A 111,798-nucleotide genomic window follows, 5' to 3' on the forward strand; every position below is an offset into this window, starting at 1 on the left:
GGAAGACCAGATAGAACCAGGCGCCCCGGATCGGGCCGCGGCCGAAATGGCCCATATCGGCATAAAGCGCCTCGGCCCCGGTGACGGCGAGGCAGACCGAGCCGAGCACGGCGAGCGAGACGCCGGCATGATCATAGAAGAAGCGCAGGCCGTAATAGGGGTTGATCGAGGCGAAAACGCTGAGATCGTCGGCGATATGGTAGATTCCAAGCCCCGCCAGCGTCAGGAACCAGACCAGCATCACCGGGCCGAAGAAGGACGCCATCTTATGCGTGCCGCCGCTCTGCACCATGAACAGCCCGACCATGATGACCGAGGCGATCGTCAGGACGTAATCGTTCAGGGCCGGCGTCACCAGCTTGATGCCCTCGATGGCCGAGAGCACCGAGATCGCGGGCGTGATGACCGTGTCGCCATAGAACAGCCCTGCGCCGATCATGCCGAGAAACAGCACGCCACGGCCGCGCACGCGTCCAAAACCGCGCTGGGCCAGCGCCACCAGCGTCAGGATGCCGCCCTCTCCGTTATTGTCGGCGCGCATCAGCAGCACGACATATTTCAGGGAGACGACGATCAGCAGCGACCAGAGGATCAGCGAGAGAACGCCGATGACGATATCGCGCGAAACGGCCGCAGCCTCATTTCCGCCGGTTGCGGCGAGGATGGTCTCACGCAGCGCGTAGAGCGGGCTCGTGCCGATATCGCCATAGACGACGCCAAGCGCGCCGAGCGCCAGCGCGGCATAGCCGGTCTTGGCATGACCCTGCTTGCTGGCGGCGCCATGCCCGTCATCGAGGCCGAAACGTGAATCCTCCGGCCGAAGGGTCGAAGGATTCGGTTGGTCATGCCCCATAGGGGATCTCCGCGCGTGCTGCGATGCAGCGAAAGGCCGGGGCCTCTAGCACAATGCGCACGGCGCGCAAAGGAGCGGCCGTGTCTTGGTGGTGCTACTCGGCAGCATCTGCGCGTCCGCCATAACGCCGGGCGACATAATTATCGACCATTGCCTTGAACTCGCCGGCGATGCCGGCGCCGCGCAAGGTCTTGACCTTCTTGCCATCGACGAAGACGGGCGCGGTGGGATCCTCACCGGTTCCGGGCAGGGAAATGCCGATATCGGCATGTTTGGATTCGCCGGGGCCGTTGACGATGCAGCCCATCACCGCGACGTTCAGGCTCTCGACGCCGGGATAACGGGTCTTCCACTCCGGCATGGAGGCGGAAATCCAGTCCTGGATATCGCGCGCCAGCTCCTGGAAGACCGTCGACGTCGTGCGTCCGCAGCCGGGGCAAGCGGCGACCAGCGGTACGAAAGCGCGAAAGCCCATGGTCTGCAGCAGCTCCTGCGCCGCCTTGACCTCGAGCGTACGGTCTCCGCCGGGTTCGGGCGTCAGCGAGAAGCGGATGGTGTCGCCGATACCCTCCTGCAGGAGGATGCCCAGCGCCGCCGAGGAGGCGACGATGCCCTTGGAGCCCATGCCGGCCTCGGTCAGGCCAAGATGGATGGCGTAGTCGGCGCGGCTCGCCAGCATGCGATAGACCGTGATCAGGTCCTGCACGCCCGAGACCTTGGCCGAGAGGATGATGTATTCCTTGCCGAGCCCCATCTCCTCGGCGCGCTGGGCCGAGAGCAGAGCCGATTGCACCATCGCCTCGCGCATGATGGCGCGGGCATCCAGCGGCCGGACGGCGAGCGCGTTCTCGTCCATCAGGGCGGTGAGCAGCTCCTGGTCGAGCGAGCCCCAGTTAGCGCCGATCCGCACGGCCTTGCGATGCTTGATCGCCAGCTCGATGATCTGGCCGAACTGACGGTCCTTCTTGTCCTTGAAGCCGACATTGCCGGGGTTGATGCGATACTTCGCCAGCGCCTCGGCGCAGGCGGGATGATCGGCGAGCAGCTTGTGGCCGATATAATGGAAGTCGCCGACGAGCGGCACATCGACGCCGATCCGGTCAAGCCGTTCCCTGATCTTGGGTACGGCGGCGGCGGCCTCGTCGCGATCGACGGTGATCCGCACCAGCTCCGAGCCCTGCCGCGCCAGCGCGGCGACCTGGGCCACCGTGCCGGCAATGTCGGCGGTGTCGGTATTGGTCATCGACTGGACGACGATGGGCGCGCCGCCGCCGACCACGACATGGCCGACCTTGACGGGAACGGTCAGCTGCCGGGCCAGGGGACCGGAGCGCTCCGCCGTCAGGCAAGAGAAAGCCCGCTCATTCATGGGTCAGCTTTATCATCTGGGTCAGCTTTATCATGAGCGCGCGCCCCGGCAATGCTCGCAACGGCCGACGATCTCGACAACCTGATGGGAAGGGGAGAATTGCCGGATCTGTGCGATCGCCGCCACGGCCTTTTTCATCGCAGGCGAGGAATCCTCGTCGACGCCGCCGCAAGCCTCGCAGATCAGGAAGGCGACCACCTCATCGGCGCCATGGCCGTGCAGGCAGGCGACATAGGCGTTGCGCGAGCTCAGGCGGTGGACGAAACCCTGCTCGACCAGGAAGTCCAGCGCCCGGTAGATCGAGATCGGAGCAAGGCGGCGCCCCCCGGCGGGCGAAATCCGGTCCGCCAGGTCATAGGCGCCCACGGGGCGGTGGTCGGCATGAAGCGCCTCCAACGCCTTGCGGCGGATCGGCGTCATCCGAAGTCCGCGTTCCCGGCAGATGCGCTCGGCGCGTGCGAGGGCCTCCGAAGCATGGCGGCGGTGGTCATGCGCGTGCTGGCAGACCGTCTCGTCATGATCGTCATGCGTGTGGGCGTGTGGCTGCATTTTCGTCATGTTGCGTTGCAAAGACACATCGGGCAACGTGCCGCGTCGGTCGTCATTTCCTGCGGAATTCCTGTTGCGACCCGAACCTAAGCACTTTCTCAGCGATTGTCAGGAGCCTTGACGCTCATGTTCCTCAAAGACCGTGCCGCCGCCATCACCGGATCGACTTCGGGCATTGGCCTAGCCTATGCCCGCGCCCTCGCCAAGGAGGGCGCCCATCTCGTGATCAACGGCATCATGCCGCCAGACGATGCCGAGAAGCTGCGCTCCGGGCTCGAAGCCGAATTCGGCGTCAAGGTGCTGTTCTCCTCGGCCGACATGACCAAGCCTGCCGAGATCGCCGGCTTCATCGCGCAGGCGGAAGCCGCCTTCGGCGCTGTCGATATCCTGATCAACAATGCCGGCATCCAGCATGTCGCGCCGGTCGATGAGTTCCCGATCGAGAAATGGGACCAGATCATCGCGATCAACCTGTCCTCGGCCTTCCACACGACGCGCGCCGCCCTGCCGAAGATGAAGGCGAAGGGCTGGGGCCGTATCATCAACACAGCCTCGGCGCATGCCTTCGTCGCCTCGCCGTTCAAATCGGCCTATGTCGCCGCCAAGCATGGCATTGCCGGCTTCACCAAGACGGTGGCGCTGGAGGTCGCGACCAAGGGCATCACCGTGAACGCGATCGCGCCCGGCTATGTCTGGACGCCGCTGGTCGAGAAGCAGATTCCCGACACGATGAAGGCGCGCAACATGACCAAGGAGCAGGTCATCAACGACGTGCTGCTCGAGGCGCAGCCCACCAAGGAGTTCGTCACCGTCGAGCAGGTCGCGGCGCTCGCGCTCTTCCTGTGCACCGATGCGGCAAAGTCGATCACCGGCGCCACGCTTCCGATGGATGGCGGCTGGACCGCGGCGTGACCGGGCGCCGCAAGAGCACTTCGGGCGCGATCAAGGGGCTCGCCGGTCCCAAGGCGGAAAAGACCGTCTCGATCGCGCTGCAGGGCGGGGGCGCGCATGGCGCCTTCAGCTGGGGGGTGCTCGATGCGATCCTGGAGGACGGCCGGCTCGCGATCGAGGCGATGTCGGGCACCAGCGCGGGCGCCATGAACGCCGTCGTGCTGAGCGAAGGCTGGATCGAGGGCGGGATCGATGGCGCGCGCACCAAGCTCGAAGCCTTTTGGCGCACGATCAGTGTCGACGGTAAATATGGCGGCTCGGAGCGCTCGCTGATCGACACCATGCTGGGGGCCTGGAGCAATGGCCGCCCGCCGGGGCTGCTCTGGTTCGAGATGTTCTCGAAGGTGGCGAGCCCCTATGACGTCAACCCGCTCAACATCAACCCCCTGCGCGCGGTGATCTCGGATCTGATCGATTTCGAGAAGGTGCGGGCCTGTGATCAGGTCAAGCTCTACATCGCCGCCACCAATGTCCGCTCGGGCAAGATCAAGGTGTTCAATGGTCCCGAATTGACGGCCGACCATCTGATGGCGTCGGCCTGCCTGCCGATGCTGTTCCAGGCTGTCGAGATCGCGGGCGAGGCCTATTGGGACGGCGGTTATATGGGCAACCCGGCGCTCTACCCGCTCTATTACGGGGCCGAGTGCGACGACATCATGCTGGTGCAGATCAATCCGCTCCTGCGCAAGGAACTGCCGACCAATGCCCGCGCCATTCAGGACCGTTTGAACGAGATCACCTTCAACGCCTCACTCCTGCGCGAATTGCGCGCAATCGAATTCGTCAACCGCCTCGTCGATGCCGGCAAGCTCAAGACCGACGAGTACAAGCGCGTGCTGATGCATCGCATCGATGGTGGGCCGCCTTTGGCGCTGCTGACCTCGTCGACGCGGATGAATTCGGAATGGGACTTCCTGTTGAAGCTACGCGACATGGGCCGCGCTGCGGCCCGTCGCTGGCTGAAGCGCAACTACCGGGCGATCGGGGAGGTCGGCACGCTCGACCTGAAGGAGGCGATCTCGTAGATATCGCTCGGATATCTCTCAGCCCTCATCCTGAGGAGTGGCCGAAGGCCGCGTCTCGAAGGATGCTCCAGATGGTTCTCGAGCCTCATGGAGCATCCTTCGAGAGGCCGCTTTGCGGCTCCTCAGGATGAGGGCTGAGATGTCCGAGTGCTCCCTGCCATAGCCACCCGAAGACCATCCGAACCGAAAGACCCGCGCCCCATGACCAAGCTGATCGTCACCGCCGGCCCCTTCACCTTCGATGCGAAGCTCGAGCTGGAAGCCGCGCCCAAGACCTGCGCGGCGTTCCTTCGCCAGATGCCGTTCGCGAGCAAGATCGTGCATGTGCGCTGGAGCGGCGAGGGCGTCTGGATGCCGCTCGGCGATCTCGATTTCGGCGTGGGCTACGAGAACCACACGAGCTATCCGGCGCCGGGCCAGATCATCCTCTATCCCGGCGGCATCAGCGAGACCGAGATCCTGCTGGCCTATGGCGGCGTGCATTTTGCCTGCAAGATGGGCCAGCTCGCCGGCAACCATTTCATCACGCTGACCTCGGGCCTGGAGAACCTCTACACGCTCGGCCGCAAGACCTTGTGGGAAGGCGCGCAGGACATCCGCTTCGAGCTGGCCTGAGAGGGCTTTGGCCGGACCCCAGTCACCAATGAGAACGGCGCCGGGGAGTACCCGGCGCCGTTTTTGTGTCAGCTCGATTTTCCGAGGGAGTGGTTTTCAGCTGAAACCGGGTCATCCCGGACAAGCGGCCCTCGGGTCCTGCCTTCGGCAGGCCCAAGGACAGGCTCCGCCGCGCCGATCCGGGATCCATTCCGGAACCTCCATCGGAAGCGCTCCGGAATGGATCCCGGGTCTACGCTTCGCTGCGCCCGGGATGACGGCGCGTTTTCCAGCGCAGGCAGCGTGCTTCACGACAAGCTAGTAACCAGCGCGCGAGCCCTTCAGGCCGCGGGAGCCACGGGTTCGTCGGGCGTTGCCGGCTCGTCGGCGGGGGTTGCAGGCTCGGGCGTCACATCGGGCTTGCGGCAGAGCGCCAGCATGGCGCGCGCGATTTCGGCCTCGCCCATGATGGTCAGCGTGGCGCCGCATTTGGTGAGGTGCTCGACCTCGGCGTCGGAATGCGCGCGGGCGACGATCGGCAGTTCGGGGTTGTCGCGACGGGCCTGCTGGCAGACCTGACCAGCCTCGAAACTTTCCGGGATCGCCACGAAAAGCCGCTTCGCGCGGGCAAGGCCGGCGGCCGCCAGCACCACCGGGTCGGCTGCATTGCCGATCAGCAGTTCGGCGCCGTCGCGCCTGGCTGCCAGGATGGCGTCGGGCTGCTCCTCGATGACCAGCAGCTTCTCGCCCTGCGCGATCAGGCCGGTACCCAGCAAACCGCCGACGCGGCCATAGCCGACGACGATCATATGGTCGGAGAGGGTCGTGGGCACGATGTCGAGCTCGGGGGCGGGTCTGGTCTTGGCCTCGGGTTCCGGCTCGGGCGTGGCGGCGTTCGGCTTGGGCTTGGCCGGGCTGACCTCGCCGGCGAAACGGTCGACGAGGGCAAAGAGCACCGGGTTCAGCAGGATCGAGAGGATCGCGCCGGCCAGGATCAGATCGCGTCCCTGCGGCGGCAGGATCGCCAGCGATACGCCGAGGCCGGCGAGGATGAAGGAGAACTCGCCGATCTGCGCCAGCGAGGCCGAGATCGTCAGGGCGACGGCGTTGGAGCGCCCGAAGGCGCGCACGATCAGCCAGGCGCCGACCGACTTGCCGATCAGGATGATCGCCAGCGTTCCCAGCAAGGGCCCCGGCGCGCGGAACAGGATGCCGGGATCGAACAGCATGCCGACCGAGACGAAGAACAGCACTGCGAAGGCATCGCGCAGCGGCAGCGTCTCCTCGGCGGCGCGCTGGCTGAGGGGCGATTCATTCAGGATCATGCCGGCGAAGAAGGCGCCGAGCGCGAAGGAGACCCCGAACAGGCTGGCGGAGATGTAGGCGACGCCGAGCGCCACCGCCAGCACGGCAAGGCGGAACAGCTCGCGCGAGCCGGTATGGGCGACCCAGTGCAGGATCCACGGGATGACGCGGCGCCCGACGATCAGCATGAAGGCGAGGAAGGCGATGAGCTTGGCGAAGGTGAGGCCCAGCACGCCCCACAGGCCGAGATCGAAGCGGGTCGCCAGCGGGCCTGTGCCCGTGGTCGAGGCCGTTCCGTTCAGCACATCGGCGAGCACGGGGAGCAGCACCAGGGCGAGGACCATGGCGATGTCCTCGACGATCAGCCAGCCGATCGCGATCTTGCCTTTCTCGGTCTGGACGAGCCGGCGTTCCTGCATGGCGCGCAGGAGCACCACGGTGCTCGCCGTCGAAAGCGCGAGGCCGAAGACGGCGCCCGACGCCCAGTTCCAGCCGAGCGACAGCCCGAGTCCGAGGCCGAGCAGCGTCGCGATGCTGATCTGCACGAGGGCGCCGGGCACCGCGATCGCCTTGACCGAGAGCAGATCCTTCAGGGAAAAATGCAGCCCGACGCCGAACATCAGCAGGATGACGCCGATCTCGGCCAGCTCATTGGCGAGGTTCTGGTCGGCGACGAAGCCCGGAGTGAACGGCCCAACCGCAACGCCGGCGACGAGATAGCCGACCAGAGGCGAAATGCGGAGTTTCTGGGCCAATGCCCCGAAGACAAATGCAAGGCCGAGGCCCGCGACGAGAATGGCGATCAGCGGGCCGTGATGCATGAGTCTCCCAGGGCGGTGAGCGTTGTCGGAACGAACAAAAATGATGTTTCCGACAATGGCGTCTCAGCCCGTCGATTTCAATAAAAAGGCAGCACAATCATTGGCATGAAGGTAAAAAAATCCCCGCCCGACCGGCATCGAGCATCGCTTTTCGGCTGTGAGCCGGCTTGCGATCTGGGAAGGGAGTCATCAGGGCAAGTCCGGTGCGGGAGGGACCGGAGGCGGCGTGCACTTAAGCCTTCGGCTTTTCCAGCAGGACCTGGCCCTGCTTCTCGACGCCCAGGCGCAGCTTCTCGGCGAAGACCGCGAGCACCCAGGGCAGCATGACCTCGACGCGCACCAACGCATCCTCGACATCGAGCTTTCCGCGCACGGTGTAGCCCAGCGCGGCGACGCCGAAGCGCAGGCTGTCGCCTTCCCAGCTCTCCTCGACGAGCTGCATCTTCACCATGCCGAGCCTGTCGCGAATGCGGTCGATCCCGCCACGAAGCCGGGCGATCGCGCCTTCACGGCCGAGATCGTGGGAGATGGTTATGCTGACGGGCTTGGCCATGGCGCTTCTAGGACTCCGCTCGGATCGACATCTTATGAATGGCGATGCCGCCAGTCGATTTCCAGAGAGCGGGGGCGCAGTGCCGATATCATGAGGAATGAGTTTTGCCGGCCGGCACGAACCTGGGCCGCGCCGACCCGTTCCGGGCTGCCCCGGAACGCAGCAGTAGGTCTTTGATTTTGCATCGGCTTCTTCCGAAAACCGCGTTCCACTTTTCGGGCCGATGCTCTAGCCGTGTTCGCTCAGCGTGCGCTGGCCGATCTCGGTGACGCGCCAGATCGCGCCGTCGGCTTCGACGAGTCCGCGATCCCTGAGGTTGAGCAGCATCGAGTCGTCGAAGATGAAGTGGCGGGTTTCCTCGTCGATGCTCTCGAGCGCGATCCACTCCGGATCGGACAGGACACAAGGATGCGCGGTCTGGAGGTGCTGAGCGTGCATGAGCGTCTCCTTCTCGGTGCGAGCAAGTTCTCGGTGTAAGCAAGCAGCCTTTCAATTCGCATCCAATCTTGGCCGGCCGATGACAGCGATGGGCGAAGGCAGGGCATTTTCACGATCATTCTGAGTCGCGATATGAGCCGGTTCGCGATCTTTCTCGGCCTCGTCCGGAACTCTGCGCCTGCTCTTTCGTTCTTTGGCCATGACCGAACCTGTAAACGGAGAGCCCGCCATGGCGACGATGAACACCTTTCCCCCTGATGCGCCGAAGGATTGGGACGAGGCCCGCGACGAGGTCGACAGCGCAACGAGCGGTCTGCGCGCCAAGGCGGCCGACATGGCCGGCAGGGCCAGCGAGACGGTCAAGGACGGCTATTCCCGCGCGAAGGATGCGTTGACGGAGACCGACCCGGTCGAGGCGGCCCGCGAGGGCGGCGAGGCTGTGATCCGCGCCGTCGAGCGCCATCCTCTGGCGGCCTTCGGCCTAGGCGCGCTCAGCGTCGGCCTGATCGCCTGGGCGAGCCTGCGCGGCTCGCAGCCAGCCTCGCGTTTCGAGCGCTACCAGCCGGATTACGGTCGCCTGCGCAGCTTGTTCCAGGACTATAGTTCAGACGCGGCGCAGACCGGCGAAAGCGCGCTCAAGAGCGGCGGGAAGCTGCTGCGCGCCTATGGCGACAATGCCGGCGATTATGCCGATCGCGCGCGTGAATATGCCGATTACGGCAGCCGCATGCTGGCCAAGCGCGCCGAGCGCGAGCCGATCGCGGCCCTGCTGGGCATCGGCATCGCAGTCTATTTCATCGGCTCGCTGCTGACCTCGTCGAGCGAACCGGCTCCGGCCCGCAGGCGCACGGCGAAGCGCTAAGAGCGCTCGCAGGCGGGACAGAGACGATAAAGGCCCCGCAGCGCAAGCTGCGGGGCCTTTTCATTCCGAACGGCGGGCCGTCTCAGCGAACGACCCTCCGCGCGTGATCAGTACCAGCCGTAATAGCCGCGGCGGCCGTAATAGCCCCGGCCGTAATACGGTCCCGAAGAAGCCGCGCCGATGATGGCGCCGCCGACGACGCCGGCGGCGACACCAGCCGCAACCGCGTTGCCGGCCTCGTTCGAAGCGCGGCGGTTTTCGGTGTAATTTGCAGAACGGCACTGCTGATAAGCGCGCGTGCCGGGGCGGAAGCCCTGGGACTCACAGGTCACTTCGGCGTCGGCAAGCGACTCCTGCGCGGTCTGGCAACCCGCGAGAACCGCCGCCAAAGCCCCGACAATCAGAATGGTACGCATAGGTTTTCCTTTTTTCAGCCTCCCATCGGCCGCCCGGACTAAAATGCACGCGATGGGGGAGGTCAAGGAAAACAGCGCCTTTTAGGTTAAATCTGCCTGTGGATTTCCGGGAATACTGCGCTAATCGACGCTCTATTGGTCAACCATTCTTGCGGGCGGGCTTCTCGACGACCTTGCCGGAGCGGGACAGCAACGCGATGGCGAGGGCCGGCTTGCCGGATTTCTCCGCGATGATCTGGTCCTGTTCCATGATGGCCTCGCGCGCCGGCTCGTCGCCATCCAGGCCGCCGAGCAGGGAGGTCGGCACGCGCCGGTTCGATGTGCGCGAGCCGTCCTCATAGACGACGTCGAACATCACGAACTCGGCCTCGAGCGGCTTTGATTTCTTGCGGGCCATGATCGCATCCTCTTCGATGTTGGCGAGACCGGCGTCGTGCGGCGGCGTCGCTGGGCCCGGCGCGAAGCTGGAGGCGAGGGCGGGCCCGAATGATGATGCGGGACGCCTAGACCATGGATCGCGGCAGCGCAACGCATCGCCGCGGGGTTTGAGCCTCGATTGCATGCGTTTGCGGTGAGGCCGGGAGGCTGCGCGAGAATTTGAAGACCGTTCGAGACGTCGAGCCCTCATCCTGAGGAGCTGCGAAGCAGCGTCTCGAAGGATGCTCCAGATGGTTCGGGAACCTCCTGAATCATCCTTCGAGACGCCATTCCCAGGGAATGGCTCCTCAGGATGAGGGCTTGGGGAATCTTGAGAGGTCGCCTACGGGTTCGACGCGGGCTTGTATTTGCGGCAAAGCATCCGATCATGGGTGGCGGCCGCCGCCGCATACCCACCGCTTTCAGGACAGGCCCGATGCCGCGATCTCCCCTGCTGCTTTCCATCGCCTTGCTCGGCACTGTCACGCTCGGCGCCTGCGCCTTCCACACCTCGCGGACGAGCATCGTCGTGATCACCGATTCCAAATCCGTGGTGGAACCCTGCACCAAACTGGGGGAGATCAACGGCGATTCGACGATTGGAGCGATCCTGCTGACCGACAAGGCACGCGACACCGCCATCGCGCGGCTGAAGATCAGGGGCGCCGAGCTCGGCGGTACCCATGTCTTCTCGACGGTCGCGGACATCAAGTGGAAGGGGCCCGACACTGCGGGCACCGTCTACAAATGCGGGGCGTGACCGCGGGCCCCGGCTGCCGAGTTCAGAGCTTGGTCAGCCACTCGTGCTCGACGGCGTTGTGGAATTTCCACGTCCGCTTCGGCCCGGCCATGACGTTGAGATAATACAGGTCGTAGCCGTGGCAGGTGGCGCAGGGGTGATAGCCCTTCGGCACCAGCACGACATCGCCGTCCTCGATCGCCATGGCTTCGTCGAGGCTGCGGTCGTCGGTGTAGACGCGCTGGAAGCCGAAACCCTGCGGCGGGTTCAGGCGGTGATAATAGGTCTCCTCGAGATAGGATTCGGCCGGCAGGTCGTCGCGATCATGCTTGTGGGGCGGGTAGCTCGAGGTGTTGCCGGCCGGCGTGATGACCTCGACGACGAGCAGGGAATCGGCCGGTTCGCCTTCAGGCAGGATGTTGGTGACGTAGCGCGTGTTCGTGCCCTTGCCGCGCACCTCCTGGCCGAGATCGTCGGGCGCGATGACCCGGACCGGCAGGCCGCCGCCAAGGCCGGGCGCTGCGCAGATGGCCAGTTCGAGCTCGGTCTCGGCCGTCACCGACCAGTCCGAACCCTGCGGGACATAGACCGACCAGGGCTTGCCCTCGAAGGGCGACATGCGTTCGCCGAGCAGGCCGAGCTCCTGTCCGCCGGCCTGGACCCTGCCCTTGCCGGTGATGAAGACGAGGCAGATCTCACGGTCGCCGGTCTTGGCCGACACGGTCTCGCCGGGCTTCAGGCGGTGGAGGTCGAAGCCGACATAGCCCCAGCCGGCGGTTTCCGGCGTGACATGGGTGACATGGCCGGTACCGGCCTTCGGCTTGATGAGGAGATGGGACATGGCGGGTCTTCCTTTGCGACCGATGACATATTCAGCCCTCATCCTGAGGAGCGGGCTTGCCCGCGTCTCGAAGGATGATCCGGAGCGCGCTGGAGCATCCTTCGAGACGCCGCTTCGCGGCTCCTCAGGATGAGGGCTGAGGAATAGTGGCGTCAGGCCAATCCGGCTTGCGCAATGAAGCGGGTCAGATTGGCGTGGCCGAGCTTTGCGTAAGTGGCGGGCTCGGCTTTCTTGGGGTCCTGCTCGGCCTCGACGACGATCCAGCCGGAATAGCCGTGCAGCTCCTTGAGCACGCGGACATAGTCGATCAGCCCGTCGCCCGGCACGGTGTAGACGCCCGCCAGCACCGAATCGAGGAAGGACCAGTCTTCGGCATTGGAGCGCTGCATCACCTCTTCGCGGATGTCCTTGCAGTGGACATGGCGGATGCGGGATTTGTAATGGCGCGCGATGCGGGCAGGGTCGCCGCCGCCCCAGGTGGCGTGGCCGGTGTCGAGGAGGAGGTGGACGGGGTTCTTCGTCACCGCCATGAACCGGTCGATCTCGGCCTCGGTCTGCACGACCGTGCCCATGTGGTGGTGATAGACCAGCTGCAGGCCGTATTGCGCCTGGATCGCCTCGGCGAAGGCGGTATAGCGCGCGCCGAATTGCTGCCAATCTCCCTTTGCCAGAACCGGGCGGGCCGAGAGCGGCAGCGATCTGTCGGAATGGATCGCGTTCGAGGTTTCGGCGGCGATGAAGACCGTGCAGCCCATCGCCTTCAGCAGCGTCGCATGGGCCGCGGCTGCCTCAAGCTCGGCCTCGACCTCGCGGACGAGCAGTTCGGTAGAATACCAGCCGCCGACCAGCGCGTGGCCGTGCTTTTCAAGGACCGGCCGGAGCGTGGCCGCGTCGCGCGGGAACTTGTTGCCGAGCTCCATGCCGACGAATCCTGCCTGATGCGCTTCGCTCAGGCAGGTTTCGAGCGGGATGTCGCCGCCGATCTCCTGCATGTCGTCATTCGACCAGCCGATGGGGTTCGCGCCGATGCGGATCATGTCACGGTCTTTCGTCTGTGGCGTGGGTATGGAGGCGATGCCGGTTCCGCGTCATTGCGAGCGTAGCGAAGCAATCCAGGGCCGCGCGCGAGCCCTCTGGATTGCTTCGTCGCGGCGCTCCTCGCAATGACGGGGAGGGCGGCCATCGTGAAGCGCGAACCTCGCATGACGGTCAATCGCCGACGCGCTGTTGTTTCAGGCTGGCCTCATAGCTTGCCCGCGCTGCCTTGACCTCTTCACGCTCGCTGATTTCCGGCACCGCGACGTCCCACCAGGTTCCGCCGGCCTGCGTGGAGACCAGCGGGTCGGTGTCGACCACGAGCACGGTGGTGCGCGGGTTGGTCTTCGCCCGGACGAGCGCGGCTTCGAGTTCGGCGATGGAATCGAGCTTTTCGGAGATCGCGCCGAGGCTGGCTGCATGGGCGGCGAAATCAATCTCCGGCAACGTCTCGTGCTGCGAATCCGCCAGCAGGTTGTTGAACCCGGCGCCGCCGGTCGCGAGCTGGAGCCGGTTGATGCAGCCGAAACCGCGATTGTCGAGCAGCACGATCGTCAGCTTCAGGCCGAGCATGACCGATGTCGCGATCTCGGAGTTCAGCATCAGATAGGAGCCGTCGCCGAGCATGACGACCACCTCCTTGTCGGGCCTGGCCATCTTGGCGCCCAGCCCTCCGGCGATCTCGTAGCCCATGCAGGAGAAGCCGTATTCGGCATGGTAGGAGCCCGGCGCTCCGGCCTGCCAAAGCTTGTGCAACTCGCCCGGCAGGCCGCCGGCCGCATGCATCAGGATGATGTCGCTGCCCATGGCCCGCTGCACCGCCCCGATGATCTGGGCGTCGGAGGGGAGGGCGGCGTTGGTCGGCGCGGTGACCTTGGCGGCAGTCGCCTGCCATTCCGCCTTGCCGGCGCGTGCATTGTCGCTCCAGCTCGCGGGCGCCTTGTAGCCGCCGGCAGCGGCGGCGAGCTCGGCGAGGCCTTCGCGGGCATCGGCGACCAGTGGCAAAGCGCGGTGCTTGGCTGAATCGAAGGCCTGCACGTTCAGCCCGATGATCCTCTTGGCGGCATTGCCGAAGAGCGCCCATGAGCCCGTGGTGAAATCCTGCAGCCGCGTGCCGATGGCGACGATCAGGTCGGCCTCTTCAGCGAGCCGGTTGGCTGCCGAGGTGCCCGTGACGCCCACAGCCGCCATGTTGAGCGGGTGAGCGTCGGGCAGCGCAGACTTGCCGCCTTGCGTCTCGCAGACCGGGATGCCGGTCGCCTCGACGAAGCGGGCGAGCTCTTCGCAAGCCTGAGAATAGAGAACGCCACCGCCGGCAATCACCAGCGGCTTCCTGGCGGCCTTCAGCGCTGCCACGGCGGCCGCGAGTTCGCTTCGGTCCGGTCTTGGGCGACGCGGGGTCCAGAGGCGCTCGGCGAAGAAGCTCTCGGGGTAGTCATAGGCTTCCGCCTGGGTGTCCTGGCAGAGCGCCAACGTGACCGGGCCGCATTCGGCGGGGTCGGTGAGGACCTGCATGGCGCGGTTCAGCGCAGGAATGATCTGTTCGGGGCGCGTGATACGGTCGAAATAGCGCGATACCGGCCTGAAACAGTCATTGGCGGAGACGGTGCCATCGCCGAAATCCTCGACCTGCTGGAGCACCGGATCGGGAATGCGGTTGGCGAAGACGTCGCCCGGCAGCAGCAGCAGCGGCAGGCGGTTGACATGGGCGAGCGCGGCCGCCGTCACCATATTGGTCGCGCCGGGGCCGACCGAGCTGGTCACCGCCATGAAGCGGCGGCGCATATGGGCCTTGGCGAAGGCGATGGCGGCATGGGCCATCGCCTGCTCGTTATGGGCGCGGAAGGTCGGCAGCGTCTCACGCTGGCCGTGCAATGCCTCGCCAAGCCCCGCGACATTGCCATGGCCGAAGATCGCCCAGACGCCGCCGAAGATCGGCAGGCGCTGCCCATCGATCTCGGTGAACTGGCGGCTGAGGAAGCGGGTCAGCGCCTGCGCCATCGTCAGGCGAACGGTGCTCGTCATCGGCTTTCCTGTGTCACGCTATGATCAAACGAAAACACCTGGGTCATCCCGGGCGAGTGGAGCGAGACCCGGGATCCATTCCAGAGCCTTTCCGGCAGGAGTTCCGGAATGGATCCCGGCTCTGCGCCGCTTGCGCGGCTTGGCCGGGATGACCCAGGAGATTTTGCACCGAAGAACAGCACTATTTATGCAGCCTTGCGGCTGCGGGCGGCAAGCCAGGCGCCGGTCAGCGTCTCGAATCGCGTGGCCATCTCGCTGACCGCCTCTTCATCCGTGATCCTGCCGGCAAGCCACTCTTCGGCGGCATGCATGAAGATGGTGCGGCCCACCGCGAAGCCCTTGACCAGCGGCGCGGACGCCACGGCCGCGAAGCCGGCCTCCAGTTCCTCGATCGGCGCATCGAGGCCGAGCAGCAGGATGCCCCGGCACCACGGGTCGTTGCGCGCGATCACGGCCTCGATCGCGGCCCAGGCGGCGGGCGAGGCTTGCGGCTCAAGTTTCCACCAGTCGGGCTTGATGCCGAGCGCGTAAAGCTCTTCCAGCGCGCGCGGGATCGTGTCGTCGCCGAGCGGGCCGTTCTTGCCGGCGATGATCTCGACCAGCAATTCGCGGCCAACCTTGCGCGCGGCTTCGAAGAGGCCACGCAGCTTGTCCTGCTGGGCGTGCTTCAGCTCCGGCTCATCGTCGGGATGGTAGAAGCAGAGCGCCTTGATGCAGTGGTCGACCGGCCATTCGGGCAGTTGCGACCCGATATCCTGGCTGGTCTCGAAGCGCAGGGGGCGCGAGCCCGGCAACTCGACCGGACGGCCGAGCCAGGAGAAGGGATGCCGGGCGTATTCGAACATCGCCTCGCGGCCGTGTTTCTCGTCGAGCAGCATGCCATAGCCGGGGCGGCCATCGGCGACGCGGGCCGCCGCCTTCACCGCCAGCACCTTGAAGTCGCGGATGCGGGCCGGATCGGCGCCGGTCTTGGCGGCGAGATCCTCGAGCTGGCTGCGATGGTCGCAGGCGAACGCCATCAGCGAGGGGATGTCGCTGCGGCGGGTCGTCGCCCAATGGATATGGTTGATCGCCTTGTCCTGGCGCAGCGCCCGGAAGCGACTGCCATGCTCCAGGAAATACTGCAGCTCGGTGAAGGTCGGGATCTCCGGCGCGCAGAGCAGGCGCGAGACGGCAAAGGCGCCGCAGGCATTGGCCCAGGTCGCCGCCGTGCCGAGGCTCTCGCCGCCGAGCCAGCCGCGCAGGAAGCCGGACATGAAGGCGTCGCCGGCGCCCAGCACGTTGTAGACCTCGATCGGAAAGCCCTTGCCGACGATGCCGTCCTCCAGATCGTCGGAGATGGCGCCCTCATAGACGATGCAGCCCATCGGGCCGCGCTTCAGCACGATGGTCGCCGTCGAGAGGCTGCGGATCGTCTTCAGCGCCGGCAGGAGTTCGCTTTCGCCGGATGCGATCAGCACCTCTTCCTCGGTGCCGATGATCAGGTCGCAATCGGGCAGCACGGTCTTCATGCGGGCCGAGACGGCGTCCGACGCGATATAGCGGTTGTCACCGGCGGCGTGGCCGGCGAGGCCCCAGAGATTGGGCCGGTAGTCGATGTCGAGCACGACCTTGCCGCCGGCCTGCCGCATCAGCCGCATGGCCTTGCGCTGGGCGGCTTCGGTGTTGGCCTTGGCGAAATGGGTGCCGGTGACGACGACGGCGCGCGCCGAGGCGATGAAGGCGGGGTCGATATCGTCCTCGTCGAGCCCCATATCGGCGCAGTTCTCGCGATAGAACAGCAGCGGGAAGCTCTTGTCGCTCTCGACGGAGAGGATGGCGAGCGCGGTCAGGCGCGCCGGGTCGGTGGCGAGCGCATCGACGCAGACGCCTTCGCGAACCAGCTGCTCGCGGATGAAACGGCCCATCTGCTCGTCGCCGACGCGCGTCAGCAGGGCCGAGCGCAGGCCCAGCCGCGACGTTCCGATGGCGATGTTGGCCGGGCAGCCACCGACCGATTTGGCGAAGCTCCCGATATCTTCGAGCCGCGAGCCGATCTGCTGGCCGTAGAGGTCGACCGAGGCGCGGCCGATCGTGATGACGTCGAGCGCATGCAACGGTGCGCTTCGCGATCCCGTCATGTCGTTCCTCCAGGCTTCCGTGTGATCCGCTGGTTGCCGAACGGCTCCGCGATATCCTTCGATGAAATAATAATTCCATATTTTAGTCAACTTGGAACGCGCGTTCCCGTCCTGGAATGCTAGCGGGGCTTCTGTCCGCTGCGTGCATGGCGGGCGTCGCCGACGCCCACCGTCAGGGCCATTGCCAGCGCCATGGTGGAGGCCAGGGTCCGGAAGCCACCGAAATCCGCTTCCGCCACCTCGAACCAGACCTTTGCGAACTGGACCAGCGGCGAGAAGGCGCTGTCGGTGATGGCCACCACGGGCACGCCCCGCTCGGACAATGCCCGCGCGTCCTCGATCGTGTCGGGCGCATAGGGCGAGAAGCTGATCGTCAACACCACGTCCCTGGGGGTGGCGAAGGATACGATCTCGGGGCTCAGGCCCGCGGCCGATTCGACGAGCTGGTTGCGCACCTTGAGCTTGCCGAGCGCATAGGCGACGTAGCTCGCGACCGGATAGGACCGGCGCCGGGCGAGGATGTAGATCGTCTCGGCTTCCGCCAGCGTCTCGATCGCGCGGTCCAGCGTCGCCTGATCGAGCGTGCGGGCCATCGCATCCAGCGATTTGCTCGATGCGGTCAGGAAGCCTTCGAGAATACGGTGGTTGTCGGCGCCGTTCTGGATCTCGGCCCGCAAGGTGCTGAGGCGCTCCTCATAGCTCGAATTGCGCTCGCGCAGCCGCTCGCGGAAAACGCCCTGCAGGCTGGTGAAACCGTCGAAGCCGAGATGCTGGGAGAAGCGGATCAGCGTCGAGGGCTGCACGCCCGACGACACCGCGATGCTTGCGGCCGTGCCGAAGGCGATCTCGTCTGGATTGTCGAGCGCATAGGCCGCGACCTGGGCGATCCGCTTGGGCAGAGTATCGCGCCTGCTCAGGATGAGCGCTCTCAGCCCGTCGAAATCGCGCGGCAGCTCAACGGAGGGAGCGTCGATCATTCGTGCTTTCTCCACATCTGCGCTGTCGATCGTTGCTTTTTCTGGCAGCGAACCGGAAATGGAGCAAGCATTCCATTTTGGGAATGGGCGGTCGGGGGCGGCGCAGATGGCAGTGGGAAACCTCAGCCCTCATCCTGAGGAGCCGCGTCAGCGGCGTCTCGAAGGGTGATCCAGCGCATTCTGAACCATCCTTCGAGACGCGGGCTAAAGCCCGCTCCTCAGGATGAGGGCTCAGGACGGTCAAGGGCGGTGGTCAGCCCATCGCGCCGACGCTGCAGGTCTGGCCGCCGTCGACGGGCAGGCAGACGCCGGTGATGAATTTGGCCTCGTCGGAGGCGAGGAAGACCGCGGCGTTCGCGATGTCCCAGGCGGTACCCATCTTGCCCATGGGCACCAGAGCGTCGCGGGCCGCGACCATCTCGTCCGCAGACGCGTATTGTCCGGAAATCTGCTTGTAGATCATCGGGGTATCGATCAGGCCCGGCATGATGCAGTTAGCGCGGATGCCCTGCCGCGCATATTGCATGGCGAGCGCGACGGTGGCCTGGTTCACCGCCGCCTTGGTCGCGTAATAGGCGAAATAGGGGTAGCCGACCCAGCGTATCGCGGCGATCGAGGAGATGTTGACGATCGCGCCGCCGCCGCCCTTGAGCATTTCGGGGATCACGGCCTTCGAGCAGCGATAGACCGGGCCGAGATTGAGATCGAGCGCGGCTTGGTACTGTTCTTCGCTGAGCTCGACGGGGCCGCCCATATGGGTGACGCCGACATTGTTGTGGAGGATGTCGATGCGCCCCAGCCGCGCCACCGTTGCAGCGACGCAGGCGTCGATCGAGGGCTGTTTGGTGACGTCGGCCGCGAGCGCAATTGCCGTGCCGCCTTCGCTGGCGATGATCGCGGCGGTCTCGTCGGCGGCAGCCTGGTTCAGGTCGATGCAGGCGACACCCGCGCCCTCGCGGGCATAGGCGACCGCGGCGGCCTTGCCATTGCCCCAGCCGGGGCCGGACGAGCCGGCGCCGAAGACGATCGCGATCTTGCCCGCAAGGCGGCCGGTCATGGTGTGGTCCTCAATCCCTAAGCAAAGAAACACGCCGTCATTCCGGGGCGTCGCGCAGCGACGAGCCCGGAACCCAGAAACGATGCGGCCGGCAATGGCAGGCTGCGGTCTGCCTCATGCCATCGAGCTGAGGTTCTGGGTTCCGGGCTCAGGCCTGCGGCCTGCCCCGGAATGACGGCGCGGTGGTCGCTATCTTCAGCTCAGCGACGTGCCGACGGCCTTCTCAAGGATGCCCCAGGCTTCGTCGCCGTACTTCTTCTTCCATTCGGCGTAGAAGCCGGCCTTCTGCAGCGCCGCGCGGAAGGGGGCAGCCTGCGGCTCGTTGTAGACCATGCCCTTGGAGACGAGGTCGTCCTTCAGGTTGGCGTTGAGCTTGGCGACGTCGGCGCGCTCCAGTTCGGCTGCGGCATTGATGTTCTTGGCGACGATGGCGCGCAGATCCTCGGGCAGGCGCTCCCAGGCGCGCTTATTGCCGAGGAACCAGAAGCCGTCCCACATATGGTTCGTCGCCGAGAGATACTTCTGCACCTCGAACAGCTTGGCGGTCGAGATGATCGCCATCGGGTTTTCCTGGCCGTCGACGATCTTGGTCTGCAGCGCGGTGTAGACCTCGGCGAAGTTGATGCTGGCCGGAGCGGACTGGAAGGCGGTGTACATCGAGGTCCAGAGCGGGCTCACCGGCACGCGGATCTTCATGCCCTTGAGGTCGTCGGGGCTGTTGATCGGACCCTTGGAACTCGTGGTCTGGCGGAAGCCGTTGTCCCAGATCTTGTCCATGACGACGAGGTTGGCCTTGCCGATCTGGCCGCGCACATAGGCGCCGAGCTCGCCATCCATCGCCTTCCAGACCGAATCATAGTTCGGGAAGGCGAAGCCGATGCCGCTCACCGAGGCGTTGGGGACCAGCGTCGAGAGGATCAGCGGCGAGAGCGTGAAGAATTCGACGCCGCCCGAGCGGACCTGGCTCAGCATATCCGTGTCGGAGCCGAGCTGGTTATTGGGGAATACCTGGATGACGACGCGCCCTTTCGTCTCCTGCTTGATCTTCTCCATCGCCTCATTGGCGCGGATGTTCATCGGGTGCGCGATGGGCAGGTTGTTGGCATATTTATAGGTGAATTCGGCGGTCTGCGCCTCCGAGCGGCCGATATGGAACGTGCCGATGGCGGTGGCTGCGGCGGTGCCCTGCAGCAGGGTGCGGCGTGAAATGGTCATTTTGGTTTCTCCCTGGGGTCGTTTGTTTTGATAGCGCTGAGACTGCTTTAGCCGAACGTCATTCCATCAGGCCTCATCCTGAGGAGCCGCGAAGCGGCGTCTCGAAGGATGTTCCAGAGGGTTCCGGAGCCTCCTGAAGCATCCTTCGAGACGCGATCCCTGCGGGCTCGCTCCTCAGGATGAGGGCTGGAGGGGCGACATAGGATATCCGGGGCATCTTCACAGCACCCATGTCGAGAGACCGGGCACGACCGCGATGATGATCAGCCCCGCCAGCAGCGCGACCAGATAGGGCCAGATCGCGCCCATCGCTTCGTCGGGCGAGACGTTGCCGATCTTGCAGGCGATGTAGAAGCCGATGCCGATCGGCGGGGTCATCAGGCCGATATTCATCGCGGTGACCACGACCATCGAATAGTGGACGTCGTTGATGCCGAGGTTCTTGGCAATCGGGAACATCAGCGGCGCCATCAGTACGATGGCGGGCAGGCCTTCGAGCACGCACCCCAGGATCATGAAGACGATGATGGTCACCGCCATGAAGGTGAGCCAGCCACCGGGCAGGCCGACCATGAAATTGGCGAGATCGCGGGCAAAGCCGGTCTGCGTCAGCGCCCAGGCCATGGCGAGCGCCGTGCCGAGGATCATCAGGATGGCGCCGGACAAAGCCGCCGTCTCGACCAGCATGGCGCAGAATTTCTTCCAGCCGATGCCGCCATAGAGCACGATGCCGACGATGATGGCGTAGAGCACCGCGATCGTGGACACTTCGGTCGCGGTGGCGATGCCGCCGCCCACCGCGCTGCGGATGATGAAGGGCAGCACCAGCGCGGGGCCGGCGACCAGGGCGGTCTTCCAGATGACCGAGGCGGAGGCGCGGCGCACGCCCTTGAGGTCTTCGCCCCGGGCCTTCCAGCGCGCCAGCACGGCCAGCGCCAGCAACAGGACCATCGCGATGGCGAAGCCGGCGTTGAACAGGCCGGCGATCGAGACGCCCGCGACCGAGCCGAGCACGATCAGCACGATCGAGGGTGGCACCGTGTCTGCCATCGCCGCGCCGGTCGAGAGCAGGGCGATTAGCTCCTTGGGCTGGTAGCCGCGCCGCTTCATTTCCGGAAAGAGGGCCGGCGCCACCGTCGCCATGTCCGAGACCTTCGAGCCGGAAATGCCGGAGACCAGGAAGAGTGAGCCGAGCAGCACATAGGACATGCCGGCGCGGACATGGCCGAGCATCGAGGCGAGGAAGTCGACGATCGCCTTGCCCATGCCGGTGGCATCGAGCACGCAGCCGAGCAGCACGAAGATCGGCACCGAGAGCAGGATGATGCTCGACATGCCCTCGTCCATGCGCCCGATCATGACGACGACCGGAACGCTGGTGGAGAAGGCAAGGAAGCAGAGCGTGCCCATGCCGAAGCAGAAGGCGATGGGAACGCCGGCCATCAGGCACAGCGCGACGACGCCGAGCAGGAAGATCAGGATATTGGCGTAGCCGAGGCCTTTCAGCGTCGGCATCAGCAGCCAGAAGCTGCCCGCTATCGCCGCGATAATGGCGGCGGCGAGCAGCAGGTCCGACAGGCGCGAGCTCTTGATGGCATGGCGCATCGCCAGCAGGAACATCGCGACGATGCCGAAGCCCAGCGCCGAGACACGCCAGCTGTTGGGAATATTGAGCGCAGCCGAGGTGACGAAGCTCTCCTCGATCGCATAGTCGATCGCCGGATAGATCATCGCCAGCAGGAAGGCGGCGACGACGAGCAGCGCAAAGGTCTGGACGAACTGGCTCAGGCGCTCTGGCATCATGCCGACGAAGATGCTGAGCCGGAGATGTTCGTTGCGGTCGATCGCGATGGCCGAGCCGAGCATGGCGAGCCAGAGGAAGGAGATCGAGGCGACCTCGTCGATCCAGACGACCGGCAGCGAGAAGACATAGCGCGAGGTCACGCCCAGCAGCAGCGTGCAGATGATCAGCGCGACCAGCGCGCCCGCGACGATCTCGACCGGACGCATGATCGGCGAGCCCGGTCGGACGCCCTCATTGTCGAGCAGGGTTTCGGGCAGGGCGATCCTGTCGGCGACATCGACCATGGCGCGCGCCTAGATCCGGTTCGCCATGCGCGCGGCGGCCGCGTTCGCGGCAGCTTCATTCGCGGTGATTGGCGCAATCTTGTCTGCACCCGCATTACGGGTTGCCGGCAACGACATGGTCTCGATCCTCCCATTCGCGCCGATCTTATGCTTGTTGATCAGCTTTCGGCGCGGTCCACACTGTGAATGACATCACCTTGGGACAGGCGGCAGATTACACGAGGCAAACCGCATTGCAATCCGCAATGGGGGCAATTAGGCTTCGCTTATAAGAAAAGGGTCCACATCATGGACCTGTAAGAGGAATCCAGGGTGGAGCAGCTCACAGGAGAGCGCGCCGATCTGTCGGGGTCGCAGAGCGTCGATCGCGCCTTGCGGCTGCTGGCGCTGATCGGGCGCGAGCCGGCCAGCGGCCTGCCGCTCAGCGAGGTCGTGGTCGAGAGCGGGCTGAACAAGCCCACCGCTCGCCGGCTGCTGCTGGCGCTGATGCGGGCCGGGCTGGTCGAGCAGGAGCCGCAATCGCGGCATTACTGCCTGGGCGAGGAGGCTTTCGTGCTGGGCGTGCTCGCGGCGCGGCGGCATGGCTTGCTCGAACTCGCCATGGAAAGCCTGCGGCGCCTGTCCGAGATCACCATGGATACGAGTTTCCTGACGATCCGCCGCGAGACCTATGCGGTCTGCCTGCATCGCGAGGAGGGCACCTATCCGGTGCGCACCCATGCGCTGCAGATCGGCGATCAGCATCCGCTGGGTGTCGGCGCGGGCTCGCTGGCGCTGCTGGCTGCGTTGGCCGACGATGATGTGGACCGCATCCTGGCGGCCAACGAGCCGGCGCTGCTGGCGCATTATCCCGGCTTCGCGCCCGATCAGCTCAAGGCCGATATCGCGCTGACCCGCGAGCAGGGCTTCTCGCTCAATCCCGGCCGGCTGGTCGCGAGTTCGTGGGGCATCGGCGCCGTCTTCCGTTATCCCGATGGCCGCGTCGCCGGCGCCTTCAGCCTGGCGGCGATCGACAGCCGCATGCTCCCGGCGCGGCAGAGCGAGCTTGCCGGATACCTCGCGAAGGAGGTGGCGCGGATGGAGCGCCTGCTCGCGCAGATGTTCGTTTCCAAGCGCGGGGCAGACGAGGGCGCCAAGCTGCCTGTCCGCAAGCCGTCTGTCCGTAAGCCGCCTGCCCGCGCGAATGCCGAAACCAGGAGTCCCTGACATGACCGCATCCTCTTTTGCCGCGCCGCTGGGCGGTGTCGTGCCGATGACGCGACGGGTGATGAACCTCGCCCATATCGTCACGCAGAATGCGCGGCGCTTCGGCGAGCGTCCGGGCTTCATCTGGGGCGAGCGGAGTTGGAGCTGGGCGGAGATCGACGCGCAGGTCTCGGCGCTGGCGGCGGGCCTGAGCGCGCGCGGCATCGGCAAGGGCGACCGCGTGCTCGTCCATTCCAAGAACTGCGACACGATGTTCGTCTCGATGTTCGCGACGTTCAGGCTGGGCGCGGTCTGGGTGCCGACGAATTTCCGGCTGCTGCCCGATGAGGTCGCCTATCTCTCGACCTCCTCGGGGGCGAAGGCCTTCCTGTGCCATGGCGATTTTCCTGAGCATGCGGCGGCCGTAGCGGCCGCACAGCCTGCGCCGGAGTTCACCTGGCGCATCGGCGAGGGGGCTTTCGGCGAGGCCGAGGCCGGCGAGGTCATCGCCCGCCATGAAGGGGTTGGGGTCGCCAATGTGGCGGTCGAGCGCGACGACCCCTGCTGGTTCTTCTTCACCTCGGGTACGACCGGGCGTTCCAAGGCCGCCGTGCTGACCCATGGCCAGATGGGTTTCGTGGTGACGAACCATCTCTGCGATCTCGTGCCGGGCACGACGGAGGCCGACGCCTCGCTGGTCGTGGCGCCGCTCTCGCATGGCGCGGGCGTACACCAGCTGATGATCTCGGCGCGCGGCGCGCCCTCCATCCTGCTCTCGACCGAGCGCTTCGACATCGACGAGGCCTATCGCCTGATCGCGCGCCATCGCGTTACCAACATCTTCACGGTGCCGACGATCCTGAAGATGCTGGTCGAGCACCCCGCCGCCGACGCCCATGATCATTCGAGCCTGCGCTACATCATCTATGCGGGCGCGCCGATGTATCGCGAGGACCAGAAGGCGGCTCTGGCCAAGCTCGGCAAGGTCATCGTGCAGTATTTCGGGCTGGGCGAGGTCACCGGCAACATCACCGTGCTGCCGCCGCGCCTGCATGTCGCCGAGGATGGCCCCGAGGCGCGTGTCGGCAGTTGCGGCTATGAGCGCACCGGCATGGAGGTGCAGATCCAGGACGATGAGGGCAGGCAGGTCGCGGCGGGCACGCAGGGCGAAATCTGCGTGATCGGCCCGGCGGTGTTCGCGGGTTATTACGACAATCCCGAGGCCAATGCGAAATCGTTCCGGGACGGCTGGTTCCGCACTGGCGATCTCGGCCATATGGACGAGCAGGGCTTCGTCTACATCACCGGCCGGGCCTCGGACATGTACATTTCTGGCGGCTCCAACATCTATCCGCGCGAGATCGAGGAGAAGATCCTGACCCATCCGGCGATCGCCGAGGTTGCGGTGCTCGGCCTGCCCGATCCGGTCTGGGGCGAGATCGGCGTCGCGGTCTGCGTTCCCCGCGCCGGCAAGAGCGCGACGGAAGCCGAGGTCGCGGAGTTCCTGTCGGCCAAGATCGCACGCTACAAGATGCCCAAGCGCTTCTTCTTCTGGGAGGCATTGCCGAAATCCGGTTACGGCAAGGTGCCCAAGCGGCTCGTCCGCGACGAGCTCGAGACGCGCGGCGAGCTCGAATGGCTGCGGGGGAAGACCTCGTGAGACTCGGTCCGCATCTCCCGGCAGCCCTCGTCCTGAGGAGCGCCGAAGGCGCGTCTCGAAGGATGCTTCAGGAGACTCCGGAACCATCTGGAGCATCCTTCGAGACGGCCCTGCGGGCCTCATCAGGATGAGGGCTGATATGACGGAACAGGTTTTGAGATCCATCGAACAGCCCGGCACCGGCACGGCGGAGCGCGTGCAATGGGCCGAGAGCCACGGGCTTCGCTTCGAGATGCAATTGCAGCCGGGCTTGACCCTGCTGGAGGCCGTTCGTCGCAGTTTTGCCGCTGCCGGCTTCACCAGCGGTGTCGCAAGGGTCGATGGCGTTGCGCTGTCGCCCTTCGCTTATGTGATGCCGGCGCTGTCCAGGACGCCCGAACATGCCGCTTTCTACAGCGAGACCTTCCGGCCATCTGGCGTCGCGCGCGTCGAGGCGGGCACGCTGACCTTCGGCCTGCGCGACGACGCGCCCTTCTTCCATTGTCACGCGCTCTGGATCGAGGCCGATGGCAAGCGCAGCGGCGGCCATATCCTGCCCGACGAGACGGTCCTGGCTGAGGCGATCACGCTGCCGGCGGTGGGGCTCGACGGCGCGGCTTTCGTGGCGGAGCCTGATGGCGAGACCAATTTCAAGCTGTTCGGCCCGGTCGTGGCGCCGCTGCTGGGCGCGACGCGTGAGGGGCGTTTCTTTGGCCTGCGGGTGAAGCCCAATATCGATCTTGCGGGCGCGCTGGAACAGTTCTGCGCCGAGCGCGGGATCAGGCGCGCGACGATCCATGGCGGCGTCGGCTCGACCATCGGGGCGCGGTTTACGGATGGCCGTACAGTGGAGAATTTTGCCACGGAGGTCGCGATCACCTCCGGGCTCGTCGTCGATGTCGGTCAGGGGCCGGTCGCCGAGATCGACGTCGCGCTGGTCGATTATACCGGGGCGACAGCCAGCGGCCGGCTCAAGCGCGGCGACAATCCAGTGCTGATGACTTTTGAGCTGGTGCTCGAGGTGGGGTGAGGGCTGGACCAAGGGCGCGCCGTCATCCCGGACGCAGCGCAGCGGAGATCCGGGATCCATCGTAGAGCTAAATCCGTCGAAAAATTAAGGCCTCCGATGGATCCCGGATCGGCGCGGCTTCGCCGCTTGTCCGGGATGACGGCGCGGGTGTCGCGGGCGTGTCGTGATCAGGAGCCGGCCGCCGCTCGCTTCCGCTCGATCTCCAGGTCCCGCAAATCCTTGCGCCTGATCTTGCCGGTCGCGGTCATGGGCAGTTGCGTGACGAACTCGATCTCGCGGGGATATTGATAGGCGGCGAGGCGCTCCCGGACGAAAGCCTGGATTTCGGCGGCGAGCGCGTCGCTCGGTACGATGCCCGGCTTGGGCAGCACGAAGGCCTTGACCACTTCGGTGCGAATGGGATCGGGGCTGCCGACGACCGCGACCATCAACACGGCCGGGTGGCGGATCAGGCAATCCTCGATATCGCCGGGCCCGATGCGGTAGGAGCCGGAGGAGATGATATCGTCGTCGCGGCCCTGGAACCAGAAATAGCCCTCCTCGTCGCGCGCGCCGGTATCGCCAGTGACGAGCCAGTCGCCGATGAATTTGGCTGCCGTCGCCTCGGGCTGGCGCCAGTATTCCAGCATCATCACCGGATCGGGCCTGTTGACCGCGATCAGGCCGTGCTCGCCCGCCGGCAATTCCTTGCCTTCGGCCGAGATCACCGCGACGCGGTGGCCGGGCACGGCGCGGCCCATCGAGCCCGGCCTGACCGGAAACAGGCTGGCGCAGTTCGAGACCAGCAGGTTCGCCTCGGTCTGGCCGTAGAACTCGTTGACCGGGAAGCCGAAGGTCTCGGTGCTCCAGTCCAGCATGTCGGCGCCCAGCGTCTCGCCGCCGGTGCCGATAGAGCGCATCGCCATGCCGAAGCGGCGGGGATCGCGGACCTGCCGCATCAGCTTCAGCGCGGTCGGCGGCAGGAAGGCGTTGCGGACCTTGCGGCGCGCCATCAGCGCGAGCGCGGCTTCGGGGTCGAACTTGCGGGCGCGCGAGGCGAGCACCGGCACGCCGCAATAGAGGCTCGGCAGCAGCGCATCGAGCAGGCCGCCGATCCAGGCCCAGTCGGCCGGTGTCCAGAACAGGTCGCCGGCTTGCGGGAAGAACTCCTGCGGCATCTGCACGCCCGGCAGATGCCCGAGCAGGACGCGGTGCGCATGCAGCGCGCCCTTGGGCTTACCCGTCGTGCCGGAGGTGTAGATGATCAGGGCCGGGTCGTCGGCGCGGGTTTCGGCTGCGGTGAAGCGGTCGGAGGCCTTCGCCATCTCGCCTGCGAAATCGAGATGGCCGGCACCGCCCACGACGATGATCGTCTTGAGCTCGGGCAATGCATCGCGGATCGCCTCGACCTTGCCGATATTCTCGACGTCGGTGACGAGGACGCTTGCGCCGCTATGACCGAGCCGATGTTCCAGCGCCTCGGGACCGAACTGGATGAAGAGCGGCAGCGCGATGGCACCCAGCTTGTAAGTGCCGAGATGGGTGATCGCGGTCTGCGGCGATTGCGGCAGGAGGATGCCAACACGCTCGCCGCGCCCGATGCCGTGATGGGCAAGCAGGTTGGCGAAGCGATTCGAGGCGCGGGCCAGATCGTCGAAGGAGAGCGTCGCGACCTGTCCGTCATTCTCCTCGAAGATCAGGGCAGGGCGCCCGCTGCCGTCGGCATGGCGGTCCGAGCAGGCGGTGCCGATGTTGAAGCGCTCCGGAATGCGCCAGGCGAAGCGGCGCAGCGTCTCGTCGTAAGTCTCGCCGCGCTCTAACATGGGCCCGCTCCGGTGGTTCTCATGCGTTCCCGCCGATCCTGCCCAGCCCGCGAGCAGGCTGACAAGCCCGCGGGCGAGCGCTTACGATCTGCGCAAATGCGCGAGAGGCTGCCGGAGGCAATCCATGACGAAACCGATCTGGGTGGAGGCTGCGATCAACGGCCCCTGGGGCCATGAGCGCCAGCCGGGCATTCCGATCAGCATTCCCGACATCGTCGCCGATGGAATCGCCGCGGTGGAGGCCGGCGCGGCGATCGTCCACCTTCATGTCTATGACGTCGAGACCGGCCGCCAGCGCGACGACTGGGAGCTTTATGCGCAGGCGATCGAGGGTATCCGGGCCAAGGTCGACGCCATCGTCTATCCGACGATTCCCATCCTGGGCTCTGCTTACGCCGGCGACATGATCGGATCGGGCCGATACACCCATCTGGAGGAGCTGGCGAAGCGCGGGCTGGTCGAATGGGGCGTGCTCGACCCCGGTTCCTGCAACTGGACGACCTTCGCCGGCATTCCCGATGGCGAGCCCGGCTTCATCTACCAGAACCCCGGCGAGCATATCCGCGAGGGCATGGCGGTGGCGCAGCGCCATAAGGTGCATCCGAGCTATGCGATCTACGAGCCGGGTTTTACGCGCCTGGGTGCAGCGCTGGCGAAGGCCTATCCCGGCATGCCCTGCCCGATTTACCGGCTGATGTTCTCCGATGCCTTCGCCTGGGGTTTTCCGCCGAGGGAATACGCGCTCGACGCGCATCTTTCGCTGCTTGCCGAGGATGCGCCGGACGCTCCCGTGATGATCGCGGGGCTCGGTGTCGATCTCTCCGGGCTCATTGGTCCTGCGGTGGCGCGCGGCGTCCATGTCCGCGCCGGGCTGGAGGACGCCCCGTTCGGTTGCGGCAAGACGAACGCGGCGCTGGTGGCGGAAACGGTTGGGCATATCGAGGCGGCCGGCAGCCGGGCTGCGAGCGTCGCGGAGGTGAGGGCGGATCTGGCTAATCGCTAACGCTCCGGGGCGCATCGGCGATTGACCGCTGACGCTACGGAAAAATACGGTGGCGGAATCATCAACAAGGCCTGTCGCCTGCCTCCGGAAACCCGCCTTGTCACTTCCAGCTCTCAACGCACTCAACTTCTTCATGGCCGATGTGCGGGACGGGCTCGGCCCTTTCCTCGGGGTCTATCTCCAGCAGAAGGGCTGGGGGCCGCAGGATATCGGGCTGGTGATGACGGTGGGCGGCCTTGCGGGCATGGCGGCGACGACCCCGCTTGGCGCTTTCGTCGATTCGACGCGCGCCAAGCGCGCCGTCATGGTCGTGGCCTCGCTGGCGATCATCGTCGCCTCGCTGACGATGCTCTATGTGCCTTCGCTGACCGTCACAATCACCGCCCAGATCGTCCAGGGCATTGCCGGCGCCATCATCGCGCCGGCGATCGCGGCGATCACGCTGGGGCTGGTGAAGCAGGCGGGGTTTGCCAGGCAGCTCGGTTTCAACGAGGCCTTCAACCATGGCGGCACCATGTTCGCCGCACTGGCCGGCGGCGGGCTTGGTTATATCTTCGGACTCCAGGCGGTCTTCTGGTTCATGGCGGCGATGGGCGCCTTCGCCATCGTCTCGACGCTTGCCATCCCGGCGGCGGCCATCGATCACGATGCCGCCCGGGGAGGCGGTGAAAACGCGGACGGCACAGTGCCCGACCGGAGCTGGCGCGCGCTCCTGACCTCGGTGCCGCTGATCATCCTCGCGACGGTTCTGCTGCTGTTCCATCTGGGCAATGGGGCGATGCTGCCGCTGCTCGGCCAGGCGATGGTGGCGCGTGGCGACGGCGACCCGAGTTCGGCGACCGCGCTGACCGTGGTCGTGGCGCAGCTGACGATGATCCCCATGGCCTTTCTCGCCTCGCGGCTGGCGCAGACGAAGGGCTATTGGCTTGTCTTCGTGCTTGCGCTCGTGGCGCTGCCTTTGCGTGGGCTGATTGCTGCGTCCGTGACGGGGTTCTGGGTGCTGGTTCCCGTTCAGATGCTGGACGGTGTGGGCGCCGGTCTTCTCGGTGTCGCGGTGCCCGGGCTCGTGGCCCATATCCTGCGCGGCACGGGCCGGTTCAATGTCGGGCTCGGCGCGGTGATGACCATGCAGGGGATCGGCGCCTCGCTCAGCCCCACTTTGGGTGGCTGGGTCGCCCAATCCTTTGGATATGGCGCGTCGTTCCTGGCGTTGGGCGCCGTGGCCGTGCTGGCGCTGCTGCTGTGGCTCCTCGCAACCGTCCTGTTCGACGGAGGCTGGGCGAAAGAGGCAGTCGGGACGCTGGAGCCTGCATGACTGGCGCGGCGCAAGGCCGCAAGCGTCACGCCGCAGTTGGTTGCATGTCGCTTCGACACTACATCAGGAGCCCCGCCGCTTCTCCGATGGAATGCCATGTCCGAGCACGATAGCGAAGCCAACCGATTTTCTGCCCGCGCCGCGCGCTATGCGCGCGTCGGGGCCAATGTCGGCGGGGTCGCGGCGCGGATCGCTGGTGCCCGCCTGTTCGGCATGGAGGGGCGTGACGCCTCCAATGCCGAGGCGTTGGCGAGGGCGTTGGGGGGCCTGAAAGGTCCGATCATGAAGGTGGCGCAGCTCGTCGCCACCATTCCCGACGTGGTGCCGCCGGAATACGCCGCCGAACTGCAGAAGCTGCAATCGCAGGCGCCGCCGATGGGGGCTGCCTTCGTCAAGCGGCGGATGATGGCCGAGCTTGGTGCGCAATGGCGTGATCGCTTCGGCGAATTCGATCTCAAGCCGGCAGCCGCAGCATCGCTGGGGCAGGTGCATCGCGCGACGACGCTGGAGGGCGTCGCGCTCGCCTGCAAGCTGCAATATCCGGACATGGAATCGGCGGTTGAGGCCGACATCTCGCAGCTGGAAATCCTGTTCTCGCTGCACCGGCGCATGAACCCGGTGATCGACACGAGCGAGATCGCCAAGGAGATCGGCGCGCGGGTGCGCGAGGAGCTCGATTACCTGCGCGAGGCCAGGCATGTCGCGCTCTATCAGGAGATTCTGGCGGATACGCCGGAGGTCCGCGTGCCACGGCTGGAAGCCTCGCTGTCGACGAAGCGCCTACTCTCGATGCACTGGCTCGAGGGCGATGCCATCCTGAACCACAAGCAGGACGGGCAGGTCGCACGTGACGGCATCTCGACGGCGATGTTCAAGGCGTGGTGGCGGCCCTTCAGCCATCACGGCGTGATCCATGGCGACCCGCATCTGGGCAATTACACCGTCTTTTCGGAAGCTGGCGAACCCCAGGGCATCAACCTGCTCGACTATGGCTGCATCCGCATCTTTCCGCCCTCATTCGTCGGCGGCGTGGTCGATCTCTATCGCGGGCTGCTGGAGGGCGACGATGCGCGCGTGATCCATGCCTATGAGACCTGGGGCTTCAAGGGGCTGACCAAGGAGCTCGTCGACACCCTCAACATCTGGGCGCGCTTCATCTACGGGCCGCTGCTCGAAGATCGCGTCAGGCGCATCGCCGAGGGCGTGAGCCCCGCCGAATACGGCCGCAAGCAGGCGTTCCAGGTGCATCAGGCGCTGAAGCGGCGCGGGCCGGTGACGGTGCCCAGAGAATTCGTCTTCATGGACCGGGCGGCGATCGGGCTCGGCGGCGTCTTCCTGCATCTCGACGCCGAGCTGAATTTCCATCGCCTGTTCGAGGCGGAGATCGACGGGTTTTCGGTGGAGCGGATCGCGCGACAGCAGGCCGACGCGCTGGCCCGGGCCGGATTGCAGGCGACCGGTTGAGCGGACGGGCGTACGCCGATGCGCGACCATATGTCAGGGGTGTCGGCCTGACGCAGGCCCTGCTTTTCAGAACCGCAGAATCTGCGAGCCCGGTGACGTTGCCAGACCCTTCATGGTTGCGCTACAGGGCAGGAGGATTTCTTTAGCCTCGGGACCCATTTCATGGCCGACCACGGACACCACGCCGCCGACATTCCCCAGATGGATTATGCGGAGCATGAGCGTACCTATCATGGCTTCGTCCATTTCGCTGAAGTTGGCACCGTCGCCTGCCTCGCCATCGTGGCGGCGCTCGCGGTCGGCGGCACCAAGCATGCATGGGGCACGGCGCTGATCGGCACGCTCCTGACGCTGGTCGGCTCGGGCGTCGGAATCGCCTCGAAGTCGATCGGCTGGCGCGCGCCGGCAATTCCCTTCGTCCTGATGATGATCGCGCTGGTCCTGCTCTAAGACCCCAGCCCCCGAAACGCCGGAAAGGCCTGTTCCCGCCATGCGCATTGCTGTCCCAGCCGAAACGCAAGGGGCGGAAACCCGCGTCGCCGCGACGCCGGAAACCGTCCGCAAGTTCATTGGCCTCGGGGCCGAGGTCGCCGTCGAGAAGGGGGCCGGACTGGCCGCCGGCATCAATGACGCCGACTATGTGGCGGCGGGCGCAACGGTCACCAAAACGGCCAAGGAGGCGCTGAAGGGCGCCGCCATCGTCCTCAAGGTGCGTCGCCCGGCCGAATCCGAGATCGCGGGCCTGCCGGCCGGCGCCCTCGTCATCGGCATCATGGACCCCTATGGCAACGAGGCGGCCCTCGAGGCCCTGTCCAAGGCCAATGTCGCGGCCTTTGCGATGGAGTTCATGCCGCGCATCACCCGCGCGCAGGTGATGGACGTTTTGTCCTCGCAGGCCAATCTCGCCGGCTATCGGGCCGTGGTCGATGGCGCGGCCGAATATGGCCGGGCGCTGCCGATGATGATGACGGCGGCCGGCACCGTGCCCGCCGCGCGCATCTTCATCATGGGCGTCGGCGTCGCCGGCCTGCAGGCGATCGCCACAGCGCGCCGGATGGGCGCGATCGTGACCGCGACCGACGTGCGCCCCGCCACCAAGGAACAGGTCGAATCGCTTGGCGCGAAATTCCTTGCCGTCGAGGATGACGAGTTCAAGCAGGCCCAGACGGCCGGTGGCTACGCCAAGGAAATGTCGAAAGAGTATCAGGCCAAGCAGGCCGAGCTCACGGCGAGCCATATCGCCAAGCAGGACATCGTCATCACCACCGCGCTGATCCCGGGCCGGCCCGCGCCGAAGCTGATCTCGGCCGCGATGGTCGAGAGCATGAAGCCGGGTTCCGTCATCGTCGATCTCGCGGTCGAGCGCGGCGGCAATTGCGAACTGGCCAAGCCTGGCGAAGTGGCGGTGACGCCCAACGGCGTCAAGATCGTCGGCCATCTCAACGTGCCCGGCCGCCTGGCAGCCACATCGTCGGCGCTCTACGCCAAGAACCTCTTCGCCTTCGTCGAGACGCTGATCGACAAGACCTCGAAGTCGCTCGCGGTGAACTGGGACGACGAGCTGGTGAAGGCGACCGCCCTGACCAGGGACGGCGCCGTGATCCATCCGAATTTTGCGGCCAAGCCGGTTGTGGCGCCTGCGCCTGTTGCCGAGGGGAGCGTCCAAAATGGCTAATCCGACACCCGAACAGGCGCTCGAACAGGCCCGGTCGGCCGCCGTGCTGGCAAAGCAGGCCGCCGAACTCGCCGAGAAATATGCCGAGCAGGCCGCCGCCGCAGCCGGCGCCGCGACCGGCGTCGACCCGACGGTGTTCCGCCTCGCCATCTTCGTGCTGGCCGTCTTCGTCGGCTATTATGTCGTCTGGTCGGTGACGCCGGCGCTGCACACGCCGCTGATGTCGGTCACCAACGCGATTTCCTCGGTCATCGTCGTCGGCGCCCTGCTGGCGGTCGGCGTCCAGGCCGCGCCGGCGCTGGGCGACGGTCCGATCTGGGCCAAGGTCTTCGGCTTCATCGCGCTGGTCCTCGCCTCGGTCAACATCTTCGGCGGCTTCCTCGTCACCGAGCGCATGCTGTCCATGTACAAGAAGAAGGGCTGAGCGCCGATGGCTGCGAACCTGTCTGCCCTTCTCTACGTCGTCTCCGGCGTCCTGTTCATCATGGCCCTGCGGGGCCTGTCGCACCCGACGACCTCCCGCCAGGGCAATTTCTACGGCATGGTCGGCATGGGCATCGCCATTGCCACGACCGTGGTCTTCTTCCCGCCCGCGGGCTTCTCCGGCTGGCTGCTGGTCATCCTGGGCATCGCGATCGGCGGCGGCATCGGCGCCTTCATGGCCAAGCGCGTGCAGATGACGCAGATGCCGCAGCTGGTGGCGTTCTTCCACTCGCTCGTCGGCCTTGCGGCGGTGCTGGTGGCGGCGGCTGCGCTTTATGCTCCCGAGGCCTTCGGCATCGGCCATGGCGGTCAGATCCATGGCGGCAGCCTGTTCGAGATGGGGCTCGGCGTCGCCATCGGCGCGATCACCTTCACCGGCTCGATCATCGCCTTCCTGAAGCTCGACGGGCGCATGAGCGGCAAGCCGATCATGCTGCCGCAGCGCCATGGCATCAATATCGGGCTGGGCGTCGCGCTGATCGTGCTGCTGCTGCTCTTCATCAAGACCGAGAGCCATGTCGTCTTCTGGCTGATCGTGCTGGTCTCGTTCGCGCTCGGCGTGCTGCTGATCATCCCGATCGGCGGCGCCGACATGCCCGTCGTCGTCTCGATGCTGAACTCCTATTCGGGTTGGGCCGCGGCCGGCATCGGCTTCACGCTCGGCAACATGGCGCTGATCATCACTGGCGCGCTGGTCGGCTCGTCCGGCGCGATCCTGTCCTACATCATGTGCAAGGCGATGAACCGGAGCTTCATCTCCGTCATCCTCGGCGGTTTCGGCGGCGACGACGCGGCTTCCGGCGCTGCCGGTGCGGTCGAGGCGCGGCCGGTCAAGCAGGGCTCGGCCGACGACGCCGCCTACATCATGAAGAACGCGGCCAAGGTCATCATCGTGCCCGGCTACGGCATGGCGGTGGCGCAGGCACAGCACACGCTGCGCGAGATGGCCGACCTGCTCAAGAAGGAAGGCGTCGAGGTCAAATACGCCATCCATCCGGTGGCGGGCCGCATGCCCGGCCATATGAACGTGCTGCTGGCGGAAGCCAACGTGCCCTATGACGAGGTCTTCGAGCTCGAGGACATCAACTCGGAATTCGGCCAGGCGGATGTGGCCTTCGTCATCGGCGCCAATGACGTGACCAACCCCGCCGCCAAGACCGACAAGGCCTCGCCGATCTACGGCATGCCGATCCTGGACGTCGAGAAAGCCAAGACCGTGCTGTTCATCAAGCGCGGCATGGCGGCCGGCTATGCCGGCGTCGAGAACGAGCTGTTCTTCCGGCCGAACACGATGATGCTGTTCGGCGACGCCAAGAAGGTCACCGACGATATCGTCAAGGCGATGGCGCACTGACGCAGCCGCGCCGTCATCACAACGCTGCAAAGGGCCGGCTTCATGCCGGCCCTTTTCGTATGGGGTTCGTTTTCTTATGGGGTGCCTGCCGTGACTGTCTCCCTTCGCCCGATGCAGGCCGCCGACAGGCAAGCCGTGCTCGGGCTGTTGCTCGAACTGACCTCGCATGAGGGCTCGCTGAGCCCACAGCGGACGACAGGCCCGGCAGCAGCTGCCGATTGCCTTGCCGATGATACGGAGAAGGCGGCCGAGCATGGCGGCGCGCAGATCGTCGTGCAGCAGGGCGATGACGTCGTCGGTTATCTGGCGCTGCGGCTGGGGCGTACCGGCCCCTTCGTGCACGAGCCCCTGCGCGACCATGTCTATATCGAGAACATCGTTGTTGCGGCCGCCTGCCGTGGAACCGGGATCGGACAGATCCTGCTTGGAGAAGCCGAGCGCTTTGCCCGGGCGGCGGGGTGCAAGGTGCTGCATCTCAGCGTGCTCAAGGACAATGAGCTTGCCCTGAATGCCTATCACCGGGCGGGATTCGAGACTTTCGCGGTCGAGATGGCGAAGGTGCTCGAATAGAGCGTCGCGACAGCGCCATGGTGGCGGGCGAGGATCGCCGGCATGAAATGGTTTGGCCGCCTCCTGCTTCTCGTCAGCGCGTTTTATCTCGCGGTGCTCGCCGTTCTCTTCGTCAAGCAGCGCGACCTGATGTATCCGCGCAATCCGGCGCGGGCAGACATTGCCTCCGCGAACCTGCCGGCGGCCGAGGAAGTTGCTCTCAGAACGGCTGATGGCGAGCGGCTCGTCGCTTGGGTGATCCCGCCGCGCACGGGCAAGCCGGTGCTGCTGTTCTTCCATGGCAATGCCGGAAATTTTGGCCGCGCGATCCGTCAAGCGCGCTTCCGGGCGTTGACCGAGGATGGCACGGGCCTCTTCGCCGTGAATTATCGCGGCTATGGCGGCTCGACGGGCAGCCCCACCGAGGAAGGGCTGCATCTCGACGCGCGGGCGGCCTATGGGGCGGCGGTGGAGCGTTTCGGGGCAGGGCGGCTGGTCGGCTATGGCGAGTCGCTGGGCAGCGGCGTGGCGCTCAAGCTGGCGGCGGAAGCGCCGCTTTCAGCCGTCATCCTGGAGGCGCCCTATCTCTCGACGGCGGCCGTGGCGCAGGGCATCTACCCTTATGTGCCGGTCAGCCTGGTGATGCTCGACCAGTTCCGCTCGGATGCCGTGATCGGGCAGGTGCGCGCGCCGCTGCTGGTCCTGCATGGCGAGCGCGACGGCGTCATCCCCTTCGTCCAGGGGCAGGCGCTCTATGCGCTTGCGAACGAGCCCAAGCGCTTCGTGCGATTCCCGGAGGGGCACCATGAGGACCTGCCCGCCCATGGCTCCGTACCGCAGATCAGGCGCTTCCTTGCCGATGTCTCGGCGGGCACGATCAAGGGCGCGGAAAGCCTGTCGGCGGAATAGGCGGCTCGGTCATCGCCCGCCAATTGAGCCCTCATCCTGAGGAGCCGCGAAGCGGCGTCTCGAAGGATGGTCCAGTTGGTGCCGGAGCCCGCTGAACCATCCTTCGAGACGCCATTCCCTAGGGAATGGCTCCTCAGGATGAGGGCTTCAGGAAGATTCAAACGGTCTCCAGGCGCGCAGCCTGCTCAGCTCCTGAACAGCCCGCCGCCGCCGCCGAGACGGGACTGGCCGGCGCGGGCGATCGCGTTGTTGCCGTCGAGGCTGAGCGCGCGCTGGTAGCTCTCGGCCGCTTCCGATTTCTTGCCGAGCTTTTCATAAGCGAAGCCGCGACCGGCCCAGGCGTCGGCATTGCGGTTGTCGACATTGAGCGAGGCGGTGAAGTCCTCGAGCGCGGCGTCGTACTTTCCGAGCGCATTCAGGCTCTGGCCGCGCGCGGTGTAGGGCGGCGCGTTGTAGGGATTGCGGTCGATCACCGAATCGAAATCCGTGACGGCGTGCTGGTGCTGGCCTTCCTTCTGGTAGACCAGCCCGCGGGCGTGGAAAGCCTCGGCCGATTCCGGGTTAAGGCGAATCGCGGTGTTGAGATCGGCCAGGGCCTGCTGGCTGTTATTCTGGGCGCGCAGCAAGTTGGCGCGCGCGACATAGGCCGGCGCATAATTGGGGCTGGCCGTCGTGGCGCGGTTGAAATCGGCGAGGGCTGCGTCGTTGCGGCCGCTCTGGCGCAAGGCAAGGCCGCGATTGGTATAGGCCGAGGCCAGGTTGGGGTCGATCTGGACGGCCTTGGTGAAGTCGGCGATCGCGTCGGAGAACCGCCCGATGCGGGCATAGGCCGCGCCGCGCGTATTGTAGGCGCCGGGGTCGTTGGGGTTGCGGTTGATGACCTCGCTGAGCGACCCGATATTGACGCTGGCATTGGCCTCCGAGTTCGTGTCGATCTCCGCCACGGCCGGTTGCGAGCTCAGGTTTGATACGGTGTCGCAGCCCGCGAGCGCGATGGCCATGCCTGCTACAGCCAGCCAGCTTTTGCCTCGGATCATGCTCTGCCTCATCGGTTTTCGGTTCCGTGCTTCATCGACCGCGCCGGCCATCAAGGCCGCTGCGGCGTATCTGCGCTCCCCAACCGACAGCGCCCCTCGCGAGAGAGAACGCCTGCATCCTGCAAAGACTTGGTTAACGGCGCCAAAAAAGCAACAGCGCCCGGAGAGGGCTCCAGGCGCTGTCAGGTGTCGGTCTTGCGCCAGGCGGCCCGAGGGCTCGCTGCCTGCGCTTGAATCAGGGACGCTTCGGCTTGACCGGCGCGGGCAGGAGGCCTTCGCGCTGGAGCTTCTTGCGGGCGAGCTTGCGGGCGCGGCGAACAGCCTCGGCCTTCTCACGCGCCTTCTTCTCGGAGGGCTTCTCGTAATGGCCGCGGAGCTTCATCTCGCGGAAAACACCCTCGCGCTGCAGCTTCTTCTTGAGAGCGCGGAGAGCCTGATCGACGTTATTGTCGCGAACGAGAACCTGCACGTGATTGTCCGTCTTTAGCGGGTTGGTCTAAATTGTTCGGGTCAGCGACACTGTGATGCAGATCGCCTGAAGGATCGTGCGGATATCAGAATTCGATCTGGCTGTCCACGCTGCACAAGCTCAAAAACGCCGGAAAAACCGGGTTTTTGAGGAGGCGTTGTTCGGACCGCTCAATTCTTCTCCGGCACGACCCGCGTGACATGACCCATCTTGCGGCCGGCGCGGACGTCGCGTTTGCCGTAGAGATGCAGATGGGCGCCGGGTTCGGCCAATAGCTGGCGCCAGCGCAGCGCGGCGTCGCCGATCAGGTTTTCCATCTCGACCCGGCCGCGACGCGCGGCCGAACCCAGCGGAAACCCGCAGACGGCGCGGACATGCTGGTGGAACTGCGAGGTTTCCGCGCCCTCGCTCGTCCAATGCCCGGAATTATGGACGCGCGGCGCGATCTCGTTGACGATGACGCTCTCACCGTCGCCGATGACGAACATCTCGACGGCGAAGACGCCGATATAGCCGAGCGCATCGCCGATCCGGTGGGCGGCCTCGATGGCGGTGCGCGTCGCGCCTGGCGTCAGCCGCGCCGGCACGCGCGTGAAGGCGAGGATATGGTCGCGATGCTCGTTTTCGCAGACGTCGAAGGCGGCATAGGCGCCATCGGCGCCGCGTGCCGCCACCACCGAGACCTCGCGCGAAAACGGCACGAAACCTTCGAGAATGGCGGGGAAGTGGCCGATCGCCTCATAGGCCTCGGCGAGATCGCTGCCGGGCGCGATCTTGACCTGGCCCTTGCCGTCATAGCCGAAGCGGCGGGTCTTCAGGATGCTGGGGCGGCCGAGCGCGGCGACCGCCGTCTCCAGGTCGACCAGCGAATCGACTGGCCGGAAGGGCGCGACGGCCAGGCCGAGGCCCGAAACGAAGGTCTTCTCGCTGAGCCGGTCCTGCGTTACCGCCAAGGCGCGGGCGCCGGGATGAAGCTGTGTGCGAGCGGCGAGGAAGGCGGCCGTGGCGGCCGGCACGTTCTCGAATTCGTAGGTCACGACATCGACGGCATCGGCAAAGCGCGCCAGGGCCGCCTCGTCCTCATATTCCCCGACGGTATGACGCGCAGCGACGTCGAAGGCCGGGCTGTCGGCCTCGGGCGCAAAGACATGGGCGCGGATGCCGAGATCGGCGGCCGCCAAGGCGAGCATGCGGGCGAGCTGGCCGCCACCGAGGATGCCGAGCATGGCGCCCGGCGCGAGCCCCTGCGAAACCGGCGTGCTCATGTCTGGGTCCTGTCGGGCCGCTCGGCGATGGCAGCGCTCTGGCGCTCGCGATAGGTGTCGAGCCGGTCTGCCAGCGCCTCGTCGCTCAGGGCCAGAACCGCCGCGGCCAGCAAAGCGGCGTTGACCGCCCCGGCTCGGCCGATGGCGAGTGTTCCGACGGGGATGCCGGCGGGCATCTGCACGATCGAGAGCAGGCTGTCCTGGCCCGAAAGAGCTTTCGACTCGACCGGCACGCCGAAAACCGGAAGCGGGGTGAGCGATGCGGTCATGCCCGGCAGATGGGCCGCGCCGCCCGCGCCCGCGATTACCACCTTGAAGCCCGCAGCCTTGGCGCCCTGTGCGAAGCTGACCATGCGTGCGGGTGTGCGATGAGCCGAAACGATGCGCGCGTCATAGGCGATGTCGAGGGCGTCCAGCGTCTCCGCCGCGTGGCGCATCGTCGCCCAATCGGACTGGCTGCCCATGATGATGGCGACGGGGGGATTGGTCTTGGCCATGAAACGGAACGCTTCCGCAAGCTCGGGTAAGGAAGCGCGCGATCTAGACCGCCGGACGCAGCGGAAGCAAGCGGCGAATCGGACAAACCGCTCCGAAATCGGACTTAATGCGCGCCGGCCTTCGTCCGAGAGGCTCGCCGATCGCGCCGTCATCCCGGACGCAGCGAAGCGGAGATCCGGGATCCATTCCGGAGCGCTGACCGGTCAACGCCCCGGAATGGATCCCGGGTCTCCCTGCGGTCGCCCGGGATGACGGCGCGTTTTTCGCTGATGTTCAAGTCTTTGAAAACAGGGATAGCATTATCGGCCAGGTCCCTCAGGATGAGGGCTGAAAGCGACTCAAGCGATGATGTCGGGGGTCAATGCGTCCTCGATCTGGGTGATGCGGTCCTTCAGGTAAAGCTTGCGCTTCTTCAGCCGCTGCACCTGGATCTGGTTGATCGGGCCGACGCGCTCGAGCGCATCGATGGCGCTATCGAGGTCGCGATGCTCCTCGCGCAGGCGGGACAGTTCCGTCGTGAAGGCCTCGATCTCTTCCGGACTGAGCTCGAATCCCATCAAGAGCTCCTGAGAGAATCTGGGGCGGTCTCGACGCCGGCAATTCGTTCACTCCGCCAGGAGCGGCGTGAAGCCGATACCGCTGGTATCGGCAAGCGGTGCGACGCCGCGGGTGGACGAATTCCCGGCGCCGGAGGTGAGCTTGGGAGGGGCGCCTGCTGTGTCGAATCTGCTCGCCGATACCAGCGGTATCGGCTGCGCGCTTCTCCTTGCATGCGTCCCCTCCCAAGCTCATCGAGATCGCCCCAGATTTTCTCAGGAGCTCTCAGCCATCTCATCATCGCCGCGATTGGGCGCGACTATGCGGAGACGCTGGCCGCGCCGCAAGAGTGCGGAGGGCCGGAAAGGCGGGTGCGTCACATTCACGACGCCCCGTAACAGAGGCGGTGAGGATCACAGAAACTCATGATGCGGTGCGAGATAGCCCCGCAGACGTGAAGCCGGCTCTGTGTCAGATTGGTTTCGTCAACTGCTCATCAGGAGGATCCAGATGTCGCTGCAGACCCATCTTACCGAACTCGAACGCAAGCATCGCCAACTCGAGGAAGCCATCGCCCAAGCGGCGGCGAGACCATCCTCGGACGGCCTCAGTGTGGTCGAGATGAAACGGAAGAAGCTGCTGCTGAAGGAAGAGATCGAGCGAGTGCGGCAAACGATGCCGGGGCGAACCCTGCATTGACGACCCGACGGGCTGATACGGCCCGATGTCATGGTGATTGTGATGGATCAAGCCGGCCCCGCGAGGGGCCGGTTTTCTTTTTGATTCGATGGGTATGCCGAGGGTCTCGGGTCGAAAGACGGAGAATTGGCCAAATGAGCACAGTTCGATATTTTCGGAGGCTTAGCTCTCAGCGCAGGAACGCGCCCGCTTGACGCCAGCCGCAGAGTACAACAGCTTCCGCAAGACCAAGTGAAAGCGTTCTGAACTTGCGGGGTTCATGCGATGAAATCTGTCTTTGCCATCGCAGCTCTGCTGCTGACTGCGGCTCCGCTTCACGCTGCCGATCTTCCGCCTCCACCGGCACCGCTTGCACCCATCACGGTGCCCGGGCCGACTTTCGCGCTAACCGGCTATTTCTGGGCCTCGGCGCTGGACGGGCGCACCTCGACAGTGCCGCCTTTGCCGGCGGCGAAGGTGGATCTCAGCTTCGCGGACATCATGAAGGACTTCAATGGCGGCATCATGGGTGCCGCCGAGATGCGAATCGGGCGCTGGGGATTCGTGGCCGATGCGATGTTCTCGCAGGTCACCTCGGACGCCAAGCTGCCGGGGCCTTACTTCTCCTCGGTCAAGCTGAGGTCGCAGACCCTGACGCTTCAGGGCTCGGCGCTTTATCGAATTTATGAAGACCAGACCTTCGATGTCGATGTCGGCGCCGGCCTGCGCTTCTGGAACCTCGACAACAAGCTGAAAATCCTGCCCGGCGCGCTCAACCTCCGGATCGACCACAGCGAATCGGAGGCCTGGGTCGATCCTGTCATCGCCGCGCGCATGACAGCCCGGCTCGGCGGGCCGTGGAGCTTGACGCTGGCCGGCGACATCGGCGGGTTCGATGTCGGCGCGAAGCTCACCTGGCAGGCGGTCGGCAGCATCAACTACCAGTGGAACGAGAACTGGGTCTTCCGGGCCGGATATCGCGCGCTCTATGTCGATTATCGCAAGGATAATTTCCTCTACGATGTGACGATGCACGGCCCGATCATCGCCGCGACCTATAAGTTCTAGAGCAGCTGCGTAAGCCGGGGACCACGCCGTCATCCTGGGCGTAGCGAAGCGGAGACCCGGGATCCATCGGAGGGCTCCGAAGCTCTACGATGGATCCCGGAGCTGCGCGGCAACGCCGCTTGTCCAGGATGACGGCGTGGTTCCCACCATCAACAGCGGACTCTTAGGATAACCGTCGAGGAGACAGCCTCGCTTGTAAGTGATCTTCGGGGACTTCGCGCCTCATCCTGAGAAGCCCCAAAGATGTGTCTCGAAGACTGATGATTCCGAAGCCACCTGAAACATCCTTCGAGACGCCGCTCCTGGCGGATCGGCTCCTCAGGATGAGGGCTGAGGGAGTTCTGAAACGCTCTACAAGGCCCTTGCCATCTCGCGCAGCCTGAACTTCTGGATCTTGCCGGTCGAGGTTTTGGGGACTTCCGCGAAGACCACCGTCTTCGGGCATTTGAACGAGGCCAGCAGCCCCTTGCACCAGGCGATGATCTCGGCCTCGGTCGCGGATTGGCCGGGCTTGAGTTCGATGAAGGCGCAGGGGCTCTCACCCCATTTCTCGTCGGGACGGGCGACGACGGCGGCGGCCTGCACGGCCGGATGCTTGTAGAGCGCATCCTCGACCTCGATCGAGGAGATGTTCTCTCCGCCGGAGATGATGATGTCCTTCGAACGGTCTTTCAGCTGGATGTAACCGTCGGGGTAGCGCACGCCGAGATCGCCGGAATGGAACCAGCCGCCCTCGAAGGCGGCACGGGTCGATTTCGCGTTCTTGAGATAGCCCTTCATCACGACATTGCCGCGGAACATCACCTCGCCCAGCGTCTGGCCATCGCGCGGGACGGGCTGCATCGTCTCGGGATCGAGCACGTCGAGCCCTTCGAGCGCCGGGTAGCGCACCCCCTGGCGGGCCTTCAGCGCCGCCTGCTCGGGGCCGGGCAAGGCGTTCCAGTCGCTGTTCCAGTCGTTGACGACGGCGGGGCCGTAGACCTCGGTCAGGCCATAGAGATGCGTGACCTCGAAGCCGGCGGCCTGCATCGCGCCGAGCACGGCTTCGGGCGGCGGGGCGGCTGCGGTGAAGAAGGCGACCTTCTGGCTGAAGTCGCGCCGCTCATCGGGCAGGGCGTTGAGCAAGGCCGACATCACGATCGGCGCACCGCAGAGATGGGTGACGCCATGATCGGCCAGCGCGTCGTACACCGCCTTGGCACGCACCTGTCGCAGGCAGACATGCGTGCCGGCGACGATCGAGATCGACCAGGGGAAGCACCAGCCGTTGCAGTGGAACATCGGCAGCGTCCAGAGATAGACCGGATGCCTGCCCATATTGCCGGTGATGATGTTGGAGGTGGCGAGCAGATTGGCGCCGCGATGATGATAGACCACGCCCTTGGGGTCGCCTGTGGTGCCCGAGGTGTAGTTGAGGGCGATCGCGTCCCATTCGTCCGCCGGCATCGTCCAGGCGAAATCGGGATCGCCCTTTTCGAGGAAATCCTCGTATTCGATTGTGCCCAGCCGCTCGCCCGGGCCGTCATAGACCGGGTCGTCATAGTCGATGACGAGCGGCTTCACCTTGCACAGCGCCAGCGCCTCGCGGATCGTCTTCGAGAATTCGCGGTCGGTGATCAGGACCTTGGCCTCGCCATGGTCGAGCGAGAAGGCGATGATCGCCGCATCGAGCCGCGTGTTCAGCGTGTTGAGCACGCCGCCGGTCATCGGCACGCCGTAATGGCATTCGAGCATCGCCGGGGTGTTGGGCAGCATGGCCGCGACAGTGTCGCCCCGGCCGATGCCGTGCCGGGCGAGCATCGATGCGAGGCGGCGCGAGCGGGCGTAGAACTCGGCATAGGAGCGGCGCAGCGGCCCATGGATGATCGCGGTCCGGCCGGGAAACACGGCGGCTGCCCGCTCCAGGAAAGGCAGCGGCGTCAACGGCTGGAAATTGGCCGGGTTGCGGTCGAGATCGGTGTCATAGGCGGTGGTCGTCATCGGGGCGCCTTCTGCCGGAGCGTGGTGGAATGCCTTACCGGCTCGCGCGGCCTTGCGTAATCCATCCCTTTTTCCGATGCCGCGCAATCGGCCATGCTAGGCTTCGCGCGTGTGGGGCGGCGATCCGGCGATGCCGAGCGGGAGATGAGGATGCGAATTGTCGCGGCGCTGGCGGCGGTGCTCGGTTGGGCGGCGCTGGCCGGGCAGCTCTATCTCAGCCTCGAGGCCGGGGCGGCGACGGGACAGGCGACCACCGAGACGCTGCTGCGCTATATCAGCTTCTTCACGATCCTGACGAACATCCTGGTCGCGCTGGTGCTGACGCAAGCTGCGCGGGCGCCGGGGCGCGGTGTCCTCGGCAAGCCGAGGATACAGGCCGCAGCGGCGAGCTATATCATCGTCGTCGGGCTGATCTATTTCGCGATCCTGCGCCACGAATGGGCACCAACGGGCCTGCAATGGCTGGTCGATGTGATCCTGCACTATGCCATGCCGCCGATCTATCTGGCCTTCTGGCTGATATTCGCGCCCAAGGGCAAGGGGTCAGGGAAGGGGCCAGGGGAGGGGGTAAGCTGGACTGCGCCGCTGCGCTGGCTCGCCTATCCCGCCGCCTATCTCGCCTGGATTCTGGCGCGCGGCGCCGTCTCGGGATTCTACCCCTATCCCTTCATCGATGTGAGGCGCCTCGGCTATGACGGGATGGCGCTGAATGCGCTTGCCGTCGCGGGCGTGTTCATCGCGGTCGGGCTCGCCATCGTCGCGCTGGCTCGCCTTGCCGGCAGCAGGCTGTCAGCGCGAAGCCAAGCCTAGGACAATATGTTTTCGTGCGGAAACGTTTCGTCATCCCGGGCGTAGCGAAGCGGAGACCCGGGATCCATACCTGAGCGTTGACGATGGAGGTTCCGGAATGGATCCCGGATCGGCGCCGCTATGCGGCTTGTCCGGGATGACCAGGTTTCGGTTAAAAACAGCGCGCTGCTAGAGCAGCAGGCTGCGCATGCCGTCGAAGACGAGCTTCACGCCGACTGCGAGCAGCAGCCAGTAGATGAAGGTGTAGAAGCGCTCGGCCGGGACACGGCGGACGAGCCAGACGCCGGCGAAGGTCGAGACGACCGCCACCGGCAGGAGTGCGGCGGAGGCGGCGAGGTTCTGCGCGGTAAACTGCCCCAGCGCGATATAGGGGCCAAGCTTGATCAGGTTGATTGCGGCGAAGAAGATCGCCCCCGTGCCGACGAAGACGGCGGGTTTCAGCCGCTGCGGCATGACATAGATCTGGAAGGGCGGCCCGCCGGCATGGGCGATCATGCTGGTGAAGCCGCAGATCGCGCCCCAGACGCTGCCGGCACCATAGCTCGGCTTCGTGACCGGTGCCGCCGTCTTGCCGCCGGCGAGCAGGCGGCGCAGCGCGAAGCCGATCGAGATCAGCCCGACGGCGAGGCCAACCGCAGCGTCCGAGACCTTCGCCGCCAGGAGATAGCCGGCGAGGATGCCCATCAGCGCGCCGGGCAGGAGGGTCGCGAGGTTGCGGCGGTCGAATTCGCGGCGATAAGACCAGACGGTGACGACATCCTGCGAGATCAGCAGGGGCAGCATGATCGCGGCGGCGGCCACGGGCGAGACGACCAGCGCCATCAGCGGCAGCGAGAGCAGCCCAAGGCCGGCAAAGCCGCCCTTCGACAGCCCCATCAACACGACTGCGGGCACCATGGCGGCGAAGAATGCGAGATCGAAGATCATGGCTGCCGTGGGGTCGCGCCCGGAAAGCGGGCGCCTTGGGGTGGGCGAAAGTCTGACGCGCCGGTGCTTGCGCTGCGAGGGCGGAATGAGCACGATCCCGCGCAAAATTCGCCCTCGCGCCCGCCGGCCCGATGCGAGGGTTTAAGGCCAAAGCCGGCGAAGAGGAACGCTTCCGATGAATGGCTCACATGCGGCCCCCGCCGGCTCGCCCGCAGGCTATCGCGAGACCTATGCGCGCTGGCAGGCCGATCCGACCGGGTTTTGGGGCGAGGCGGCGAAAGCCGTCGAGTGGATCAAGCCGCCGCAGGTGATCTTCGACGCCTCGCTTGGGACTTACGGCCACTGGTTTCCCGATGCGACCTGCAACACCTGTTTCAACGCGCTAGACCGGCATGTCCGCGATGGGCGGGCGCAGCAGCCGGCGCTGATCCATGACAGCCCGGTCACCGGCACGAAGACGGTGTTCACCTATGCGCAGGTGCTGGACGAGGTCGCGACGCTGGCCGCCGTGCTGCAGGATCTCGGTGTGGCCAAGGGCGACCGCGTCATCATCTACATGCCGATGATCCCGGAGGCCGCCTTCGCCATGCTCGCCTGCGCGCGGATCGGGGCGGTGCATTCGGTGGTGTTCGGGGGCTTTGCCGCAAACGAGCTGGCGACGCGCATCGACGATGCGACGCCCAAGATCATCCTGACCGCAACCTGCGGCGTCGAGCCAGCGCGCGTGGTCGAATACAAGCCACTGCTGGACGGGGCGATCGCGCTGAGCAGGCACAAGCCCGATGCCTGCCTGGTGCTGCAGCGGCCGCAGGTCGAAGCTTCCATGCATGCCACGCGCGACAGGAACTGGCGCACGCTCACAGCCGCCGCAAGGGCCACCGGCCGGAAGGCGGATTGCGTCGCGGTCGCCGCCACCGACCCGCTCTATGTGCTCTACACCTCCGGCACGACCGGGCGTCCCAAGGGCGTGGTGCGCGACAATGGCGGCCATATGGTCGCGCTGCTCTGGAACATGGCCAATCTCTACGATGTGAAGCCCGGCGAGGTGATGTTCACCGCCTCCGATGTCGGCTGGGTCGTCGGCCATAGCTACATCGTCTATGGGCCGCTGCTGCATGGCGCGACTTCGGTTCTTTACGAGGGCAAGCCGGTGGGCACGCCCGATCCCGGCGCGTATTGGCGGGTCGTCGCCGAGCACAAGGCGGTCTCGTTGTTCACGGCGCCGACGGCCTTTCGCGCGATCCGTAAGGAGGACCCGCAGGCGAAGCATCTCGCCGGCCACGATCTCTCGCATTTCCGGGCGCTGTTCCTGGCGGGTGAGCGGGCCGATCCCGATACGCTGCATTGGGCCCAGGAGGTGCTGAAGGTCCCCATCATCGACCATTGGTGGCAGACCGAGACCGGCTCCTGCATCGTCGGCAACCCCGTTGGGCTGGAGCTCTTGCCGGTGAAGCCGGGCTCCCCGACCGTGCCGCTGCCGGGCTATGACGTGCGGTGCCTCGACGAGGGCGGTCGGCCGGTTCCGGCGGGCACGATGGGCGCGATCGTGCTCAAGTTACCGCTGCCGCCCTGCGCCCTGCCGACGCTCTGGCATGCCGACGAGCGCTTCAGGGAAGCCTATCTCACGACCTATCCCGGCTACTACAACACCTCGGATGCGGGCTATATCGACGAGGACGGTTATGTCTTCATCATGGGGCGCACCGACGACATCATCAATGTCGCCGGGCACCGCCTCTCCACGGGCGGCATGGAGGAGGTGCTGGCCTCGCATCCGGCGGTGGCGGAATGCGCGGTCGTCGGCATCAGGGACGCGCTCAAGGGCGAGCAGCCCTGCGGTTTCGTCGTGCTGAAATCAGGCGTGACCCAAAGCGCGGCCGAGGTCGAGAAGGAGCTCGTCGCGCTTGTGCGCGACAGGATCGGGCCGGTCGCCGCTTTCAAGCTGGCGCTCACCGTCAACCGCCTGCCGAAGACGCGCTCGGGCAAGATCCTGCGCGCGACGATGAAGAAGATCGCCGATGGCGAGGATTATGCGATGCCTGCAACCATCGAGGACCCAGCCGTGCTCGGCGAGATCAGCACCGCGCTGAAGGGCAGGGGGATCGGGTAGGGTAGCGGTTGCTCCGCCCCCAAGCCCTCATCCTGAGGAGCCGCGCAGCGGCGTCTCGAAGGATGCTTCAGAGGGGCGCCAGAGCAATCTGGATCACCCTTCGAGACGCGCCTGCGGCGCTCCTCAGGATGAGGGCTGAGAAAATGAGGGCTGAGAATCAGTAGGTAGCAAAAGGGCCGCTGCAAGCAGCGGCCCTTGATCCTCAATCCTCGTCTTCGTCCTCGGCGGGACGCTTGAGCTGCTTCAGCTTGGAGAAGACGGAATCGACGTCGATCGCCGCCTCTTCTTCACGCTTGGGCTTGCCCATATCGGCGAAGGTCTGGCTGAGGGCCGGCGCCGGTGCAGTGGTCTCTTCGGCCGAAAGCAGGGTCGAGCCGATCTCGGCGACCGCGGCGGGGCGATCCTTGGCGGCGCGGCCCACCTCGAAATCGAGATCGATCTGCGTGCTCAGGCCGAGGCTGACCGGATCGATCGGCGTCAGGGTCTGGGCGTTCCAGTGGGTGCGGTCACGGATCTGCGCGATCGTCGACTTGGTCGTGCCGATCAGGCGGATGATCTGCGCGTCCTTCAGCTCGGGATGGTTGCGCAGCAGCCAAAGGATCGCGTTGGGGCGGTCCTGGCGCTTGGAGACCGGGGTGTAGCGCGGCCCCTTGGCCTTCTTCATCTCGGGCACCTTGACCTTGCGCTCGGCGAGCTTGAGGTGGTGGCCCGGGTTCTTGGCGGCGCGCTCCAGTTCCTCGCGGGTCAGCTGACCCGAGGTGATCGGGTCGAGGCCCTTGATGCCGGCGGCGACCTCGCCATCGGCAATGCCGCGCACCTCGAGAGGGTGCAGCTTGCAGAACTCGGCGATCTGCTCGAACGTGAGCGAGGTGTTCTCGACCAGCCAGACCGCAGTGGCCTTGGGCATCAGCGGGGGATTTGACACGGGGCAGGTCTCCTGGATTTCCCAGCCAGCGTCACGAAGCCCGGTTTCAGGACCGAACCGCGTCGCGGACAATAGCTCTCATGCGCCGACCGGCCTCCCCGGCCGGCCATCCAAATCATCAACGATGAGCAGGATGGCGCGGCTTATAGGCAAAGCCGAGGCGAGTGTCCACGAAAAGCGTGCGGGGCGAAAGCGGCGCTTTCATCAAAGTGTCAGGACGATCTTGCCAATATGAGCGTTGCTTTCCATCAGGCGATGTCCGGCTGCCGCCTCGGCCAGCGGGAAGGTCGCATGGATCACCGGCTTGCAGCCTCCGGCCTCGATCAGGGGCCAGACCTTCTCATGCAGGTCGGCTGCGATCGCGGCCTTCTCACTGATGCTGCGCGGGCGCAGCGTCGAGCCGGTATGCGTCAGCCGCTTCATCATCAGGCGGCGGAAATCGGCCTCGACCTTAGGGCCGTTGAGGAAGGCGATCTGCACGATGCGGCCGCTTTCGGCGGCGGCGTCATAGTTGCGGTTGATGTAGTCGCCGCCGACCATGTCGAGGATCAGGTCGACGCCCCGTCCGCCGGTCGCGGCCTTGGCGGCGGCCACGAAATCCTGCTCGCGATAGTTGATCGCGTGGTCGGCGCCGAGATCGCGGCATGCCCTGCATTTATCCTCGGAGCCCGCCGTCGCAAGCACGGTCGCGCCGAAGGCTTTCGCGAGCTGGATCGCGGTCGTGCCGATGCCCGATGTGCCGCCATGCACCATGAAGCTCTCGCCTGCCTGAAGGCGCCCGCGCAGGAAGACATTGGTCCAGACGGTGAAATAGGTCTCGGGGGTGGCCGCGGCCTCGATCAGCGACAGGCCGGCCGGGACCGGCAAGGCGTTGCTCTCGTGAACGACAGCGAATTGCGCATAGCCGCCACCGGCGACGAGACCGCAGACCTTGTCGCCGAGCGCGAAGCGTGTGGCGCCGTCACCGCAGGCGACCACCGTTCCGGCGATTTCGAGGCCGGGGATATCGGAGGCGCCGGGCGGCGGCGCGTAGCCGCCTTGCCGCTGCAGGACATCGGGCCGGTTGATGCCGGCGGCTGCGACCGCAACCAGAATTTCGCCATGGCCGGGCCGGGGTACGGGCCGCGTCTGTGCCTGCAGGACCTCTGGGCCGCCCGGCGCCTCGAAGCCGATCGCGGTCATGGTCTGGGGGAACTGGCTCATCTCGATGATCCTGTATGGGGTCTGAGGGTCGTGTCGGTTCGAAGGTCGGCCGGCGCAATGGGGGAGTGGAGTTGCCGGTCCGACGCGTCTAGTCTGCGCCGCCGTGTTCGAGCCAATGTGAGGGAGCCATGTCGATCTTTCCAGAGGATGACCGCCCCAGGCCGAAATCCGTCCACGATATCGGACAGGATCTTTCGATGCTGTCGCTGGCGGAGATCGATCAACGGGTCGAAGCGCTGAAGGCCGAGATCGAAAGACTGATGGAGGCGCGTTCGAAGAAGGATGCCTCGCGCTCGGCCGCCGATGCGTTCTTTCGCAAGCCGGATTGAGTGTCCCGGAGATGCGTCGCGGGCATATGTGCCGGCCGCGTTAACGGCTCCTTAACGATTCTAAAGTATGAATCACATCATCCAGTTTGTCTGGATGTCGAGTGGCTCCTGCCCACTCTGTTTGACGCCTCCCTGTTGACCTTCGAGCCGCCCTTGGGCGGCTCTTTTTTTGGGCCGCGGCGCTGGCAGGCGATCTTCGAAGGCCCTTTTTCGGCGTTCACCGGCATAGCCTTTCGGGCGCGGCGACATGGTTTAGCGCCGTTAAGGTTAACGACACCTTACCAGCGCCGGCCCGGTGCATCGGCGCTATCCTTGCGATGTCGATGGCATGGTCCGTGTTGCGTCCCGTACGCGCACGGTGTTGTGCCGAAGGGAGACACCGCGATGAACGACGTGCTGATGCTGGATGCGCAGGCTGACGATGGTGCGATTTCCTTCGCACGCGGCTTCGTCAGATCCGATGCGTTTATGCTGCTGTTTCGCGAGGGCATGGGGCTGGTCGAGCAGACCGCCGGCTATCTCGACGGCGAGGGGCGCCAGGATTCGGCGGCCCTGCCGCGCGCTGTCGCGCTGACCTATGCCACCGAGAGCATGCGGCTGACGACGCGCCTGATGCAGATCGCCTCCTGGCTGCTGGTCCAGCGCGCCGTGGCCGAGGGCGAGATGACCGCCGAGCAGGCTCGCGCCGAGAACAACAAGGTTCGGATCGGCGAGGCGATGGTCTCGGCGATCCCGGAAGAAGCGATGCGGCTGCCCCCGGCACTGCGCGAGCTGATGGCGCATTCGCTGCGGCTTCAGGAGCGGATCCGGCATCTCGAAAGCCAGATGTCTGGCAAGGTCTCGCCGGCCGAGAAGCTCAATCCCGTCCAGGATCAGCTCGCCGATCTGCAGGCGCGGCTCGGTTTCAGGCGCTGAGACCGCCTGAGATTGTTTGAGCCCTCATTATTTGAGCCCTCATCCTGAGGAACCATTCCGCAAGGAATGGCGTCTCGAAGGATGCTCCAGATGTCTCCCGAGCCTCCTGGACCACCCTTCGAGACGCCGCTTCGCGGCTCCTCAGGATGAGGGCTCGATTCTCAAACAGGTTATCGGCGGGCCGCGACCAATCGCCGCCCAACAGCAAAAAGGCCCGGCCGATATGGCCGGGCCTTTTTGATTCAGATCAGGGCGACCGTCGCCGGTCGGCCTCAAATCACTTCTTGCCGAGCGCGCCGAACGCACCGAAGCGCGAATTGAAGCGCGAAACGCGGCCGCCGCGGTCGAGCATGTGCTGCGTGCCGCCGGTCCAGGCCGGGTGCGTGGAGGGGTCGATGTCGAGATTGAGGGTGTCACCCTCCTTGCCGAGCGTCGAACGGGTGAAGTATTCGGTGCCATTGGTCATGACGACCTTAATGGTGTGGTAGTCGGGATGGATGCCGGTCTTCATGGCGAAATCCTCAATTCGAACGGGCCTGCGTCAATAAGCGGGCGTGGTTGATAAGCAGGCGAGCTTTTCCGGCCCGTCGAATAAATCGTATGAGCCTGTCGTGAAGTCGCGAGCACATATCCCAGCCGCGCCGACAGTGCAAGCATGACAGGGCAGTGAAGAGTGGCCGAAGCCAATAAAGACGAAACCAAGCCGCGGCCAGATTTCCGTTCGCTTTCCTCGTTCTGGCCCTATGCGGTGGCGCAAAAGGGCCGGATCGCGCTCGCGATCATCGCGCTCATCGTGGCCTCGGTGGCGACGCTGGCCCTGCCCGTGGCGGTGCGGCGGGTCATCGATGTCGGCTTTTCCGGCGGCGAGCAGAAACTGGCGAACAGCTATTTCATCCTGCTGATCGGCGTCGTCGCAGTTCTGGCGCTGGCGAGCTCGGCGCGATTCTACCTCGTCATGACCGTCGGCGAGCGCATCGTCTCCGATCTGCGCGCCGATGTGTTCCGCCATCTCACCCGCCTCGAACCCGCCTTTTTCGATTCAAGCCGCGCGGGCGATCTCGTCTCGCGGCTGACCGCCGATACGACGCAGATCAAATCGACCTTCGGCTCGACGGCTTCGATCGCGCTGCGCAACGCGATCATGGTGATCGGCGCGCTCGGCCTGATGATCTTCACCAGCCCGCAGCTCTCGGCCATCGTGATCGGTGCGATCCCGCTGATCGTCGTGCCGCTGGTGCTGTCTGGCCGCTCGGTGCGCGCCCGCGCGCGGGCGGCGCAGGACCGGCTGGCCGATGCCTCGGCCTTCGCCTCGGAAGCTGTCGGCGCGATCCGCACGATGCAATCCTTCGGCGCCTCGCAGCAGACGGCCGCGCGCTTTACGGCCGCCTCCGACGGCGCCTATGCAGCCTCGCGCTCGGCCACCGCCTCGCGGGCGCTGCTCTCGGGCGTCGCGATCTTTCTGGTTAGCGCCAGCGTGGTCTGGGTGCTCTGGACCGGCGCGACCGAGGTTTTCGAGGGCCGCATGACCGGTGGGCGGCTGTCGCAGTTCATTCTCTATGCAGTGCTGGCGGCGAGTTCGCTCGGCCAGCTCTCCGAGGTCTATGGCGAGATCTCGGCCGCTGCCGGTGCTGCGGGCCGTCTTGGCGAAATCCTGGCGATGAAGCCGGCGATCGCCGCGCCGCCTCACCCCAAGCCCATGCCCGAGCCGTCGCGCGGCGAGCTGGCGTTCGAGCAGGTCTCCTTCAGCTATCCCGGCCGCACGGCGCTGGCGCTCAGCCATCTGAATTTCACCGTCAAACCCGGCGAGCGGGTCGCGCTGGTCGGTCCGTCGGGCGCCGGCAAGAGCACGGTGCTGCAACTCGCGCTGCGCTTCTACGATCCGGAGGCCGGACGTGTCGTCGTCGACGGCGTCGCCGGTCCCGAGGCCGATCCGGAGGCCTGGCGCCAGCGCTTTGCCCTGGTGCCGCAGGAGCCGACCGTGTTCGGCGTCTCGGTGCGCGACAACATCGCTTATGGCCGGCCGGATGCGACGCTGGCCGAGGTCGAGGAGGCCGCGCGGCTTGCCGCCGCCGACGGCTTCATCCGCAGCCTGCCCGAGGGTTACGACACCGTCGTCGGCGAACGTGGCGTGACGCTTTCGGGCGGCCAGCGCCAGCGCCTCGCCATTGCGCGCGCGGTGCTGAAGGACGCGCCGATCCTGCTGCTCGACGAGGCGACGAGCGCGCTCGATTCCGAAAGCGAGCGCGCCGTGCAGGACGCGCTCGACGCGCTGATGCAGGGCCGCACCACGCTGGTGGTGGCGCATCGGCTGGCCACCATCCTCTCCGCCGACCGCATCCTGGTGATGGATGAGGGCCGCGTAGTGGAGGAGGGCACCCATGCCGAGCTCAAGGCGCGCGGCGGGCTCTATGCCAGGCTGGCGGCGCTGCAGTTCGGGCTTGAGGCGGCCTGAAGCGGCGCCGATCCGGGACGCATTCCTAAACCTTGATCGGAAACGCTCAGGCATGGGTCCCGGGTCTTCGCTGCGCTACGCCCGGGACGACAACCCGAGATCGACCTCAACGCGGAAGCCTCTAGACCGAACTTAGCATGATGCTGGTTTCGCTGTTCAGAATGCCGTCGATGGCGCGGACTTCGCGCAGCACACGGTCGAAGTCAGTGAGGCTGGAGGCCCGGATTTCGGCGATCAGGTCCCAGGTGCCGTTGGTGGTGTGCAGCGAATGCAGTTCGGGCAGGCCGCGCAGCTGCCGGATCACGGCTGTGGTCGAACGTCCCATCACCTCGATCATCATGATCGCCCGGATGGCGTCGTCGGCGTAATCCTGCCGGACGCGGATCGTGAACCCCAGGACGGCGCCGGAATCGAGCAGCCGGTCGAGGCGGGTCTGCACGGTCGCCCGCGAGACACTCAGCACGGCGGCGAGCTTCGATATCGGGGCGCGGCTGTCCTCGCGCAGGGCCGCGATCAGGCGTCGGTCGAGCTCATCGAAAATCTGCATGCGCAATCTGTATAGTCAGACTGTGCATCTTGCCAGATAATGCGCGTTAAAATGAACTTGTTCGCAATTTTATCTGCAGATTGCACTGCGTAGGATTCCTGCATCGAGGACAGGCAGTGGAATTCCGGACATGGTTCAGTATGTAGGCGTCGAGAACATGGTCCGGCTGATCGGTTCAGTCGGCATCGAATCGTACCTGATCGGGCTGGCCGGCTATATCGAGGATGATTTCCGGCGCTGGGCCTCGTTCGAGAAGGCACCGCGCGTCGCCAGCCATTCCGCCGATGGCGTGATCGAGCTGATGCCGACCAGCGACGGGGCGTCCTACGCCTTCAAATATGTCAATGGTCATCCCAAGAACACGCGGTCGGGCCTGCAGACGGTCACGGCCTTCGGTGTGCTCTCCGATGTCGAGACCGGCTATCCGCGCTTGCTTTCGGAGATGACGCTGACCACGGCCTTGCGCACGGCTGCAACCTCGGCTGTCGCGGCACGGCATCTGGCGCGCAAGGACGCCGCGACGATGGCGATCATCGGGCTCGGCTCGCAGTCGGAGTTCCAGGCCTTCGCCTTCAAGGCGCTGCTCGGCATCCGCAAGCTGCGCGTCTTCGATATCGATCCGTTGGCGACGGCGAAGTTCCTGGCCAATCTTGGGCAGCATGATTTCGAGATCGAGGTCGCGGCGAGCGCGCAGGAGGTCGTTCTGGGCGCCGACATCATCACGACGGTCACGGCCGACAAGCTCAATGCGACGATCCTCTCCGACAACATGATCGGGGCCGGCGTGCATATCAACGCGGTCGGCGGCGACTGCCCCGGCAAGACCGAGCTGCAGAGCGACATCCTGCTGCGTGCCGATGTCTTCGTCGAATTTCCCGAGCAGACGCGGATCGAGGGCGAGATCCAACAGATGGCGGCCGATTTCCCGGTCACGGAACTCTGGCGCGTGATCATGGGTGAGGCGGCAGGCCGCCGTGGCCGCGACCAGATCACCATCTTCGATTCCGTCGGCTTCGCCACGGAGGACTTTTCGGCCCTGCGCTATCTGCGCGATCAGGTCGTCGGCACCGATTATTTCGACGAAATCGACCTGCTCACCGAGCCGGAAGACCCGCGCAATCTCTTCGGCCTGCTCGGCCAGACCGGCCCCTTCCCGCGTTCCATCCCTGGCATCCGGTAGTCATGCAGAAGCTCTCCGTTCAGGCGCCGCGAAGCGTCGTGATGATCCGCCCGCAGCATTTCAGCCCCAATCCGGCGACTGCGGAGGACAATGCCTTCCAGGCCAATGATGCGCTGCGCACGGCGGCTGCCATCGCCACTGCCGCCCATGGCGAGGTCACGCAGGCGGCCAAGCGGCTGGAGGCGGCCGGTGTCACCGTCCATCTCTTCGAGGACGAGAGCAGGGCGACACCCGATTCGGTCTTCCCGAACAATTGGTTCTCGACCCATTCGGGCGGGCATGTCGCGCTCTATCCGATGTTCTCGCCGAGCCGGCGCAAGGAGCGCAGGCAGGACGTGATCGAGATGCTGAAGCATCGCTATCGCGTGCAGGACGTGATCGACTATTCCGGGCTCGAACAGGACGGCGTGTATCTCGAAGGCACTGGCGCGATGGTGCTCGACCATATCGAGCGCGTGGCCTATGCGGCGCGCTCGAACCGTACCAATGAGGTCGCGCTGGAGCGGTTCTGCACGCATTTCAACTTCGAGCCGGTGGTGTTCGATGCGGTCGATGCCGAGAGCCGGCCGATCTACCACACCAATGTGCTGATGTGCATCGGCACGGATTTCTGCCTGATCGGCCTTGCGACCATTCGCGACGCCGCGCGCCGGGCCGAGATCGCGGAGCGTCTTGCCGAGACGGGGCGAACCATCATCGATCTCAGCCATGAACAGATCGGCGACTTCGCCGGCAATGCGATCGAACTGCAGGGCAGGGACGGGCGCGTCGTGGCGTTGTCGTCGCGGGCGCTTGGGGCGTTGCGGCCCGATCAGGTTGCGGCGCTGGAGCGCTCCGTGACGCTGCTGCCGCTGAATGTGGCAACCATCGAGCTCGCCGGCGGCTCGGTTCGCTGCATGCTCGCCGGCATCCACCTTGCGGCGCGTGGAGCGCTCAAGGCATCCGGCGCGAACCCCGCGGAGGCGGCGCTTCTCAGCGCTCCGTGATCTTGAACTCGATCCGGCGGTTGCGCCTGTAGGCGTCGTCATTATTGGCGACGTCGAGCGGCTGGAACTCGCCGAAGCCGGTTGCCGCGATGCGATCGGCAGGCAGGCCGCGCGTGATCAGGTATTCGACCACCGCGATGGCGCGGGCAGCCGAGAGGCTCCAGTTCGAGGGGAATTGCGGCGAGCGGATCGGGCGGTTGTCGGTATGGCCGTCGACGCGCAGGATCCAGGGAATGTCGGGCGGCATCTCGCGGCCGAGATCGACGAGGACGGTGGCCAGCTTGTCGAGCTCCGCGCGACCTTCCGGCTTCAGCACGGCCTGTCCGACATCGAAGAAGACCTCGGACTGGAAGACGAAGCGGTCTCCGACGACGCGGATGTCGGGGCGCGTGCCGAGCACCTGACGCAGGCGGCCGAAGAAGTCGGAGCGATAGCGCGCCAGTTCCTGCACGCGCTGGGCCAGGGCCACGTTGAGCCGCGAGCCGAGTTCGGAAATACGGGTCTGCGATTCCTTGTCCTTGGCCTCGGAGGCGTTGAGAGCCTCCTCAAGCGCAGCCAGCTGGCGGCGCATCGCGATGATCTGCTGGTTGACGAAATCGACCGCCGCCTGCGCGCGCGCCGAGAGCTGCTTTTCGGTGTCGAGCGCCTTCTGGGTCTCGGCGAGTTGGGCCGGGCCGTTGCTGGCCTGCGAATCGAGCATGCCTTGAATGCGGCCGCGCTCGCCCTGCTCACGCGTCAGCGACGATTGCAGCAGGGTCAGGCTTTCCTGCGCCTGCCGGTTCGATGAGCGCTCAAGCGCCAGCAGGTCGGTCAGTTCCGAAATCTGGCGGTTGAGCCGCTCAAGCGCCGAATCCTTGCCGGTCAGCTCCTGCGAGAGGAAGAACTGGCCGAGCACGAAGACCGAAAGCAGGAAGACGATGCCGATCAGCATCGTCGACAGCGCGTCGACGAAGCCGGGCCAGAAATTCGTTTCCTCGCGGCGATGGGCGCGGGAGAGGGCCATGGCGGTTCAGGCTCCTGCGGATCGGGGCGGCTGGGTCGCGGGCTGGATCATGGCTCCCTGACGTTGTCGGCAGCAAGACGCTCGATCAGGCGCTTCATGTCCTTTTCGCGGGAGGCCTGTGCCTCGACCCAGTCGCGGATGAGCTGCTGCTCCGAGCGCATGTGCTGGACGAGGCCCTGAATGCCTTCGGCCAGATTGGCGAGCGCCTGCGTCGCCGCGCGATTATTGGCGCCGCCTTCGGCCATGGCGGCGCTGAGCTTGTCGAAGCGGTCGTTGAGCGGGTCGCCATGCGCCAGCGGCTGGAAGGCGGTGACCGGCGTCGCGGTGCGTGACCCCAGCCAGCTTTCGAGCTCGTTGCGGAACCGCCGCTGCGCCTGCCCGACCTGCAGATCGAGGAAGCCCAGGATCAGCGAGCCGGCGATGCCGAAGAGCGAGGACGAGAACGACAGGCCCATGCCGGCGAGCGGGGCGGCGAGGCCGGCCTTGAGCTCGTCGAAGAGGACGCCGGCCTCTGCGCCCGTGCGCAGGCTCTTGATGACGTTGCCGATGGAGCCGACCGTGTCGAGCAGGCCCCAGAACGTGCCGAGCAGGCCGAGGAAGACGAGCAGGCCGGCGAGATAGTGCAACACCTCGCGCCCGTCATCGAGCCGCACCGCGACCGATTCGAGCACCGTGACGGCCTGTGCCGGGGCGAGGGTTCCGCGGTCGAGCTCCGGAAGGATGGGGCCCAGCGGCGCGATGATCTGGCCGCGCTCGATCTCCGCCTGCGCCGGGGCGGCCGCCAGCCGCGTCGCGGCGCGGGCTTCGCTGTGGAGGCGCCAGAATTCGCGCAGCGCGATCAGCACGCCGACGAAGAGCGAGCCGAGAATCAGGCCGTTCAGGCCCGGATTGGTCATGAAGGCGGTGGCCAGCCCGCCCTGCAGGATGAATCCGAGGAAGCCGATCAAAGCGAGGAAGAGCAGCGCCCGGACGAGATAGCGCAGCGGACGCGAGAAGCGGGTTTCCTCCCGCGTGGGCGCGACCGTTACCGGTTCGGTCGCCAGAGCCTCATTCGCCATGCTTCGTCTTCCATTCGCCCCAGAGCACGATGCCGAAAAGCGGAAACCGGTTTTCGATCGACATCATGCCCTAATTTGCCGTCGCAAGGGAGACTGTCGCCTCCCATGCCGTCAGGATCAAGCGTGAAAGATCAGAGATATATGTCAGCCGACTGACTTCAGGGCGGCGCGCAGCGCCTGCTCGCCCACTTCGTTGCCGCAGATGATGTCACGCGCAGCAGTCGGCTGCTTGCCGTCAAGCGTGCCGAAGGTGCCGCCGGCCTCGCGGATCATCACGGCGCCGGCCGCGAAATCCCAGGTGTTGAGGCCGCGCTCCCAATAGGCGTCCATGCGGCCCGCCGCGACATAGGCGATGTCGAGCGCGGCTGCACCCATGCGGCGGACATTGGCGAAACGCGGCATGACCGCGCCGAGTTCGTGCAGGAAGAGCGGGTGGCCGCCCTTGCCGATATGGGGCACGCCCATGCCGATCAGCATGTCGGCAGGCTCGTTGCGGCCGGAGACGCGCATGCGGCGGTTGTTGACATAGGCGCCCTTGCCCTTCTCGGCCATGAACAGCTCGTCCTTGGCGGCGTCGTAGATCACGCCGGCGATGAACTGGTTGTCGCGCTCCAGCGCCACCGAGATGTTCCAGTGCGGGATGCCGCGCAGGAAGTTGTGGGTGCCGTCGAGCGGGTCGATATGCCAGCGGTTGCTCTCGTCGGTGCCGGGGACGACGCCGCTCTCTTCCATGACGAAGCCATAGCCCGGGCGAGCCTTCTCCAGCGCGGCGCGGATGATCTCCTCGGCCTTGTGATCGGCCTTGGAGACGAAATCGCCGGGGCCCTTGGCAAGAACCTGCAGGTTTTCGACCTCGCCGAAATCGCGCTTGAGTGAGCGGGACGCCTTCATCACGGCGTCGGTCATCACGGTCATCAGGGGGGAGCGGATCATCTTAACCTCATGCGCGTCGGGCGCGATGCTTGAAAGGGCCGGCTTGTCCTCTCGAAGCCCTCATCCCGAGGAGCAAGTCGAGACGCTGCTTCGCGGCTCCTCAGGATGAGGGCTGAGGATATCAGCCAAAGAGTTCTGTCGTCACTTGCTCGGCTGGCTCGGCGTAGTCAAGGCGGCGCCTTCGATCCGGTTTGCCGCGAGCAGCGCCGCGCGGCGTTGCTGCTCGGGGTTGAGCCGGTCGAAAAGCTGGTCGAGCGAGGGATCGTCGAGGCCCTGCGAGCGGGCCGCGAGATGCCAGGCCGCCGCCTCGATCGAGTCGGGCGGGATGCCGCGCCCGGACTGGTAGAGGCGCGCGATACGGTTCTGTGCGATCGGATTGCCCTTGCCGGCGGCGCGCAGGAAGAGCTTGGCCGCCGCGGTCTCGTCCTTGGCTGTGCCGGTGCCGTTGAACAGCATGATCGCGTATTCGACTTCGGCCGGCACGCTGCCGATGCGGCTGGCCCTGGCCATCCATTCGGCGGCCTTCGCGTCGCTCTGCGGCATGCCGCGCCCCTGCTTGGCGAGAATGCCGAGCGCATGCATGGCGTCGCCGAGATTGGCGCTGGCGGCGATCTCGAGGCTGGCGACGGCCCGCTTGTCGTCGTCGGGCTGTCCCGTCGCCAGCAGGGCCAGCGCGAGGTTGTAGTTGGCTGCCGGGTGCCCGGCTGCGGCCGCCTTCTCCAGCAGGGCGCCGGCGCGTGCGGGATCGCGCTTGCCGCTGCGCTCGTCGAGCAGGACGGTCGCCAGCGCGAAGGCGGCGTTGATGTCGCCGCGCGCCTCGGCTCGCTCATACCATTCGGTGGCGATCCTCTGGTTTTCGGGCACGCCGAGGCCCAGCCGGTAGATCTCGCCGAGCAGGGTCATGGCGGCCGCATCGTTGCTGTCGGCCTCGACACGTTTCAACGCTTCGCTCAGGGCGCGGCGATAATGCCCCGCCTGATAGGCGCCATAGGCGTAGTCGGGGGCAGGCTCGGCCAGAGCAGGCGCAGCCAGAACCGGCGCGGCCAGAACCGGCGCGGCGAAGAGCAGGCCGGCGAGCACGAGGCCGCGGCGGACCAACCTCATCGCGCCGATTTCCGGGCGGCGCGGGCAGCGATCGCGGCATTGGCCTGGGCGACGAGGCCGCGCAGATCCTGCTCCTCGTCGAAGGCCCAGGCCCCGAGCGCGATGAATTCGGCGCCAGTCTCGACGAGCGGGCCGATGGAATCGGCATCGGGCGCATAGGCGACGCAAGGCGTCTCGAAGATCTCGGCCCACCAGCCGGCACGCTCGATCACGGCCGGCAAGGGCGGGATCGAACCGTCGGGGCGCGGCTCGCCGAACATGACGTAGTCGACGCCGGCCTCGCCCATATCCATCGCGTCATGGCGGGCGCGCAGGCCGCCTGCGCCGATGATGCGTTCGTTCTTCAGGCTGGAGCGGGCCTCGGCGATGCCTTCGGGACCGCTGGTCAGGTGCACGCCGTCGGCGCCACCGCGCGTCGCGACCAAAGCGGACGCTTCGACCACGAGAGCGACATTGCCCGACTGGACTGGGCCCGCGAGGCGCTTGACTCGCTCGATGCGGCTGCGCTCGTCGCCATCGGCAAGGCGCAGCACGATCGCGGCGATATCGCCGCCGGCCATGGCCTGCATCAGGCGAAACGCCATCGCCTCGGCATCCGAGACCGGCGGGGTTACGAGCATCAGGCGGGTGGGTGTGGGATGTGTCGTCATGATCTTGCGCGCAAACGGCCCGCCAGCGCGTCCAATGTCAAGACGCTGAGACCGGCGACCAGGCTCCAGAAGGCGGAACCTACTCCAAAAAGCGAGAGACTGGATGCAGCAACCGCAAAGGCGATGACCGCGGCGAAGCGTTCCCTGTCCGACGACATGGCCTGGCCGAGCGCGCCCGTCAGCGAACCGACGAGGCCCAGGCCGGCGACCGCGACGATCAGCGCCTTGGGCAACGCCAGCAGCAGCGCGATCAGCAGCCCGGTGCAGCCGGCAATGACGAGGTAGGAGAAGCCGTAGATCACGCCCGCTTTCCAGCGCTGCGCCGGGTCGGGATGGGTGTCGCCGCCGGTGCAGATCGAGGCGCTGATCGCCGCCATGTTGGACATATGCGCGCCGAAGGGAGCGGTTACCAGCGAGGCGAACCCGGTAGCGAAGAGGGCTGGTGCCGTCGGCGGGCTGTAGCCGGCGGCCCGGAGCACGGCAAAGCCCGGCAGGTTCTGGGCGGCCATGGTGACGAGATAGAGCGGGACGCCGATGCCGAGCATGGCGGCAATACCGAAGCGCGGCGTGACGAATTCGAGGCCGGTCAGCACGACCTCTCCGGCCGGCCAGTGGGCGAGCCCGCCAAGGAAGCTGATGGCGATCCCCGTTATCAGCGCCGCGATGACGCCGAGGAAGGGGTTGAAGAGCCGCGCGACGAGGAAGACCGCCAGCAAGGGCAGCACCATCAGCGGCGAGGCCCGCATCTCGTCGAAGACGGCGGCGACGAAGCGGAAGATCACGCCCGCCAGCATGGCGGACGCGATCGGCATCGGGATGCGCTCGATCAGCGCGCCGAGCGGCCGGAAGGCAGCCGTCAGCATCATCAGCACGGCGGCGAGGAGGAAGGCGCCGACCGCCGAGGCCATGTCGAAGCCGCTCGCTGCGGCAATCAGCGCCGCGCCCGGCGTCGACCAGGCACAGATCATCGGCATGCGGTAGCGCCAGGACAGCCAGATGCTCGGCAGGGCGGTGCCAATGGCGAGTGCGGCGACCCATGACACGGTTTGGGCCGGCGTCGCACCCAACGCCTGCGCCGCGGACAAGATGACGGCAACGGAGGCGGCGAAGCCGACGAAGACCGCGACCAGCGCTGAGAAGACAATCGACATGACGGCTCTTGAGGCGGGATCTTGCGGCGGGCGCTTGCGACGGGATGGCTAGCCGACTGGGGACGGCCGGATGGTGCACCCTTCAATCAGAAATCGTACTGCCCCGGAAGGCCCGCGCGGGAGGCATCGGCATGTCGCGCTTGCCGGTCACCCCGCGTTGCCTGTCACATCGCGCTTGCCTGTCACGGCTCCGTCAACGCCACGGCCTAGCTTTCGATTTCGTCCAATTCGAATCTGATGCAAGCGCCGGGAGCATGAGCATGAACGAAGACACCTCCTACGAATCGACCTTCGGCGCCAGCATGCTGGAGCATGAGGACGCTGCGCCGCAGAACCCGACCGAGAATCCGACGATGGGCGAATTGATCGGGCAGCGCTTTTCGCGCCGTGGCCTGCTCAAGGGCGCGCTCGCCGTCTCGGCGATTTCGGCGACGGTCGGCACGGTCGCGCTGGCGACGGCGGACGAGGCGCAGGCCACCGGCAAGGGCTCGGCCTTCTCGTTCAAGGAAGTCGCGGTCGGCGTCGACGCCAATCATCATGTTGCCGAGGGCTATGACGCCGATGTGCTGCTGCGCTGGGGCGATCCGCTGTTTCCCGACGCGCCGGAGTTCGATCCTGCCAGGCAGACGCCGGAAGCTCAGGCCAGGCAGTTCGGCTACAACAATGATTATGTCGGCTATACGCCGCTGCCGGGTGCTGCCGACCCTTCGGCTCATGGCCTGCTCTTCGTCAACCATGAATACACCAACCCGCACCTGATGTTCCCCGGCGTCGTCGAGATCAAGGACGGCAAGTCGGTGATGAAGAGCGCCACCAAGGAGCGCGCTGCGATCGAGATGATGGCGCATGGCGCGACCGTCGCCGAAATCCGCAAGACCAATGGCAAATGGGCGCTGGTCAAGGATTCGAAATACAACCGCCGCATCACTGTCGCGACCGAGATGCAGCTGTCGGGCCCTGTCGCGGGCGCCGACCGCGTCAAGACCAATGCCGATCCGAGCGGCAGGAAAGTGTTCGGCACGATCAACAACTGCGCCGGCGGCCTGACGCCCTGGGGTACCTTTGTCACCGGCGAGGAGAATTTCCATGGCTATTTCTCCGGCACGCTGCCGGAGGGGCACAAGGAAGCCGCCAACTACAAGCGTCTGGCGTTGCCGTCGCCGCCCTATGCCTGGGGGCGTTTCGAGGAGCGCTTCGACATCGGCAAGGAGCCGAATGAGGCGAATCGTTTCGGCTGGATCGTCGAGGTCGACCCGCAGGACCCCAATTCGATCCCGAAGAAGCGCACCGCGCTCGGCCGTTTCAAGCATGAGGGCGCCGAGAGCATCGTCGCCAAGGACGGGCGTGTCGTGTTCTATCTCGGCGACGATGAGCGCTTCGACTATGTCTACAAATTCGTGACGGCTGGCCGGTTCGATCCGAACAACCGCGCGGCCAATATGGATCTGATGGATTCCGGCACGCTCCACGTCGCGAAATTCAGCGCCGATGGTTCGGTCGAATGGTTGCCGCTGGTGTTCGGCCAGGGGCCGCTCACGGCGGCCAATGGTTTCGCTGGCCAGGCCGACGTGCTGATCGAGACCCGCCGCGCCGGTGACCTGCTGGGCGCGACGAAGATGGACCGGCCCGAGGATGTGCAGCCCAACGGCGTCACCGGCCGCGTCTATGTCATGCTCACCAACAATACGAGCCGCACGGATGCGCAGCTTGATGCCGCCAATCCGCGCGCCAAGAACGCCTTTGGCCATATCATCGAGATCGTCGAGGATGGCGGCGATTTCACCGCGACCAAGGGCAAATGGGAAATCCTGCTGAAATGCGGGGATCCCTCCGTTGCAGCTGTCGGCGCGACCTTCTCGACCGAGACCAGCAAGAATGGCTGGTTCGGCATGCCCGACAATTGCGCGATCGATTCCGGCGGCCGACTCTGGGTCTCGACCGACGGCAACAACATCCAGGAGACCGGACGTACCGATGGGCTCTGGGCGGTCGACACGCAAGGCGAGGCGCGGCAGACCTCGAAGCTGTTCTACCGCGTGCCACATGGCGCGGAACTCTGCGGCCCCTGTTTTGCGCCCGACGACACCACGGCTTTCGTGGCCGTCCAGCATCCCGGCGATGACGGCCCTGACTGGCCGGCATTCGGCCGCCGCTCCTATTACGAGGACCTTTCGACACGCTGGCCCGATTTCAAGCCGGACATGCCGGTGCGGCCGTCTGTGGTGGCGATCACCAAGAAGGGCGGCGGCAAGATCGGCGTTTGAGGCGCTCAGCCGTCGCGGCCGGATATGATCCGGCCAACTTCCAAAAAAGAAAATGCCCGGCCAAAAGCCGGGCGTTTTCATCTTCGGTCTGTACCGCTCTCGCCGTCATGCTCGCCCTTGTGGCGAGTATCCACGTCTTCAACACTGCGCTCGGCAAAGATGCGGATGGCCGGGACAAGCCCGACCATGACGGAGTGCGCTTTTGGTCGGCCTCAAGCCGCCTTCTGCGTGCCGAAGGTCGGATCGAGCTCGCCCTTGGCGTAGCGCTTCGCCATTTCGGCTGTCGTCGCAATGCGCTTGATCTTGCTGGCCTGGCCCGCGGTGTTGAATTCCTTGAGGCGCAGGGTGCAGAGCTTGGTCATCGCTTCCATGGCGGGCTTCAGGTATTTGCGCGGATCGAACTCGCCGGGGTTCTCGGAGAGGATCTTCCGGATCTGGCCGGTCATCGCCATGCGGTTGTCGGTGTCGATATTGATCTTGCGGACACCGTGCTTGATGCCGCGCTGGATTTCCTCGACCGGCACGCCCCAGGTCTGGGGCATCTTGCCGCCATACTGGTTGATGATGTCCTGGAGGTCCTGCGGGACGCTCGATGAGCCGTGCATGACGAGGTGCATGTTCGGCAGCTTGGCGTGAATCTCCTCGATGATGTTCATCGCCAGGATCGCGCCATCGGGCTTGCGGGTGAACTTGTAGGCGCCATGCGAGGTGCCCATGGCGATGGCGAGCGCATCGACCTTGGTCTCGGCGACGAATTTCACAGCCTCTTCCGGGTTCGTCAGGAGCTGGTCGTGGGAGAGCTTGCCCTCGAAGCCGTGGCCGTCCTCCTTCTCGCCTTCGCCTGATTCGAGCGAGCCGAGCACGCCGAGTTCACCCTCGACCGAGATGCCGCCGAGATGGGCCATCTCCGTCACAGTCCTGGTCACGCCGACATTGTAGTCCCAGTCGCCCGGCGTCTTGCCGTCGGCCTTGAGCGAGCCGTCCATCATGACCGAGGTGAAGCCGGCCTGGATCGCGGTCATGCAGGTCGCCGGCTCGTTGCCGTGGTCGAGATGCACGCAGACGGGGATGTGAGGATAGATCTCGGTGACCGCGTCCATCATGTGCTTGAGCATGATGTCGTTGGCGTAGGAGCGCGCGCCGCGCGAGGCCTGGATGATCACAGGCGCGTCGGTGGCATCGGCCGCCGCCATGATCGCCAGCGCCTGCTCCATATTGTTGATGTTGAAGGCGGGGACGCCGTAATCGTTCTCGGCGGCATGGTCGAGCAATTGGCGAAGCGTGATGCGGGCCATGTTTCTGTCCTCTCCAAAAAATGAAATCTGTGCTGCTGCCGCGATTTTGGACTGATCGACCGTGTCAGCCAAGCCCGATCGCAAATCCGGTCGCGGGCCGGCTTTGCCAGCCCGCAGGCAAGGTCGATGCCGATCAGCGCTGCCGCAATGCTTCCACGCCCGGCAGCGCCTTGCCTTCCATCCACTCCAGGAAGGCGCCGCCCGCTGTCGAGACATAGGTCAGGTCGGCTGCGACGCCGGCATGGTTCATCGCCGCGACGGTGTCGCCGCCGCCGGCGACGGCCACGAGCTGGCCTGCCTTGACGCGCTTGGCCGCGGCCTTGGCGACCGTGACGGTGGCGGTGTCGAAGGGCGGCAGCTCGAAGGCGCCGAACGGTCCGTTCCAGACCAGCGTCTTGACATGGTCGAGCTTGAGCACGACCTCGGCGACGCTGATCGGGCCGGCGTCGAGGATCATCTCGTCGGCCTCCACGCCCGTGACAGGCACGATGCGATGGCCGGGATGAGCCTTGAATTCGCGGGCCGCGAGCGCGTCGACCGGCAGCATGATCTCGCAGCCGGCGGCCTTGGCCTTCTCCTCGATCTCGCGGGCCGTCGCGACAAGATCATGCTCGCAGAGCGACTTGCCGACATTGATGCCGCGCGCGGCCAGGAAGGTGTTGGCCATGCCGCCACCGATGGCGAGCACATCGACTTTTTTCACGAGGTTGCCGAGCAGATCGAGCTTGGTCGAGACTTTTGCGCCGCCGACGATCGCCATGACCGGGCGGGCGGGATTGTCGAGGCCGGCCGAGAGCGCTTCCAGCTCGGCCTGCATCGAGCGGCCGGCGAAGGCCGGCAGGACGTGGGCGAGGCCTTCCGTCGAGGCATGGGCGCGGTGGGCGGCGGAGAAGGCGTCGTTGACGAAGAGGTCGCCATTGGCGGCGAGCGCCTTGACGAAATCGGGATCGTTCTTTTCGTCGCCCGCGTGGAAGCGGGTGTTCTCGAGGAGCAGGACCTCGCCGTTCTTGGCCGCCGAGACCGCCTTGGCGACGTCCTCTCCGATGCAGTCGTCGACGAAAGTGACCGGCTGGCCCAGCGCATGCGCCAGGGCGATCGCGACCGGCCTCAGGCTGTCCTTGGCGTCGCGACCCTTGGGCCGGCCGAAATGCGCGAGAAGGACGACCTTGCCACCCTTGCCGGAGATTTCGCGGATGGTCGGCAGGACGCGGTCGATGCGCGTGGTGTCGGTGATCTTGCCGTCTTCCATGGGCACGTTGAGATCGACACGGACAAGCGCGCGCTTGCCCGCGAGATCGGCGTCATCAAGCGTCCTGAAGCTCATCGCGACAGCAGCCCCGGAAACAGGCCGGGCACGCCGAATTTCAGCACCAGGATGGTCAGGATCACGGTCAGCACAGCGGTGATGATCGACGTGGTGAACAGCGTCGCGGCGCGGGGCGTGGCGTCGACGCGCTCGCGCAGCGATGCGATTTCGCCGCGGATCGACGCGAAGTCCATCGTGCCGGCGGCGGCATCGACCTTGTGGGCGCTGCGCTCGAGCGAGGCTTCGGCGCGGGTCAGCACGGCCTCGTAGCGGGCGAACTTCTCCTCGATGCGCGCGGCCTTCTCCTCGATGCGGGAGAGCTGGTCGAGCTTGCGGGGTTCGCCGGCCGGCGTTGCTTCTGCGGATACGACGGTGAATGCGGCCTGGGAGGGAGCGGCGGCGGTGGGCGATGCGACGAGGGTCGGCTCGGAGTTTGCCGGGCTTGCGACTGTCGGCTCGATCTTGGCCATTTGGATTCCCGTTCCTGCAAGGTCAACATGAAAAGCCGCGCCCGGTTAGGCGCGGCTTTGTTACAAGGCGATGTCAGATAAGCTTGGCCATCGCGACCGCGGTATCGCTCATGCGGTTCGAGAAGCCCCACTCATTGTCGTACCAGGCGACCACACTGACGAACTTGTCGTCCATGACCTTGGTCTGGTCGAGCGCGAAGGTCGACGAGGCTGGATCGTGGTTGAAGTCGATCGAGACGTTCGGCTGGTCGGTGACGGCGAGGATGCCCTTGAGCGCGCCGCGCTTGCTCGCCTTGACGATGGCGTCGTTGATCTTCTCGACCGTCGTCTTGCGCTTGGCGATGAACTTGAAGTCCACCATCGAGACGTTGGGGGTGGGCACGCGCACCGAGGAACCGTCGAGACGGCCCTTGAGCTCGGGGATGACGAGGCCGATCGCCTTGGCAGCGCCCGTCGAGGTCGGGATCATCGAGAGCGCGGCGGCGCGGCCCCGGTAGAGATCCTTATGCATCGTATCGAGCGTCGGCTGGTCGCCCGTATAGGCATGGATCGTCGTCATGAAGCCCTTGTCGATGCCGACAGCGTCATGGAGCACGCGCACGACAGGCGCGAGGCAGTTCGTCGTGCAGGACGCGTTGGAGACGACGATATGGTCCTTGGTCAGCGCGCCGTCATTGACGCCGAACACGACCGTCAGGTCGGCGCCGTCGCAGGGGGCCGAGACTAGCACGCGCTTGGCGCCGGCCACGAGGTGAGCGGCAGCCTTGTCGCGGGTGGTGAAGATGCCGGTGCATTCGAAGGCGATGTCGACGCCCAGCGCCTTGTGCGGCAGATCCTTGGGATCGCGGATGGCGGTGACCTTGATCGGCCCGCGGCCGACATCGATCGTATCCCCGGAGACCGTCACCGTGCCGGGGAAGCGGCCATGGACGGAGTCGAAGCGGAAGAGATGCGCGTTGGTCTCGACCGGGCCGAGATCGTTGATCGCCACGACCTCGATATCCTTGCGCTTCGACTCGATGATCGCGCGCAGAACGTTGCGCCCGATGCGGCCGAAGCCGTTGATCGCCACCTTGACCGTCATCTCAATCCTCTCCTTCGCCTAGCTCTCGGCGCAGATGCGCCATTCACGCGGGCAATTCGGCCAAAGGATGGCCGAACGCAAGCAAAAACCGTCATTGCGAGGAGCGTAAGCGACGAAGCAATCCAGGGGCGGCAGAGCTCCACGTCCCTCTGAGTTGCTTCGCGGAGCCTGTCCTTGGGCTTGCCAAAGGCAAGACCCGAGGGCTCGCAATGACGGCGTGTCAGCCGTTATGGCGCTTCATCGCCGCTTCGACCACTGCGTCCGGCGTGATGCCGAAATGCTTGTAGACGTCCTTGTAGGGGCCGCTGGCGCCGAAGGAGTGCATGCCGACGAAGCCGCCATCATGGCCGATAACCGCATCCCAACCGAAGCGGACGCCGGCCTCGATTGCTATCTTGACCGGCGCGTTGCCGATGACCGCGCCTTGCGTCGCTTCGTCCTGCAGCAGCAGAAGTTCGAGCGAGGGAACCGAGACGACGCGGGCGCGGACGCCCTTTTCCGACAGCAGCTTGCGGGCAGCGACGGCGATCTCGAGTTCCGAGCCGGAGGCGAAGAGCGAGACCTGGGCCTTGCCGCCCTCGGCCGCCAGCAATTCGTAGCCGCCCTTGGCCGAGCGGTTGGTCGTGGTCGCGTCAGTGCGAAGCTGCGGCAGGTTCTGGCGCGACAGGGCCAGCACCGTCGGGCCGCTGGTGTGCTCAAGGGCGAACTGCCAGGCTTCGGCGGTCTCGATCGCGTCGGCCGGGCGGAAGACGCGCATGTTCGGCATGGCGCGCAAGCTGGCGATCTGCTCGACCGGCTGATGCGTCGGGCCGTCCTCGCCGAGGCCGATCGAGTCATGGGTCATGACATAGACCACCGGCAGGCCCATCAGGGCGGCAAGCCGCATCGAGGGGCGGGCATAGTCGGCAAAGACGAGGAAGGTGCCGCCGGCGGTGCGGAAACCGCCATGCAGGGTGATGCCGTTCATGGCCGCGGCCATGCCGTGCTCGCGGATGCCGTAGCGGACATAGCGGCCCTTGGGCGTCTTGGGCGTGAAATCCTCGGCGTGGCTGGTGCGCGTGTTGTTGGACGGCGTCAGATCGGCCGAGCCCATCACAACCTCCGGCATCACCGGCAGGATGACCTCGAGCGCCAGTTCGGAAGCCTTGCGGGTCGCGACCGTGACGGGGCTGGCGATCAGCGCCTTCTTGTGGGCGAGGATCGCCTTGTCGAGCTTGACCGGGACCTTGTGGCCGAGGCGGCGGTCGAACTCGGCGCGCTTGCGCTCGGAGAGCGCATCGAAGCGGGACTGCCAGTCCTTATGCGAGGCTGCGCCGGCCGCGCCGAAGCCGCGCCAGGCCTTGAGCACGTCGGCTGCGACCTCGAAGGGGCCGCCGGTGATGCCCAGCGCCTTCTTGGCGGCGGCGAGTTCTTCGGCGCCCAGCGGCTCGCCATGGGCCTTGGAGGTGCCGGCCTTCTTGGGCGCACCGAAACCGATGACGGTCTTGCAGGCGATCATGGTCGGCTTGTTGGATTTCTGCGCGCGGCGGATCGCGGCCTCGATGGCCTCGGGATCATGGCCGTCGACGCGCTCCGAGCGCCAGCCGCAGGCCTTGAAGCGCGCGACCTGATCGACAGAATCCGAAATCGAGAGCGGACCGTCGATCGAGATGCCGTTATCGTCCCACATCACGATCAGCTTGTTCAGCTTGTGATGGCCGGCGAGCGCGATTGCTTCCTGGCTGATGCCTTCCATTAGGTCGCCATCGGATGCCAGCACATAGGTATGGTGGTCGACGACCTTCTTGCCGAATTCGGCGGCGAGCATGCGCTCGGCCATGGCCATTCCGACGGAGGTCGCGAGACCCTGGCCGAGCGGGCCGGTGGTGGTCTCGACGCCGGTCGTCATGAAGTTTTCCGGATGGCCCGGCGTCTTGGAGTCGAGCTGGCGGAACTTCTTGAGGTCGGCCAGCTCCATGCCGGGCGTGCCGGTGAGATAGAGCAGGGCGTAAAGCAGCATCGAACCGTGGCCGGCCGAGAGCACGAAACGGTCGCGGTCAGGCCAATGCGGCGCGGCGGCATCGTAGTTCATGATGCGCGTGAACAGCACGGCGGCGACATCGGCTGCGCCCATCGGCAGGCCGGGATGGCCCGACTTCGCCTGTTCGACGCCGTCCATGGCCAGCGAGCGGATGGCGTTGGCGAGCTTGTCGTGCAAGGCGCGATCGATCGGGGCGCGTTCGGTCGGGGTCGTGGTCATGGTGATCTCAGGCTCCGTCTGGCGGAAGGGACGAGGCCGCGGCCAAATCCTGCGCAACATGGCAGGCCGACGACGGTCCGATTCTGGGTGCCGCTTACATGGCTTCGAATGGTGGCTCGATTAGGCCGCTCGCTCCATGGGAGTCAATTCGGTCGCCACAGCTTCCTTGGCAGCTTCTTTCCGCGGCACACGGCCGGTGGACGCGGCTTTCCGCAAGCCAGCCGTCAGCAATCGCGGGCAAGCCCTTGGGATCGGGCGGCATCTGGCGATGTCGATTCCTGTTTTCGCGCGATTTGCAGTAGGGTCGCGAATCGTGTGAGCCGGCTTCGATCTGAAGGAGAGCGACGGTGGCGAGCTTGATGCTGGATAATGCGCTGGCGCGCCTTGATGGGGCGCTGGGACAGTTGGAGGCCGCGGCGCGGCGGCGTGTCGAGGCGGAGCGCGGTCGGGCCAATCTCGATACCGAACTCGCGCTGATGCAGGACGACCGGGCGCGGCTGGCCGCCGAACTCGACGGCGCCATGGCGCGACTGGGCCATGTCGAGACCGCCGCGGCGGATGTCGACCAGCGCCTGGAGCGGGCGATGAACGTGATCGGCGCCGTGATCGCGCGCGCCCAGCCGCAGCCGGACGAGCCCGAGCCCGGCCCCCCCGAACACTGAGCGGAGAACACGATGCCGCAAGTCAATGTCATGATCGCCGGCAAGGCCTACCGCATGGCCTGCGGGGAGGGCGAGGAGCCGCATCTCGAAGGCCTGGCCAAGCTCTATGACGGCAAGATCGAGGAAATGCGCCAGGCCTTCGGCGAGATCGGCGACATGCGGCTGCATGTCATGGCGGCGCTGATGGTCGCCGACGAGGTTTCCGAGCTGAGGCAGCGCATAGGGCGGCTGGAGGCGGAACTCGCCGCAGTCCAGGGCGATGCGGGAGCGACCGACCAGCGCCTCACCGAGGTCGAGGACAAGGCGGCCGAAGCGCTGGTGGCCGCGGCCGAGCGCATCGAGGGGGTGGCGCGCAGCCTGATCCCGAGCCCGGTGGGGTGAGATATCGTCTCAAACCGCAGCCCTCAGCACCGCAGCCCTCATCTTGGGAGCCGCGAAGCGGCGTCTCGAAGGATGCTTCAATAGGCTCTCGAACCGTCTGGACCATCCTTCGAGACGCGCCTGCGGCGCTCCTCAGGATGAGGGCTGAGGGATCAGGATGATGACCGAGGTAAATGTGAACAGTCGCCGGAGAGCCACTGGCGCTTTGCCGGCGCGCATCTTACATTGGCGATGCGGGGCTGCCTGGTGCGTGCGAGAACTGTATTCCCGGGCCCATACGACTCCCTAGGGAGCTGTCCCTGACCGGGTCCCTGGACCCGGACACACGGCGCCCACCTACTTTAGTAGGTGTCCCGGGATCGAAATCTTCACGGCCAAGGTGGCTCCGCACTCTGCCTCATGACAAACGCTCCATCCGACAGCGCTCAACAGCAAAAGTCCGGTCTGCGGAATGCCGCGCTGGCGCGTCGCGACGCGCTCGAGATCGACGACCGGCTCGAGTGGGACCCCGCGATCACGGAGCGGGTGCTTGCAGTCCTTTCGCGCCACTCCAGCCCTGATCCTGAGGAGCCACGCAGTGGCGTCTCGAAGGATGCTCGAGATGGTTCCGGAGCGTCCTGGAGCATCCTTCAAGACGCGCCTGTCGGTGCTCCTCAGGATGAGGGCTCGGGCAGGGTCGCTGTCCAAGGTCCGGTTTCCGCCTATTGGCCGATGCGCTCCGAGGCCGATCCGCGCCCTGTTCTCGAGGTGCTGCACGCGAGCGGCTTGTCGCTCTGCCTGCCGGCAATCGTCGAAAAGCGCATGATCTTTCGGCGCTGGGCGCCCTGGGAGCCGATCGTGCCCGGTGGTTTCGGTACGCTGGTTCCGGAGCCGCAGCAGCCGCAGGTCAACCCCGCCATCCTGATCGTCCCGCTCGCGGCCTTCGACCGGCGCGGTTATCGCATCGGCTACGGCAAGGGCTATTACGACCGCGCCTTGTCCGAACTTCGGGCCTTGTCCGAACTTGGCCCGGTGGTCAGCATCGGCATCGGTTATTCCGCCCAGGAGATCGAGGCAGTGCCCGACGAGGCGCATGACCAGCGGCTCGACTGGATCGTGACCGAGCGCGAGACCATTCACTGTACATGATGTTGGCGCCTGGTCGATCTTGGCACCTGATCGCCACGGCGTCGGTTGATTCCTGAACGCATTCGCGCGACGGAAGGGGCGTCACAGCCCTCGGAACAGTTTTCATGCGTTTTCTATTTCTCGGCGATATCGTCGGCCGCCCCGGGCGGATCGCGGTGCAGGAGCGTCTGCCTGGCTTGCGCCAGGCCTGGGAACTCGATTGCGTCGTCATCAATGGCGAGAATTCGGCCGGCGGTTTCGGCATCACCGAGGCGATCTGCGACGAATTGCTCGCGGCGGGCGCCGATGTCGTCACGCTCGGCAACCACTCCTGGGACCAGCGCGAGGCGCTGGTCTTCATCGAGCGCCAGCAGCGGCTGATCCGGCCGGCGAACTATCCTCCGGGCACGCCGGGTCGCGGCGCGGCGGTGGTCGAGGCGAGGAACGGCGCGCGCGTGCTTGTCGTCAACGTCATGGGCCGGCTCTACATGGATGCGCTCGACGACCCTTTCGCCGCCGTGGAGCGCGAATTATCGGCCTGCCCGCTGGGCGAGGTCGCCGATGCCGTCATCGTCGACGTTCATGCCGAGGCGACCAGCGAGAAGCAGGCGATGGGCTATTTCCTCGACGGACGCGCCAGCCTCGTCGTCGGCACGCATACGCATGCGCCGACCTCCGACACCCGCATCCTGGCGGGCGGTACGGCCTATCAGTCCGATGCCGGCATGTGCGGTGATTACGATTCAGTACTCGGCATGCAGAAGGACGAGCCGGTCCGGCGCTTCCTGCAGAAGACGCCGGGCGCCCGGCTCGAGCCAGCGACCGGCGAGGGTACGCTGTCGGGCGTCGCCGTCGAGATCGACGATGCCACCGGGCTCGCCAAGGCGGTCTGGCCGGTCAGGATCGGGCCCCATCTCATCGAAGCGGTGCCGACGCCCTGGGTTCGCGACTAGAGCATCGGCCCGAAAAGTGGAACGCGGTTTTCGGAAAAAGTCGATGCTATAGACTCCGGCCGACGCTCCGATCGTCCCCGGAGGCCTGCCTCAGGCGGTGCGGCTTTGCTGCACCAGAGTGTCGAAGGCGCCCGCCAGCGTCGAGGCTTCCTTGACGAGCTCGCCGGCGACGTCGAGCACATCGGTCACGCTGCTGCCGGCGGCCTGAGCCATTTCGCTGACATCGCAGACCGTCTGCGCCACCTGCAGGGTGCCGGCGGCTGCGAGATCGACGCTGCGGGCGATCTCCTGCGTGGCGGCGCGCTGTTCGTCGAGAGCGCCTGCGACCGCAGTCGTGGTCTCATGCATCTGCCGGACGAAGCCGACAATGCTCTCGATAGCGTCCACGGCCTCGCGGGTCGCAGCCTGCATGGCCGGGACCTGTGCCGCGATCTCGTCGGTCGCCTGCGCGGTGCGCGCCGAGAGCTGCTTCACCTCGGTGGCGACCACGGCAAAGCCACGCCCGGATTCGCCGGCACGGGCAGCCTCGATGGTGGCGTTGAGCGCGAGCAGGTTGGTCTGGTTGGCGATCGTGCGGATGATGTCGACGACCGAGCCGATGGTCTGCGCCGAGCGGGCCAGGCTCTTGACGATGATGTCGGTCTTGAGGGCGGCCGCATTGGCGTCATGAGCCATCGTGGCGGCGCGTGCGACCTCGACGGCGACGTGATCGAGCGAGGCCGAGAGTTCCCCGGTGGCGGCGGCGACGCTTTGCACATTCATCGAGGCGTCGTCGGAGGCGCGCGCCGCCGCGACGGCCTCGGAGCCGGTGTCCTGGACGAGGCCGTTCATGGTCCCGGCCATCGCCTCGACCTTGTTGGCCCCGGCCGTCACGGCGCCGACGACCTTGTGCACGGTGGTCTGGAAGGCGGTGATCTCGGCATGGGTGCGCTCGCGGCTCTGGCGCTGCACATCCGCGTAGGTTTCGAGCAGCAATTCGAGATCGAGCGCGGCGGCCTTGTTGAGCGCCGTCCGTGTCGCGATGCGCCGGTTCAGCTCCCTGCGCTGCCAGAAGCTGCTGACCTTTCGCAGCGAATCGCGGTCGAGCCCCAGCTCGGCGCCGAGATGATTGGTGACCACGGCGTGGCAGATCGCGACCGCGTAGACGGGGACGCCGTGACGATGAAAGGCCGACGCCAGGCGCCGGGCCGATTCCATGAAGCCCTCCTGCAGATCTCCCGACGCCAGCCTGATCCAATGCGCCAGTCGCAGTTCATGAACCTCCGGCAGCCTGAGGGCGCGCGCGGTCTCGGGCCAGGGGGCGAATTCGCCGTGAAGCTCTTCCAGCAGGCGCGGCAGCCGCGCGCGGGCGAACTCGGCCTGCCGCTGCAGCATGGCGATGTCGTCGGGGCGGATCTGAAACGCCCGGAAGCGCAGCTCCTGCTCCGCGATCTGATTGTTGGGCATCGTTGTCATGAAAACCTGAGAGCGCGTGGAGCCAGGGTCTGACGCCATGGCCCGATCCGGACTGTGCGGGCATGTGGCAAAGAATGACTTAATGGAGGGTATCCATTCGGGGGCCGAGGCAGCACGATGGCGCTGCCGCTCGCAAGGCAACGGCTTGCCTGCCAGCGAAAGCGGCGCCTATAAGGCCGCTCTGTCCATTTCGCGCGGCTGATGCCGCCATGGGCGGCAACCCACTGACGCAAAGACCAGAGGCTGAAATCCCATGGCCGGCCATTCCCAATTCAAGAACATCATGCACCGCAAGGGCAAGCAGGACGCCGTGCGCGCCAAGCTGTTCTCGAAACTGGGTCGTGAAATCACCGTCGCCGCCAAGATGGGCATGCCCGATCCCAACATGAACCCGCGCCTGCGCATGGCCGTTCTGGCCGCGCGTGCGGAAAACATGCCCAAGGACAACATCCAGCGCGCCATCAACAAGGCGGCCGGCGGCGAGGGCGATAATTACGACGAGGTCCGCTACGAGGGCTACGGTCCCGGCGGGGCTGCCGTCATCGTCGAGGCGCTGACCGACAATCGCAACCGCACCGCCTCGGCCGTGCGCTCCTATTTCACCAAGTCCGGCGGAGCGATGGGCGAGAGCAATTCGGTCTCGTTCATGTTCAACCGCGTCGGCGAGATCAGCTACCCCGTCGAAGCCGGCGATGCCGACAAGATCATGGAAGCGGCGATCGAGGCCGGGGCCGACGACGTCATCAGCGACGAGAACGGCCACACCATCCTGTGCGCCTTCGATGCGCTGAACGAGGTTTCCAAGGCGCTCGAAGCGGCGCTGGGCGCGCCGGCTTCCGCCAAGCCGGTCTGGCGGCCCACGACGACCGCCCCTCTCGACGAGGAGAAGGCTGCGTCGATGATGCGGCTGATGGAAGCCCTCGACAACGACGACGACGTGCAGAACGTCTTCGCCAATTTCGAGATCGCCGACGAGATCATGGCGAAGATGAGCGCCTGAGCTCCCTTCTATCCCCTCAGCCCTCATCCTGAGGAGCCGCGAAGCGGCGTCTCGAAGGATGCTTCGGGAGCCTGCTGGACCATCCTTCGAGACGCGCCTGCGGCGTCCTCAGGATGAGGGCTGAGCAGGATGAGGGCTGAGAGTGTCTGGGCACGGCGTGCCGCGCCGCGGTTCTGTCCGTCATTGCGAGCGCAGCGAAGCCATCCAGACTGAAGCGCTCTGCCGCCCCTGGTTTGCTTCGTCGCTTGCGCTCCTCGCAATGACGTAGCGGTTCTAGCGCCCGATCAGCGCATCCCAGAGCGGCAGGCTGGCCAGCGCGCTCAGGAAAATCACCAGATAGGCGATGCGGCGGAAGGAGATTTCCGACGCAAGCCGGAAGCCATGCGTGCCGATCCAGAGCCCGACGCCGTAGACCGCAAAGAGCGGCACGGCCGTCATGGCGGCTCGCGTGGTGAGGATGCCGGCATACCAGAGCGTCGCGCCGCTGATCAGCGTCGAGATGCCGAAGAAGGTCTGGAGGTTGGCGCGGGTCTTGTGGCGATCGTTGCGCTGCGCGCCGAGCCAGAACACCGCCAGCGGCATGCCGCCGATGCTGGCCATGCCGTTGCACAGCCCCGACAGCACGCCGACACCGAGCGAGAGCGGAATGCCCGGGCGGCCATGATAGCGCCAGCCCGAGGCCATCAGCGCGACGGCGGCGAGGACGAGCAGCGCGAGGATCCAGCGCATCGTCTCGCGATCGAGCCAGATCAGCAGCCAGATGCCCGCCGGCAAAGCGAGCGTCGCGGTCGCTAATAGCGGCAACACCTCGCGCCATTCCGCCTGCTTGGCGCTGCGGGCGGCGATGGGCAGCGCGAAAGGCAGGTCGATGAACCAGATCAGCCCGAGCGCCGCCACCGGGCCCAGCACCATGCTGGCCAGCGGCATGAACACCATGGCGAAGCCGAAGCCGGTAAAGCCACGCACGAGGCCGCCGAGCACCGTGGCGAGGAGCAGGACTGCTATTCCGTCGAAGGACAGATCGGGAAAGAAGGAGGCGAGGAAGGACTGCATCGAACCGGGGAAGGCGGGAAGGCGGGAGCGCGCGCCACCATCGCCCAAGCGGCCTTGCGATCAAACCATTCCTTTTTGATGCCTTCGATGAGCATATGTCATCGGTGCGATACCGGGTTGCAGGACAAATCCTCTTTACCGGAAAACCACGCGGCACTTTTCCGGCCGATGCTTTACGGTGTCGGGCCATGGCATCTGCGATTCGCATCCTCGGTCTCGATCCCGGCCTCCGCAAGACGGGCTGGGGCGTGATCACCTCCGAAGGCAGCAAGCTCAGCTTCGTCGCCTGCGGCTGCGTCGAGAGCGACGGCACGCTGACGCTGGCCGAACGGCTCCGGCAATTGCATGAGGGTCTGACCAGCGTGATCACCTCTTTCGATCCCGATGAGGTCGCGGTCGAGGAGACCTTCGTCAATCGCGATCCGCAATCGACGCTGAAGCTTGGCCAGGCGCGTGGCATCGCTCTGGTCGTGCCGGCGCTGGCTGGCTTGGGCGTCGCCGAATATGCCGCCAACCTCGTCAAGAAGACGGTGGTTGGCGTCGGCCATGCCGACAAGAAGCAGATCCAGATGATGATCCGTGTGCTGCTGCCCAAGGCTGAGGCGAAATCGGCGGATGCGGCCGATGCGCTGGCGGTGGCGATCTGCCATGCCCAGCATCGCGGCATGCGCACGCTGGTGGCCCAGATGCGGGCCTCGGCGTGACAGGTTCAAGCTTCGACAGAGAATGCGACGGGGTCTGAGATGATCGGCAAGCTCAAGGGCCTGATCGATTCCTATGGCGAGGATCACGTCATCCTCGACGTGCAGGGCGTCGGCTATGTCGTGCAATGTTCGTCGCGAACGCTGCAGCGCCTGCCCAAGCCGGGCGAGGCCGCGGCTCTCTCCATCGAGACGCATGTGCGCGAGGATGCGATCCGCCTCTACGGCTTCATGTCGGACAATGAGCGCGACTGGTTCCGGCTGATGCAGATGGTGCAGGGGGTGGGTGCCAAGGTCGCGCTCGCCATCCTCTCGACGCTGGAGCCCGGCGCGCTCGCCACCGCGATCGCCACCAATGACAAGGCTGCGGTCGCACGTGCACCCGGCGTCGGGCCCAAGCTCGCGCAGCGAATCTGCGCCGAGCTGAAGGACAAGGCCCCGGCCTTCGGCCATATCGACCCCGGTGTCGCCCAGCTTGCCGGTGCGCTGGAGGGCCGCAATCTGCCGCAGCCGGTGGCGGACGCGGTCTCTGCCCTGTCGAATCTCGGCTATCCGCAGGCGCAGGCCGTTGCGGCCGTTGCGGCGGCGTCGCGGGCGGCAGGCGAGGGAGCGGGAACCGCCCAGCTGATCAAGCTCGGCCTCAAGGAACTGGCCAAGTGACAGGTCAAGTGACAGGTCAAGTGACTGGCCAAGAGACTCGCAAAATGAAGATCGTCGAGGCCCCCGCTATCCGCGACGTCGAGGACAAGAGCGCGTTCCTGGCGCTGATGCTGGCGAGCTGGGGCTCGCACAGCATGATGCTCGGCCTCCACGTCTATGATTGCGCCGAACTCGACCTGCTCGGGGTTTTCTCTGCCGATGGCGAGGCGATGGCCTATGCCAGCTGGACCATGCGCGGCGATGTCGGTCTGCTATGCGCGTTGCATTCCGTCGCGCCGGGGCAGGGGGCGGCGATCCAGCTTCTCGAAGCGGTCAAGGCCGCCGCCAAGGCACGCGGCGCGGTCAAGCTGCGGGCGATGCTGACCAATGACAATATGCCGGGGCTCGCCTTCTACCAGAAGTTCGGCTTCCGGTTCTCGGGGCTCTATCTCGAAGCGATCGACAGCTTTCGTTCGGTGATACCGACGATCATCCGGACGGGCTATATGGGCATCCCCGTGCGCGACGCGCTCGAACTGGAGATCGACCTTTGAGCGAGCCCCGCCGCCTTGTGACGCCAGAGCGTCGCGACGACGACAGCGAGACTTCGCTGCGGCCGCTTTCGCTCGGCGATTTCACCGGCCAGGCGGCCGCGCGGGCCAATCTCCAGGTGTTCATCAACGCGGCCAAGACGCGCGGCGATGCGCTCGACCATGTCCTTTTCGTCGGGCCGCCAGGTCTCGGCAAGACGACGCTGGCGCAGATCGTGGCCCGCGAGCTCGGGGTGAATTTCCGCTCGACCTCGGGTCCCGTCATCGCCAAGGCCGGCGATCTCGCGGCGCAACTGACCAATCTCGAAGAGCGCGACGTGCTCTTCATCGACGAGATCCACCGGCTCAACCCGGCGGTGGAGGAAATCCTCTATCCGGCGATGGAGGATTATCAGCTCGACCTGATCATCGGCGAAGGACCGGCCGCGCGCTCGGTCAAGATCGACCTGCCGAAATTTACGCTGGTCGGCGCGACGACGCGGGCCGGGCTGCTGACGACGCCGCTGCGCGACCGTTTCGGCATCCCCATTCGCCTGCAATTCTACACGGTCGAGGAGTTGCAGAGCATCGTGTCGCGCGGCGCCCGCGTGCTCGGTATCGGCATGTCCGATGACGGCGCCAACGAGATCGCGCGGCGCTCCCGAGGGACACCGCGAATCGCGGGCAGGTTGCTCCGGCGCGTGCGCGATTTCGCCATCGTCGACGGCGATCCGGTCGTGACGCGCGCGGTCGCCGACAAGGCGCTCAGCCTGCTCGATGTCGACGCCATCGGCCTCGACCAGATGGACCGGCGCTACCTCACCACCGTGGCGATCAATTTCGGCGGTGGGCCTGTCGGGATCGAGACCATCGCGGCTTCGCTGTCGGAGCCGCGCGATGCCATCGAGGAGATCATCGAGCCCTTCCTGCTCCAGCAGGGTTTTATCCAGCGCACCCCGCGCGGACGGCTGCTGACGCCACACGCGTTCAGGCATCTCGGCATGCCCGAACCAAGCCGCGAGGTGGCGCAGTTCGGCCTGTTCGGGGATGGCGAGGAGGAGTGATGCTTGGGCCCGGCAGCAGGACTACGCCGCGCTGATGGGGAGTTGAGCATGATCCGGGTCGCCAAGCGATCGCGCCGTGCGCGAGGCGCTGGCAAAGCCCTGGCTCCATAAAGATGCCCTGCAAGCGCCAGGGACCGCTGTTTCACTCGGAAACGCACCGTCATTCCCGGGCGTAGCGAAGCGGAGACCCGGGATCCATCGGAGGGCTGGACGGCGCCCTCCGATGGATCCCGGATCTGCGCGGCTTTGCCGCTTGTCCGGGATGACGGCGCGTTTCCGAAGCAAAAGGATATGGTTGGAGCCCAGCCATGTCTCGTCGCTAGTCCTGGCTACCGCGCGAATTTCGAGCGATGCATGGCCGAACGCTGGCCGGCATGGTCGAGCGCGCCCGATTTTGCCGATTTGGGGTTGGGGACGGAGGCCATGCCCTTATCCGCCGTCCGGCTGGCGGGCCGCTTGGCCGGGCTCTGGCGCTGTTTCAGCGCGAGCGCCTTGCGCGCAAGGCTGCGCTGGCTCGGCTCATGTGCCTTTTCGGTGCGGCGCGTGCGTTCCGCCCCGACGCGCTTCAGCGCCGCGGTCAAGGCGTCGGCCTTGGCCTTGGTGCCGCTGTTGTCGGAGGCCGGGCGCGTCCCCTGCGGCTCGGCCTTGCGGCGCATCTCGCGCCTTTGCTGACGGGCAGTCGAGCGGGCCTTGTCGCGGCGCTCGCGCAACTGCACTGAAAGCTCCTTCAGTTCGGGATCGGTGATGCTGCCCAGGGTGAGGCGCTGCGTCCGGGCGACGAGCTGGTATTCGGTCTTGTCGAGAAGGCGCTCGATTGCCTTGGTCGATTGAGCCATGGTTTTCCTCCACTTGAACGCGTCGGTAGGGGAACCCTATCGATCCCTCCCGGTTCCCGATATCAGGCTTTCCCCGAGGTCGAGTTGCGGCTTGCCGCTCGGAGAGAAGGCGCGTTTCACCGGAAGCGCGTTTCTTGGGACGGCCGGGTGGTCATTTGACCCCGAAAGCCTCTAAAGGTCGGGGCACCGTCACTTGAACGCCCGAGTCACTTGAACGCCCGAATTGATATGAGCGCCGTCCATCAGATCCCCATCCGCGTCTATTACGAGGACACCGATTTCTCCGGCGTCGTCTATCACGCCTCCTATCTGCGCTTCATGGAGCGCGGCCGCACGGAGCTGATCCGGGCGCTCGGCGTCGAGCAGCGCGAACTGTTCGATGGCGACACCGCGCTCGGTTTTGCCGTCCGGAAGATGAGCATCGACTTCCTCAGGCCGGCCGTGATGGACGATCTGCTGACGGTGGAGACGCGGTCCGTGGCGGCGCGCGGGGCGACCATGGATGTCGAGCAGCGCGTGCTGCGCGGCGAGGAGGTGCTGATTACGGCGCAGGTGCTCGTGGCCTGCGTCGGGGGCGGGCGGGCGCGGCGAATTCCCGATGGGCTGCGGCAGCGGCTGTTGCTGGAAGACTGAAGGCCGGTCGGCGCGCATCGGGCCAGCGCGCCACTGTCGACGATCGCGCGGCGCCATGTTAGCGCTCGACACATGAGCTGGAAACGCGACAAGCCCGATCAGCCGCCACGCGGCTATCACCACGGCAATCTCAAGGAAGAGCTGGTGCGCGCCGCGCTCGGGCTGATCGGCGAGAAGGGCCCCAACGGTTTCACCTTTGCCGAGGCCGCGCGGCTTGCCGGCGTCAGCCCTGCCGCGCCCTATCGGCATTTTCGCGACCGGGACGATTTGCTGGCCGATGTCGCGACGCGCGGCTTCCTGGTGTTCGAGGCCGCGCTCACACGTGCCTGGGACCAGGGCAGGCCCGAGCCCGAAGCCGCCTTCCATCGTCTGGGGCGGGCCTATCTCGCCTTTGCCCATGACGAGCCGGCCTACTATTCGGCGATGTTCGAGGCCGGCGTGTCGCTCGATGTGAGCCCGGAGCTTCGCAGTGCGGCCGATCGCGCCTTTCTGGTGTTGCGCACGGCGTCGGAGGCTCTGATCGCCAAGCTGCCCGCCGGGAAACGCCCGCCCTCGCTGATGATGGCGCTGCATGTCTGGTCGATGTCGCATGGGGTCGCCGCCCTGTTCGGCCGCGCCGATGGCGGCAGGCGCCCGCTGCCGATGTCGGCGGCCGAGCTGCTGGAAGCGGGAATGCTGATTTATCTGCAGGGACTTGGCTTGGGGCCGGGTGCGAAAGACTGACACTGCTGGAACGCCCGTCGAGCCCTCATCCTGAGGAGACATTTCGCAGAAATGGCGTCTCGAAGGATGGTTCCAGTGTGCTCTGGAACACCCTTCGAGACGCCGCTGCGGCTCCTCAGGATGAGGGCTCGGTTTGCAAGGGTCTCCCAGGTTCGGCAGCCAGGTTCGGCAGCTAGGCTCGGCAGGTTCCTGTAGCCCCGCCAAATCGCCTCACTGACAAAGCCGACGCCACCCGCCTTGACAAAAGTTGGAGGTGGGGCCATTTATGTAAATGTGATTTACATTCACTCTTGCTCACGGTGAGGGAACCAATGCCGATCGTCGCGAAACTTGACGAGTATGGAAGGGGAGCCTGGATCGCCTTTGCGGTTCTCGGCTTCATTGTCTGGTGGCCTCTGGGTCTGGCGACCCTGGCCTTTTTGTTCGGGAGTGGACGCATGGGTTGCGGATATGCCGGAGCGGACCGGTATGAGCACAGGATGAGCCGCCTGCAGGACAAGATGGAACGCCTGCGCGAGCGGATGGGCGGTCATCGGGGCGGCTTTGGCAGCGGCTTCGGTGGCGGTGGCTGGCATCGCGGGCCGTCGAGCGGCAACGCCGCTTTCGACGAGTACCGCACTGAGACGCTGCGGCGGCTCGAGGACGAGCAGCGCGAGTTCCAGGACTTCCTGGGCCGGCTGCGCATGGCCCGCGACAAGGCCGAGTTCGACCAGTTCATGGCCGACCGGCGCAGCGAGGAGGCGCCCCATCAGAACCCGCCCCAAAACCCGCCTCAGAGCCCGGCATAACGCCGCTCTTCACGAAAAGATGAACGCATCAGCACCCGCCCCGGGACACCGGGGCGGGTGTTTTTGCACGTGTGGGCCTACCAATCGCCCGACGTATACCGGGCATTAACCTTGCTGGAGGCTTAACTCGATCCTGAACATGCGTTTCGCAGGAAACCCCGTTTCGGCCCATCTTTCGCCGGATTCACAAGCGATTGACGAGAACGGCATTCCCCGGATCGCAGATCGGGCGGCGGCGTGGGTATCCCGCGACGCGTACGATGAGGCGTTGGCCTGAGCCTTATGGCGGCGACCTGCCATCGGACTTTGCCGTCGGTCTGGCCACAGGACTTGGCCATCGGCCACGGGACCTAACAATGAGGGCCGGATGTCATCCGGAACTCGAATGGAACGAGAGCATGATGTCGACCGGTAATCGGTTTGCGGATTTTGGCATCATGCGGCGCGGCAGAAGGATGACCGGATGAACCCCGCCGAGGTCGCGCAAGTCGCGCCACAGATCGACATGTCGTTCTGGACCCTGTTCTGGCACGCCCACATCGTCGTCAAGCTCGTCATGATGGGTCTGCTCGGCGCCTCGATCTGGTGCTGGTCGATCATCATCGACAAGACGCTGCTCTATCGCCGCACCCGCAAGGACATGGATGCCTTCGAGGAGGTGTTCTGGTCGGGCCGTTCGCTGGAGGAGCTTTATCGCGACCTCGCCAGCAAGCCGGTCAACGACATGGCGGCGGTGTTCGTCGCGGCGATGCGCGAGTGGAAGCGCTCCTTCGAGAATGGCGGCCGCTCGGTCGCCAGCCTGTCGCAGCGCATCGACAAGGTCCTCGACGTCACGATCCAGCGCGAGGCCGAACGGCTCGAGTCGAAACTGCTCGTGCTCTCCACCGTTGCTTCGGCTGCGCCGTTCATCGGCCTGTTCGGAACGGTCTGGGGCATCATGAACTCCTTCACCGCCATTGCGGTGTCCAAGAACTCCTCGCTCGCCGTCGTTGCGCCGGGCATCGCGGAGGCCCTGTTTGCGACCGCGATCGGCCTGTTCGCCGCGATTCCGGCGCTGATGGCCTATAACAAGCTCCAGGCCGAGGTCGCCAAGGCCCAGAACCGGCTCGAAGCCTTCGCCGACGAGTTCTCCGCGATCCTGTCGCGGCAGATCGACGAGCGGCTGGCAGCGTAGGGGCGGGGCCATGGGAATGTCAGCAGCATCCGGCGCCAAGGCCGGGGGACGACGCGGCCGGCGCGGCCGGCGCCACGGCGCCATCGCCGAGATCAACATGACGCCGTTCATCGACGTCATGCTGGTGTTGCTGATCATCTTCATGGTCGCGGCACCGCTGATCGCGACCGGAGTACCGCTTGATCTGCCGCAGACCGGCGCCAAGCCGATCAATGTCGACCAGAAGCCCGTCACCATCGCCATCGACAGCAAGGGGCAGATCTTCCTGCAGGACCAGCCGACGCTGGAGCCGGATCTGGTGACGAAGCTGCAGGGGCTCGCCAAGCAGGGCTTCGACGAGCGCATCTATGTCCGGGGAGACCGCATGGTCGATTACGGCCGTGTCGCCTCGGTGATGTCGACCATTACATCTGCCGGCTTCAAGCGGGTCGCGCTGGTCACCGAACCAGCGGCACGCTGAGGCCAGTGGAAGCAAGGGTGTTCAGGGCGTGAAGCTATCGACCTCCGAACCGGGCATGGTGATGTCGGCGCTCGGCCACGTGACGTTTCTCGTCGCGGGGCTGCTGGCGTTCTCTTCGCCTGCGCCTCTGCCGGAGAACGAAGAGGCCATCGCCGTCGAGGTCGTCGACCCGAGTTCGCTCAACCAGGTGACGCGCGGCGAGCGCAGCGCCGAGAAGGTCCAGGCGCAGCCGATCCAGCGCGCCGAGCGCCAGTCCGAGATCGTCGAGCGCAAGGAAGCGGGCGAGGCCAAGCAGGACACGCCGGCGCCGCCTTCACGGCCCGCCGAACTGAAGACGGCCGACGACAACGCCGCAGCCCCGCTGCCGCCCTCGCGTGCCGCGCTCCTGCCCAAGACCGAGCCGAAGCCGACGCCGCCCGAGCCGGTGAAGCAGCCGCCGCAAAAGACCGAGGCGCAGGCTCAGGCCCAGGCCGAGCAGAAGCGCGAGGAGCTGGCCAAGCTCGCCGAGGAGGCCGAACTAGCCTCGAAGGCGAAGAAGGCCGAAGAGGAGGCCAAGGCTGCCGCCAAGGCGAAGTCCGAAGCCGACGCGCAGGCCAGGCAGGAGGCCGCCGCGAAAGCGAAGGCCGAGGCGCAAGCCAAGGCTGAGGCCGCCGAAGCCGCGAAGGAAAAGGCGGAAGCCCTTGCCAAGGCGAAGGCCGAGGCTGAGGCGAAAGCCAAGATCGCCGCCGCCGCCAAGGCCAAGCAGGAAGCCGAGGCAAAGGCCAAGCGCGAGGCCGAGATCGCCAAGAACTTCAATCCCAACGATATCGCCAAGCTGCTCCAGTCCAAGGAGCAGGCGCAGTCGTCCGGCTCTTCGGCGCCGCAGGTCAACCGCACCGCTTCGCTCGGCACCGAGCGTGGCGCGGCGCAGAAGCTGAGCCCGTCGCTGCGGGCGCAGCTGGTCGGGATCATCCAGGACCAGCTCCTGAAGTGCTGGAACGTGCCGATAGCGCTGGCCAACGCCAAGGGCTCGGTGGTTCCCTCGGTTCGCATGAAACTGAATACGGACGGTTCGCTGGCGGCACAGCCGGGCGTGATCAATTCCTCGTCCGATCCGCTGTTCCGCGTGGCCGCCGATTCCGCCCTGACCGCAACCCGCCGCTGCGCACCTTTGCGCATCCCGGCTCAATTCGCCTCCTATTACGACGACTGGCGTGACGTCGTCGTCAATTTCGATGCAAGGGACGTGCTGTGACCCAGACCGACCGCACTTTTTCGAACACTGCCGGCCTTGCGAACAGCGCCGGGATGGGCCGGGCCCTGGCCTCGCCGACACGACGCCGCCTGCTTGCGCTGAGTGGCGCTGCCCTGCTCGTTCCAGCCGCTGCCAAAGCGGAATTGGTCATCGACCTGCGCGGCGGTTCGTTCCAGCCGATGCCGATCGCCGTAGCCGATTTCGGTGGCGAAAGTGGCGTGCTGGTTTCCGGCGTCATCAGCAACAACCTGAAGCGCTCGGGCTATTTCAACCCGATCGACAAGAGCCGGCATCCCGAAAAGAATCCGCCCTTCGATGCGGCGCCGCAGTTCGACGCCTGGAAGGCGGCGGGCGTGCAGGCGCTGGTGACGGGCCGCGTCTCGCGCGATGGCGGGCGTATCAAGGCCGAATTCCGGCTCTGGGACGTCGCCACCGGCACCCAGACCGACGGGCAGCAGTATTTCACCGACCCGAACAATGCGCGTCGCGTCGGCCACATCATCTCGGATGCGGTCTACACCAAGGTCACCGGTGTCGGCGGCTTCTTCGACACGCGCGTCGTCTTCGTCGACGAGTCCGGGACGAAGGAAAACCGGCGCAAGCGGCTGGCGATCATGGACCAGGACGGCGCGAATGTGCGCTACCTGACCAATGGCGATGTCTCCGTGGTGACGCCGCGCTATTCGCCGGTCTCCCAGGAGGTGACCTACATGTCGCAGCGGCTCGGCGAGCAGCCGCGCGTGCATGTGCTGAATATCGAGACCGGCCAGCGCCAGATCGTCGGCAATTTCCCCGACATGACCTCGAGCCCGCGCTTCTCGCCCAATGGCGGCAAGATCGTGCTCAGCCTGCAGCAGGGCGGCAACGCCAATCTGTATGCGATGGATATCGGTTCGCGCACCACGACGCGCCTGACCTCGACGGGCGCGATCGACACCTCGCCGTCCTATTCGCCCGATGGCACGCAGATCGTGTTTGAGAGCGATCGCGGCGGCTCCCAGCAGCTTTATCTGATGGGTGCAGGCGGCGGGGAGGGCAAGCGGCTCTCCTTCGGGCAGGGTTCCTACTCGCAGCCTTCCTGGTCGCCGCGTGGCGATCTGATTGCCTTCACCAAGCGCACCAGCGGCGGCTTCGGCATCGGCGTGATGCGTCCCGATGGCAGCGGCGAGCGCCTGCTGACCGAAGGCTTTCACAACGAGGCGCCGAACTGGGCTCCCAACGGCCAGTATCTGATGTTCTTCCGCGATCCCGGCGGCCAGTCCGGCGGCAAGCTCTACATGGTCGACATCACCGGCCGCGTCGAACTGCCGGTGCCGACGCCGGCCTTCGCCTCGGACCCGACCTGGTCGCCGCTGCTGACCGCGGCGCGCTGAGGCGAGGCGAGTCTCTCGGCTTCATCCTATCCTGAGCCCTCATCCTGAGGAGCGGTCGAAGATCGCGTCTCGAAGGATGCTCCCCGAAGCTCCCGAGCCCGCTGGAGCATCCTTCGAGACGCCGCTGCGCGGCTCCTCAGGATGAGGGCTCGCTTAGTTTGACCGTTGGGCGCGTTGCAAAGCAGCCACACCTCCCGGAAAGCCGCATTTCGCAGCATTTGGTTAACCATACGCCGCAATGCCGCCACTTCGCCTTGTTCTGGCAAGGTCTTGTTTAGGTTGACGCTTCATTGATGGCCCTCTGTGCAACGCCGTCCGTGAGCCGCGTCTCGCAAATCGATTGCCCCGGAGTTCAAAATGTTGTCGACCCTTTTTGCTGGCGGCCGCGCCGTCCGTTTCGCAGCCGCCATTGCCGCCACGCTCGCGCTCGGTGCCTGCGCCAAGGACCAGAATGCTGATGCCGGCGGCTTCGGTGCCGGCGGCGCCGCGACCCCGGGCAGCGCCCAGGACTTCGTGGTCAATGTCGGCGACCGCGTCTTCTTCGAGACCGATTCGACCGATCTGACCTCGACTGCGACCGCGACGCTCGACAAGCAGTCCACCTGGCTGCAGCGCTACCCGCGCTACACCTTCACCATCGAAGGCCATGCCGACGAGCGCGGCACCCGCGAATACAACTTCTCGCTGTCGGCCCGTCGTGCCCAGACCGTGCGCGACTATCTCGCCTCGCGCGGCATCCAGGGCAACCGCATCCGCGTCGTCTCCTACGGCAAGGAGCGTCCGGTCGCTGTCTGCAACGACATTTCCTGCTGGTCGCAGAACCGCCGCGCGGTGACTGTGCTGGATGGCGCCGGCGGCGTCTGACCCTTAAGATCCCGTACTTGGGATCTGATATCTGAGAGGGCCGGCACCTTCCGCTTCGGAAAGTGCCGGCCTTTTCATATTTTGGCCGTGGTGCGAGCGTGTTATAGGGCGCGACGCCGCCTGCAGACTGGTTCTTGATGATGCTCCGCTCCCTCGCTCTTCCCCTCGGCTTCCGTTCGGGCCTCGCCGCGCTCGCTATCGGCGCTGCCTTGTTCGGGCTTCCGGCGCCCGCTCTGGCGCAGGACGCGGCTGATCTGCTGGTGCGGACGACGCGTCTGGAGAACCAGCTGCGCCAGCTGTCCGGGCAGATCGAACAGCTGCAATTCGAGAACCGGCGGCTGAGCGAGCAGCTTCGCAAGTTTCAGGAAGACGTCGATTTCCGCATGAACGAGCGCGGCGGCGCGCGTCCCTCCAACGCCGCGCCTGCGCCCGGCAATGCTGCGCCGCCTGCCGGCGCGCCGCCGCAGCGCCAGCGCCGTGGCGATGCCTTCGACCCGAGCACGCAGCAGGGCGCAGCCGGCGCGCCCAGGCCGATCGATGGCGGCATCGGGGGCATCATCGAGGAAGATTTCACGGGAGGGCAGGGCCCGCTCGACCTGCAGGGCGTCGGCCGCAACGTGCCCCAGGGCGCGCTCCCGCAGACAGCGCCGCGCGGCCCCAGCGTCGCGGCAGCGAGCGGCCCGGCCACGGCCAAGGAGGCCTATGACGTCGCCTATGCCTCGATCCTGCGGAAAGAGTACGAGCAGGCGGAAATGGGCTTCCGGCAGTTCCTCCAGAGCTATCCGCGCGACAGGCTCGCGGTCGATGCGACCTACTGGCTTGGCGAGAGCTATTTCCAGCGGAAGCGCTATCGCGAGGCGGCCGAGCAGTTCCTCAAGGTGTCCCGCGAATCGCCCCGCTCGGGCAAGGCGCCCGACAGCCTGCTGAAGCTCGGCATGGCGCTGAACGGACTGGGCGCCAAGGATCAGGCCTGCGCCACCTATGCGAAGGTCGGCGTCGACTACCCTTCCGCCTCCAATGCCGTCCGTCAGAGCGTGGAGCGGGAACGCCGCCGCTCCGGCTGCGCTTGAGCGAGCCGGCACCAGACTTTTCGGAACCTCCGCCGGTTTCCAACCTCGAGGCGGCCGGCCTGTTCGCCGGTCTGGCCGGCGAGACCAGGCTTCTCGTCGGCGTGTCCGGCGGGCCGGATTCCGTCGCGCTGCTCGCCTTGCTGGCCGATTGGGTGCGGGGAGCAGGGCGGCCGGCGCTGCATGCGGCCACAGTCGACCATGGCCTGCGCGCCGCCTCTGCGGCCGAGGCGCGCGATGTCGCCGCGCTTTGCGAGCGCCTTGGCGTCTCCCATGAGATCCTGATCTGGGACGGCGTGAAACCTGCGACCGGCTTGCAGGCCCAGGCGCGCCGGGCGCGCTATGAGTTGCTTGCGGCTGCGGCCACGCGACTCGGCGGCGCGGTTCTGATGACCGCACATACATTGGACGATCAGGCGGAGACGCTGCTGATGCGCATGGCGCATGGGTCCGGGCCGTCCGGTCTTGTCGGGATGCGCGACCGGGTGCGCAAGGGCGAGGTCGAGCTCGTTCGACCGCTGCTTGGGGTTTCCAAGGCCCGGCTCGTCGCCACGGCACGCGCGCGTCACCTGCCTTTCATTCACGATCCGAGCAATGGCGACAGCCGTTTCGAGCGGGTGCGCTGGCGCAAGCTTCTGCCCGAGCTGGCGGATGAGGGGTTGAGCGCCGAGCGACTGGCGGCGTTGGCGCGGCGCATGGCTCGGATGGAGCAGGCCGTAGCGCACAGGGCGGCGGAATTGCTGCCGATACTCTCGATGCCCGTCGACGCGGGGCAGGGCGTGCGGCTCCGGTTCTCGGCGCTGCTGGCCGAGCCCGAGGAAATCGTGTTGCGCGTCGTCGCCTTCCTGCTCGACGAGGTGGCGGCCGAGCGGGAGGGCTTTGGCCGGCTGGAGCGGCTGGAATCCTGTGTTTTGGCGCTTGCCGAGGCGTCCCGTCACAACTTGGCCATGAACCGGACATTGTCGGGGTGCCTGCTTTCGCTGGGCCTCGATGGTGTCCTGACCCTCCGGCGCGAGGCCGTTCGCAGACGTGGTGTTCACCCTGCGACGTCATAATCACCTGTGGTGGCCCCTTTCCCTTGGCAAGGGCACGTGTCGCACCTAGATTAGCTGAGCAAACCCTTGGCCTCTTCCGGTTGGTCCGGCAGGCCCGATCGGACTGGTAATGAATCCGAATTTCCGAAATTTCGCCCTTTGGGTGGTGATTTTCCTGCTGGTTCTGGCGCTCGTCACGCTGTTTCAGAGCCCAAGCCAGCGCGCCAGCACCAATGAAATCCCCTACAGCCAGCTCATCAACGAGTCGGAAGCCGGGCGCATCGCGAATGTCGTGGTGGCCGGGCAGGAGATTTCCGGCACGTTTTCCGATGGCCGCACCTTCGTGACCTATGCGCCTTATGGCGATCCGGCGCTGCTGAAGACGCTGGCCCAGAAGGGGGTGCAGGTCTCCGCCCGCGCTCCCGCCGAGGGCACGCCCTGGTTCATGGCGCTGCTGGTCAACTCGCTGCCCTTCGTCATCTTCATCGGCCTGTGGATCTTCATGTCCCGCCAGATGCAGAACGGCGCCGGCCGGGCGATGGGCTTCGGCAAGTCGAAGGCCAAGCTCCTGACCGAGGCGCATGGCCGCGTCACCTTCGAGGATGTCGCGGGTATCGACGAGGCCAAGGAAGACCTCCAGGAGATCGTCGAGTTCCTGCGCGATCCCCAGAAGTTCCAGCGGCTGGGCGGGCGTATCCCGCGCGGCGTACTGCTGGTCGGCCCTCCCGGCACGGGTAAGACGCTGACGGCGCGTGCCGTCGCCGGCGAAGCCAATGTGCCGTTCTTCACGATTTCGGGCTCCGACTTCGTCGAGATGTTCGTCGGCGTCGGCGCCAGCCGCGTGCGCGACATGTTCGAGCAGGCGAAGAAGAACTCGCCCTGCATCATCTTCATCGACGAAATCGACGCTGTCGGCCGCCATCGCGGCGCCGGTCTCGGCGGCGGCAATGACGAGCGCGAGCAGACGCTGAACCAGCTGCTGGTCGAGATGGACGGCTTCGAGCCCAACGAAGGCGTGATCATCATCGCCGCGACCAACCGTCCCGACGTGCTCGACCCCGCTCTGCTGCGTCCCGGCCGTTTCGACCGCCAGATCGTGGTCCCGAACCCCGATGTCGCCGGCCGCGAGAAGATCCTGCGCGTCCACGTCCGCAAGGTGCCGATGGCGCCTGACGTCGACCTCAAGATCCTGGCCCGCGGCACGCCCGGCTTCTCCGGCGCGGACCTGATGAACCTCGTCAACGAGGCGGCGCTGCTCGCGGCCCGCCGCGGCAAGCGCATGGTCACCCATGCCGAGTTCGAGGACGCCAAGGACAAGGTCATGATGGGCGCCGAGCGCAAATCCATGGCGATGTCCGAGGAAGAGAAGAAGCTGACCGCCTATCACGAGGCCGGTCACGCCATTGTCGGCCTCTATGTTCCCGCCGGCATCCCCGTCCACAAGGCGACGATCATCCCGCGCGGACGCGCGCTCGGCATGGTCAAGTTCCTGCCCGAGGGTGACCGCTACTCGATGAAATACAAGGAGTTCACCTCGCAGCTCGCGGTCGCCATGGGCGGGCGCGTGGCGGAGGAGATGACCTTCGGCATGGAGAACGTGACGTCGGGCGCGACTGGCGACATCCAGCAGGCGACGAAGATGGCCAAGGCCATGGTCACCCAGATGGGCTATTCCAAGGAACTCGGCATGGTCGCCTATGGCGACAATCAGGAAGAGGTCTTCCTGGGCATGTCGATGGGGCGGACCCAGAGCCTGTCCGAAGCGACCGCGCAGAAGATCGATTCCGAGGTGCGCAAGCTGGTCCATCAGGGCTATCTCGACGCCACGGCGATCCTGACCGAGCATCACGAGCAGTTCGTCGCCGTTGCCGAGGCGCTGCTCGAGTTCGAGACGCTGACCGGCGACGAAATCCGCGACCTGATCGCAGGCAAGCGCCCGGTGCGCGAGAGCGATGACACGCCGCATGCGCCGCGCGGTTCGGCCGTGCCGAGCGCCGGCAAGGGCCGCAAGCGCGGCGAGCCGGATGCCGGGCTGGAGCCGCAGCCGCAGGCCTGAGGCAGGCGCAGAAGACTTTGAAAGGGTGGCCCATCGGGCCGCCCTTTTTCATATGGCGATGACATCTCGCGGGCCCTGCGGGGCTGCCTCGCGCCTGTCCGGATACGTTTCGTCACAATTCGTGAGAAGGCAGAAAGGAATTCCGGCTATAAAACGCGCCAGATCGGGCCAGCAGTCCCGCATTGGACAGAGCGAAGATGACACGCAAATATTTCGGGACCGATGGCATTCGCGGACGCGCCAATGGCGTGATCACGCCGGATCTCGCCCTCAGGGTCGGACAGGCGACGGGCCTCGCCTTTCGGCGCGGCGAGTACCGGCACCGTGTGGTCATCGGCAAGGATACCCGCCTTTCCGGCTACATGATCGAATATGCCATGGTCGCCGGCTTCACCTCGGTCGGCATGGATGTGATGCTGCTCGGCCCCATGCCGACGCCGGCCGTGGCGATGCTGACCCGCTCGATGCGTGCCGATCTCGGCGTGATGATCTCGGCCTCGCACAATCCTTACGAAGATAACGGGATCAAGCTGTTCGGCCCCGACGGATACAAGCTCAATGACGAGCTCGAGGCCGAGATCGCCGCGCTGATCGATTCCGATCTGACGGCCCGCCTTTCGACCTCGCCAGCGCTCGGCCGGGCCAAGCGCATCGACAGCGCCCATGCGCGCTATATCGAATTCGCCAAGCGCACCCTGCCGCGCAATATGAGCCTCGAGGGACTGCGCATCGTGCTCGATTGCGCCAATGGCGCCGGCTACAAGGTCGCGCCCGAGGCTTTGTGGGAGCTCGGCGCCGAGGTCATCGCGATCGGCGTCGAGCCGGATGGCTTCAACATCAACCAGGATGTCGGTTCGACCCGGCCCGAGGCGCTGATCGCCAAGGTGAAGGAGCTGCGCGCCGATATCGGCATCGCGCTCGATGGCGATGCCGACCGCGTACTGATCGTCGACGAGCATGGCCAGATCGTCGATGGCGACCAGCTCATGGCCGTGATCGCGCGGAGCTGGCAGGAAGACGGCCGGCTGTCGGCGCCTGGCATCGTCGCGACCATCATGTCCAATCTCGGCCTCGAGCGCTATCTCGCCGGGCTGGGCCTCAGCCTTGCACGCACCGCCGTTGGCGACCGCTATGTGCTCGAGCACATGCGCAGCCATGGCTTCAATCTCGGCGGCGAACAGTCCGGCCACATCATCCTCTCGGATTTCGGCACGACGGGGGACGGGCTGGTCGCGGCGCTGCAACTGCTTGCCGTGGTCAAGCGGATGGACAAGCCGGTCTCGGAGGTCTGCCACTGCTTCGAGCCGTTGCCGCAGATCCTGAAGAACGTGCGCTACAAGCAGGGACAACCCCTGAAGGAGCAGCCTGTCCTGACCGCCATCGAAGCAGCCCGCGTCATGCTGGGCGAGGGCGGGCGGCTGGTGATCCGGCCCTCGGGCACAGAGCCGGTAATCCGCGTCATGGCCGAGGGCGACGATCGCGACCTCGTCATGCGCGCGGTCGACGATGTCGTCGACGCGGTGACCAAGGCGGCGGCCTAGAAGCTCAAGCGCGTCCCTGGCGGAACCTCGTTGTCATTCCGGGGCAGGCCGCAGGCCTGAGCCCGGAATCCAGAACCGATGCCGGCAGTCATCAAGGGCCGGGATCGCGGCGCTTTACCGTCACCCGCATCGGCTCTGGGTTCCGGGTCCTTCGCTTCGCGAAGTCCCGGAATGACCGCGTGGTTCCCAGAAACACGACACGCGCCAACCTCTCCAAATTCGCTGTTAACTTGTCGGCAAGTATTCAGCCGAATTTCAGACTTTCTTGAGGTTAATTCCTAAGGTTAAGTCTCATTTAAGAAATAGCTGGCATCGTCCTTCCTGTCGGTAACTCGCGCGAGCTGCGTTCTTGCGTCGCGCAAACTCGAAGGACACTGCCATGGGCAGCCTGAAAATTTTTGCGCTGGCAGGTGTCATGGCCGTCAGTGCCTCGGCCATCGCCAGCGCCGCGGACCTTGCCTATGCGCCTCCGCCGCCGCCCCCGCCGGAGCTGAAGGGCACGATCGGCGGCGGCTGGTATCTTCGCGGCGACGTTGGTGTCGGCGTCCAGTCCTATGGCGACCTCGATGTGCGCCTGAATGGCGGCCCTGTCCTTGGGGCAGCGGGCGTGACCTCGTTCAACACCGTCAAGTCGAAATCGGATTTCACGGGCTTCGCCGGTGTCGGTGTCGGCTATCAGTTCAACAACTACCTGCGTTTCGATCTGACCGGCGAATATCGCGGTGGGTCGATCAATGGTCGCGACCAGCTGTCCTATGATTTCGGCACGCCGACTGATCAGATCAACACCTACCGGGCCGACATCGCCAGCTTCGTCGGCCTGGCCAATGCCTATATCGATCTGGGCACCTGGAACTGCCTGACGCCCTATCTCGGCGCCGGTATCGGTTTCGCCAATCATACGGTCAACGGCCTGTCGGATATGGGCATCAACCAGGCGGTCGGCGGCGGCGCGAACGTCTCCTTCGCCTATGCCGACTCGGCCACCAAGACCACGGTCGCCTGGGCCCTGATGGCCGGCGTCTCCTACGACGTGACGCCCAATCTGAAGCTCGACATCGGCTATCGTTACCTCAACCTGGGCGATGGTCCGACGATGGGCCTGCGCGGCGCTGCCGGTCTTCTCGCCAATCCCAGCTCCTCGGTTCGCTTCAAGGACCTGGACAGCCACGACATCCGCATCGGCATGCGCTGGAACTTCAGCGATCCGAGCTGCTGCGGCCCGGTCGAGCGCCCCGTCGCTTACGCAGCGCCGGTCGTGCGGAAGTACTGAGCGCGCGACGGCACGAGCCTTCGTTGGACATAACAACGGCGCGGACCTCGGTCCGCGCCGTTTTTCGTTTCGGACGCGAGTCCAGAGACTGTTTGAGAATTCAGCCCTCATCCTGAGGAGCCGCGAAGCGGCGTCTCGAAGGATGGTTCAGGAGGCTCCCGAACCATCTGGAGCATCCTTCGAGACGCCATTCCTGACGAAATGGCTCCTCAGGATGAGGGCTGTCAAAACTTCCCAAAGGGCTCTCAGCGCAGCAGTGACTGCCCGGTCATCTCGGCGGGTTGCGCTAGGCCAAGCAGCGCCAGCAGCGTCGGCGCAATGTCGGCGAGGCGTCCTTCGACCAGCGCTGAAGCGTTGCCGCCAACCAGCATCAGCGGGACCGGATTGGTCGTGTGAGCGGTATGGGGCTTGCCGGTCACCGGATCGACCATCAGTTCGCAATTGCCGTGATCGGCGGTGACGAGCAGCGCGCCGCCGGCCCTGGAGATCGCATCCGCGATGCGGCCGAGCCCGGCGTCGACCGTCTCGACGGCTTTGATCGCGGCAGAGAGCACGCCGGTATGGCCGACCATGTCGGGATTGGCGAAGTTCAGAACCACGAGGTCGTAGCGCCCGGAATCGATTGCCTCGACCGCGCGGTCCGTGAGTTCGGGCGCCGACATCTCGGGCTGGAGGTCATAGGTCGCGACCTTGGGCGAGGGCACCATGATGCGCTCCTCCCGCGGATAGGGCGTTTCCTCGCCGCCGTTGAAGAAATAGGTGACGTGGGGATACTTCTCGGTTTCCGCCATCCGAACCTGCGCGAGGCCGGCCTTGGCGACGGTTTCGCCGAGGCCATTGGCCAGCGTCTGCGGCGCGAACAGGGCCGGCATCAGCGGGTCGAGCTCGGAGCTGTAGGAGGTCATGCTCACGGCCCGCGCGAGCTTGGGCAGGCGCGGGCGCGCGAAGCCGGAAAATTCGGGCTGGAGGACCGCGCCGAGGATTTCGCGAATGCGGTCGGAGCGGAAATTGAAGCTGAGCAGCCCGTCTCCGTCCTGCATGCCGGCATAGCCGCCGATCACGGCCGGCAGAATGAACTCGTCATTGACGCCATCGGCATAGGCGCCGGCGATGGCCGCCTGTGCGTCGGGGAAGGGATGGCCTTCGCCCAGCACCATGGCGCGCCAGGCTTGTTCGACGCGCTCCCAGCGGTTGTCGCGATCCATCGCGTAGTAGCGGCCCGACAGGCTCGCGATCACGGCCTGAGGTGGCAAGGCGGCGGCGAAGGCGGCGACATATTCGGCGGCCGATTGCGGGGGCGTATCGCGGCCGTCTGTGAAGATGTGGACGCGCACCGGGATGCCGCGCCGGGTCAGAATCTTGGCCAGCGCGACCGCGTGGTCCTGATGGGCATGCACGCCGCCGGGTGAGACGAGGCCGAGCAGCTGACAGGCGCCGCCGCTCTTCAGAAGCGCCTGGATCAGGCCGGATGCCTCCAGCGCCCGTTCGATCGAGCCATCCGCAATCGCCTGGTTGATGCGCGGCAGATCCTGCATCACCACGCGCCCGGCGCCGAGATTGAGATGGCCGACTTCGGAATTGCCCATCTGGCCGCCGGGCAGGCCGACATCGAGACCCGAGGTTTTCAGGAAGGCATGCGGGGAGCTCGCCCAGAGCCGGTCGAAATTCGGCTTGTTCGCGAGGAGCACGGCATTGTCAGCCTTCTCCTCGCGCCAGCCCCAACCATCGAGGATCATCAGCATTACGGGGCGGCTCGGCATCGGACGACCTGTCGGTATCTGTGAAAGGTGCTTGTGCGGATATCACGCTCCGCGACGCCAATGCGAGTGCTAAGAGACAGTTGGAAAATTCAGCCCTCATCCTGAGGAGCATCCTTCGAGACGCCATTCCTGACGAAATGGCTCCTCAGGATGAGGGCTGTAGGAATTCTCAAACGGGTTCTAAGAAGGAACGCCGGCCCTGCTGGGCCGCGACAGGGGAGGGTGCCGATGGCAATCAAGGCTCTCGTTTTCGACGCATATGGCACATTGTTCGACGTGCAGTCGGTGGCCGGCGTGACGGATGCCGCCTTTCCCGGCCATGGCGAGACGATCACGCAGATCTGGCGGCTGAAGCAACTCGAATACACCTGGCTGCGGGCGCTGATGGGCCGCTACGAGGATTTCTGGACGGTGACCTGCGAGGCGCTCGGCTTCACGCTGGAGACGCTCGGGCTGGCCACGACGCCGGAGCTCATCGCCCGGATAGCGGAAGCCTATGACGCGCTTGCGCTCTATCCGGAAGCGCGGACGGCCCTGGAGGAGCTGGCGCCCTATCGCCTCGCCATCTTCTCGAATGGCAGCCCGGCCATGCTGAAGCGGCTGGTGGCCCATGCCGGCATAGGCGAACTGCTGGAAACGGTGATCAGCGTCGACGAGATCGGCGTCTACAAGCCCGATCCGCGTGGCTATGGGCTTGTCGAGAAACGCCTCGGGCTGGGGCGGGAGGAGATCCTGTTCGTCTCCTCCAATGGCTTCGACATCGCCGGCGCCAAGGCGCATGGGTTCAAGGTGGCGCGCATCGAACGCGTGCCCGCTGCTGCTCTTCGCTCGGAGCTGGCTGGCGCCGGCCCGATCGGTCCCGCGCTTATGTTCAAGGCCCTGCGCATGCAGCCCGAACAGCTCGGCTTCACCGCCGACATCACCATTGCCGGCCTGACCGATCTCGTTTCCTATGCGGCCCAACACAGGTGACGAGGCCGGCGATCCAGCCTCGTCAAAGGAGCATCTCGATGATCAAGTTCTATTACCACCCCTCGCCGAACCCGGCGAAGATCGCGCTGTTCCTCGAAGAGGCCGGCCTGCCCTATGAGATGGTGCCGGTCGACACGCGCAAGGGCGAACAGTTCAGCCCCGAGTTCCTCGCGATCAATCCCAACGCCAAGACCCCGGCGCTGACCGATGGCGATGTCACGGTCTTCGACAGCAATGCGATCCTGCTCTACCTCGCCGAGAAGACCGGGCAATTCCTGCCCGAGAACACGCCCAAGGTGCGCGGCGAAATGCTGTCATGGCTGATGTTCGTCGCCACCGGCATCGGCCCCTATTGCGGCCAGGCGGTGCATTTCAGCCGCTTCGCGCCCGAGAAGGTTCCCTATGCGATCAACCGCTATGCCCGCGAGGCCGAGCGGCATTGGGGCATCATCGACGCGCAGCTCGGCAGGCAACGCTACATGCTGGGCGACACATATACGCTGATCGACATGTCGGTCTGGGGCTGGGCGACGCGGCTGGCCTTTGCGATCGGCGATGAATGGGCCACGAAATTCCCGAACGTCAAACGCCATCTCGACGAGATTTCCGCTCGTCCCGCGGCGCAACGCGCCGTCGCATTGAAGGATCAGTTCGCCTTCAAGACGGAATTCGACGACGAGGCCCGCAAATTCCTGTTCCCGCAGAACGCGCATCTGGTCGCGTAACCGGATTGCCCCCAGGTGACGACCGGCCTGACGCAGCATGGTTTGCGTCAGGTCGCGTCATCAGCCTCATTGTCCTTCAGCGCCTCGAAGGGGGCATCCAGCGTGTAGACGAGACCGGTCGGGAGGTAGGCGCTTTCGGCGCTGCCACTGGCGGCCGGGAAAGTCCGCTCGATCAGGCGCGAGCCGAAACCGCGCCGTGATGGCGCGACGACCGCCGGGCCGCCGCTTTCCTGCCAGCGCAGCCGGAACTGCTTGGAGCCTTCGATCTCGTCGAGACGCCAGGTCAGCGAGACCCGGCCGGACTGGTTCGACAGCGCTCCGTATTTGACCGCATTGGTCGCAAGCTCGTGCAGGATCAGGGTCAGGGACAGGGCCGTCTTGGGGCCGAGGACGACGTCGGGGCCCTCAATCGTGAAGCGCTGCGGATCGCCCTGGATGCCGACGATGCTTTCGGCGACGTCCGAGATGGCCGCATTGGCCCTGGGACCGCCGACGAGCAGGTCATGGGCCCGCGAAAGGGCCGCCAGCCGCGCGCCGAAGGTTTCGTTGGCAGCTTCGAGCGACGGAGCGCTGCGCAGCGTCTGCGAAGCGATGGCCTGAATCATCGCCAGTGTGTTCTTCACGCGATGCGCCAGCTCCTGCATCAGCAGGCGCAATTGCGCCTCGGCCTCCTTGCGCTCGGTGATGTCGAGATGCGCGCCGATCAGCCGGATCGCGCGGCCGGTCTCGTCGCGCTCGATCTGCGCGATCGCGGAAATCCAGCGCACAGCACCGTCGCGGGGCCGGATGATCCGGTATTCGATCTGATAGTCGCAGGATGTGCCGGCCACCGTCTCGCGGAAATGGCTCTCGACCATCGCGCGCTCCTGGGGATGGATGCGGCGGACCCAATCCTCATGGCTCTCATGGACGGCTTCGGGCGGAAGCCCGTGGATCAGCAGATATTCGGGCGAACGCCGGTTGCGGAACCCCTCGCGCAGATCGACCTCGAGGCCGCCGACCCTGCCGATCTTCTGGACCTGAGCCAGTTCCTGTTCGCGCAGGCGCAGGGCCTGCTCGGCGGCATCGCGCTCGCGCTGCGCGGCGATCAGGGTGGTCGTCTCGATGACGATGGCAAGGACTGCGACGGTTGCGCCGGTTTCGTCGACGATCGGGCTGTAGTCGACGTTCAGCCAGACGTCTTCGGCCACGCCATTGCGATGAAGCACGAGCGGCAGGTCGCGATAGGAGAGCGGCGAGCCGCCGAGGACGGTCTTCATCACCTCGCGATGCAGGTCGATGACCTCGGGCCAGGCTTCGAACAGGTCGCGACCGAGGATTCCGGGATGCTTGGCGCCGGCAATCACGGCATAGGCGTCATTATAGAGCAGGATGCCGGTCTTGCCCCAGAAGATGACCATCGGCGTCGGCGAGAGCAGCACGAGTTGCAGCGTGGATTTGAGGCAGGGCGGCCATTCCGCGGGAACGCCAAGCACGGTCTCGCGCCCGGTCCATGCCCGAAGCAAGGCGCCGACCTCACCGCCGCCGACCGGCCAAAACTGCTCCGTCATGGCCGTGTTCCCCCGAGCCGACCAGCTGTTCACACCGGAATGTCCGCAAAGCCGGCGTGGCATTTGCTTGCCAGTCCGCGTGGGTCACGGCAAGCGGACATACGACTGAGCCCAGCGAATCCCTGCGGATGATTCCTTTTCGGCAGGACTAGCAGATGACCCACAGTCTCAACCTGTCAAAAGACAGGTGGGGCATCCCCAGCGGACCTGCCCCCATTGCCTTGAAAACAGTGGCAGCACCGCCTTTTTCGCGGCAGGGTCGCGGGCAACGATTCCGCGCGGTCGCTTGCCAGCGTTCGCGCAGCCTTGGGGGATGGATGCCGACCGATATCGAGATTGCGCGCGCGGCGACGCTTCAGCCGATCGCGGCCATAGCCGACAAGGCCGGAATCCCCCCAGTCGCGCTCAACCCCTATGGCAAGTTCATCGCCAAGGTCGACACGCACGCGATTCCGGATTTCGATGCGCGCCCCGAGGGCAAGCTCATCCTCGTCACTGCGATCAATCCCACGCCCGCCGGCGAGGGCAAGACGACCACGACGGTCGGGCTGGGCGATGGCCTTACGCGCATCGGCAAGAGCTGCATGATCGCGCTGCGCGAACCCTCGCTGGGGCCGTGCTTCGGCATGAAGGGCGGCGCGGCCGGTGGCGGCTATGCCCAGGTCGTGCCGATGGAGCAGATCAACCTGCATTTCACCGGCGATTTCCACGCCATCACCAGCGCGCATAACCTGCTGGCGGCGATGATCGACAACCATGTCTATTGGGGCAATGGGCTCGGCCTCGACACGCGCACCATCTCTTGGCGGCGCGTCATGGACATGAACGACCGGGCGCTGCGCTCCGTCGTCTCGTCGCTGGGGGGCGCCGGCAACGGCTTTCCGCGCGAGGACGGCTTCGACATCACGGTCGCCTCCGAGATCATGGCGATCTTCTGCCTGGCAAAGGATCTCGACGATCTCGAAGCCCGTCTCGGGCGGATCGTCATCGGGCGCACGCGCGACAAGCGTCAGGTCACCGCGGCCGATCTCAAGGCGACCGGCGCGATGAGCGTGCTGCTCAGGGACGCGCTGATGCCCAATCTGGTGCAGACCCTGGAGGGCACGCCGGCCTTCGTCCATGGCGGTCCCTTCGCCAATATCGCGCATGGCTGCAATTCGGTGATCGCGACGCGCTCCGCCATGAAGCTCGCGGATTATGTCGTGACCGAAGCCGGCTTCGGGGCCGATCTCGGGGCCGAGAAGTTCTTCGACATCAAATGCCGCAAGGCCGGGCTGAAGCCGGCGGCTGCCGTCATCGTCGCTACCGTGCGCGCGCTGAAGATGCATGGCGGCGCGGCCAAGGAGGCGCTCGGGCAGCAGGATCTGGTCGCGCTGGAGGCCGGACTCTCCAATCTCACGCGCCATGTCATCAACGTCCGCAAGTTCGGCGTGCCGCCGATCGTGGCGATCAACAACTTCACGAGTGACACGGCAGCCGAGCACGAGCTGATCCGCAATTACTGCCGCAATCATCTCGGCGTCGAGGCGGTGATCTGCCGGCACTGGGCCGAGGGCGGTGCGGGAGCAGAGGAACTGGCTCGCAAGGTCGTTGCTCTCGCGGAGGGGGGCGAGGCCGATTTCGAGCCGCTCTATCCCGACGCGATGACGCTCTGGAACAAGCTGGAGACCGTTGCGCGCGAAATCTATGGCGCGGCGGGCCTTGCTGCCGACAACAAGGTGCGCGAACGCTTTGCCGAACTGGAGGCGGCCGGATATGGCGATCTGCCGGTCTGCGTGGCGAAGACGCCTTATTCCTTCTCCGCAGATGCCAGTCTGCGCGGCGCGCCGTCGGGCCATATCGTATCGGTGCGCGAACTCAGGCTGTCGGCGGGGGCGGGCTTCGTCGTGGCGATCTGTGGCGATGTGATGACCATGCCCGGCCTGCCGCGGGAGCCCGCGGCCGAGCGCATCCATATCGACGCGCATGGCCAGATCGAGGGGCTGTTCTGAGGCTTGTTCTGAAGGCTTGGCGGCTCTCCCTTCTCCCCTCGCGGGAGAAGGTGGCACGCAGTGCCGGATGAGGGGGCGCCGTGGCCTTCGACGTCGCAAAAATGGAGAGCGCGGCGCGACCCCTCATCCGTCTCGGCTGTGCCGAGCCACCTTCTCCCGCAAGGGGCGAAGGGAAGGTTCGATGTCATTGGCGTTTTATTAAAGTCTTCCGCCACAGCTTCCGTTAGGTTCCGCGCAGCTGCCTGAAGGGGATATCGAGACGATGAGACCGGTTGCCGGAGAGAGGTCGCTGGCTCGGGGTCTCAAGGCGCGGGTATTGGGCTGGACGATGGCGATCCTGATCGCCATCGCCGTTCCGGCGGCAGCTGTGTTCATCTGGATCGTCGACAGCACGGTGGTGAAGCTCGGCACGCTGTTTGCCGAAAAACAGATCCTGTTCGACCGTTATCGGGGGCTGGAATCGCTGATGCGCGAGGTCTCGCTGGCCGAGACGGTTGCGCGCTCGCCGGCCATCCTGGAATGGGCGCAGGACGAGAACGACCCTGACAAGACCCGGCGCGGACTGGCGGAGCTCGAGCACTACCGCCTGTCGTTCAAGGACCAGAGCTATTTCGCGGTGCTCGACGGCTCGGGCAGCTACTATTTCAACGACAAGGCCAACAGCTACGAGAACGACCGCAAGCGCTATGTGCTCTCGCGAACGAACCCGCGCGACGGCTGGTACTACAAGACGGCGGCGCTGGGCTCAGGCTGCCATCTCAATGTCGACCATGACGACAATCTCGCCGTCACCAAGGTCTGGATCAACTGCATCATCCGCAGTGGCGAACGCGTGCTCGGGGTCATCGGCACCGGGGTCGATCTCAGCCAGTTCATCCGCGAGGTCGTCGACATCCCGCAGACCGGCGTGCAGAGCATGTTCGTCGACCGCAACGGCGCAGTGCAGGCCCATCGCGATCCGCGGCTTGTCGACTTCCACAGCCTGACCAAGGACATCAAGGCGAAGCAGACGATCTTCCGCCTGCTCGACCGCGAGAGCGACCGCAGCGCGCTGGCGACGATGATGGCGCAGGTCGCGCAGGGCGATGCGCTGGTCCAGTCGCGGTTCATGCATATCGACGGGCACGAGGTGCTGGTGGGCGTCGGTTATCTCGACCGTCTCGGCTGGTTCAACATCACGGTCATGGATATCGACAAGATCATCGACCGCAGCCTGTTCGTCCCGATCGCCTGCCTGCTTGCGGCAATGCTGCTGGCGGCGGCTGCGCTGATGACGCTCTTGTTCAAGCGCAGCGTGCTCGACCGGCTGGCGGGTGTCGAGAAGGCGACGCAGCGGGTGCAGGCGGGCGAGTTCGACGCGATCGAGACCGATCCGGGCAATGACGAGATCGGCCGGCTCTCACGCGCGCTTGGCGAGATGGCGCGAACGGTGGGCGACAACACCAACCGCCTTGAGGAACTGGTGCGCGAACGCACCGAGAAGCTGGAGCGGCTTGCCCATATCGATCCGCTGACGGGCATCTACAACCGGCGCGGCTTTGAACGCGCCTTCGACAACGAGCAGAATCGCGCTAGGCGCAGCGGGCGGCAGGCCGGGCTGCTCCTGATCGATATCGACAACCTCAAGCCTGTGAACGACGCACGCGGCCATCAGGTCGGCGACGAGGCGATTGTCGAGATCGCCCGGCGCATGACCGGGCTCCTGCGCAATTATGACATCTGCGCGCGCTGGGGCGGCGACGAGTTCATCCTGCTGGTCAGCGACGCGAGCCTGGCCTCACTCGCCTCGGTCGCCGCGAAGATCGTGCATATCGTCCAGGAGACGCCGGTCCTGCTGTCTGACGGCTCGACGATCGCGCTGACGGTCAGTGTCGGAGCCTGCCCGGTCAAATCCGACGAGACGCTCGCCAATGCGGCGAGCCACGCCGATGCCGCGCTCTACGCCGCCAAGCATCGCGGCCGCGACACCTTCACCGTCTACGATCCGGCACTGCATGACGGCGCGAGCCACGCGACGCTGAAGCTCGGCTAGAGCCGATGGCAATCCGCGGAATTACCAAGTCGGTCATCCCGGATCGGCGCCGCTTCGCGGCTTGTCCGGGATGACCCGTTGTGAAGGTCTCGATCAACCGAAGGCCAGCTGGACTTTCATCGCCCGCGACTTGTCGGCGGCGAGGTCGAAGGCCTCGATCGCGCGGTCGACCGGGATCGAGGCGGTCAGGAGCGGCGAGAGATCGATACTGCCCGAGCCGATCATCGCTACCGCCCAGTCGAACTCCTCATGGAAGCGGAAGGAGCCGCGCAGGTCGAACTCCTTGGCGACGATGACGTTCATCGGCAAAGTGAAATTGCCGCCAACGCCGATCTGCACGATCGTGCCGCCCGACCTCACGACATCGAAGGCGCCGGCCAGCGCGTGCTGGTTGCCGGACGCCTCGAACATCACGTCGAAAGCGCCCTTCTGCGCGCCATATTCGGCCTTCAGCCGTTCCGGCTCGGCCATGACGTTGATGGCAGCCGTCGCGCCCATCTTCAGCGCTATCGGCAGGGGCGTATCGACCACGTCGGTCGCGACGATCTCGGCGGCGCCGGCCGCCTTGGCCGCGACCATGGCGAGCACGCCGATCGGTCCCGAGCCGGTGACGAGCACGCGCTTGCCCAGCAGCGGGCCGGCGCGCTTGGCGGCGTGGAGACAGACCGAGAGCGGCTCGGCGAAGGCTGCCATCGCCGCCGTGACATGGTCGGCGACCTTCACGGCCTGACGCTCCTCGACGACGAGGACATCGCGGAAGCCACCCTGCACATGGGGAAAGCGCATGGCGCTGCCATAGAACAGCATATCCGTGCAGTGCTGCTGCTGGCCCATCTGGCAGTAGCGGCAATGGCCGCAGGCGCGGCTCGGATTGACCGCGACACGATCGCCCGGCTTCACCCGCGAAACCTCGCCGCCGATGGCCAAGACAGTGCCTGCGATCTCATGGCCGAGTATCAGCGGCTCGCGCACGCGGATCGTGCCGAAGCCGCCATGCAGGTAATAATGCAGGTCCGAGCCGCAGATGCCGCCGGCCTCGATGCGCACGCGGACGTCGAGCGGACGCAGATCGGGCGCTGTCGTCTCTTCGACGCGCAAATCCTTTTCGGCGTGGATGACGACTGCGCGCATGGCTGTTCTCCCATTCGAGGTGCTGTCGGGCGCACCTCTTGATTGTCTAATCGATTGAAAGATGCTTACCGAAGCCAGTGCCGCTGGCGCAAACCGAAACTGCCGTCGAAGCCCTGCATCTGCGAGGATAGGCCATGTCGCTGTCGCTGTTCAGTCTGGAGGGCAAGATTGCTCTCGTCACCGGCTCCGGCCAGGGCATCGGGCTCGCCATGGCCGAGGGACTTTCGGAAGCCGGCGCGCATGTCGTTCTGAACGGTCGCGACCGGGCCAAGCTGGAGACGGCGGCCAGGGCTATCGCGACTGCTGGCCGCAAGGTCTCGATCGCGGCCTTCGACGTCACCGATCACGCTGCTGTCGAGGCCGGGGTCGCGGCCATCGAGTCTGAGACGGGGCCGATCGATATCCTGATCAACAATGCCGGCATGCAGAAGCGCGCGCCGTTCACCGAATTTCCGGTCGATGACTGGCATCAGGTCGTCGCCACCAACCTGCATTCCGTGTTTTACGTGACCCAGGCGGTGACACGGCGGATGGTGCCGCGCGGGCGCGGCAAGATCGTCAATATCGGCTCGGTGATGAGCGAACTCGGCCGGCCGACCATCGTGCCCTATACCGCGACCAAGGGCGCGGTGAAGATGATGACGCGCGGGCTCGCTGCCGAGCTCGGCAAGCACAACATCCAGACCAATGCGATCGGGCCCGGCTATATCGTCACCGAGCTCAACAAGGCGCTGATCGCCGACGAGACCTTCTCGTCCTGGGTGAAGAGCCGCACGCCCTCGGGACGCTGGGGCGAGACCAGGGAGCTGGTGGGCGCCGCGATTTTCCTGTCCTCGGCTGCATCGGACTACGTCAACGGCCATCTGCTGATGGTCGATGGCGGCTTGACCGCCGTGGTGTGAGCGGCCGGCGAGGGCGGTTGCGAGCTGTCGCAACCAGTCCCTTGCGCTACTTGCCGGCGTCCAGTGTCGGCTTGCTGCTCTTGCGCGCTTTGGTCACTGGCGGTGTTTTGCTCGCCGGGCGCGCCTTGCTCGATGGTGCCTTTTCGAGCTGAGGCGCCTTATTGACCTGCGGTTTGTTGTCGACCTGTGGTGTTTGGCCGACGGGCTCCGCTTCGGCGCTCTTGCGTGCCTTGCCGGCGCGCGCCTCGAATTCACTGCGGATCGTCTCGATCTTCTCCTCGTCGAGCTCTTCGAGATCGAGCAGCTCTTCGCGAGCCCCTTCAAGGCGCACGATCAGCTCGTCGAGCTTGATCTGCATCGCGGCGGTGTCGCGATTCTGGCTGTTCTGGATGATGAAGACCATCAGGAAGGTGATGATGGTGGTCGAGGTGTTGATCACCAGCTGCCAGGTATCGTTGTAGCCGAAGAACGGCCCCGACACGCCCCAGAGCACGATCACGGCGACGGCGATGACGAAGGTCTGTGGCTTGCCCGCCCAGCGGGCCGTCGTCTGCGAGAGACGGGTGAACAGCGAGCGGTCGGTCAGGGCCTTGGAAGGCGATGGCATGGCGATGATCCCCGGACCCGGGCCAGGTCCGGCTGCTTAACGCCCAGCCGGGCCTGCTCGTTCCCCGCCGGGGCGTGCTCGTTCCCCGCCGGGGCGTGCTCGTTCCCCCGCCGGGGCGTGCTCGTTCCGAAGCCGCCGTTTTCTGTCGCTATTCCTTGATCAGCCGGCGTGCGTGCCAGGAGACGTGCTGCGCCATGAAGGTCGAGATGAAATGATAGGAATGGTCGTAACCATCCCGCATTTCGAGTTCGAGCGGGATGCCGGCCTGCGCGCAGGCGACCTCGAGAAGCCATGGCCGCAGGCCTTCCTGCAGGAAGCCGTCGGCGGTGCCCTGATCCACGAGCAGATCCCTGAGCCGATGGCCGTCGGCGATCAGGGCCGTGGAATCGTAAGGGCGCCAGGTCGTCTCGTCGGAGCCCAGATATTTCTCGAAAGCCGGCCGTGACCAGCCCGCCGTCGAGGGCTGGGTGATCGGCGCAAAGGCGGAAACCGAGGTGTAGCGCTGCGGATTCTTCAGCGCGAGCGTGATTGCGCCATGGCCGCCCATGGAATGGCCGAAGATGCCCTGCCGGCCCATATCGAGCGGAAAATGCTGCGCGACCAGCGCTGGCAACTCGTCGCGGATATAGCTCTCCATGCGATAGTTCTTCGCATAGGGCTCTTGCGTTGCGTCGAGATAGAAGCCGGCGCCGGAGCCGAACTGCCAGTTGTCCGGCTCGTCGGGGATGCCCTCGCCCCGCGGGCTGGTATCGGGACAGATGATCGCCACGCCATTGGCTGCGGCTGCGGCGCGATACTCGCCCTTGTCCATGGCGTTCTGGTGCGTGCAGGTCAGGCCTGAGAGATACCAGAGCACGGGAACCGGCCCATCCTCGATCTGATGCGGCAGGAAGATCGCGAAGGTCATCGGGCAGGCGCAGACCGCGCTGTCATGACGATAGACGCGCTGCGAGCCGCCGAAGGCTTTCGAGGAGGAGAGGAGTTCCATTGGCTTTCCTTCTTGGCCCAGTTTCCGCGACAGCGCAGCGAAACGCGCACCGTCATCCCGGACGCAGCGAAGCGGAGATCCGGGATCCATCATAGAGCCAGATCCGTCAAAGAATCGGCCCTCCGATGGATCCCGGATCGGCGCGGCAGAGCCGCTTGTCCGGGATGACGCGGTGTTTCCGTGGCCTATGGATAAGGCCAGAAAACGGCGCCTCAGTACACCACGACGCTACGGATCGACTTGCCCTCATGCATCAGGTCGAAGCCCGTATTGATCTCGTCGAGGCTCAGCTTGTGGGTGATCAGATCGTCGATGTTGATCTTGCCCTCCATGTACCAGTCGACGATTTTCGGCACATCGGTGCGCCCGCGCGCGCCGCCGAACGCCGTACCCTTCCAGACACGGCCGGTGACGAGCTGGAACGGCCGGGTGGCGATCTCCTTGCCGGCTTCCGCGACGCCAATGACGATCGATTCGCCCCAGCCGCGATGGCAGCATTCCAGCGCCTGGCGCATCACATCGGTATTGCCGGTCGCATCGAAGGAGAAATCCGCGCCGCCGCCCGTGAGGTCGACGATCGCCTGCACGACCTTGTCGTTGCCGACCTCCTTCGGGTTGACGAAGTGGGTCATGCCGAATTTCCTGGCCATCTCGACCTTGGCCGGGTTGATGTCGACACCGATGATCTTGTCGGCGCCGACCATGCGCGCGCCCTGGATCACGTTGAGGCCGATGCCGCCGAGGCCGAAGACCACGACATTGGCGCCCGGCCAGACTTTTGCCGTGTAGATGACAGCGCCGATCCCCGTCGTCACGCCGCAGCCGATATAGCAGATCTTGTCGAAGGGGGCGTCCTCGCGGACCTTCGCCAGCGCGATCTCGGGCAGGACCGTGAAGTTCGCGAAGGTCGAGCAGCCCATATAATGGAACACCTCGCCGCCATCGCAGGAGAAGCGCGAGGTGCCGTCGGGCATGACGCCCTGGCCTTGCGTCGAGCGGATCGAGGTGCACAGGTTCGTGCGCCGCGACAGGCAGGACTTACAGCTGCGGCATTCCGGCGTGTAGAGCGGGATGACGTGGTCGCCGACCTTCAGGCTCGTCACGCCCGCGCCGATCTCGCGCACGATGCCGGCACCCTCATGGCCGAGAATTGCCGGGAACTTACCCTCCGAATCCAGCCCCGACAGCGTGTAGGCGTCGGTGTGGCAGATGCCGGTCGCCATCACCTCGACCAGAACCTCGCCGGCCCTGGGGCCGCCGATCTCGATGGTCTCGATGGTGAGCGGCTTGCCCGCTTCCCAGGCGACGGCGGCACGTGTCTTCATCAGTCCAGTCCTCGCGTTCAGTCTCGTGCCGAAAGCGAAGCGCCCCGCGGCAGGCCCTATCTAGGGCCGGCTGGGGGAGGAGTTGTCAACGCGCGATGCGGCGAGGCGCAGCGCGTTTGCGACACGGGCGAGGTTCGTAGCCTCCCTCAGCCCGCATCCTGAGGAGGTCGCGAAGCGGCCGTCTCGAAGGATGTTCCAGAGCGTGCTGGAGCATCCTTCGAGACGCGCTTTCAGCGCTCCTCAGGATGAGGGCTGAAGGGGATCCATCGGAGCTCAGAAGCTGTAGGCCGCTTTCACCTTGACGAGGTTCTGGCTGAAATTGGTCAAATCCAGATCACCCGGCTGGCCCTTGGCCTTGCCGGCGACCTGGACGTTGTAGGCGGCCGAGATCGCGAACTGCTTCGTCGCCTGCCAGTAGATTCCGGGGCCGGCGAAGGTCGCGTAGCCTGCCTCCTTGCTGAAGCCGAGCGTGTCATAGGCGCGCTGATGGCGGACCTCGGCGCTGAGATAGACGCCATCGAGAACCTGCCAGGCGAGCGAGCCGCCGATCGTGAAGGTCGACGAGCGCTCATAGGGATCGGGGCCGGTCCAGGTCAGGTCCTGCGAGAGGTTGAGCGCGGCGTAGAGCTTGCCGGGCATCAACGTCGCGTCGGCGAAGAGGCGCAAGCCCGTGTTGTAGGTGGTGAAGCGGCTGGCGCCATCGGGGTTGGTGCGGTTGAAGCTCGGATCGATCACGGCGGTCAGGCCGATGCCGTGCATGTCGCGGCCGAGGATCTTGTACTTGGTCTCGATGCCGGCGCCAAAACTGTTGGAATCGGCGCTCACGCCGCCGGAGGAGGCCTGCGTGGTGTTGCCGAGCAGATAAGGGCCGACTTCGAGGCAGGGCAGCAGGCCGTAGGAGCCCTGGAGCTGGGCGCCATGGCTGTTCAGCCGGCCGCCACGCGTGCCGAAGGCCCCGCCATAGGTCAGGCTTGGGCCGAAGGAGCCGAGGTCGGCCACATCAGAGCCGGTGGTGAAGCCGAAGGCGTCGGTGGGAATGCCTTCGCTCTCGCTGCAGGCCAATGTCGCCACCGGCGCGACTGGGGCTGCCTTGCGCGAGGGCAGATCGGCGGCGCTGGCCATTGTCGCCGCAGCGGAGGCGAGGAGGGCGAGGGCGAAAGGCTTCAGCGACATAAGGCGGGCTCCAGCTGCGATGAGCGATCTTTATGCTAATGCGAATTATTTGCAATAGCGCTGTTGGCCCTTCAACGCGCTCAGCGTTGACCCTTCAACACGCTCAGGATGCACCGGTGGCCGGCTTCCGGCGAGAGGTCGCGGTGACGATTAATTGTAATAACGTTACATGTTGCTGCGGTGCAACAACGCGGTTCTGGCCCGTTTGAAAATTCCTGTAGCCCTCATCCTTCGAGACGCCGCTTCGCGGCTCCTCAGGATGAGGGCTGAATTATCAACCAGTCTCTCACGTCGGGGCTAGAGCCTGAAGGCGCGCAAGGGCGAGCGGGGCGATCTCGCGGAGCTCGTCCACGGGTTTCCAGGCGGCGGCATGAACCTCCTCGATCTGCGCGACGAGGGGCAGGGTCGGATCCGCCAGAAAGAGATATTGCAGATCGTGGTGGATATGGGCGGGCTCGTTGCGCGATGGCTTGCCGGGCACGTCATGGCTGTCGATGGCAAAGGGCAGGTCGCCGCCGCGATGCCAGGGATGCAAGGCCAGGCCCTGGACGCCGGTCTCTTCCAGCACCTCGCGCGCCGCAGATAGATGGAAATGCTGCGCGGGTTCGTAATGGCCGCCGGGCTGGAGCCAGCGGCCGATGACGACATGGTCGATCAGCAGGATCTGGCGGTGGTCGGGCGAGACCACATAGGCGCTTGTCGTGACGTGGCCAGGCAGGGTCGTGCGGTCGTCGAGCGCGTGGCCTTGCGCGATCTGCCAGCGCAACAGCGACAGATGCTCGCGCGGGGAGGCGACCTCTGTGCGGTAGCGGGCGACGGTTTCGGAAAGGCGGGTGAGGAAGGGCGTGCTCATGGTTCTCGGATAGATGATTCGACGGGCAGGTGCAGCGCGGGCGTCTAAAACCCGAAC

General features: G+C 65.8%; 104 protein-coding genes and 1 other RNA gene (1 of these 105 cut by a window edge). 55 read left to right on the plus strand and 50 right to left on the minus strand.

Features of this window, described 5'->3' with window-relative positions; genetic code table 11:
• From C4S73_RS15910 to C4S73_RS15920, 3 genes are all read right to left on the minus strand, one after another.
• Positions 1-853 carry the 5' portion of a potassium transporter Kup gene (locus tag C4S73_RS15910; protein ID WP_103873491.1) on the minus strand. It extends 1,112 nt beyond the left edge of the window, so the window shows 853 of its 1,965 coding nt (coding positions 1-853); its start codon is at positions 851-853; its stop codon lies beyond the left edge, outside the window.
• 94 nt (positions 854-947) lie between these two features.
• Complete coding sequence (gene ispG / locus C4S73_RS15915; protein ID WP_103873492.1) at positions 948-2,222, minus strand: flavodoxin-dependent (E)-4-hydroxy-3-methylbut-2-enyl-diphosphate synthase; 1,275 nt, start codon at positions 2,220-2,222, stop codon at positions 948-950.
• Positions 2,223-2,252: 30 nt separating this feature from the next.
• Complete coding sequence (locus tag C4S73_RS15920; protein ID WP_244595621.1) at positions 2,253-2,780, minus strand: Fur family transcriptional regulator; 528 nt, start codon at positions 2,778-2,780, stop codon at positions 2,253-2,255.
• Positions 2,781-2,897: 117 nt separating this feature from the next.
• On the opposite strand from C4S73_RS15920, the gene C4S73_RS15925 reads away from it, so the two are divergent.
• From C4S73_RS15925 to C4S73_RS15935, 3 genes are all read left to right on the plus strand, one after another.
• Positions 2,898-3,683: a 3-hydroxybutyrate dehydrogenase gene (locus tag C4S73_RS15925; RefSeq protein WP_103873493.1), complete on the plus strand. Its 786-nt coding sequence runs from the start codon at positions 2,898-2,900 to the stop codon at positions 3,681-3,683.
• On the plus strand, positions 3,680-4,747 hold the full coding sequence (locus C4S73_RS15930) for a patatin-like phospholipase family protein (protein WP_103873494.1): 1,068 nt from the start codon (positions 3,680-3,682) through the stop codon (positions 4,745-4,747). Before C4S73_RS15925 ends, C4S73_RS15930 begins: the two co-directional genes overlap by 4 nt.
• A gap of 201 nt (positions 4,748-4,948) precedes the next feature.
• The gene (locus C4S73_RS15935) at positions 4,949-5,362 is read left to right on the plus strand and encodes a DUF3830 family protein (protein WP_103873495.1); all 414 of its coding nucleotides are present in this window, start codon (positions 4,949-4,951) and stop codon (positions 5,360-5,362) included.
• A 320-nt stretch (positions 5,363-5,682) separates the two neighbouring features.
• Here C4S73_RS15935 and ybaL read toward each other — a convergent pair whose 3' ends face one another.
• The 3 genes from ybaL to C4S73_RS15950 all read right to left on the minus strand — a co-directional run bounded on the left by ybaL (position 5,683) and on the right by C4S73_RS15950 (position 8,458).
• A complete protein-coding gene (ybaL, locus tag C4S73_RS15940) occupies positions 5,683-7,467 on the minus strand; it encodes a YbaL family putative K(+) efflux transporter (RefSeq protein WP_103873496.1) in 1,785 nt (594 codons plus the stop codon).
• 232 nt (positions 7,468-7,699) lie between these two features.
• The gene (locus tag C4S73_RS15945; protein ID WP_103873497.1) at positions 7,700-8,020 is read right to left on the minus strand and encodes a polyhydroxyalkanoic acid system family protein; all 321 of its coding nucleotides are present in this window, start codon (positions 8,018-8,020) and stop codon (positions 7,700-7,702) included.
• 228 nt (positions 8,021-8,248) lie between these two features.
• On the minus strand, positions 8,249-8,458 hold the full coding sequence (locus C4S73_RS15950; RefSeq protein WP_103873498.1) for a hypothetical protein: 210 nt from the start codon (positions 8,456-8,458) through the stop codon (positions 8,249-8,251).
• A 229-nt stretch (positions 8,459-8,687) separates the two neighbouring features.
• On the opposite strand from C4S73_RS15950, the gene C4S73_RS15955 reads away from it, so the two are divergent.
• On the plus strand, positions 8,688-9,320 hold the full coding sequence (locus tag C4S73_RS15955; protein ID WP_103873499.1) for a hypothetical protein: 633 nt from the start codon (positions 8,688-8,690) through the stop codon (positions 9,318-9,320).
• Positions 9,321-9,427: 107 nt separating this feature from the next.
• Here C4S73_RS15955 and C4S73_RS15960 read toward each other — a convergent pair whose 3' ends face one another.
• Both C4S73_RS15960 and C4S73_RS15965 read right to left on the minus strand, forming a co-directional pair.
• The gene (locus C4S73_RS15960; RefSeq protein ID WP_103873500.1) at positions 9,428-9,736 is read right to left on the minus strand and encodes a hypothetical protein; all 309 of its coding nucleotides are present in this window, start codon (positions 9,734-9,736) and stop codon (positions 9,428-9,430) included.
• A gap of 139 nt (positions 9,737-9,875) precedes the next feature.
• Complete coding sequence (locus C4S73_RS15965) at positions 9,876-10,133, minus strand: hypothetical protein (RefSeq protein WP_103873621.1); 258 nt, start codon at positions 10,131-10,133, stop codon at positions 9,876-9,878.
• A 456-nt stretch (positions 10,134-10,589) separates the two neighbouring features.
• Here C4S73_RS15965 and C4S73_RS15970 point away from each other — a divergent pair, with 456 nt between their 5' ends.
• The gene (locus C4S73_RS15970; protein WP_103873501.1) at positions 10,590-10,913 is read left to right on the plus strand and encodes a hypothetical protein; all 324 of its coding nucleotides are present in this window, start codon (positions 10,590-10,592) and stop codon (positions 10,911-10,913) included.
• A gap of 22 nt (positions 10,914-10,935) precedes the next feature.
• Here C4S73_RS15970 and iolB read toward each other — a convergent pair whose 3' ends face one another.
• The 8 genes from iolB to C4S73_RS16010 all read right to left on the minus strand — a co-directional run bounded on the left by iolB (position 10,936) and on the right by C4S73_RS16010 (position 22,250).
• Positions 10,936-11,733 carry a 5-deoxy-glucuronate isomerase gene (iolB, locus tag C4S73_RS15975; protein ID WP_103873502.1) on the minus strand — a complete coding sequence of 266 codons (798 nt, stop codon included), beginning with the start codon at positions 11,731-11,733 and terminating at the stop codon, positions 10,936-10,938.
• Between the two features lie 152 nt (positions 11,734-11,885).
• Entirely contained in the window at positions 11,886-12,770 is an 885-nt protein-coding gene (gene iolE / locus C4S73_RS15980) for a myo-inosose-2 dehydratase (protein WP_103873503.1), read from the minus strand.
• 172 nt (positions 12,771-12,942) lie between these two features.
• Entirely contained in the window at positions 12,943-14,793 is a 1,851-nt protein-coding gene (gene iolD, locus C4S73_RS15985) for a 3D-(3,5/4)-trihydroxycyclohexane-1,2-dione acylhydrolase (decyclizing) (RefSeq protein ID WP_103873504.1), read from the minus strand.
• A 185-nt stretch (positions 14,794-14,978) separates the two neighbouring features.
• Positions 14,979-16,913 (minus strand): bifunctional 5-dehydro-2-deoxygluconokinase/5-dehydro-2-deoxyphosphogluconate aldolase, encoded by a 1,935-nt coding sequence (locus C4S73_RS15990; RefSeq protein WP_103873505.1) that lies wholly within the window; start codon positions 16,911-16,913, stop codon positions 14,979-14,981.
• A 119-nt stretch (positions 16,914-17,032) separates the two neighbouring features.
• Positions 17,033-17,890, minus strand: coding sequence for a MurR/RpiR family transcriptional regulator (locus C4S73_RS15995; RefSeq protein WP_103873506.1), 858 nt, complete (start codon positions 17,888-17,890; stop codon positions 17,033-17,035).
• A 253-nt stretch (positions 17,891-18,143) separates the two neighbouring features.
• The gene (locus tag C4S73_RS16000; RefSeq protein ID WP_103873507.1) at positions 18,144-18,947 is read right to left on the minus strand and encodes an SDR family NAD(P)-dependent oxidoreductase; all 804 of its coding nucleotides are present in this window, start codon (positions 18,945-18,947) and stop codon (positions 18,144-18,146) included.
• 195 nt (positions 18,948-19,142) lie between these two features.
• Complete coding sequence (locus tag C4S73_RS16005; protein ID WP_103873508.1) at positions 19,143-20,162, minus strand: TRAP transporter substrate-binding protein; 1,020 nt, start codon at positions 20,160-20,162, stop codon at positions 19,143-19,145.
• A gap of 219 nt (positions 20,163-20,381) precedes the next feature.
• On the minus strand, positions 20,382-22,250 hold the full coding sequence (locus C4S73_RS16010; protein WP_103873509.1) for a TRAP transporter large permease: 1,869 nt from the start codon (positions 22,248-22,250) through the stop codon (positions 20,382-20,384).
• A gap of 312 nt (positions 22,251-22,562) precedes the next feature.
• On the opposite strand from C4S73_RS16010, the gene C4S73_RS16015 reads away from it, so the two are divergent.
• The 3 genes from C4S73_RS16015 to C4S73_RS16025 all read left to right on the plus strand — a co-directional run bounded on the left by C4S73_RS16015 (position 22,563) and on the right by C4S73_RS16025 (position 26,104).
• A complete protein-coding gene (locus C4S73_RS16015) occupies positions 22,563-23,456 on the plus strand; it encodes an IclR family transcriptional regulator (protein WP_103873510.1) in 894 nt (297 codons plus the stop codon).
• 1 nt (position 23,457) lies between these two features.
• Positions 23,458-25,095 carry an acyl-CoA synthetase gene (locus tag C4S73_RS16020; RefSeq protein WP_200828029.1) on the plus strand — a complete coding sequence of 546 codons (1,638 nt, stop codon included), beginning with the start codon at positions 23,458-23,460 and terminating at the stop codon, positions 25,093-25,095.
• Positions 25,096-25,249: 154 nt separating this feature from the next.
• Complete coding sequence (locus tag C4S73_RS16025; protein ID WP_103873622.1) at positions 25,250-26,104, plus strand: PCC domain-containing protein; 855 nt, start codon at positions 25,250-25,252, stop codon at positions 26,102-26,104.
• A 167-nt stretch (positions 26,105-26,271) separates the two neighbouring features.
• Here the strand turns inward: C4S73_RS16025 and C4S73_RS16030 are convergent, their stop codons facing one another.
• The gene (locus C4S73_RS16030; protein WP_103873512.1) at positions 26,272-27,906 is read right to left on the minus strand and encodes an acyl-CoA synthetase; all 1,635 of its coding nucleotides are present in this window, start codon (positions 27,904-27,906) and stop codon (positions 26,272-26,274) included.
• Between the two features lie 124 nt (positions 27,907-28,030).
• On the opposite strand from C4S73_RS16030, the gene C4S73_RS16035 reads away from it, so the two are divergent.
• The 9 genes from C4S73_RS16035 (at position 28,031) to C4S73_RS16075 (ending at position 36,658) form a co-directional block, all read left to right on the plus strand.
• Complete coding sequence (locus C4S73_RS16035) at positions 28,031-28,909, plus strand: beta-keto acid cleavage family enzyme (protein ID WP_103873513.1); 879 nt, start codon at positions 28,031-28,033, stop codon at positions 28,907-28,909.
• Positions 28,910-29,006: 97 nt separating this feature from the next.
• A complete protein-coding gene (locus C4S73_RS16040; RefSeq protein ID WP_244595622.1) occupies positions 29,007-30,224 on the plus strand; it encodes an MFS transporter in 1,218 nt (405 codons plus the stop codon).
• 96 nt (positions 30,225-30,320) lie between these two features.
• Positions 30,321-31,688, plus strand: coding sequence for an ABC1 kinase family protein (locus C4S73_RS16045; RefSeq protein WP_103873515.1), 1,368 nt, complete (start codon positions 30,321-30,323; stop codon positions 31,686-31,688).
• Positions 31,689-31,850: 162 nt separating this feature from the next.
• On the plus strand, positions 31,851-32,138 hold the full coding sequence (locus tag C4S73_RS16050; RefSeq protein WP_103873516.1) for an aa3-type cytochrome c oxidase subunit IV: 288 nt from the start codon (positions 31,851-31,853) through the stop codon (positions 32,136-32,138).
• Positions 32,139-32,178: 40 nt separating this feature from the next.
• Positions 32,179-33,363 (plus strand): Re/Si-specific NAD(P)(+) transhydrogenase subunit alpha, encoded by a 1,185-nt coding sequence (locus C4S73_RS16055; RefSeq protein WP_103873517.1) that lies wholly within the window; start codon positions 32,179-32,181, stop codon positions 33,361-33,363.
• Positions 33,356-33,787, plus strand: a complete 432-nt coding sequence (locus tag C4S73_RS16060; protein WP_103873518.1) for an NAD(P) transhydrogenase subunit alpha part 2 — start codon at positions 33,356-33,358, stop codon at positions 33,785-33,787. Before C4S73_RS16055 ends, C4S73_RS16060 begins: the two co-directional genes overlap by 8 nt.
• Positions 33,788-33,793: 6 nt before the next feature.
• Entirely contained in the window at positions 33,794-35,200 is a 1,407-nt protein-coding gene (locus C4S73_RS16065) for an NAD(P)(+) transhydrogenase (Re/Si-specific) subunit beta (RefSeq protein ID WP_103873519.1), read from the plus strand.
• A 90-nt stretch (positions 35,201-35,290) separates the two neighbouring features.
• Entirely contained in the window at positions 35,291-35,770 is a 480-nt protein-coding gene (locus C4S73_RS16070; protein WP_160115797.1) for a GNAT family N-acetyltransferase, read from the plus strand.
• Between the two features lie 42 nt (positions 35,771-35,812).
• Positions 35,813-36,658, plus strand: a complete 846-nt coding sequence (locus C4S73_RS16075; protein WP_200828030.1) for an alpha/beta hydrolase — start codon at positions 35,813-35,815, stop codon at positions 36,656-36,658.
• Between the two features lie 185 nt (positions 36,659-36,843).
• Here the strand turns inward: C4S73_RS16075 and C4S73_RS16080 are convergent, their stop codons facing one another.
• The 5 genes from C4S73_RS16080 to C4S73_RS16100 form a co-directional block, all read right to left on the minus strand.
• Complete coding sequence (locus tag C4S73_RS16080) at positions 36,844-37,695, minus strand: tetratricopeptide repeat protein (RefSeq protein WP_244595623.1); 852 nt, start codon at positions 37,693-37,695, stop codon at positions 36,844-36,846.
• Positions 37,696-37,930: 235 nt separating this feature from the next.
• Positions 37,931-38,164, minus strand: coding sequence for a 30S ribosomal protein S21 (gene rpsU / locus C4S73_RS16085; protein WP_103873522.1), 234 nt, complete (start codon positions 38,162-38,164; stop codon positions 37,931-37,933).
• Positions 38,165-38,334: 170 nt separating this feature from the next.
• Positions 38,335-39,429 carry a 5-(carboxyamino)imidazole ribonucleotide synthase gene (locus C4S73_RS16090; RefSeq protein ID WP_103873523.1) on the minus strand — a complete coding sequence of 365 codons (1,095 nt, stop codon included), beginning with the start codon at positions 39,427-39,429 and terminating at the stop codon, positions 38,335-38,337.
• Positions 39,426-39,926 carry a 5-(carboxyamino)imidazole ribonucleotide mutase gene (gene purE / locus C4S73_RS16095; RefSeq protein WP_103873524.1) on the minus strand — a complete coding sequence of 167 codons (501 nt, stop codon included), beginning with the start codon at positions 39,924-39,926 and terminating at the stop codon, positions 39,426-39,428. Before purE ends, C4S73_RS16090 begins: the two co-directional genes overlap by 4 nt.
• Before the next feature lie 339 nt (positions 39,927-40,265).
• The gene (locus C4S73_RS16100) at positions 40,266-40,484 is read right to left on the minus strand and encodes a YdcH family protein (RefSeq protein ID WP_103873525.1); all 219 of its coding nucleotides are present in this window, start codon (positions 40,482-40,484) and stop codon (positions 40,266-40,268) included.
• Positions 40,485-40,974: 490 nt separating this feature from the next.
• Here C4S73_RS16100 and C4S73_RS16105 point away from each other — a divergent pair, with 490 nt between their 5' ends.
• A complete protein-coding gene (locus C4S73_RS16105; RefSeq protein WP_103873526.1) occupies positions 40,975-41,163 on the plus strand; it encodes a YdcH family protein in 189 nt (62 codons plus the stop codon).
• 264 nt (positions 41,164-41,427) lie between these two features.
• Positions 41,428-42,210 (plus strand): hypothetical protein, encoded by a 783-nt coding sequence (locus C4S73_RS16110; RefSeq protein ID WP_103873527.1) that lies wholly within the window; start codon positions 41,428-41,430, stop codon positions 42,208-42,210.
• A 351-nt stretch (positions 42,211-42,561) separates the two neighbouring features.
• On the opposite strand, the gene C4S73_RS16115 is transcribed toward C4S73_RS16110, so the two are convergent.
• The gene (locus tag C4S73_RS16115; protein WP_103873528.1) at positions 42,562-44,190 is read right to left on the minus strand and encodes an acyl-CoA synthetase; all 1,629 of its coding nucleotides are present in this window, start codon (positions 44,188-44,190) and stop codon (positions 42,562-42,564) included.
• 150 nt (positions 44,191-44,340) lie between these two features.
• On the opposite strand from C4S73_RS16115, the gene C4S73_RS16120 reads away from it, so the two are divergent.
• Positions 44,341-45,000, plus strand: coding sequence for a Pr6Pr family membrane protein (locus C4S73_RS16120; RefSeq protein WP_146071368.1), 660 nt, complete (start codon positions 44,341-44,343; stop codon positions 44,998-45,000).
• Positions 45,001-45,168: 168 nt separating this feature from the next.
• Here C4S73_RS16120 and C4S73_RS16125 read toward each other — a convergent pair whose 3' ends face one another.
• A complete protein-coding gene (locus tag C4S73_RS16125) occupies positions 45,169-45,927 on the minus strand; it encodes a sulfite exporter TauE/SafE family protein (RefSeq protein ID WP_103873530.1) in 759 nt (252 codons plus the stop codon).
• Between the two features lie 175 nt (positions 45,928-46,102).
• Between C4S73_RS16125 and C4S73_RS16130 the strand changes: the two genes are divergently transcribed.
• On the plus strand, positions 46,103-48,037 hold the full coding sequence (locus C4S73_RS16130) for a propionyl-CoA synthetase (RefSeq protein WP_103873531.1): 1,935 nt from the start codon (positions 46,103-46,105) through the stop codon (positions 48,035-48,037).
• A 202-nt stretch (positions 48,038-48,239) separates the two neighbouring features.
• Here C4S73_RS16130 and C4S73_RS16135 read toward each other — a convergent pair whose 3' ends face one another.
• Together C4S73_RS16135 and C4S73_RS16140 are read right to left on the minus strand one after the other, a co-directional pair.
• On the minus strand, positions 48,240-48,962 hold the full coding sequence (locus tag C4S73_RS16135) for a DUF1013 domain-containing protein (protein ID WP_103873532.1): 723 nt from the start codon (positions 48,960-48,962) through the stop codon (positions 48,240-48,242).
• A 204-nt stretch (positions 48,963-49,166) separates the two neighbouring features.
• On the minus strand, positions 49,167-50,165 hold the full coding sequence (locus tag C4S73_RS16140; RefSeq protein ID WP_103873533.1) for an NAD(P)H-quinone oxidoreductase: 999 nt from the start codon (positions 50,163-50,165) through the stop codon (positions 49,167-49,169).
• A 128-nt stretch (positions 50,166-50,293) separates the two neighbouring features.
• Here C4S73_RS16140 and C4S73_RS16145 point away from each other — a divergent pair, with 128 nt between their 5' ends.
• Both C4S73_RS16145 and rcdA read left to right on the plus strand, forming a co-directional pair.
• Positions 50,294-50,494: a DUF1192 domain-containing protein gene (locus tag C4S73_RS16145; RefSeq protein WP_103873534.1), complete on the plus strand. Its 201-nt coding sequence runs from the start codon at positions 50,294-50,296 to the stop codon at positions 50,492-50,494.
• Between the two features lie 384 nt (positions 50,495-50,878).
• On the plus strand, positions 50,879-51,409 hold the full coding sequence (gene rcdA, locus C4S73_RS16150) for a protease adaptor protein RcdA (RefSeq protein WP_244595624.1): 531 nt from the start codon (positions 50,879-50,881) through the stop codon (positions 51,407-51,409).
• A 277-nt stretch (positions 51,410-51,686) separates the two neighbouring features.
• Here the strand turns inward: rcdA and rpmE are convergent, their stop codons facing one another.
• The gene (gene rpmE / locus C4S73_RS16155; protein WP_103873535.1) at positions 51,687-51,920 is read right to left on the minus strand and encodes a 50S ribosomal protein L31; all 234 of its coding nucleotides are present in this window, start codon (positions 51,918-51,920) and stop codon (positions 51,687-51,689) included.
• Between the two features lie 162 nt (positions 51,921-52,082).
• Between rpmE and C4S73_RS16160 the strand changes: the two genes are divergently transcribed.
• The gene (locus C4S73_RS16160; RefSeq protein ID WP_103873536.1) at positions 52,083-53,861 is read left to right on the plus strand and encodes an ABC transporter transmembrane domain-containing protein; all 1,779 of its coding nucleotides are present in this window, start codon (positions 52,083-52,085) and stop codon (positions 53,859-53,861) included.
• A 121-nt stretch (positions 53,862-53,982) separates the two neighbouring features.
• On the opposite strand, the gene C4S73_RS16165 is transcribed toward C4S73_RS16160, so the two are convergent.
• Positions 53,983-54,408 carry an Lrp/AsnC family transcriptional regulator gene (locus C4S73_RS16165; RefSeq protein WP_103873537.1) on the minus strand — a complete coding sequence of 142 codons (426 nt, stop codon included), beginning with the start codon at positions 54,406-54,408 and terminating at the stop codon, positions 53,983-53,985.
• A 130-nt stretch (positions 54,409-54,538) separates the two neighbouring features.
• On the opposite strand from C4S73_RS16165, the gene C4S73_RS16170 reads away from it, so the two are divergent.
• Positions 54,539-55,588, plus strand: a complete 1,050-nt coding sequence (locus tag C4S73_RS16170) for an ornithine cyclodeaminase (RefSeq protein WP_103873538.1) — start codon at positions 54,539-54,541, stop codon at positions 55,586-55,588.
• A gap of 2 nt (positions 55,589-55,590) precedes the next feature.
• Positions 55,591-56,574, plus strand: a complete 984-nt coding sequence (gene ctlX, locus C4S73_RS16175) for a citrulline utilization hydrolase CtlX (RefSeq protein ID WP_103873539.1) — start codon at positions 55,591-55,593, stop codon at positions 56,572-56,574.
• Here ctlX and C4S73_RS16180 read toward each other — a convergent pair.
• The 6 genes from C4S73_RS16180 to C4S73_RS16205 form a co-directional block, all read right to left on the minus strand.
• Positions 56,561-57,577: a peptidoglycan -binding protein gene (locus C4S73_RS16180; protein WP_103873540.1), complete on the minus strand. Its 1,017-nt coding sequence runs from the start codon at positions 57,575-57,577 to the stop codon at positions 56,561-56,563. The two genes, ctlX and C4S73_RS16180, sit on opposite strands and share 14 nt — an antisense overlap.
• 47 nt (positions 57,578-57,624) lie before the next feature.
• On the minus strand, positions 57,625-58,635 hold the full coding sequence (locus C4S73_RS16185) for a flagellar motor protein MotA (protein WP_244595625.1): 1,011 nt from the start codon (positions 58,633-58,635) through the stop codon (positions 57,625-57,627).
• A 144-nt stretch (positions 58,636-58,779) separates the two neighbouring features.
• Positions 58,780-59,568, minus strand: coding sequence for an inositol monophosphatase family protein (locus C4S73_RS16190; RefSeq protein ID WP_103873541.1), 789 nt, complete (start codon positions 59,566-59,568; stop codon positions 58,780-58,782).
• Positions 59,569-59,709: 141 nt separating this feature from the next.
• Positions 59,710-60,672, minus strand: coding sequence for a tetratricopeptide repeat protein (locus C4S73_RS16195; protein ID WP_103873542.1), 963 nt, complete (start codon positions 60,670-60,672; stop codon positions 59,710-59,712).
• Complete coding sequence (locus C4S73_RS16200; protein ID WP_103873543.1) at positions 60,669-61,322, minus strand: thiamine phosphate synthase; 654 nt, start codon at positions 61,320-61,322, stop codon at positions 60,669-60,671. The genes C4S73_RS16195 and C4S73_RS16200 overlap by 4 nt, the downstream gene beginning before the upstream one ends.
• Entirely contained in the window at positions 61,319-62,473 is a 1,155-nt protein-coding gene (locus C4S73_RS16205) for a benzoate/H(+) symporter BenE family transporter (RefSeq protein WP_103873544.1), read from the minus strand. Before C4S73_RS16205 ends, C4S73_RS16200 begins: the two co-directional genes overlap by 4 nt.
• A 260-nt stretch (positions 62,474-62,733) precedes the next feature.
• Between C4S73_RS16205 and C4S73_RS16210 the strand changes: the two genes are divergently transcribed.
• Positions 62,734-64,737 carry a PhoX family protein gene (locus C4S73_RS16210; protein WP_103873626.1) on the plus strand — a complete coding sequence of 668 codons (2,004 nt, stop codon included), beginning with the start codon at positions 62,734-62,736 and terminating at the stop codon, positions 64,735-64,737.
• 212 nt (positions 64,738-64,949) lie between these two features.
• Here C4S73_RS16210 and fba read toward each other — a convergent pair whose 3' ends face one another.
• The 5 genes from fba to tkt all read right to left on the minus strand — a co-directional run bounded on the left by fba (position 64,950) and on the right by tkt (position 71,131).
• Positions 64,950-66,032 (minus strand): class II fructose-bisphosphate aldolase, encoded by a 1,083-nt coding sequence (gene fba, locus C4S73_RS16215; protein ID WP_103873545.1) that lies wholly within the window; start codon positions 66,030-66,032, stop codon positions 64,950-64,952.
• A gap of 133 nt (positions 66,033-66,165) precedes the next feature.
• Complete coding sequence (locus C4S73_RS16220; RefSeq protein ID WP_103873546.1) at positions 66,166-67,356, minus strand: phosphoglycerate kinase; 1,191 nt, start codon at positions 67,354-67,356, stop codon at positions 66,166-66,168.
• A complete protein-coding gene (locus tag C4S73_RS16225) occupies positions 67,353-67,808 on the minus strand; it encodes a hypothetical protein (protein ID WP_103873547.1) in 456 nt (151 codons plus the stop codon). The genes C4S73_RS16220 and C4S73_RS16225 overlap by 4 nt, the downstream gene beginning before the upstream one ends.
• Positions 67,809-67,881: 73 nt before the next feature.
• Positions 67,882-68,892 carry a type I glyceraldehyde-3-phosphate dehydrogenase gene (gene gap / locus C4S73_RS16230; RefSeq protein ID WP_103873548.1) on the minus strand — a complete coding sequence of 337 codons (1,011 nt, stop codon included), beginning with the start codon at positions 68,890-68,892 and terminating at the stop codon, positions 67,882-67,884.
• A gap of 220 nt (positions 68,893-69,112) precedes the next feature.
• Positions 69,113-71,131, minus strand: coding sequence for a transketolase (gene tkt, locus C4S73_RS16235; protein ID WP_103873549.1), 2,019 nt, complete (start codon positions 71,129-71,131; stop codon positions 69,113-69,115).
• Positions 71,132-71,478: 347 nt separating this feature from the next.
• Between tkt and C4S73_RS16240 the strand changes: the two genes are divergently transcribed.
• The 5 genes from C4S73_RS16240 (at position 71,479) to C4S73_RS16260 (ending at position 74,234) form a co-directional block, all read left to right on the plus strand.
• Positions 71,479-71,793: a DUF4164 family protein gene (locus C4S73_RS16240; protein ID WP_244595626.1), complete on the plus strand. Its 315-nt coding sequence runs from the start codon at positions 71,479-71,481 to the stop codon at positions 71,791-71,793.
• Positions 71,794-71,805: 12 nt separating this feature from the next.
• Positions 71,806-72,174, plus strand: a complete 369-nt coding sequence (locus C4S73_RS16245; protein WP_103873551.1) for a cell division protein ZapA — start codon at positions 71,806-71,808, stop codon at positions 72,172-72,174.
• Between the two features lie 233 nt (positions 72,175-72,407).
• Positions 72,408-72,564, plus strand: a non-coding RNA gene (ssrS, locus tag C4S73_RS16250) — 6S RNA.
• 9 nt (positions 72,565-72,573) lie between these two features.
• Entirely contained in the window at positions 72,574-73,302 is a 729-nt protein-coding gene (locus C4S73_RS16255) for a 5-formyltetrahydrofolate cyclo-ligase (protein WP_103873552.1), read from the plus strand.
• A 104-nt stretch (positions 73,303-73,406) separates the two neighbouring features.
• Complete coding sequence (locus C4S73_RS16260) at positions 73,407-74,234, plus strand: TIGR00282 family metallophosphoesterase (RefSeq protein ID WP_103873553.1); 828 nt, start codon at positions 73,407-73,409, stop codon at positions 74,232-74,234.
• A gap of 90 nt (positions 74,235-74,324) precedes the next feature.
• Here the strand turns inward: C4S73_RS16260 and C4S73_RS16265 are convergent, their stop codons facing one another.
• Positions 74,325-75,728, minus strand: a complete 1,404-nt coding sequence (locus C4S73_RS16265) for a globin-coupled sensor protein (protein WP_103873554.1) — start codon at positions 75,726-75,728, stop codon at positions 74,325-74,327.
• 214 nt (positions 75,729-75,942) lie between these two features.
• On the opposite strand from C4S73_RS16265, the gene C4S73_RS16270 reads away from it, so the two are divergent.
• Positions 75,943-76,689: a YebC/PmpR family DNA-binding transcriptional regulator gene (locus C4S73_RS16270; protein WP_103873555.1), complete on the plus strand. Its 747-nt coding sequence runs from the start codon at positions 75,943-75,945 to the stop codon at positions 76,687-76,689.
• Positions 76,690-76,962: 273 nt separating this feature from the next.
• On the opposite strand, the gene C4S73_RS16275 is transcribed toward C4S73_RS16270, so the two are convergent.
• Positions 76,963-77,790, minus strand: a complete 828-nt coding sequence (locus C4S73_RS16275; protein WP_103873556.1) for a sulfite exporter TauE/SafE family protein — start codon at positions 77,788-77,790, stop codon at positions 76,963-76,965.
• A 140-nt stretch (positions 77,791-77,930) separates the two neighbouring features.
• Here C4S73_RS16275 and ruvC point away from each other — a divergent pair, with 140 nt between their 5' ends.
• Genes ruvC through ruvB form a run of 4 tightly spaced genes read left to right on the plus strand, consistent with a single transcriptional unit; the run spans position 77,931 to position 80,676 of the window.
• A complete protein-coding gene (ruvC, locus tag C4S73_RS16280) occupies positions 77,931-78,446 on the plus strand; it encodes a crossover junction endodeoxyribonuclease RuvC (RefSeq protein ID WP_103873557.1) in 516 nt (171 codons plus the stop codon).
• 39 nt (positions 78,447-78,485) lie between these two features.
• Entirely contained in the window at positions 78,486-79,103 is a 618-nt protein-coding gene (gene ruvA / locus C4S73_RS16285) for a Holliday junction branch migration protein RuvA (protein ID WP_103873558.1), read from the plus strand.
• A gap of 44 nt (positions 79,104-79,147) precedes the next feature.
• A complete protein-coding gene (locus C4S73_RS16290) occupies positions 79,148-79,636 on the plus strand; it encodes a GNAT family N-acetyltransferase (protein WP_103873559.1) in 489 nt (162 codons plus the stop codon).
• A complete protein-coding gene (gene ruvB / locus C4S73_RS16295; RefSeq protein ID WP_103873560.1) occupies positions 79,633-80,676 on the plus strand; it encodes a Holliday junction branch migration DNA helicase RuvB in 1,044 nt (347 codons plus the stop codon). Before C4S73_RS16290 ends, ruvB begins: the two co-directional genes overlap by 4 nt.
• Before the next feature lie 329 nt (positions 80,677-81,005).
• Here ruvB and C4S73_RS16300 read toward each other — a convergent pair whose 3' ends face one another.
• Positions 81,006-81,512, minus strand: a complete 507-nt coding sequence (locus C4S73_RS16300) for a hypothetical protein (RefSeq protein ID WP_103873561.1) — start codon at positions 81,510-81,512, stop codon at positions 81,006-81,008.
• Positions 81,513-81,740: 228 nt separating this feature from the next.
• On the opposite strand from C4S73_RS16300, the gene ybgC reads away from it, so the two are divergent.
• The 13 genes from ybgC (at position 81,741) to C4S73_RS16365 (ending at position 95,732) form a co-directional block, all read left to right on the plus strand.
• Positions 81,741-82,145, plus strand: coding sequence for a tol-pal system-associated acyl-CoA thioesterase (ybgC, locus tag C4S73_RS16305; RefSeq protein WP_103873562.1), 405 nt, complete (start codon positions 81,741-81,743; stop codon positions 82,143-82,145).
• 72 nt (positions 82,146-82,217) lie between these two features.
• Positions 82,218-82,868, plus strand: a complete 651-nt coding sequence (locus C4S73_RS16310; protein ID WP_103873563.1) for a TetR/AcrR family transcriptional regulator — start codon at positions 82,218-82,220, stop codon at positions 82,866-82,868.
• Between the two features lie 311 nt (positions 82,869-83,179).
• Positions 83,180-83,656 (plus strand): DUF2852 domain-containing protein, encoded by a 477-nt coding sequence (locus C4S73_RS16315; protein ID WP_103873564.1) that lies wholly within the window; start codon positions 83,180-83,182, stop codon positions 83,654-83,656.
• Positions 83,657-84,119: 463 nt separating this feature from the next.
• Complete coding sequence (gene tolQ / locus C4S73_RS16320; protein ID WP_103873565.1) at positions 84,120-84,830, plus strand: protein TolQ; 711 nt, start codon at positions 84,120-84,122, stop codon at positions 84,828-84,830.
• Positions 84,831-84,840: 10 nt separating this feature from the next.
• Entirely contained in the window at positions 84,841-85,290 is a 450-nt protein-coding gene (locus C4S73_RS16325) for an ExbD/TolR family protein (RefSeq protein WP_103873566.1), read from the plus strand.
• Positions 85,291-85,318: 28 nt separating this feature from the next.
• A complete protein-coding gene (gene tolA / locus C4S73_RS16330; RefSeq protein ID WP_146071369.1) occupies positions 85,319-86,524 on the plus strand; it encodes a cell envelope integrity protein TolA in 1,206 nt (401 codons plus the stop codon).
• A gap of 53 nt (positions 86,525-86,577) precedes the next feature.
• Positions 86,578-87,897, plus strand: a complete 1,320-nt coding sequence (tolB, locus tag C4S73_RS16335) for a Tol-Pal system beta propeller repeat protein TolB (RefSeq protein ID WP_103873627.1) — start codon at positions 86,578-86,580, stop codon at positions 87,895-87,897.
• Between the two features lie 357 nt (positions 87,898-88,254).
• Complete coding sequence (pal, locus tag C4S73_RS16340) at positions 88,255-88,761, plus strand: peptidoglycan-associated lipoprotein Pal (RefSeq protein WP_103873568.1); 507 nt, start codon at positions 88,255-88,257, stop codon at positions 88,759-88,761.
• A gap of 137 nt (positions 88,762-88,898) precedes the next feature.
• Positions 88,899-89,831 (plus strand): tol-pal system protein YbgF, encoded by a 933-nt coding sequence (ybgF, locus tag C4S73_RS16345; RefSeq protein ID WP_342210576.1) that lies wholly within the window; start codon positions 88,899-88,901, stop codon positions 89,829-89,831.
• Complete coding sequence (tilS, locus tag C4S73_RS16350; RefSeq protein WP_103873569.1) at positions 89,828-90,883, plus strand: tRNA lysidine(34) synthetase TilS; 1,056 nt, start codon at positions 89,828-89,830, stop codon at positions 90,881-90,883. The genes ybgF and tilS overlap by 4 nt, the downstream gene beginning before the upstream one ends.
• 109 nt (positions 90,884-90,992) lie before the next feature.
• Complete coding sequence (gene ftsH / locus C4S73_RS16355; RefSeq protein WP_103873570.1) at positions 90,993-92,918, plus strand: ATP-dependent zinc metalloprotease FtsH; 1,926 nt, start codon at positions 90,993-90,995, stop codon at positions 92,916-92,918.
• A gap of 197 nt (positions 92,919-93,115) precedes the next feature.
• A complete protein-coding gene (gene glmM, locus C4S73_RS16360; RefSeq protein ID WP_103873571.1) occupies positions 93,116-94,459 on the plus strand; it encodes a phosphoglucosamine mutase in 1,344 nt (447 codons plus the stop codon).
• 379 nt (positions 94,460-94,838) lie between these two features.
• Positions 94,839-95,732 carry an outer membrane protein gene (locus C4S73_RS16365; protein WP_103873572.1) on the plus strand — a complete coding sequence of 298 codons (894 nt, stop codon included), beginning with the start codon at positions 94,839-94,841 and terminating at the stop codon, positions 95,730-95,732.
• Between the two features lie 245 nt (positions 95,733-95,977).
• Here C4S73_RS16365 and gpmI read toward each other — a convergent pair whose 3' ends face one another.
• Positions 95,978-97,492, minus strand: a complete 1,515-nt coding sequence (gene gpmI / locus C4S73_RS16370; RefSeq protein ID WP_103873573.1) for a 2,3-bisphosphoglycerate-independent phosphoglycerate mutase — start codon at positions 97,490-97,492, stop codon at positions 95,978-95,980.
• Positions 97,493-97,720: 228 nt separating this feature from the next.
• On the opposite strand from gpmI, the gene C4S73_RS16375 reads away from it, so the two are divergent.
• Both C4S73_RS16375 and C4S73_RS16380 read left to right on the plus strand, forming a co-directional pair.
• On the plus strand, positions 97,721-98,464 hold the full coding sequence (locus tag C4S73_RS16375; protein ID WP_103873574.1) for a haloacid dehalogenase type II: 744 nt from the start codon (positions 97,721-97,723) through the stop codon (positions 98,462-98,464).
• Positions 98,465-98,502: 38 nt separating this feature from the next.
• The gene (locus C4S73_RS16380) at positions 98,503-99,189 is read left to right on the plus strand and encodes a glutathione S-transferase family protein (RefSeq protein ID WP_103873575.1); all 687 of its coding nucleotides are present in this window, start codon (positions 98,503-98,505) and stop codon (positions 99,187-99,189) included.
• Positions 99,190-99,236: 47 nt separating this feature from the next.
• On the opposite strand, the gene C4S73_RS16385 is transcribed toward C4S73_RS16380, so the two are convergent.
• Positions 99,237-100,739, minus strand: coding sequence for a sensor histidine kinase (locus tag C4S73_RS16385; RefSeq protein WP_160115799.1), 1,503 nt, complete (start codon positions 100,737-100,739; stop codon positions 99,237-99,239).
• A 317-nt stretch (positions 100,740-101,056) separates the two neighbouring features.
• Here C4S73_RS16385 and C4S73_RS16390 point away from each other — a divergent pair, with 317 nt between their 5' ends.
• Both C4S73_RS16390 and C4S73_RS16395 read left to right on the plus strand, forming a co-directional pair.
• On the plus strand, positions 101,057-102,730 hold the full coding sequence (locus C4S73_RS16390) for a formate--tetrahydrofolate ligase (protein WP_103873577.1): 1,674 nt from the start codon (positions 101,057-101,059) through the stop codon (positions 102,728-102,730).
• 262 nt (positions 102,731-102,992) lie between these two features.
• A complete protein-coding gene (locus tag C4S73_RS16395; protein ID WP_103873578.1) occupies positions 102,993-104,762 on the plus strand; it encodes a sensor domain-containing diguanylate cyclase in 1,770 nt (589 codons plus the stop codon).
• 93 nt (positions 104,763-104,855) lie between these two features.
• Here C4S73_RS16395 and C4S73_RS16400 read toward each other — a convergent pair whose 3' ends face one another.
• Positions 104,856-105,893, minus strand: a complete 1,038-nt coding sequence (locus C4S73_RS16400; RefSeq protein ID WP_103873579.1) for an L-idonate 5-dehydrogenase — start codon at positions 105,891-105,893, stop codon at positions 104,856-104,858.
• A 134-nt stretch (positions 105,894-106,027) separates the two neighbouring features.
• Here C4S73_RS16400 and C4S73_RS16405 point away from each other — a divergent pair, with 134 nt between their 5' ends.
• On the plus strand, positions 106,028-106,795 hold the full coding sequence (locus C4S73_RS16405; protein WP_103873580.1) for a glucose 1-dehydrogenase: 768 nt from the start codon (positions 106,028-106,030) through the stop codon (positions 106,793-106,795).
• A 46-nt stretch (positions 106,796-106,841) separates the two neighbouring features.
• On the opposite strand, the gene C4S73_RS16410 is transcribed toward C4S73_RS16405, so the two are convergent.
• The 5 genes from C4S73_RS16410 to C4S73_RS16430 form a co-directional block, all read right to left on the minus strand.
• Positions 106,842-107,402, minus strand: a complete 561-nt coding sequence (locus C4S73_RS16410) for a low affinity iron permease family protein (protein ID WP_200828031.1) — start codon at positions 107,400-107,402, stop codon at positions 106,842-106,844.
• Between the two features lie 148 nt (positions 107,403-107,550).
• Positions 107,551-108,390, minus strand: coding sequence for an S-formylglutathione hydrolase (fghA, locus tag C4S73_RS16415; protein ID WP_103873581.1), 840 nt, complete (start codon positions 108,388-108,390; stop codon positions 107,551-107,553).
• 212 nt (positions 108,391-108,602) lie between these two features.
• Positions 108,603-109,715, minus strand: coding sequence for an S-(hydroxymethyl)glutathione dehydrogenase/class III alcohol dehydrogenase (locus C4S73_RS16420; RefSeq protein WP_103873582.1), 1,113 nt, complete (start codon positions 109,713-109,715; stop codon positions 108,603-108,605).
• Positions 109,716-109,988: 273 nt separating this feature from the next.
• Complete coding sequence (locus tag C4S73_RS16425) at positions 109,989-110,888, minus strand: hypothetical protein (protein WP_103873583.1); 900 nt, start codon at positions 110,886-110,888, stop codon at positions 109,989-109,991.
• A gap of 286 nt (positions 110,889-111,174) precedes the next feature.
• On the minus strand, positions 111,175-111,741 hold the full coding sequence (locus C4S73_RS16430) for an NUDIX hydrolase (RefSeq protein WP_103873584.1): 567 nt from the start codon (positions 111,739-111,741) through the stop codon (positions 111,175-111,177).
• Positions 111,742-111,798: the final 57 nt, after the last annotated feature.

Origin of the sequence: Allobosea lathyri (genome assembly GCF_900108245.1) — a bacterium.
GTDB classification, from domain to species: domain Bacteria; phylum Pseudomonadota; class Alphaproteobacteria; order Rhizobiales; family Beijerinckiaceae; genus Allobosea; species Allobosea lathyri.

Bases quoted from the DNA above. Each gene is read 5' to 3' on its own strand.
- pal (WP_103873568.1), top strand. From the start codon at position 88,255: ATGTTGTCGACCCTTTTTGCTGGCGGCCGCGCCGTCCGTTTCGCAGCC.
- C4S73_RS16140 (WP_103873533.1), bottom strand. From the start codon at position 50,165: ATGAGCCAGTTCCCCCAGACCATGACCGCGATCGGCTTCGAGGCGCCG.
- ybaL (WP_103873496.1), bottom strand. From the start codon at position 7,467: ATGCATCACGGCCCGCTGATCGCCATTCTCGTCGCGGGCCTCGGCCTT.
- C4S73_RS16035 (WP_103873513.1), top strand. From the start codon at position 28,031: ATGACGAAACCGATCTGGGTGGAGGCTGCGATCAACGGCCCCTGGGGC.
- ruvA (WP_103873558.1), top strand. From the start codon at position 78,486: ATGATCGGCAAGCTCAAGGGCCTGATCGATTCCTATGGCGAGGATCAC.
- fghA (WP_103873581.1), bottom strand. From the start codon at position 108,390: ATGGAACTCCTCTCCTCCTCGAAAGCCTTCGGCGGCTCGCAGCGCGTC.
- glmM (WP_103873571.1), top strand. From the start codon at position 93,116: ATGACACGCAAATATTTCGGGACCGATGGCATTCGCGGACGCGCCAAT.
- C4S73_RS16200 (WP_103873543.1), bottom strand. From the start codon at position 61,322: ATGACGACACATCCCACACCCACCCGCCTGATGCTCGTAACCCCGCCG.
- iolB (WP_103873502.1), bottom strand. From the start codon at position 11,733: ATGTCCCATCTCCTCATCAAGCCGAAGGCCGGTACCGGCCATGTCACC.
- C4S73_RS16255 (WP_103873552.1), top strand. From the start codon at position 72,574: ATGACAAACGCTCCATCCGACAGCGCTCAACAGCAAAAGTCCGGTCTG.
- ruvC (WP_103873557.1), top strand. From the start codon at position 77,931: ATGGCATCTGCGATTCGCATCCTCGGTCTCGATCCCGGCCTCCGCAAG.
- C4S73_RS16385 (WP_160115799.1), bottom strand. From the start codon at position 100,739: ATGACGGAGCAGTTTTGGCCGGTCGGCGGCGGTGAGGTCGGCGCCTTG.
- C4S73_RS16260 (WP_103873553.1), top strand. From the start codon at position 73,407: ATGCGTTTTCTATTTCTCGGCGATATCGTCGGCCGCCCCGGGCGGATC.
- C4S73_RS16420 (WP_103873582.1), bottom strand. From the start codon at position 109,715: ATGAAGACACGTGCCGCCGTCGCCTGGGAAGCGGGCAAGCCGCTCACC.
- C4S73_RS15965 (WP_103873621.1), bottom strand. From the start codon at position 10,133: ATGGCCCGCAAGAAATCAAAGCCGCTCGAGGCCGAGTTCGTGATGTTC.
- C4S73_RS16060 (WP_103873518.1), top strand. From the start codon at position 33,356: ATGGCTAATCCGACACCCGAACAGGCGCTCGAACAGGCCCGGTCGGCC.
- C4S73_RS16065 (WP_103873519.1), top strand. From the start codon at position 33,794: ATGGCTGCGAACCTGTCTGCCCTTCTCTACGTCGTCTCCGGCGTCCTG.
- C4S73_RS16000 (WP_103873507.1), bottom strand. From the start codon at position 18,947: ATGACCGGCCGCCTTGCGGGCAAGATCGCGATCGTCTTCGGCGCCGGC.
- ispG (WP_103873492.1), bottom strand. From the start codon at position 2,222: ATGAATGAGCGGGCTTTCTCTTGCCTGACGGCGGAGCGCTCCGGTCCC.
- C4S73_RS16030 (WP_103873512.1), bottom strand. From the start codon at position 27,906: ATGTTAGAGCGCGGCGAGACTTACGACGAGACGCTGCGCCGCTTCGCC.
- C4S73_RS16080 (WP_244595623.1), bottom strand. From the start codon at position 37,695: ATGATCCGAGGCAAAAGCTGGCTGGCTGTAGCAGGCATGGCCATCGCG.
- C4S73_RS16170 (WP_103873538.1), top strand. From the start codon at position 54,539: ATGGTTCAGTATGTAGGCGTCGAGAACATGGTCCGGCTGATCGGTTCA.
- C4S73_RS16115 (WP_103873528.1), bottom strand. From the start codon at position 44,190: ATGACGACCACCGCCTATGACACCGATCTCGACCGCAACCCGGCCAAT.
- C4S73_RS16145 (WP_103873534.1), top strand. From the start codon at position 50,294: ATGTCGATCTTTCCAGAGGATGACCGCCCCAGGCCGAAATCCGTCCAC.
- tkt (WP_103873549.1), bottom strand. From the start codon at position 71,131: ATGACCACGACCCCGACCGAACGCGCCCCGATCGATCGCGCCTTGCAC.
- ftsH (WP_103873570.1), top strand. From the start codon at position 90,993: ATGAATCCGAATTTCCGAAATTTCGCCCTTTGGGTGGTGATTTTCCTG.
- C4S73_RS16120 (WP_146071368.1), top strand. From the start codon at position 44,341: ATGCGAATTGTCGCGGCGCTGGCGGCGGTGCTCGGTTGGGCGGCGCTG.
- C4S73_RS16050 (WP_103873516.1), top strand. From the start codon at position 31,851: ATGGCCGACCACGGACACCACGCCGCCGACATTCCCCAGATGGATTAT.
- C4S73_RS15950 (WP_103873498.1), bottom strand. From the start codon at position 8,458: ATGCACGCTCAGCACCTCCAGACCGCGCATCCTTGTGTCCTGTCCGAT.
- gpmI (WP_103873573.1), bottom strand. From the start codon at position 97,492: ATGCCGAGCCGCCCCGTAATGCTGATGATCCTCGATGGTTGGGGCTGG.
- ctlX (WP_103873539.1), top strand. From the start codon at position 55,591: ATGCAGAAGCTCTCCGTTCAGGCGCCGCGAAGCGTCGTGATGATCCGC.
- C4S73_RS16265 (WP_103873554.1), bottom strand. From the start codon at position 75,728: ATGGCGTCAGACCCTGGCTCCACGCGCTCTCAGGTTTTCATGACAACG.
- C4S73_RS16365 (WP_103873572.1), top strand. From the start codon at position 94,839: ATGGGCAGCCTGAAAATTTTTGCGCTGGCAGGTGTCATGGCCGTCAGT.
- C4S73_RS16315 (WP_103873564.1), top strand. From the start codon at position 83,180: ATGCCGATCGTCGCGAAACTTGACGAGTATGGAAGGGGAGCCTGGATC.
- C4S73_RS16390 (WP_103873577.1), top strand. From the start codon at position 101,057: ATGCCGACCGATATCGAGATTGCGCGCGCGGCGACGCTTCAGCCGATC.
- rpmE (WP_103873535.1), bottom strand. From the start codon at position 51,920: ATGAAGACCGGCATCCATCCCGACTACCACACCATTAAGGTCGTCATG.
- purE (WP_103873524.1), bottom strand. From the start codon at position 39,926: ATGGCCAAGACCAATCCCCCCGTCGCCATCATCATGGGCAGCCAGTCC.
- C4S73_RS16090 (WP_103873523.1), bottom strand. From the start codon at position 39,429: ATGAGCACGCCGGTTTCGCAGGGGCTCGCGCCGGGCGCCATGCTCGGC.
- C4S73_RS16220 (WP_103873546.1), bottom strand. From the start codon at position 67,356: ATGAGCTTCAGGACGCTTGATGACGCCGATCTCGCGGGCAAGCGCGCG.
- C4S73_RS16195 (WP_103873542.1), bottom strand. From the start codon at position 60,672: ATGAGGTTGGTCCGCCGCGGCCTCGTGCTCGCCGGCCTGCTCTTCGCC.
- C4S73_RS16055 (WP_103873517.1), top strand. From the start codon at position 32,179: ATGCGCATTGCTGTCCCAGCCGAAACGCAAGGGGCGGAAACCCGCGTC.
- C4S73_RS16045 (WP_103873515.1), top strand. From the start codon at position 30,321: ATGTCCGAGCACGATAGCGAAGCCAACCGATTTTCTGCCCGCGCCGCG.
- C4S73_RS16245 (WP_103873551.1), top strand. From the start codon at position 71,806: ATGCCGCAAGTCAATGTCATGATCGCCGGCAAGGCCTACCGCATGGCC.
- C4S73_RS15960 (WP_103873500.1), bottom strand. From the start codon at position 9,736: ATGCGTACCATTCTGATTGTCGGGGCTTTGGCGGCGGTTCTCGCGGGT.
- C4S73_RS15970 (WP_103873501.1), top strand. From the start codon at position 10,590: ATGCCGCGATCTCCCCTGCTGCTTTCCATCGCCTTGCTCGGCACTGTC.
- C4S73_RS16325 (WP_103873566.1), top strand. From the start codon at position 84,841: ATGGGAATGTCAGCAGCATCCGGCGCCAAGGCCGGGGGACGACGCGGC.
- C4S73_RS16205 (WP_103873544.1), bottom strand. From the start codon at position 62,473: ATGTCGATTGTCTTCTCAGCGCTGGTCGCGGTCTTCGTCGGCTTCGCC.
- C4S73_RS15990 (WP_103873505.1), bottom strand. From the start codon at position 16,913: ATGACGGGATCGCGAAGCGCACCGTTGCATGCGCTCGACGTCATCACG.
- C4S73_RS15920 (WP_244595621.1), bottom strand. From the start codon at position 2,780: ATGACGAAAATGCAGCCACACGCCCACACGCATGACGATCATGACGAG.
- C4S73_RS16405 (WP_103873580.1), top strand. From the start codon at position 106,028: ATGTCGCTGTCGCTGTTCAGTCTGGAGGGCAAGATTGCTCTCGTCACC.
- ybgF (WP_342210576.1), top strand. From the start codon at position 88,899: ATGATGCTCCGCTCCCTCGCTCTTCCCCTCGGCTTCCGTTCGGGCCTC.
- iolE (WP_103873503.1), bottom strand. From the start codon at position 12,770: ATGATCCGCATCGGCGCGAACCCCATCGGCTGGTCGAATGACGACATG.
- C4S73_RS16430 (WP_103873584.1), bottom strand. From the start codon at position 111,741: ATGAGCACGCCCTTCCTCACCCGCCTTTCCGAAACCGTCGCCCGCTAC.
- C4S73_RS16010 (WP_103873509.1), bottom strand. From the start codon at position 22,250: ATGGTCGATGTCGCCGACAGGATCGCCCTGCCCGAAACCCTGCTCGAC.
- C4S73_RS15995 (WP_103873506.1), bottom strand. From the start codon at position 17,890: ATGATCGACGCTCCCTCCGTTGAGCTGCCGCGCGATTTCGACGGGCTG.
- ybgC (WP_103873562.1), top strand. From the start codon at position 81,741: ATGAGCGCCGTCCATCAGATCCCCATCCGCGTCTATTACGAGGACACC.
- C4S73_RS16210 (WP_103873626.1), top strand. From the start codon at position 62,734: ATGAACGAAGACACCTCCTACGAATCGACCTTCGGCGCCAGCATGCTG.
- C4S73_RS16290 (WP_103873559.1), top strand. From the start codon at position 79,148: ATGAAGATCGTCGAGGCCCCCGCTATCCGCGACGTCGAGGACAAGAGC.
- C4S73_RS16400 (WP_103873579.1), bottom strand. From the start codon at position 105,893: ATGCGCGCAGTCGTCATCCACGCCGAAAAGGATTTGCGCGTCGAAGAG.
- C4S73_RS15935 (WP_103873495.1), top strand. From the start codon at position 4,949: ATGACCAAGCTGATCGTCACCGCCGGCCCCTTCACCTTCGATGCGAAG.
- C4S73_RS16005 (WP_103873508.1), bottom strand. From the start codon at position 20,162: ATGACCATTTCACGCCGCACCCTGCTGCAGGGCACCGCCGCAGCCACC.
- C4S73_RS16075 (WP_200828030.1), top strand. From the start codon at position 35,813: ATGAAATGGTTTGGCCGCCTCCTGCTTCTCGTCAGCGCGTTTTATCTC.
- C4S73_RS16105 (WP_103873526.1), top strand. From the start codon at position 40,975: ATGTCGCTGCAGACCCATCTTACCGAACTCGAACGCAAGCATCGCCAA.
- C4S73_RS16410 (WP_200828031.1), bottom strand. From the start codon at position 107,402: ATGCCATCGCCTTCCAAGGCCCTGACCGACCGCTCGCTGTTCACCCGT.
- C4S73_RS16375 (WP_103873574.1), top strand. From the start codon at position 97,721: ATGGCAATCAAGGCTCTCGTTTTCGACGCATATGGCACATTGTTCGAC.
- C4S73_RS16110 (WP_103873527.1), top strand. From the start codon at position 41,428: ATGAAATCTGTCTTTGCCATCGCAGCTCTGCTGCTGACTGCGGCTCCG.
- C4S73_RS16425 (WP_103873583.1), bottom strand. From the start codon at position 110,888: ATGTCGCTGAAGCCTTTCGCCCTCGCCCTCCTCGCCTCCGCTGCGGCG.
- fba (WP_103873545.1), bottom strand. From the start codon at position 66,032: ATGGCCCGCATCACGCTTCGCCAATTGCTCGACCATGCCGCCGAGAAC.
- gap (WP_103873548.1), bottom strand. From the start codon at position 68,892: ATGACGGTCAAGGTGGCGATCAACGGCTTCGGCCGCATCGGGCGCAAC.
- C4S73_RS16185 (WP_244595625.1), bottom strand. From the start codon at position 58,635: ATGGCGAATGAGGCTCTGGCGACCGAACCGGTAACGGTCGCGCCCACG.
- rcdA (WP_244595624.1), top strand. From the start codon at position 50,879: ATGAACGACGTGCTGATGCTGGATGCGCAGGCTGACGATGGTGCGATT.
- iolD (WP_103873504.1), bottom strand. From the start codon at position 14,793: ATGACGAGCACCGTTCGCCTGACGATGGCGCAGGCGCTGACCCGCTTC.
- C4S73_RS16310 (WP_103873563.1), top strand. From the start codon at position 82,218: ATGAGCTGGAAACGCGACAAGCCCGATCAGCCGCCACGCGGCTATCAC.
- C4S73_RS16395 (WP_103873578.1), top strand. From the start codon at position 102,993: ATGAGACCGGTTGCCGGAGAGAGGTCGCTGGCTCGGGGTCTCAAGGCG.
- C4S73_RS15945 (WP_103873497.1), bottom strand. From the start codon at position 8,020: ATGGCCAAGCCCGTCAGCATAACCATCTCCCACGATCTCGGCCGTGAA.
- C4S73_RS16100 (WP_103873525.1), bottom strand. From the start codon at position 40,484: ATGGGATTCGAGCTCAGTCCGGAAGAGATCGAGGCCTTCACGACGGAA.
- tolQ (WP_103873565.1), top strand. From the start codon at position 84,120: ATGAACCCCGCCGAGGTCGCGCAAGTCGCGCCACAGATCGACATGTCG.
- C4S73_RS16190 (WP_103873541.1), bottom strand. From the start codon at position 59,568: ATGATCCGCTCCCCCCTGATGACCGTGATGACCGACGCCGTGATGAAG.
- C4S73_RS16225 (WP_103873547.1), bottom strand. From the start codon at position 67,808: ATGGCCAAGATCGAGCCGACAGTCGCAAGCCCGGCAAACTCCGAGCCG.
- tolB (WP_103873627.1), top strand. From the start codon at position 86,578: ATGGGCCGGGCCCTGGCCTCGCCGACACGACGCCGCCTGCTTGCGCTG.
- C4S73_RS16020 (WP_200828029.1), top strand. From the start codon at position 23,458: ATGACCGCATCCTCTTTTGCCGCGCCGCTGGGCGGTGTCGTGCCGATG.
- C4S73_RS16165 (WP_103873537.1), bottom strand. From the start codon at position 54,408: ATGCAGATTTTCGATGAGCTCGACCGACGCCTGATCGCGGCCCTGCGC.
- C4S73_RS15955 (WP_103873499.1), top strand. From the start codon at position 8,688: ATGGCGACGATGAACACCTTTCCCCCTGATGCGCCGAAGGATTGGGAC.
- C4S73_RS16180 (WP_103873540.1), bottom strand. From the start codon at position 57,577: ATGGCCCTCTCCCGCGCCCATCGCCGCGAGGAAACGAATTTCTGGCCC.
- C4S73_RS15925 (WP_103873493.1), top strand. From the start codon at position 2,898: ATGTTCCTCAAAGACCGTGCCGCCGCCATCACCGGATCGACTTCGGGC.
- C4S73_RS16130 (WP_103873531.1), top strand. From the start codon at position 46,103: ATGAATGGCTCACATGCGGCCCCCGCCGGCTCGCCCGCAGGCTATCGC.
- C4S73_RS16380 (WP_103873575.1), top strand. From the start codon at position 98,503: ATGATCAAGTTCTATTACCACCCCTCGCCGAACCCGGCGAAGATCGCG.
- C4S73_RS16270 (WP_103873555.1), top strand. From the start codon at position 75,943: ATGGCCGGCCATTCCCAATTCAAGAACATCATGCACCGCAAGGGCAAG.
- C4S73_RS16125 (WP_103873530.1), bottom strand. From the start codon at position 45,927: ATGATCTTCGATCTCGCATTCTTCGCCGCCATGGTGCCCGCAGTCGTG.
- C4S73_RS16300 (WP_103873561.1), bottom strand. From the start codon at position 81,512: ATGGCTCAATCGACCAAGGCAATCGAGCGCCTTCTCGACAAGACCGAA.